Annotated in this window: 82 protein-coding genes (2 of these 82 cut by a window edge); 37 read left to right on the top strand and 45 right to left on the bottom strand. The window is 40.1% G+C overall.

The window, feature by feature from the left end; translation table 11 throughout:
• Both ACT29I_RS03950 and ACT29I_RS03945 read right to left on the bottom strand, forming a co-directional pair.
• On the bottom strand, positions 1–65 hold the beginning of the coding sequence (locus ACT29I_RS03950; protein WP_444792726.1) for a SusC/RagA family TonB-linked outer membrane protein. The gene continues 3,055 nt to the left of window position 1, outside the view; 65 of the gene's 3,120 nt are visible here — the first part of the coding sequence; its start codon is at positions 63–65; its stop codon lies off the left edge, out of view.
• A gap of 187 nt (positions 66–252) precedes the next feature.
• Positions 253–2,904: a glycoside hydrolase family 3 C-terminal domain-containing protein gene (locus ACT29I_RS03945; RefSeq protein ID WP_430931483.1), complete on the bottom strand. Its 2,652-nt coding sequence runs from the start codon at positions 2,902–2,904 to the stop codon at positions 253–255.
• Positions 2,905–3,147: 243 nt separating this feature from the next.
• Between ACT29I_RS03945 and ACT29I_RS03940 the strand changes: the two genes are divergently transcribed.
• Positions 3,148–7,212, top strand: coding sequence for a hybrid sensor histidine kinase/response regulator (locus ACT29I_RS03940; protein WP_430931482.1), 4,065 nt, complete (start codon positions 3,148–3,150; stop codon positions 7,210–7,212).
• A gap of 337 nt (positions 7,213–7,549) precedes the next feature.
• Here the strand turns inward: ACT29I_RS03940 and ACT29I_RS03935 are convergent, their stop codons facing one another.
• The 6 genes from ACT29I_RS03935 to ACT29I_RS03910 all read right to left on the bottom strand — a co-directional run bounded on the left by ACT29I_RS03935 (position 7,550) and on the right by ACT29I_RS03910 (position 17,906).
• Entirely contained in the window at positions 7,550–7,885 is a 336-nt protein-coding gene (locus ACT29I_RS03935) for a C-GCAxxG-C-C family (seleno)protein (protein WP_430931481.1), read from the bottom strand.
• 497 nt (positions 7,886–8,382) lie between these two features.
• Positions 8,383–9,504 (bottom strand): DEAD/DEAH box helicase, encoded by a 1,122-nt coding sequence (locus ACT29I_RS03930; protein ID WP_444792725.1) that lies wholly within the window; start codon positions 9,502–9,504, stop codon positions 8,383–8,385.
• Between the two features lie 11 nt (positions 9,505–9,515).
• A complete protein-coding gene (gene rlmD / locus ACT29I_RS03925; protein WP_430931479.1) occupies positions 9,516–10,925 on the bottom strand; it encodes a 23S rRNA (uracil(1939)-C(5))-methyltransferase RlmD in 1,410 nt (469 codons plus the stop codon).
• A gap of 163 nt (positions 10,926–11,088) precedes the next feature.
• On the bottom strand, positions 11,089–11,280 hold the full coding sequence (locus ACT29I_RS03920) for a hypothetical protein (RefSeq protein ID WP_430931478.1): 192 nt from the start codon (positions 11,278–11,280) through the stop codon (positions 11,089–11,091).
• Positions 11,281–11,313: 33 nt separating this feature from the next.
• Positions 11,314–17,010 carry an Ig-like domain-containing protein gene (locus ACT29I_RS03915; RefSeq protein ID WP_430931477.1) on the bottom strand — a complete coding sequence of 1,899 codons (5,697 nt, stop codon included), beginning with the start codon at positions 17,008–17,010 and terminating at the stop codon, positions 11,314–11,316.
• Between the two features lie 179 nt (positions 17,011–17,189).
• Positions 17,190–17,906 (bottom strand): class I SAM-dependent methyltransferase, encoded by a 717-nt coding sequence (locus tag ACT29I_RS03910; RefSeq protein WP_430931476.1) that lies wholly within the window; start codon positions 17,904–17,906, stop codon positions 17,190–17,192.
• Positions 17,907–18,076: 170 nt separating this feature from the next.
• Between ACT29I_RS03910 and ACT29I_RS03905 the strand changes: the two genes are divergently transcribed.
• Together ACT29I_RS03905 and ACT29I_RS03900 are read left to right on the top strand one after the other, a co-directional pair.
• Complete coding sequence (locus ACT29I_RS03905; RefSeq protein ID WP_444792724.1) at positions 18,077–18,982, top strand: tRNA-dihydrouridine synthase; 906 nt, start codon at positions 18,077–18,079, stop codon at positions 18,980–18,982.
• Between the two features lie 80 nt (positions 18,983–19,062).
• Positions 19,063–19,803: a transposase gene (locus ACT29I_RS03900; protein WP_444792723.1), complete on the top strand. Its 741-nt coding sequence runs from the start codon at positions 19,063–19,065 to the stop codon at positions 19,801–19,803.
• Between the two features lie 90 nt (positions 19,804–19,893).
• Here the strand turns inward: ACT29I_RS03900 and ACT29I_RS03895 are convergent, their stop codons facing one another.
• The 4 genes from ACT29I_RS03895 to ACT29I_RS03880 form a co-directional block, all read right to left on the bottom strand.
• Positions 19,894–20,808 (bottom strand): PfkB family carbohydrate kinase, encoded by a 915-nt coding sequence (locus tag ACT29I_RS03895; RefSeq protein WP_444792722.1) that lies wholly within the window; start codon positions 20,806–20,808, stop codon positions 19,894–19,896.
• Between the two features lie 77 nt (positions 20,809–20,885).
• Complete coding sequence (locus ACT29I_RS03890) at positions 20,886–21,431, bottom strand: hydrolase (RefSeq protein WP_444792721.1); 546 nt, start codon at positions 21,429–21,431, stop codon at positions 20,886–20,888.
• 18 nt (positions 21,432–21,449) lie between these two features.
• Positions 21,450–22,217 (bottom strand): MBL fold metallo-hydrolase, encoded by a 768-nt coding sequence (locus ACT29I_RS03885; protein ID WP_430931471.1) that lies wholly within the window; start codon positions 22,215–22,217, stop codon positions 21,450–21,452.
• A 26-nt stretch (positions 22,218–22,243) separates the two neighbouring features.
• The gene (locus tag ACT29I_RS03880; protein WP_444792720.1) at positions 22,244–22,903 is read right to left on the bottom strand and encodes a B3/B4 domain-containing protein; all 660 of its coding nucleotides are present in this window, start codon (positions 22,901–22,903) and stop codon (positions 22,244–22,246) included.
• 357 nt (positions 22,904–23,260) lie between these two features.
• Between ACT29I_RS03880 and ACT29I_RS03875 the strand changes: the two genes are divergently transcribed.
• On the top strand, positions 23,261–23,950 hold the full coding sequence (locus tag ACT29I_RS03875; RefSeq protein ID WP_444792719.1) for an HAD family hydrolase: 690 nt from the start codon (positions 23,261–23,263) through the stop codon (positions 23,948–23,950).
• On the opposite strand, the gene ACT29I_RS03870 is transcribed toward ACT29I_RS03875, so the two are convergent.
• The 3 genes from ACT29I_RS03870 to ACT29I_RS03860 all read right to left on the bottom strand — a co-directional run bounded on the left by ACT29I_RS03870 (position 23,937) and on the right by ACT29I_RS03860 (position 25,916).
• Positions 23,937–24,344, bottom strand: a complete 408-nt coding sequence (locus ACT29I_RS03870) for a secondary thiamine-phosphate synthase enzyme YjbQ (RefSeq protein ID WP_430931468.1) — start codon at positions 24,342–24,344, stop codon at positions 23,937–23,939. The genes ACT29I_RS03875 and ACT29I_RS03870 overlap by 14 nt on opposite strands.
• Positions 24,345–24,375: 31 nt before the next feature.
• On the bottom strand, positions 24,376–24,801 hold the full coding sequence (locus ACT29I_RS03865) for a hypothetical protein (RefSeq protein ID WP_430931467.1): 426 nt from the start codon (positions 24,799–24,801) through the stop codon (positions 24,376–24,378).
• A gap of 155 nt (positions 24,802–24,956) precedes the next feature.
• Positions 24,957–25,916 carry an NAD(P)-dependent oxidoreductase gene (locus tag ACT29I_RS03860; protein WP_444792718.1) on the bottom strand — a complete coding sequence of 320 codons (960 nt, stop codon included), beginning with the start codon at positions 25,914–25,916 and terminating at the stop codon, positions 24,957–24,959.
• 124 nt (positions 25,917–26,040) lie between these two features.
• Between ACT29I_RS03860 and ACT29I_RS03855 the strand changes: the two genes are divergently transcribed.
• From ACT29I_RS03855 to ACT29I_RS03845, 3 genes are all read left to right on the top strand, one after another.
• Complete coding sequence (locus tag ACT29I_RS03855) at positions 26,041–28,476, top strand: TonB-dependent receptor (protein ID WP_444792717.1); 2,436 nt, start codon at positions 26,041–26,043, stop codon at positions 28,474–28,476.
• Between the two features lie 134 nt (positions 28,477–28,610).
• Entirely contained in the window at positions 28,611–29,840 is a 1,230-nt protein-coding gene (gene rocD, locus ACT29I_RS03850; RefSeq protein WP_430931464.1) for an ornithine--oxo-acid transaminase, read from the top strand.
• 144 nt (positions 29,841–29,984) lie between these two features.
• A complete protein-coding gene (locus tag ACT29I_RS03845) occupies positions 29,985–30,485 on the top strand; it encodes a hypothetical protein (RefSeq protein WP_430931463.1) in 501 nt (166 codons plus the stop codon).
• 61 nt (positions 30,486–30,546) lie between these two features.
• Here ACT29I_RS03845 and ACT29I_RS03840 read toward each other — a convergent pair whose 3' ends face one another.
• From ACT29I_RS03840 to ACT29I_RS03825, 4 genes are all read right to left on the bottom strand, one after another.
• Positions 30,547–31,230 carry a type 1 glutamine amidotransferase gene (locus ACT29I_RS03840; protein WP_430931462.1) on the bottom strand — a complete coding sequence of 228 codons (684 nt, stop codon included), beginning with the start codon at positions 31,228–31,230 and terminating at the stop codon, positions 30,547–30,549.
• 130 nt (positions 31,231–31,360) lie between these two features.
• Positions 31,361–33,280 carry an arginine--tRNA ligase gene (gene argS, locus ACT29I_RS03835; protein ID WP_444792716.1) on the bottom strand — a complete coding sequence of 640 codons (1,920 nt, stop codon included), beginning with the start codon at positions 33,278–33,280 and terminating at the stop codon, positions 31,361–31,363.
• Between the two features lie 347 nt (positions 33,281–33,627).
• On the bottom strand, positions 33,628–34,266 hold the full coding sequence (locus ACT29I_RS03830) for an energy transducer TonB (RefSeq protein ID WP_430931460.1): 639 nt from the start codon (positions 34,264–34,266) through the stop codon (positions 33,628–33,630).
• Positions 34,267–34,758: 492 nt separating this feature from the next.
• The gene (locus ACT29I_RS03825; RefSeq protein ID WP_444792715.1) at positions 34,759–36,951 is read right to left on the bottom strand and encodes a S9 family peptidase; all 2,193 of its coding nucleotides are present in this window, start codon (positions 36,949–36,951) and stop codon (positions 34,759–34,761) included.
• A gap of 554 nt (positions 36,952–37,505) precedes the next feature.
• Between ACT29I_RS03825 and ACT29I_RS03820 the strand changes: the two genes are divergently transcribed.
• Positions 37,506–38,606, top strand: coding sequence for a nickel-binding protein (locus tag ACT29I_RS03820; RefSeq protein ID WP_444792714.1), 1,101 nt, complete (start codon positions 37,506–37,508; stop codon positions 38,604–38,606).
• Positions 38,607–38,801: 195 nt separating this feature from the next.
• Positions 38,802–40,193 (top strand): FAD-binding oxidoreductase, encoded by a 1,392-nt coding sequence (locus ACT29I_RS03815; protein WP_430931457.1) that lies wholly within the window; start codon positions 38,802–38,804, stop codon positions 40,191–40,193.
• Between the two features lie 274 nt (positions 40,194–40,467).
• Here the strand turns inward: ACT29I_RS03815 and ACT29I_RS03810 are convergent, their stop codons facing one another.
• On the bottom strand, positions 40,468–40,599 hold the full coding sequence (locus tag ACT29I_RS03810) for a hypothetical protein (protein WP_430931456.1): 132 nt from the start codon (positions 40,597–40,599) through the stop codon (positions 40,468–40,470).
• A 721-nt stretch (positions 40,600–41,320) separates the two neighbouring features.
• On the opposite strand from ACT29I_RS03810, the gene ACT29I_RS03805 reads away from it, so the two are divergent.
• Entirely contained in the window at positions 41,321–42,619 is a 1,299-nt protein-coding gene (locus tag ACT29I_RS03805; protein ID WP_430931455.1) for a hypothetical protein, read from the top strand.
• Positions 42,620–43,084: 465 nt separating this feature from the next.
• On the top strand, positions 43,085–44,281 hold the full coding sequence (gene purT / locus ACT29I_RS03800) for a formate-dependent phosphoribosylglycinamide formyltransferase (RefSeq protein WP_430931454.1): 1,197 nt from the start codon (positions 43,085–43,087) through the stop codon (positions 44,279–44,281).
• Positions 44,282–44,382: 101 nt separating this feature from the next.
• Here the strand turns inward: purT and ACT29I_RS03795 are convergent, their stop codons facing one another.
• Entirely contained in the window at positions 44,383–45,336 is a 954-nt protein-coding gene (locus ACT29I_RS03795; RefSeq protein WP_430931453.1) for a hypothetical protein, read from the bottom strand.
• Positions 45,337–46,043: 707 nt separating this feature from the next.
• On the opposite strand from ACT29I_RS03795, the gene ACT29I_RS03790 reads away from it, so the two are divergent.
• Together ACT29I_RS03790 and ACT29I_RS03785 are read left to right on the top strand one after the other, a co-directional pair.
• Positions 46,044–48,236, top strand: a complete 2,193-nt coding sequence (locus ACT29I_RS03790) for a KamA family radical SAM protein (RefSeq protein WP_444792713.1) — start codon at positions 46,044–46,046, stop codon at positions 48,234–48,236.
• Positions 48,237–48,470: 234 nt separating this feature from the next.
• Positions 48,471–48,836 (top strand): hypothetical protein, encoded by a 366-nt coding sequence (locus ACT29I_RS03785; RefSeq protein ID WP_444792712.1) that lies wholly within the window; start codon positions 48,471–48,473, stop codon positions 48,834–48,836.
• Positions 48,837–49,578: 742 nt separating this feature from the next.
• On the opposite strand, the gene ACT29I_RS03780 is transcribed toward ACT29I_RS03785, so the two are convergent.
• From ACT29I_RS03780 to ACT29I_RS03760, 5 genes are all read right to left on the bottom strand, one after another.
• Positions 49,579–50,310 (bottom strand): outer membrane lipoprotein-sorting protein, encoded by a 732-nt coding sequence (locus ACT29I_RS03780; protein ID WP_430931450.1) that lies wholly within the window; start codon positions 50,308–50,310, stop codon positions 49,579–49,581.
• A 64-nt stretch (positions 50,311–50,374) separates the two neighbouring features.
• The gene (locus ACT29I_RS03775) at positions 50,375–51,652 is read right to left on the bottom strand and encodes an ABC transporter permease (RefSeq protein WP_430931449.1); all 1,278 of its coding nucleotides are present in this window, start codon (positions 51,650–51,652) and stop codon (positions 50,375–50,377) included.
• A gap of 8 nt (positions 51,653–51,660) precedes the next feature.
• On the bottom strand, positions 51,661–52,824 hold the full coding sequence (locus ACT29I_RS03770; protein ID WP_430931448.1) for an ABC transporter permease: 1,164 nt from the start codon (positions 52,822–52,824) through the stop codon (positions 51,661–51,663).
• Positions 52,825–52,835: 11 nt separating this feature from the next.
• Positions 52,836–53,522, bottom strand: a complete 687-nt coding sequence (locus ACT29I_RS03765) for an ABC transporter ATP-binding protein (protein WP_430931447.1) — start codon at positions 53,520–53,522, stop codon at positions 52,836–52,838.
• A gap of 36 nt (positions 53,523–53,558) precedes the next feature.
• A complete protein-coding gene (locus ACT29I_RS03760) occupies positions 53,559–54,716 on the bottom strand; it encodes a hypothetical protein (protein WP_444792711.1) in 1,158 nt (385 codons plus the stop codon).
• Between the two features lie 545 nt (positions 54,717–55,261).
• On the opposite strand from ACT29I_RS03760, the gene ACT29I_RS03755 reads away from it, so the two are divergent.
• From ACT29I_RS03755 to ACT29I_RS03745, 3 genes are all read left to right on the top strand, one after another.
• Complete coding sequence (locus ACT29I_RS03755) at positions 55,262–56,680, top strand: S8 family peptidase (RefSeq protein WP_430931445.1); 1,419 nt, start codon at positions 55,262–55,264, stop codon at positions 56,678–56,680.
• Between the two features lie 568 nt (positions 56,681–57,248).
• Positions 57,249–57,947 carry an aspartate/glutamate racemase family protein gene (locus ACT29I_RS03750; protein ID WP_430935753.1) on the top strand — a complete coding sequence of 233 codons (699 nt, stop codon included), beginning with the start codon at positions 57,249–57,251 and terminating at the stop codon, positions 57,945–57,947.
• A gap of 70 nt (positions 57,948–58,017) precedes the next feature.
• On the top strand, positions 58,018–58,371 hold the full coding sequence (locus tag ACT29I_RS03745; protein ID WP_430935751.1) for an SDR family NAD(P)-dependent oxidoreductase: 354 nt from the start codon (positions 58,018–58,020) through the stop codon (positions 58,369–58,371).
• Positions 58,372–58,597: 226 nt separating this feature from the next.
• Here ACT29I_RS03745 and ACT29I_RS03740 read toward each other — a convergent pair whose 3' ends face one another.
• Together ACT29I_RS03740 and ACT29I_RS03735 are read right to left on the bottom strand one after the other, a co-directional pair.
• Entirely contained in the window at positions 58,598–60,004 is a 1,407-nt protein-coding gene (locus tag ACT29I_RS03740) for a DUF3078 domain-containing protein (RefSeq protein WP_430935749.1), read from the bottom strand.
• Between the two features lie 151 nt (positions 60,005–60,155).
• Complete coding sequence (locus ACT29I_RS03735; RefSeq protein WP_430935747.1) at positions 60,156–60,608, bottom strand: methionine-R-sulfoxide reductase; 453 nt, start codon at positions 60,606–60,608, stop codon at positions 60,156–60,158.
• A 311-nt stretch (positions 60,609–60,919) separates the two neighbouring features.
• Here ACT29I_RS03735 and ACT29I_RS03730 point away from each other — a divergent pair, with 311 nt between their 5' ends.
• From ACT29I_RS03730 to ACT29I_RS03715, 4 genes are all read left to right on the top strand, one after another.
• A complete protein-coding gene (locus ACT29I_RS03730) occupies positions 60,920–61,792 on the top strand; it encodes an electron transfer flavoprotein subunit beta/FixA family protein (RefSeq protein ID WP_430935745.1) in 873 nt (290 codons plus the stop codon).
• A gap of 108 nt (positions 61,793–61,900) precedes the next feature.
• Positions 61,901–62,920: an electron transfer flavoprotein subunit alpha/FixB family protein gene (locus ACT29I_RS03725; protein WP_430935743.1), complete on the top strand. Its 1,020-nt coding sequence runs from the start codon at positions 61,901–61,903 to the stop codon at positions 62,918–62,920.
• 95 nt (positions 62,921–63,015) lie between these two features.
• Positions 63,016–64,722 (top strand): acyl-CoA dehydrogenase family protein, encoded by a 1,707-nt coding sequence (locus ACT29I_RS03720; protein WP_444792710.1) that lies wholly within the window; start codon positions 63,016–63,018, stop codon positions 64,720–64,722.
• Positions 64,723–65,610: 888 nt separating this feature from the next.
• Positions 65,611–66,930, top strand: a complete 1,320-nt coding sequence (locus ACT29I_RS03715; protein WP_444792709.1) for a cysteate synthase — start codon at positions 65,611–65,613, stop codon at positions 66,928–66,930.
• Positions 66,931–67,693: 763 nt separating this feature from the next.
• Here the strand turns inward: ACT29I_RS03715 and ACT29I_RS03710 are convergent.
• The 6 genes from ACT29I_RS03710 to ACT29I_RS03685 all read right to left on the bottom strand — a co-directional run bounded on the left by ACT29I_RS03710 (position 67,694) and on the right by ACT29I_RS03685 (position 75,697).
• The gene (locus ACT29I_RS03710; RefSeq protein ID WP_430935737.1) at positions 67,694–68,962 is read right to left on the bottom strand and encodes an adenylosuccinate synthase; all 1,269 of its coding nucleotides are present in this window, start codon (positions 68,960–68,962) and stop codon (positions 67,694–67,696) included.
• Positions 68,963–69,333: 371 nt separating this feature from the next.
• Positions 69,334–69,783, bottom strand: a complete 450-nt coding sequence (locus ACT29I_RS03705; protein ID WP_430935735.1) for a Fur family transcriptional regulator — start codon at positions 69,781–69,783, stop codon at positions 69,334–69,336.
• A gap of 142 nt (positions 69,784–69,925) precedes the next feature.
• Positions 69,926–72,145 (bottom strand): RelA/SpoT family protein, encoded by a 2,220-nt coding sequence (locus ACT29I_RS03700; protein ID WP_430935733.1) that lies wholly within the window; start codon positions 72,143–72,145, stop codon positions 69,926–69,928.
• A 67-nt stretch (positions 72,146–72,212) separates the two neighbouring features.
• Positions 72,213–73,490, bottom strand: a complete 1,278-nt coding sequence (locus ACT29I_RS03695) for a M16 family metallopeptidase (RefSeq protein ID WP_430935731.1) — start codon at positions 73,488–73,490, stop codon at positions 72,213–72,215.
• Positions 73,484–74,740 carry a M16 family metallopeptidase gene (locus tag ACT29I_RS03690; protein WP_430935729.1) on the bottom strand — a complete coding sequence of 419 codons (1,257 nt, stop codon included), beginning with the start codon at positions 74,738–74,740 and terminating at the stop codon, positions 73,484–73,486. The genes ACT29I_RS03695 and ACT29I_RS03690 overlap by 7 nt, the downstream gene beginning before the upstream one ends.
• A gap of 3 nt (positions 74,741–74,743) precedes the next feature.
• The gene (locus ACT29I_RS03685; protein WP_430935727.1) at positions 74,744–75,697 is read right to left on the bottom strand and encodes an NAD(P)H-dependent flavin oxidoreductase; all 954 of its coding nucleotides are present in this window, start codon (positions 75,695–75,697) and stop codon (positions 74,744–74,746) included.
• Positions 75,698–76,040: 343 nt separating this feature from the next.
• Between ACT29I_RS03685 and ACT29I_RS03680 the strand changes: the two genes are divergently transcribed.
• On the top strand, positions 76,041–76,244 hold the full coding sequence (locus ACT29I_RS03680; protein ID WP_430935725.1) for a hypothetical protein: 204 nt from the start codon (positions 76,041–76,043) through the stop codon (positions 76,242–76,244).
• 48 nt (positions 76,245–76,292) lie between these two features.
• Here ACT29I_RS03680 and ACT29I_RS03675 read toward each other — a convergent pair whose 3' ends face one another.
• The gene (locus ACT29I_RS03675; protein ID WP_444792708.1) at positions 76,293–78,686 is read right to left on the bottom strand and encodes a TonB-dependent receptor; all 2,394 of its coding nucleotides are present in this window, start codon (positions 78,684–78,686) and stop codon (positions 76,293–76,295) included.
• A gap of 230 nt (positions 78,687–78,916) precedes the next feature.
• Between ACT29I_RS03675 and ACT29I_RS03670 the strand changes: the two genes are divergently transcribed.
• Both ACT29I_RS03670 and ACT29I_RS03665 read left to right on the top strand, forming a co-directional pair.
• Positions 78,917–80,626, top strand: coding sequence for a chloride channel protein (locus ACT29I_RS03670; protein WP_444792707.1), 1,710 nt, complete (start codon positions 78,917–78,919; stop codon positions 80,624–80,626).
• 178 nt (positions 80,627–80,804) lie between these two features.
• Positions 80,805–81,692, top strand: a complete 888-nt coding sequence (locus ACT29I_RS03665) for a hypothetical protein (RefSeq protein ID WP_444792706.1) — start codon at positions 80,805–80,807, stop codon at positions 81,690–81,692.
• On the opposite strand, the gene ACT29I_RS03660 is transcribed toward ACT29I_RS03665, so the two are convergent.
• Positions 81,693–82,703, bottom strand: a complete 1,011-nt coding sequence (locus ACT29I_RS03660) for a tRNA dihydrouridine synthase (protein WP_430935717.1) — start codon at positions 82,701–82,703, stop codon at positions 81,693–81,695. It lies immediately after the preceding gene.
• Positions 82,704–83,087: 384 nt separating this feature from the next.
• On the opposite strand from ACT29I_RS03660, the gene ACT29I_RS03655 reads away from it, so the two are divergent.
• A complete protein-coding gene (locus tag ACT29I_RS03655; RefSeq protein ID WP_430935715.1) occupies positions 83,088–83,648 on the top strand; it encodes an NUMOD4 domain-containing protein in 561 nt (186 codons plus the stop codon).
• A gap of 177 nt (positions 83,649–83,825) precedes the next feature.
• Here the strand turns inward: ACT29I_RS03655 and ACT29I_RS03650 are convergent, their stop codons facing one another.
• Positions 83,826–85,553 carry a DEAD/DEAH box helicase gene (locus tag ACT29I_RS03650; RefSeq protein WP_430935713.1) on the bottom strand — a complete coding sequence of 576 codons (1,728 nt, stop codon included), beginning with the start codon at positions 85,551–85,553 and terminating at the stop codon, positions 83,826–83,828.
• Positions 85,554–85,966: 413 nt separating this feature from the next.
• Between ACT29I_RS03650 and ACT29I_RS03645 the strand changes: the two genes are divergently transcribed.
• Positions 85,967–87,745 (top strand): chloride channel protein, encoded by a 1,779-nt coding sequence (locus tag ACT29I_RS03645; RefSeq protein ID WP_430935711.1) that lies wholly within the window; start codon positions 85,967–85,969, stop codon positions 87,743–87,745.
• Between the two features lie 127 nt (positions 87,746–87,872).
• On the top strand, positions 87,873–89,153 hold the full coding sequence (gene glyA, locus ACT29I_RS03640; protein WP_444792705.1) for a serine hydroxymethyltransferase: 1,281 nt from the start codon (positions 87,873–87,875) through the stop codon (positions 89,151–89,153).
• Between the two features lie 104 nt (positions 89,154–89,257).
• Here the strand turns inward: glyA and ACT29I_RS03635 are convergent, their stop codons facing one another.
• The 5 genes from ACT29I_RS03635 to feoB all read right to left on the bottom strand — a co-directional run bounded on the left by ACT29I_RS03635 (position 89,258) and on the right by feoB (position 95,135).
• Positions 89,258–89,560 (bottom strand): heavy-metal-associated domain-containing protein, encoded by a 303-nt coding sequence (locus ACT29I_RS03635; RefSeq protein WP_430935707.1) that lies wholly within the window; start codon positions 89,558–89,560, stop codon positions 89,258–89,260.
• Between the two features lie 30 nt (positions 89,561–89,590).
• On the bottom strand, positions 89,591–91,807 hold the full coding sequence (locus ACT29I_RS03630) for a TonB-dependent receptor (RefSeq protein WP_430935705.1): 2,217 nt from the start codon (positions 91,805–91,807) through the stop codon (positions 89,591–89,593).
• 68 nt (positions 91,808–91,875) lie between these two features.
• Positions 91,876–92,367 carry a hypothetical protein gene (locus ACT29I_RS03625; protein ID WP_430935703.1) on the bottom strand — a complete coding sequence of 164 codons (492 nt, stop codon included), beginning with the start codon at positions 92,365–92,367 and terminating at the stop codon, positions 91,876–91,878.
• Between the two features lie 47 nt (positions 92,368–92,414).
• The gene (locus ACT29I_RS03620) at positions 92,415–92,624 is read right to left on the bottom strand and encodes a FeoB-associated Cys-rich membrane protein (protein WP_430935701.1); all 210 of its coding nucleotides are present in this window, start codon (positions 92,622–92,624) and stop codon (positions 92,415–92,417) included.
• 6 nt (positions 92,625–92,630) lie between these two features.
• Positions 92,631–95,135: a ferrous iron transport protein B gene (gene feoB / locus ACT29I_RS03615; protein ID WP_430935699.1), complete on the bottom strand. Its 2,505-nt coding sequence runs from the start codon at positions 95,133–95,135 to the stop codon at positions 92,631–92,633.
• Positions 95,136–95,446: 311 nt separating this feature from the next.
• On the opposite strand from feoB, the gene ACT29I_RS03610 reads away from it, so the two are divergent.
• The 5 genes from ACT29I_RS03610 (at position 95,447) to sov (ending at position 106,192) form a co-directional block, all read left to right on the top strand.
• Positions 95,447–96,232, top strand: coding sequence for a hypothetical protein (locus tag ACT29I_RS03610; protein WP_430935697.1), 786 nt, complete (start codon positions 95,447–95,449; stop codon positions 96,230–96,232).
• 6 nt (positions 96,233–96,238) lie between these two features.
• Positions 96,239–96,547, top strand: a complete 309-nt coding sequence (locus tag ACT29I_RS03605) for a thiamine-binding protein (RefSeq protein ID WP_430935695.1) — start codon at positions 96,239–96,241, stop codon at positions 96,545–96,547.
• Positions 96,548–96,982: 435 nt separating this feature from the next.
• Positions 96,983–98,026, top strand: coding sequence for a thiamine-phosphate kinase (gene thiL, locus ACT29I_RS03600; protein WP_430935693.1), 1,044 nt, complete (start codon positions 96,983–96,985; stop codon positions 98,024–98,026).
• A 100-nt stretch (positions 98,027–98,126) separates the two neighbouring features.
• On the top strand, positions 98,127–98,708 hold the full coding sequence (gene ruvA / locus ACT29I_RS03595; protein ID WP_444792704.1) for a Holliday junction branch migration protein RuvA: 582 nt from the start codon (positions 98,127–98,129) through the stop codon (positions 98,706–98,708).
• A 47-nt stretch (positions 98,709–98,755) separates the two neighbouring features.
• The gene (gene sov, locus ACT29I_RS03590) at positions 98,756–106,192 is read left to right on the top strand and encodes a T9SS outer membrane translocon Sov/SprA (protein ID WP_444792703.1); all 7,437 of its coding nucleotides are present in this window, start codon (positions 98,756–98,758) and stop codon (positions 106,190–106,192) included.
• Between the two features lie 389 nt (positions 106,193–106,581).
• Here sov and ACT29I_RS03585 read toward each other — a convergent pair whose 3' ends face one another.
• On the bottom strand, positions 106,582–107,049 hold the full coding sequence (locus tag ACT29I_RS03585) for a Dps family protein (protein ID WP_444792702.1): 468 nt from the start codon (positions 107,047–107,049) through the stop codon (positions 106,582–106,584).
• 178 nt (positions 107,050–107,227) lie between these two features.
• Here ACT29I_RS03585 and ACT29I_RS03580 point away from each other — a divergent pair, with 178 nt between their 5' ends.
• The 5 genes from ACT29I_RS03580 (at position 107,228) to ACT29I_RS03560 (ending at position 111,188) form a co-directional block, all read left to right on the top strand.
• Positions 107,228–108,175: a hydrogen peroxide-inducible genes activator gene (locus ACT29I_RS03580; RefSeq protein ID WP_430935685.1), complete on the top strand. Its 948-nt coding sequence runs from the start codon at positions 107,228–107,230 to the stop codon at positions 108,173–108,175.
• Between the two features lie 203 nt (positions 108,176–108,378).
• Complete coding sequence (locus ACT29I_RS03575) at positions 108,379–109,170, top strand: O-methyltransferase (protein ID WP_430935683.1); 792 nt, start codon at positions 108,379–108,381, stop codon at positions 109,168–109,170.
• Positions 109,171–109,399: 229 nt separating this feature from the next.
• Positions 109,400–110,113, top strand: a complete 714-nt coding sequence (locus ACT29I_RS03570; protein WP_444792701.1) for an ABC transporter ATP-binding protein — start codon at positions 109,400–109,402, stop codon at positions 110,111–110,113.
• A gap of 219 nt (positions 110,114–110,332) precedes the next feature.
• Positions 110,333–110,893, top strand: coding sequence for a cob(I)yrinic acid a,c-diamide adenosyltransferase (locus ACT29I_RS03565; RefSeq protein WP_430935679.1), 561 nt, complete (start codon positions 110,333–110,335; stop codon positions 110,891–110,893).
• A 73-nt stretch (positions 110,894–110,966) separates the two neighbouring features.
• Complete coding sequence (locus ACT29I_RS03560; RefSeq protein WP_430935677.1) at positions 110,967–111,188, top strand: DUF2795 domain-containing protein; 222 nt, start codon at positions 110,967–110,969, stop codon at positions 111,186–111,188.
• Positions 111,189–111,251: 63 nt separating this feature from the next.
• Here ACT29I_RS03560 and ACT29I_RS03555 read toward each other — a convergent pair whose 3' ends face one another.
• Positions 111,252–112,166 carry a glutaminase gene (locus tag ACT29I_RS03555; protein ID WP_444792700.1) on the bottom strand — a complete coding sequence of 305 codons (915 nt, stop codon included), beginning with the start codon at positions 112,164–112,166 and terminating at the stop codon, positions 111,252–111,254.
• A 495-nt stretch (positions 112,167–112,661) separates the two neighbouring features.
• On the opposite strand from ACT29I_RS03555, the gene ACT29I_RS03550 reads away from it, so the two are divergent.
• A complete protein-coding gene (locus ACT29I_RS03550; RefSeq protein ID WP_430935673.1) occupies positions 112,662–114,566 on the top strand; it encodes a RecQ family ATP-dependent DNA helicase in 1,905 nt (634 codons plus the stop codon).
• Positions 114,567–114,775: 209 nt separating this feature from the next.
• Here ACT29I_RS03550 and ACT29I_RS03545 read toward each other — a convergent pair whose 3' ends face one another.
• On the bottom strand, positions 114,776–115,343 hold the 3' portion of the coding sequence (locus ACT29I_RS03545) for a hypothetical protein (RefSeq protein ID WP_430936689.1). The gene runs 245 nt beyond the window's last position; the window shows 568 of its 813 coding nt (coding positions 246–813); its start codon lies off the right edge, out of view; it ends in the stop codon at positions 114,776–114,778.

Raw genomic sequence — 115,343 nt, 5'->3', positions numbered from 1 at the left:
CTTAACTGCATGCAAACGAAAAAGAGGATCAGACATCCTTTCTTCAACATTTCTTTAAATTTCATAAAATATAGATTTAAAAAATCAATAGCTCGTTTACAGATTTAATTGGTCTTTATATGAAAACGATCTATCGCCAATTGGGTTAATTAACAATACTTAATTCTCTTGTTTCTCTATGTTTTTCCTTTTTCTTTCATCATTTATTAGATTTAAATAATTATAACTTATCGTGTTTTTAAATCCCCCATATTAATTCAGGTGAAAGACTTCACCTTCTGACACTTCGACACTGATACTTTCTGTAATCACTCTTTTGTTTTGCTGAGCAACCTTATTTGGCTGTTGTCCCCCAACAGTAATGTTTACTAGTCCATTTTCCAGGATATATTGATTCTCCTGATTCAGCAGTGCAATATCCTGAGGTGTTAGCACAAATTTGACCTTCTTACTTTCATTAGGCTGTAGTGAGATTCTTTTAAAACCTTTTAAGCTTCGTATCGCTTTCTTCAATTGAGTTTCAGGATGAGCAACATACAACTGAACAACCTCCTCTCCTGAAATTTTTCCTGTATTCTTTACTTCAACAGAAACACTTAACGTTTCGCCAGCACAGATTTTGTTCGGCATATCAAGCTTACTGTATTCAAAATTTGTATAACTTAATCCATAACCAAACTCGTATAACGGTTTACCCGTAAAGTACCTATAGGTCTTACCTTCCATGCTGTAATCATCAAATGAAGGAAGTTGATCAACCGATTTGTAAAATGTTAAAGGTAAACGACCTGAAGGATTACAATCGCCAAAAATAATATCAGCGATAGCCGTACCCCCAGCCTGACCAGGATACCAAGCTTCAAGAATAGCTGGGATATTTTTGGCTTCCCAGTTAAAAGCAATGGCACTACCATTTAACAGCACCAAAATCGTTGGTTTACCTATTTTATGAATGGCTTTGATTAAATCTGTTTGAACAGTAGGTAATTTAATATCTTCTCTATCACCTTGTGTAAAACCTTCCACTTTCACCTTCATCTCTTCGCCTTCCAACATTGGGCTTAAACCCATACACATCACCACTAAATCAGCCTTTTCAGCAAGATCAATGGCTTCTTGTTTTAAGTTATTATTTGGCTCTTCCCAAAGTAGTTTTACAGTAGCATATTCCGTTTTATTTTGAACATACTCCACTTTAATAGCATATGACTTACCTGCTTCTAATGTGATAAAATCGTATTCTTTTAATGGATGATGCTCACTCTCATAACTAGCAATTTGTACACTATCTATCCATAATTTCATTTGAGGAAAGGCCTCTACACCAATGGCGTATTTTCCTGAAACTTCAGGAACAACAACACCTGTCCATCGCACACTAAAAGTATCCGTGTTTAAAGATTTGTCTGGCGCTAAATTCCACCATGTAAAATCAATCTGCTCATCTACACGATACACTTGAGCTTTACCCCGAAAATTCTTATTGTCATAATATTCACCCTTCAGACCTTTGGTCCTCATGGTTTTATCAACAAATAAAACACGAGATGGAATCACATCAAATAAAGGAAGACTATCTGCTAAATGACAACCTACAGCGTAATTTACATCCGCTTGCGGAAGTTTATTTTTGATACCTAAATATGGCGTTACCGGGTTAGATGGATATCCATGATAATTACCTAACAAAACATCTACATTATTAGCATTAGGTCCAATAACTGCTACCTTACTAACTTTCTTAGTGAATGGAAGGATATTATTTTTATTCTCCAATAGTACAATCGACTTTTGTGCTGATTCCAATGCCATATCCTGATGCTTCTTTGAATCGATCACATCGTGCGAGATGTTTGAATAAGGAACATCTTGATCATGATCAAACATTCCTAACTTCATTCTGGCCAGAAAAACACGCTTTACAGAAACATCAATTTCTTCTTCTGTAACAAAGCCATGTTTAACAGCCTCTACTAATGCAGGATATGAATTTCCACAATTCAAATCAGTCCCTGCCCTTAAAGCAATCGCCGCAGCCTCAGCTTTTGTATTCACTATTTCGTGTGCATCCTTTGCATAAAAATCAACTACCGCCCAGCAATCAGAAACAATATAACCATCAAATCCCCAGTCGTTACGTAACAATCCAGAAAGCGCTGAATTCCCACAACATGGTTGCCCGTTATAACTATTATACGCACACATCACAGAATATACATTCGCACTGTCAATAGCCATTTTAAACTGCGGACTATAAGTCTCCAGAAAATCATATTGACTAGGTGTAGCATTAAAGCTATGGCGGGATGATTCAGGACCACTATGCACTGCAAAATGCTTAGCGGTTGCAATCAATTTAAAATATTTTGGATCATTACCCTGAAGTCCTTTTATATAAGCCACGCCCAACTTCCCGGTTAGAAATGGATCTTCGCCATAGGTTTCCATACCTCTTCCCCAACGTGGATCGCGGAAAATATTAATATTCGGCGTCCAATAGGTTAAACCTTGATAAATACCTCTTTTTCCATCTTTAGTAAAAGCATGATACTTAGCACGGGCCTCGTCTGAAACTACGTCGGCAATGCTAAACATAGTACTATCGTCCCACATTGCTGCCATTCCAATGGCCTGAGGAAAAACGGTTGAAACACCAGCTCTGCCTACTCCATGCAAACATTCGTTCCACCAATTGTATTCAGGAATATTTAATCTTTCAATGGCTGGTGCATTATATACTAACTGAGACACCTTTTCTTCTAAAGTCATTTGTGATACTAAATCATCAACCCTTTCTTTAAAGCTTAATGATGTATCCGCATACTGTTTATTATTATCACAAGATGACAATACTGAAAAAACAGTAATTATAATTAATAGTCGGATGTAAAAATTTACTGGCATTGTGGATGTATTTTAAAATGAGTTTTCAAGTGTTAAAACTTGTTATACAAATCTATCCACAACCCTACACTTAGGCATTATAAGCCGTTACACATGCTTGTATATTCGTTACATGACTTTGTTATAGGTTACAAATCCTTTCGCAAAGGTTACATCTGCCCCTAAAACTGAATGTTTTATATTTTTAAAGATGCAAAACGTTTCATTTTTCCTATTTTAGATTTTTAACAGAATGCCTTTATCATGCTAAAACCAAGAAATCACTTTCTAATCTTTTTATTTATTCTAATTGCTCAGTTTTTGAGTGGTCAGAACAAATACTTTTTTGATTATAATGAAGGTCTTTCAAATAGCTTAATCAATAAAGTTTATCAGGATCATTTAGGGTTTATTTGGGTAGCCACCGAAAATGGCTTAAACCGGTTTGATGGTATAAAATTCTCAACATTTACAGAAGCCGAACACCATTTAAAAGCCAACTATGTAATTACGATAACAGAAGACTCTAAAGGTAAGATCTGGTTAGGTCTGGTTAACGGTCTTCAGGTATACGATCATACTTCAGAAACTTTTATCGAAGTTAAAATATTTATCGAAAACCAACAGATTCATCCTTTTGTAACTTCCATTCTAGAAACTAAAAATGGTGACATATGGATAGCTACGTCAGGATTTGGACTAGTTCAAATACCAAAAGATTTAGGTCGCCCCAGATATTCAACCCGACTTAACAAACAGTTCTGTAGTCTTCATATACGGAAATTATTTGAAGATAAGGATGGATTATTGTGGATAGGCTCCGATAATGATGGTCTGAACGCTTATAATAGAACAACAGGAGAAGTTAAAACATATTCGAACTCAGAGCATAGCTACATTTCCGTTCCCGGCAACGATATTACCTCTATTTGTGAAGATGAGCAAGGCAACTTATTTATCGGTAGCTTAAAAGAAGGCTTGTGTAAATTAAATAAACAAACAGGGGCGGTAACCCGAATCTTTTCGCCCACTCATAACAAATATCAGATTCCTGTTAAGGATTTAATGTTCGATTCTAAAAAAAGATTGTGGGTTGGTACCGATGGTTTAGGATTATATCGTTATGATCCTGAAAAAGAAGAACTCCATGCATATTCTCCATCCAACTCCACCTTTGATTTTTCTAAAAGTAAAGTGCATTGTGTAATGGAAGATAATGGCGGTAACATCTGGGCCGGCATATTTCAGAAAGGACTATTCCTTTTTCCAGAAACAAAAACGCTATTTAATCATTACGGATACAAAGCTTTTGGCTCAAATAGTATCGGATCTAGCTGTGTAACTGCAATAGACGGCAATAACAATGAACTTTGGATAGGTACTGATGGAGATGGACTTTACAGGGTAAACAGAAGAAACCAACAGGTTTCTCATATTGATTTATTAGACAAAAGAGGAAACCCAATTAGTACAAATATCTTTAGCTTAAATAATTCGAACGATAAATATTTATGGATTGGCACCTATTCCAATGGCCTGTTGCGTTACAATAAAAGTAATGGTCAGGTTAATTCATTTAAAAATGATCCGGAAAACCCTTTAAGCTTACCCAGCGATAAGGTAGGATGTATTGAATCGGGAGATGATGGGGAATTTTGGATTGGTACCTTAGGCAAAGGTTTGGTGAACTTAAACACCTCCAGCAATCAGTTTACTTTAGGATTAGACATTAACGATTCGTTGAACAGTTTAATTCCGCAATGGATTAACGATATATACATTGATGAAAATAAGAACTTTTGGATTGGCACTTACGATGGGTTGGTATATGTGAATCCATCAATCAATAGTCTTTCTATTTTCACACAAGAAGGCAATTACCTTCCTAGCAATGTTGTCTATTGTGTTAAGCGTGATTATCAAGGCAATATATGGGTGGGCACCTACAAAGGTTTAGTAAAAATAGCTACCTCTGATATGTCGTTTACTACTTTTACCATTGATAATGGAATGGCTGGAAATGTTGTCTGTGCCATTGAAGAAGACGAATACTATCAACTATGGATCAGTACACATAATGGCTTAAGTCGTTTAGACCCTACCAACAACAACTTTGTAAATTATTATGCTTCCGATGGTTTACAATCCAATGAATTTTATAGAAACTCCGTTTTTAAATCGGACAATAGCAACTTGTATTTTGGGGGTATTAATGGCATCACTGAGATTAGGAAAGATTATAACAAACATATACCCCAAGCGCCCAAAGTGATGTTAACTGATTTTCAGCGCTTCAATAAAGCTGTTCGTATTGGCGAAAAATCGGGCCATCATATTATCCTAAAAAAATCTATTGTCGTAGCTGACACCATTAATCTGGCAGAAAAAGACAATGTATTTTCTATTGCATTTACTTCGTTAGAGTTAGCTAATCAATCCCGGATAAATTACGAATATATGATGGAAGGTTTTGATACGGACTGGAATACCAGCAATTCGTACAATAGAATAGCCACATATACAAATTTATCACATGGTTCTTATCAGTTTTTAGTGAGAGGAGTAGATAAAAAACTATATTCTGAACCCAGGAAGCTCACCATTATTATCCATCCACCCTGGTTTAAAACTAATGCAGCAAAGTTACTTTGGATACTATTGTCATTCGCTATTATTTTTATTGGATTTCAACTATATAAGCAAACGTTTAAACGAATAGAAGTAGAGAAACTGAATGAAAAGAAAATGCAATTCTTCATTAATATCTCCCACGAAATAAGAACACCATTAAGTTTAATTATTGATCCATTAGATAAACTCCTTGAAAATAAAGTGGACAATGAAACAAAAAGGTTATATGCTATAATGCAGCAAAATACTAATCGTATTTTTAGGTTAATCAATCAATTGATGGATGTTCGTAAAATTGAGAAAGGGCGTATGTTAGTTAAATACCAGGAAACTAATCTGCTTGATTTTATCAATGAAATTAGTCAATCATACAATTATCTGGCTTCTTCAAAAGATATTCAATTTAATATTGAATGCGTTAATCCAGCCATAAAAATATGGATGGATCCCTTAAATTTCGAGAAAGTTGTGGTTAACCTGCTATCTAATGCATTTAAGTTTACACCAGAAAAAGGCAGGATAAACATAGAGATTATTGAAGTTCCTGCTACTGCAAACACTCCTGCCTATGCTCAAGTTAGTGTTTCGGATACTGGTGTTGGTATTAAGAAAGTAGATTTAGAAAAGATATTTAATCGTTTTTATCAGATCAATACTCCCGAAACCAGACATATTACCGGTACTGGAATTGGACTTCATTTATCTCGTTCTTTAGTGGAGTTACATAAAGGAAAGTTGTTTGCGGAAGGTGGGGAAAATGGTGTAGGAAGTACTTTTTATGTTCAGATCCCCCTAGGTAATCAACATCTGCCGCAAGAAGATTTAGTAGTAGATGAAAATCTTCTTCCTGCGCCTTCGCATAAACATAGCTATAGAATAGTAACCGAACGAAGCTCATGGGGTAAAAAAGAGCTTAAGCCTAAAACATCCTATAAGATTATGGTGGTTGAGGATGAGGTTGAAATTAGAGAATATCTGACCGAGGAGCTTTCAGACAGGTATAAGGTTATTGCATGTGAAAACGGAAAACAGGCACACGCAATTGTTTTTGAGGAGAAACCGGATTTAATTATCAGTGATATAATGATGCCGGAAATGGACGGGATTACTTTTTGCAAAAAAATAAAAAGCCATGTTGAAACCAATCATATCCCTATTATTCTTCTTACAGCACTTTCAAAGGAAGAGGACAAAGCGGAAGGTATTGAAACAGGTGCCGATATGTATTTGGTAAAACCTTTTAATACAAATTTCCTCAAAAAATCAGTGGCCAATCTAATTGAAAACCGAAAAAAGATATTGGCTAAAGCTGAAAAGAAAGCTGAAAAATACCAGGTTGAACCTGTTGAAGTACAGTCGCACGATGAAATTTTGATGCAAAAGGTGATGACCATTATTCGGGATAATATTTCTAATAATGATTTGAATGTTGAAATGCTGGCAGATGGTGTTGGTATTAGTCGTGTGCATATGCACCGTAAACTAAAGGAAATCACCAATCAATCGGCTCGTGATTTAATTAAAAATGTGCGCATGAAGCAAGCTGCCTATATTTTGGTCAATAAAAAATTAAACGTAAGTGAGGTGGCTTATTCTCTCGGGTATTCAAGTCTTTCGCACTTTTCTACTTCGTTTAAGTCGTACTATGGAATTTCTCCCAAGGAGTATATGGGGCAACAGAATATTGATAAAGAATAATGTTAGCCATTTAACCCACAATATGCATTAGAAAATCTATTACACATTGAAATTGTTTCAAAACAAGACACTCCGCTGCTTCACTTCAACTCACCATAACGATGCTCCCGAAAGTAATCGGGACAAGTTATGCCCCGTTTCGGTAAAGCCTTGTTTTATTGGACTTTCAATGTTCACCACGAAGTTCTAATGCATAATCCGGGTTTAAAGTGAATAATAGTAATTACAAATGAGCCATATTAGATGTTGGTATATTTAGTTGCTTTTTTTAAAAGAAAAGTGGTAAAATTTAAGGTTCATTAAATAAATAAAATAAGTAAAGTGGATATTTTGTCAATCACAAGATTTCCTGAATGGTTTTTGCGGCTAGTTTTACACATTCTTTGCAGCTGAGTTCGTGTGCTATCCTAATATCTTTACAGCATATACTGCCGCCATTGGCGATAAAGGTATCCTTTAGCTTGTTTTGCAGGTTTTGGTCTTTAACCAGAATAAGTGCCGCATGAAGCGCCCCGCAGGTGCCCCCTTCAGCCTTCCCTCTTCCTTGTTTTTTGGCTTCTGCGATGGCACTTTCGTCCACACTAAATTCTTGCTGAAAAGTTTTAAGAATAGCCTGGGCGCAGTTAAATCCTTCTTTACCGTGGTAGAGACGTAATGCCTGTTCTACTTTCATTAATTTTGTAATTTATTTTTTACTATGCTTCCCTTTCCCAGGTTGTTGTTACTGTGTAAAGAGGAAACCCTGGTTCGACAAGAGATAACCTGCTGCGATAAGAGGAAAAACATCTGCGACAAGAGGTAACATTACTGCGACAAGAGGTATCCTGCTGCAATAAGAGGAAACACTGCTGCAACAAGAGGTAACTCTGGTGCAAAAAGAGGAAACTACGGTGCGACAAAGGGTAACCTGCTGCGATAAGAGGAAACATTGCTGCGACAAGAGGTAGCTCCACTGCGACAAGAGGAAACACTGTTGCGACAAGAGGTAACTCCGGTGCGATAACAGCCCACCGATCCGCGATAGCTGGCCTATTGCACTGTGATAACACCTCTGGCAATTCGATAACCCCTAAGATGGTGGTGATAACCATCAAATGTGAGGTGAGAAGAACCTTTTGAACGTGAGATAAGTCATTATTGATCCCGAATCTCCGCTCCCTTTTCCGTCTTCTACTTGGATCTTCTAATTTGTTTAAAACTGATACCCAATGTTTTCTCAAACCATCTGATTTGTTTAATCTCGGCAGAAGTGATTAATGCCAAAGAAATACCCCTGTTGCCTGCACGAGCGGTTCTGCCGCTACGGTGTGTGTAATACTCCTCTTTATCGGGCAGTTGATAATGAACCACGAAGGCGAGGTCGGCAATGTCAATTCCTCGTGCGGCCAGATCTGTGGCTATCAATAAGCGCAGAGATTCGTTTTTAAACGCCCGCATCACTTTGTCGCGCTCCACTTGCTTCAGGTCGCCCTGAATAGCATCTGTGGCAATGTTCTTGGCTTTAAGTTGTTTGGCCAAAGTTTGGGCTGCTGCCTTTGTTTTGCAGAAAACAACGCCCCTGGCATGCGGATCCGAGTTTAGCATCTGAATCAGAACATGCAGTTTTTCACTTTCCTCGCAAACCAAAAACTGATGGTCGATATTCCTGTTTACCTGACGCTTTTTGTTAATCTCAATTTTTACAGCCTTATTAGAGAGGTGTCGTTTAACGATTTTTTTGATACCGTCGGGCATGGTGGCCGAAAAAAGCCATTTGTTTTCAACGGCAGGGAGCATGGATAGTATTTCGTCCAGCTCTTTTTTAAATCCCATGCTTAACATCTCGTCAGCCTCGTCCAAAATAACGGTATGCACTTTTCGAAGATCCACCGCTTTACGCTTTACCAAATCAATCAGGCGGCCCGGCGTGGCAACAACAATGTGTGTTGGGCGACGCAAGGCACTGATTTGCGGTTCAATTTGCGCACCTCCAAAAACAGCTTCCGTAAATATCTTGTCGGAATACTTGGTGAACTTGAACAGTTGTTTGGCAATCTGTTGTCCTAATTCCCTTGTCGGGCATAGGATTAAGCCTTGCACTTCTTTTTTCTTAGCATCCACCCGGTGCAATAAAGGCAGACCAAAGGCTGCTGTTTTTCCGGTGCCTGTTTGTGCTTGTGCAATCAAATCGGTATGGCTTTGCAATAGCAAGGGGATGACTTGTGCTTGTATGTTGGTAGGTGTAACGATGTTCATTTCGTTAATGGCTGTAACAAATTGTTTTTTTACACCTAGTTGTTCAAAGTTTTCCATGTATTTCCGTTCTATTTAAGTTCTAAAAGTACTACATTTTCAACATGGTGCGTGTGTGGGAACATATCAACCGGTTGAATTTTTAATACTTTATATTTTTCATCTAATATATTTAAGTCTCTTGCCTGTGTGGCTGAATTGCAGCTTACATAAACAATTCTGGGGGCATTGGTTTTAAGAAGGGTCCTAACCACATCCTCGTGCATGCCCGCCCTTGGGGGGTCCACGATAATGACATCGGGGGCACCGTTTTCCTCCATGAAAATGGGGTTCAGCACATCCTTCATGTCACCGGCATAAAAGGTGGTATTGTCTATTTTGTTGTTGTTTGAGTTGATGACGGCATCTTCAATGGCTTCGGGAACATATTCTACCCCAACTACTTTTTGCGCATTTGAAGCCACAAAGTTGGCGATGGTCCCGGTTCCGGTGTATAGGTCGTAAACCACTTCATTTCCTGTTAGTGAGGCAAAATCACGGGTGACTTTATAGAGTTCGTAGGCTTGTTCAGAGTTGGTCTGATAAAAGGATTTTGGCCCGATTCTGAATTTGAGGCCTTCCATCTCTTCTTCAATATATTCGCGCCCGTGAAAGCAAAGCACTTCCTGGTCGCCAATGGTATCATTGGCTTTTTCGTTAATCACGTAAAGCAAGGAGGTGATTTGCGGAAACTCCTCTTTCAGGTGATTTAAAAGTCCTTCTCTTTTTTCCACATCCTCGTGGTAGAACGCAACAATAACCATGACTTCCCCTGTTGAAGTTGTGCGTATGATCAATGTCCTTAAAAAGCCTTCGTGGTTGCGGATATCAAAAAATGTCAACCCATTCGCCAGTGCATATTTCTTTATGGCCAGACGGATACTGTTGGATGGTTCTTCCTGCAAATAGCACTTCTCAATGTCGATCACCTTGTCAAACATTCTGGGGATATGGAAGCCCAGACCATATCGCTCAACAGAGTCCTGGGGAATATCCATTTCATGTTCCTCCACCCACCTTTTGTTTGAAAAGGTATATTCCAGTTTGTTACGGTAATACCGATCTTTTTTAGAAGCAATTATGGGCATCACTTCCGGGAGGTCGATTTTACCGATTCTTTGCAGGTTATTTTCAATTTCACGTTGCTTGTATTTTAACTGTTCGGAGTAGGGTAGAGCTTGCCACTTGCAACCGCCGCACTTACCAAAGTGAGCACAGAAAGGTTCAACCCTGATATCGGATAGTTTATGATATTGCGTCACATACCCTTCGTAAAAACTTTTACGTTTTTTATTGACTTGAACGTCTACAATATCGCCGGGAACGGCATTTTGTACAAATAATACTTTTTCATCTATCCTGGCCAATGCTTTTCCTTCCGCAGCCACATCTATTATCTCAACTTGCTCAAACAGCGGCTTTCTTTTTCTTGATCTTCCCACGGTAACTAGCTTTATACGTGCGTTTAAATTACCAAGCCTGACCTACAAGGCAATGCTTAGTATGATATTACTATTGATTGTGATTTTTTGTTCCGGCCATACCGGTTCAATTTGGCTGCAAAGATAAAAAAAAGACCGTCATTCATTTGACGGTCTTTATATTTTATTCCCCAAAGGGATTATCGTTAAAATTGTTCAACTGCGTTGGAGTTGGGTCAGCACTATTTGCTGCCGAACTTGGAACCGGCGGTGGATCTTCACCCGTATATGTCATCATTACCAAAGAAATTTCATTGTCTATGGCATGAGCGGTGATAACGGGTTTGGAATATTTCTTTTTGTTGTTAGTGCTCATCGGTACAAAAGTAAATGAAAGATTTAAATTTCACTAATTAATAACTACTTTTTTTGAGGTTACATATTCATCCCCAATCACCTTGACAACAAATATACCGTTTGGCCTATCTAAAGTAATCTGATTTAAGGAATACTCGTCTAGTCTTCCGGCCTTGATCATTTTCCCGTCCATATCATATACGGAATACTCCGCGTTGTTTAACTTTTCAACGTCGATAAAAACGATCTTCTTATTAGAATAAATAGAAACTGGTTTTTTTAATAATTCCTTAACTATATCGGTGCTGATGCTACCCACTAATTTCAGACTGAACCTATCTGTTGCGGTAATGGCTTCAGAATGAAATGTATATGAATCTTCAGCATTTAAATCTATGGTTACGCCTTCCTGATGGTCCGTTAATAATACCTGCAAACCATTGTTGATATTTTGAACATCTTTTAGTCTGATAGAAAAATCACCGGTTTTTTGAGTTTTATAAGCTAATGGTATAATCATGTTGTCGGTAAGCTCAGGCAACGAATTAATAGCCAGTTTTTTCTCATCCACCAGGGTAAACATTTCTATAGCATCTGTATTAAATCCAAAGAATCTTTCCGTATCATATCTTTCAAACGATTCGGCAGCATTTGGATTAAAGGTAAATAGTTGTTCGCATTTAACGCCATTATGGACGCCTTCCAATCTAATATTAGGTATGGTATAGGAACTGGCTGACGATTTCAGGTATGATGTATGGTTGTGGTCGAGCAATGTTTCGTCCACGGATAAAGATCCAGCAACTGTTTGACCCGATTCCCAAACGGCTTTAACCCAGAATGCATGTCCGCTAGGAATAAGTGAGGCATCACCTTCCAGGTTAATTTGTGAGTCGTCGGAACCATTGTAGCTACCATATACACCATCCACATATATCCAAAATTTATCTTCAATATTTGAAGTGTCACTAGCGGTAAGTAAATCCCAATCCAACGCTGCAGTATACGGGTTGCCGGCAAGGGTAAAGCCTGAGTTCTTAGGTGTTCCGTTTACATCCAGCGAATAAGCGCCACTGTGTAACGCGCCGCTGTAAAGTAAATCATCCGAACTTTTCAGGATATATCCATCCATCGAACCAAAACTTGATCCACTATCATGGGCAACCCAGCTTCCTGTGGTGTTATCCCATGAATAAATAGATCCATCTGCTCCAACACTATTAGGGGTAGCTCCTTGTACCGGAGAACTTACAAATTCGTATTCGTTCGGATCGGTTATGTTTTGCTCGACGTTAATGTTCGAACTTGATACGGATAAGGTTCCATCAATGATAAGCGATCCGGTGCCTGTGGCATCACTCTTAAGTGTCAATTCCTCGCTTAGCGAAACGGTAACGCCAGACTCTATGGTTACACTCCCTAATGGTTCAATAATTAAATTAGGCAGACTTGCGTTAGAACTGATTCGCATTAAAGAAGAACCGGATTCAACTACCACACTGGCACCACTGGAATATCCCGCATCATAGTTATTGCTGTTTAAGAAATCATTATCGCCGGCATTTCCATTCCAGGTGTTAAACACAGCAGTTGTAAAATCTATGGAAGCGCTTGCGGTCTGCTCATTGCCGGAGACGTCTTCTACCTGGTTAACCGTAAGCGTGTAGGTTGTTTCGGAGGTTAAATATGGATCCGGATAAATAAGGATGCCGTCTTCGGATGTATTTAAAGTTGCCGTAAAAGTGGCGGCCGGACTGAAAGTGATTATGGTTTCAAGATCCGTATTGCTAATTTCCGTTCCATCCAGATTTCTTATTGCTTCATCAAAACTAATTTCCAAAGGAGAACCAATTGACCTATTGGTATCCTCATTTTGTGGATCCACAAATGTGGTTACCGGAGGCGTGATATCCTCGGTGGTGAAAGTTGTATTAGATGTGACTAATATATTGTCGCTTCCATCCTGCAAGTCGGATAAACCAATGTTATATAATTGCAATTCATTTAAATCGCTTGTTGGGTCAATGGTAATAATAAAATTGATCTCGTCAAATGTTATCGCAGCGGCAACTGCAGCGCCACCTGAACTGGTTTCATTTAAACTGACAATGGAAGATACATTGCTGTTGGTGATTAACTCAGCCGATGTATTGTAAATCGCTTCTGTAAACGTTATGGTTATCGTTTTATCTAAAGCAACATCAACAGACCCACCTGTTGGATCAAATGTAGCCACAGGCGAAGTAATATCGGCTGTGGTAAACGAAACCTCTGTTGGGCTGACTGTCTCAATATAATTTTCGCTATTGTCTCGGGTTACAAAATAAGCCATATAATCGGTTTCGGAGGTGTAGCTATTGGTAACTACCTGTAGCAATTCATCCGCAGTAATACCCCTGTTCCCGGAAGAACTAACCGATGTGTCGCTTGCATCGGTTCCATTTAATACCTGTGCAATAGATGGAGCCGCATCGGTAGCCGGAAGTATTACCCAGTAGGTTCTGCCATCCTCGTTAGTTTGAACCTCTATGGTTGCTGTAACACCTGTAATATTAGTCATCTCTGGTTTGGAAGCCGCATATACCGGTGCGCTAGTATCGAACTGTGTAAAAGCGAGCTGTGAAATGGAAGTGTAATTGCCAAAGGCATCTTCTACCATAATATACACCCAATAGTCAGTTTCTGAAGTTAAACCAGAAAGATCAAGGTTAGATATAAACTCGGTATTTGCGCTGACTGCCGCATTGGCTGTGATAAGTGCTGCGGCACCCAATTCGTCAAGGCCAGACATGATTTGGGATTCCGTTGGAGAAGTACTACTCGCTGTAACTACAAGATAATAATTACCGCTACCGTCCACTTGTCCGTATACATCCATGCTTGTTTTACTCTGGTTTTGGATGTTGGGGTAGGTATCTTCCCAGGAAGTTTCAAGAGATGTAAATGCTAACGACTGAACTGTTGAAAAATTAGTATTGGCATCTTCAACCACAACATGAACCCAATAGTCGGTTTGGGTATCCAAATTTGATATATCAAGGTTCGATGTAAATTCAGTATCTGCCGTAACAGCACCTGTTGAGGTTATCAAAGCTGCAGCGCCTGTATGATCCAATCCGGCTGCCACCTGTGCATCGGTTGGAGCTGTGCTGCTTGTGGTTATCACCACATAATACGTTCCGGCCTCATCCACCTGGCCAACCATATCTAAACCGGTTTTTGTCAGGTTTTGCAGGTTAGGGTATCCCCCGGCCCATTGCGCCGGAAGTGTTTCGGTGGTAAATGCCCATTCTGTAGTAACGGTGATACCATAAAAGTCGGCCCCTGTAGCAGAGGATTCAATAAAACCGTCGTCTATCAAAACGTAATACGAGGTGTTTTCTTCAAAATCTGTTAGGTGGGCAATAGACAGTGTGCCGTCTGTAATGGATAGCTGCACACTGGATATACCATATGAAATAAATTCCGAATCATCACTTGTGCGTAGGATATAAACCCTGCTTGTTGAACCCGTGACAAACTGTATGTCTTCGTCTAACGTTATCTCCAAGCTTTGATCAATCGCAACATCCGTAGCATTTTGTGCAGGTAAATACGATGATACTTCAGGAGCGGAAGCAGGTGTGGTAAATGTTAAAGCAGTAGAGGTTGTTGTTTCTATTTGATTGGAGTTGTCATCCATTGAAACAAAGTATGCAGTGTAACTGGTGTTTTCGCTTAATCCAGTAACGAACACGGAAGAAGGAGAATCGGCAAATAGCATACCTTCAAACGACCCTCCTCCTGCAAAAGTTGCTGCCACATCATTGGCATCTGTACCGTTCATTACCTGGGTTGCTGAAGGAGCTGTTTCTCCTGAAGTTAGGACCACATAATAAAACTCACCGTCTTCATCGGTTTCTACATCTAAAACAACCGTAGTTTCGTCAAGGATAAAATAGTCGGGATATCCACTGCTGTATGATGGAGCTTGCGTATCTTGTGTTGTAAAAGAGAAAGATTCAATGCTGGAATAGCTCGACCCGTCATCTACAACTGAATGCACATAGTAGAGTGTTTCGGAGGATAGTGAGGTAATATCAACATTTATTGAAAATTCGGTATCGGCAGTGGCTGCTCCCGATCCCGATGGCACAGTAGCATCATTATCATCGGTTCCTGCAATAATTTGCGCTTCCGTTGGCACCGTGGCACTTGAAGTTACCACCGTATATATAGTGGAAGCCTTGTCAACCGTTCCGGACACCGTTAAATCTGTTTTTGTTAAACCATTATTGTAGGCAACAGTTGTCCATTGCGGAGCGGCTGCAATAGTCGTGAAGTTCCATTCGGTACTGGAGCTGATGCCTTCGAACGATACACCCGAAGAGGCTGAAGTCACAAATCCCGCATCAATCTCAATGTAATAGTCTTTTTCATTGTTGAAGGTATGTGTAACCGTAAGCGTGTTGGTTCCAACTGAAACATTACCTGCATTATAGGCGTAAAGCGTTGTTCCGCCACTTACTTCTTGAATCGTAAAATATCCTGAAGTACCAATATTGATATCTTCATTAAAAGTTAATATAAGTGAGGTGTTGATGGCAACATCTGTAGCGTCATCAACAGGTGAATATAAACTAATTGTTGGCGGAGCTGCCTGCGAGGTAAAATCAACTTGTGTTGCGCTTACGGTCTCGATGTCATTGGTATTGTCATCTGTAGTAACAATATAAGCACTGTAATTGGTTCCATAAGTAAGGCCTGTAATGTTATCGGATACATCTGTGGAGGCTATCGTTGCAGCATTACCGGAAAACGTGGCAGAACCTCCACCTGAAATTTGTCCGTTTTTAACTTCTTCGATACTTGGAGCGGCATCAGTGCTGAGTACAACTACCCAGTAAAAAGTACCGGCCTCGTCAGTTTGTAAATTAATGGTTGCACCTGTACCTGCAATATTATCAATATTTGGAGCCGTATTATACGACGGAGCCTGAGTGTCTTGAGTGTCAAAAGAGAAGGATTCAATGGTTGAATAATTTGATCCGTCGTACACTACCGTGTAAGCATAGTATGTTGTTTCCGAGGAAAGTGATGAAATATCAACTGTTCCCGTGAATTCAGTATCGGCTAAAACAGCACCGTTGTCATTGGGTACGGAAGCGTCATTGTGGTCGGTGCCGGTAACAATTTGCGCTTCGCTTGGCGTTGTGGAACTGGAAGTAACCACCGTATAAAAAGTTCCTGCGTTATCAACCGTACCGGAAACGGTTAAGTCTGTCTTGGTTAAACCATTATTGTAAGCAACAGTAGTCCATTGTGGGGCTGCAGAGTTTGTTGTGAAAGCTACTGATGTTGGGGAGCTAGTTTCAATAGCTGTTCCGACAGTCCAATCTGTACTTGAAACAAAATATGCAACATAATCAGTTGAAGCAGTTAAGTTAGTAACACTAAGTGTATACAACGAATTTGCAACAGAGACTATATTTCCTCTGTTTAATGGTTGTATATCCCCATAAGTACCACTGGTTAAAGTTCCCCCATTTCCGTCATAAGACCAATCAAGAACATTTTGAATAGTTGGAACTGGATCTGAAGCAGGTAATATAATAAATGATGTTTCATATAGATCTGTATCAATTTCCGTATTTACGTCGCAAGTAGTTTCTCCTAGGTTAGTAACACTTGGATATCCAGAATTATAACTCTGTCCCCAAGCCGTAAGACCAATGGAAAGTATAAAAAATAATGAAAGAAGCTTTTTCATATTACTAATATTTTAAGACCACTATTATTAGATAATAAGTGGAGGTTGTTGGTTTAATAATCAGTTGAGATATATAGATAAATGTGTGTGCCAAAACTTAGCAAGCTTAAAAATACACTTAATTTTTATTTAACAAACAAATACTTTGTGAATTAGGTATTTGTTTTGAGTAAATAGTTTTATTTAAGGGTAAGTCTGGCCAGATAATCATAGTGTAAGCCATCGGCCACTTTTTCCATTTTAAAGCCGTTCTTATCGGCATAAAACTTCAATAGTTCGTCATCAATAAAAAGCCATTTAAACGATTTCCCTTTTATATCTTTATACTTCATTCTATACGTAATTTCACCGTAATAGGATTCGTTTAGGTTGATAAGAATGCTACCGTCGTCATCTTCAAATAAATACCGGATGTCGGAACTGTCGACAAGCAGACTCCCGTTTGGATTTAAAAGTGATTTAACTTTACCGAAGAACTTTTTAAAGTTGGCTGTTTCCTGAGCTATTCCAATACCGTTCATCAACATTAAGATGGTATCATATTTTTCGGTTTCGGGAAGTTCGTAGAAATCCTGTTCTAATATATTTTTAACGCCTCTTTGCCGCATCACATTACAGGCGGTGGGACTTATTTCATTGGCATAAGCCTCTTTGCTGCTTTGTTGAAGGTAAAGGGCATGGCTACCCGCACCGGCGCCTACATCCAGAATTTTGCCCTTGCTCAATGTAAGGGCTTTTTTTTCCAGGACGGGCATTTCATTAAATGTCCTAAACAGGTACTCAACGGGAAGTACATCGTCTTCGGCAATGTTGGATTGAACGGTTATTTCTGCATTCTTTGCGCCATTTATAAAATCGAGGCATGCAGTGCCCAATGGATCGTTAACTATATTCAAAGTGTTTATTTTTGCGATAATATTTTGTACGCGCAAAAATACTAAAATCAAATTGTTATTTTCTTGTAATATAATATTTTGTACTTTTGTAATTCAAAATCCGCTAATTGGGAAATAGACTTAATTTTTTAAAAGCAGTTCTTGCGGATCTGCTTTTATTATTTCTGCTCTTGAATACTTCAATTTACTTAGCTCCATTACAAAGCTTTACAACTTTACCTTATTGTTTAGCATTTGAAAACGTCGTAGGCGGGGTTGACAAATATTTTACGCCATTCTACAGGACAGATAAAGATGGTACGTTTTCCTTCGAAAAATATTTATTTTATCGGCCACCATTCCATATTGTTCCTCAGGTGTTGACAAACAGTGCAGGAGAATTGATTTTGTTTGCCAACAATATGCAAGAGAGAGGATTTGAGGAGATAAACCTTAACCTGGGATGTCCTTTCCCTATGGTTGTTAACCGAAAGTTAGGTTCCGGTTTGTTGCCATTTCCCAACAGGTTGGACACGATGCTTTCCGTTTTTTTTAATGAAAATATGCCGGTGAAACTTTCCGTAAAGCTGCGGTTAGGGTTAAAGGACAAAGAGGATATTTATAGGGTTATGAATGTGTTGAACCAATATCCATTAGAGGAAATAATTATACATCCACGTTTGGGCATTCAACAATATAGTGGAAAACCGGATTGGGATATTTTTGCGGAATGTAGCAAACAACATAGGTTAGTTGGAAATGGTGATATCGTTTCGTTGGATGGACTGGAGGTATTAAAGCAGCGGTTTCGGAATGTGGATGCATGGATGATCGGTAGAGGTTTGTTGATGAACCCATGTATGTTAAAACCGCAGTTGGATTGGAAAGAAACCATGGTTAACATGCATGAATTATTTCTGGATAACTTAAGGATATTTGGATTTTCAGAGCACCAGATACTCAACCAGCTTAAGTGTTTTTGGGAATATCCTTCGCAATATTTAGAAGGGGGCCGGCGTGTGTTTCGGAAGTTAAAGAAGACAGGAAGCTTAGAAGATTATGAGGTTTTAAAGAAAAAGTTATTGGGGCTATATTAACGCCTTGGTGTCTGCGACGACCAAGGGTTGGCTGGGTTGTCCCTGTGGCCCTTTAGAGTAGGGCACCTCAAGGCGTTTTTATGAAATTACCAATAAATACCGTAAATTACTTGGTGTATAAACTTAACCGTCATAAGATGTCCAGCCAAACAATCAAATTACTTCCTGGTAAATACTATCATATCTACAATAGGGGTATAAATAGTTGTAATGTATTCACTGATTCAGGCGATTATGAAAGGTTTTTATTTCTGTATGAAAAATATATTTATCCAATTGCTAATTCTTATGCATGGGTTTTGATGCCCAATCACGTTCATTTTCTGGTAAAGATCAAAGAAAACCTAGTTTACAAATACACTATCGAAGAAATAAAGTTATTTGAAAAAGAAGATGTGGATTGGGAATTAAAAAAATGGGAAACGATTACGTGTAATAATGATATTGATGGTTCTAAACTAAAAGTGCCAAATCCCTCAAACCACTTAGCACATTTGTTTAGTTCCTATTCAAAATATTTTAATGCTAAATATGAGCGACACGGAGCTTTGTTTGAGTATAAGTTTAAAAGGAATCCTATTAATAACGTTTTTTATTTAAAACAGGTTTTACTTTATATTCATAATAATCCTGTGCATCATGGTTTTTGTGAGGACGCGATTGAATATCCCTGGAGTTCGTACCTTACCTGTCTTTCTGATAAAGAAACTAAAATCTTGCGAGAGGATGTGCTTAAATGGTTTGACAATAAGGGCTATTTTAAAGCAGAACATTATCGGAGTCCAATGGATAGAAGTATCGAATATTGGTTGGGGATTTAGTATGTGTGTTTTTTTGTTTCAACGCCTTGGTGTCTGCGACGACCAAGGGTTGGCTAGTCGAGGTTATGGACCCTTGAGCGTGCGAGCACCTCAAGGCGTCAGGTTAAACCCAACTGCCACATAATTATCCAAACTCATGCATACCTTCGATGAAAATTTAATTCCACAGCCAATCAGATAATCCCAAACGCTCTCCTCCATAAAATTTAAATCATCCTTAGAGATATCTTTGCTTAAAATTCCGTGAATAATGCCAGCATTAAAATTGTCTCCTGCCCCAATGGTACTAACAGGTTTTATATGTGGGACGGAGTAGTGCTTTTGGAGCTTTAGGGAATGCATAAAAACACCTTGAGCGTTGGCGGTGTACACCAAATTGTCGCATTGTTTTTGAATGTTGAAAAAAGCCTGTTCCGACGATGATGCTTTATAAATGTTCTCAAAATCTTCGTTACTGCCCCTTACAATGCCTGCAAATGCAAAATTCTCCTTGATGTATTGAAGATACTGCTCCTTAGTAGTATCATGTTTTTTCCGAAAGTTGGGATCGTACAATATGATACAATCACGCTTATTGGCATGTTCTGCTATGTTGTGGATCTGTTTTCTTATTGCCGGCGAAATTGCATAGGAGGAACCAAAGAGAAGAATATCATCTTTTTGAAAATTAGGGGATAAGTCCGATAATCGCTCCTGCGGATAGTTTTTGTAGAAATCGTATTCCGCATCGTTATTTTTATCCAAAAAAGCCAGGGCTAAGGCGCTCTGGCCGTTGTCATATCTTTGAATGTAATCCGTGTGAATGTTGTTGTCCTGCAGGAACTGAATGATAATATCGCCCACTTGGTCATTTCCCAGTTCCGAGATAAAATAACATTCGTGTCCCATTCTGGCCAATGAAACCAAGGCGTTCAAGACGGAACCACCTGCTTTGGCCGATATGGGTTGCCCATCTTTAAACATGACATCCAACACCGTTTCTCCTAAACCAAAAACTCTGCGCATTATTTTCGTGTCAAGTATCAAGTATCAGGTATCAAGAAAACTTTTCTGATACCTGATACTAACATCTATAATCTTGTTTACTTCACCAATTTGGAGATCGCCTTGAAAGAATCGCTTCCTGCAAAACGGCATAATTCAAAAAGTAGCGATTCGTAGCTAGTTACGGTAACACCTTCCTGTAACATGCGGTTAATGGCGATGCTCTTGTTTTTCGGGTTTCTTGAACCCACACAATCTTCAATGATAACCGGTTGGAATCCTCTTTCTTTTAGGTCGATGGCAGTTTGCAGTAAACAAATATGGGCCTCAATGCCAAATAAAATTACGAAACGTTTGTGGCTTCCTTCTTCCATTTTGTGCATAAAAGGCGCGTCGTCGCAACAGCTAAAAGCTGTTTTTTCAAATGAAGGGCATCCTTCTACTTTTTCTTTAATGCCTGCAATGGTTTCTCCCAGGCCTTTTTTATATTGCTCGGTGATCATCATTGGAATCTCCAGGGTTTTTAACCCTTCAACTAATATTTCAGTATTCTTTTTTAGTTGTTCGTGCTCGTGAATATGTGGAAACAAACGTTCCTGAATATCTACACAAATAGCAATCGTGTCTTCTTTTCGAATTCTCATGGTTATAATTTTAAAATTTTATTCATCTTCAAGTGCCAACAATTCGGTGGCATCATATCTTGAGGTTAATCTTATATCGTATTTCCCGGAGAGGTGTTTAAAGGCATCCAAAGCAATTTCGCCCCGGTTATTATCTTCTGAAATATGAGATAAAAATACGGTTTTTAAATTTTCAGCGGCGTGATTTTCTACCAATTCAACTGCTTGTATATTGGACAAATGGCCATATTCGCCTGCAACCCTTTGTTTTAAAAAAGCGGGATATTTTCCTGCGGCCAGCATATCTTCATCGTAATTCGATTCCAAGAATAGGAAATCGCATTTGTTTAGATGGGACTTTACGTTGTCGCATGCTTCGCCAATATCCGTAAATACACCGATGTTGTGTCTTCCAACTTGCACCCTAAAACTGCAGGGTTCGGCGGCATCATGATTCTTTAAAAAAGAATGAATGGTAAACTCGCCGATTCTGATGCTGTCGCCTGGGGTAAAGGTTTCAATATGTGGAGGACGCATGGTGTAGTAACTGCGGTTGAGGGTCTGCTCCGAGATATAAAAAGGGATTTCTAATTTCTTGCTTAATATCTTGGCTCCCCGATAGTGGTCTTGGTGCTCGTGCGTTATAAAACCGGCTTTTATCTTAGTCGGGTTGATACCTCTGGATTTCATCCGTTCAATAATCTTACGCCGGCTTATCCCGGCATCTATAATTATTGCTTCCTTCTTGTTGCCAATATAATAGCAGTTCCCGTTGCTTCCCGAAGCTAACGCACAAACTTCAATCATTCTTATTACGATTAGTAAGTAGTAAACTATATAAAATATGTTCTTAAATCTTTCGCTCCCGCATATTTGCTCAGCAGGTCACCGGTTTCCAGCAAGGCTTCGTTCATTTCAATCATACCGTCAAAACCAATAAATATAAAGAGTATGTTTTGTGTTTTTTCAGTGATCATGGTTCTGGTAGAATCGCTGGTAGGTGTTCCAAAAGCTCCTTCATCATCTCTGAATACGGGTAACAGTTCAATGTTCACCGTTCCTCGACCGATACCCTCGTATGGCTCACTGTTTTGCCCTATTCCCAATGAAATATCTCCGGAAATCAATTGGGTATCATATCCACAGATTGAAAAACCGGTTTTAACGGATATAAAGTTCAGCACATCCACCACGTTGGATATCCGGTATAATTCTTTGCCATTGGCTATCCTGCGCATAAGCGACTCGGCTGCAGGACGGTAGCGGTTAGGGTCTTTTCCCAGTGCTCTATACGCATCTTTCGTAGCCTTTACCGTGCCTGTTTGTCGTATGGTTTCCGGAGTAAGGGCAACCTGAATGTTTTCCAATTGTTTGTTTATCCAATTGGTTTGCTCTTTGGAACTGGGTTTTACATCCACGCATGCTTCAATGCAGGCCAGTTTTATTTGTGGCAGTATATTTTTAATTTCAAGTTCTATGCTAATTAATGGCATCCATTCAATTTTTTATTCGAAGCACAAAGTTAATATTTAACTTGCATTATTCCTCAAATTTAACTGAGATGAATGTAAATGCCGGTCACCCTTTGGTCGCCATGCACCTATGCGGAAGCTTTGAGCGCAAGCGTATGCCTTGTCGCAGGTGAAACCCGCAATAGCCAAACCCATTTTTTGGGAGTAAAAATGTGATACTTCATCGCTACCGGAGATATTGGTAATTGTATTGTATTTTCAAGGTTAAACGTCATAACTATTTCATATAGATTTCCTGTTTTATCGTTTTTTTTGTTTCTTTCGATTTATATTAAAAGGATCTTTCTCCCATTTTTTAATGTATTAATTTATAGCAATATGAGTGAGTCGGTAATACCAAGTGATTTAAGATGTGTAATATTTGATATGGATGGTGTTTTATACGATTCCATGAAAAATCATGAAATAGCATGGGCGGGATGTTTTAAAACTGTGGGAATTGATTTTCCGGCGTATGAGGCCTACATGCATGAGGGTAGCCCGGGACATGAGACTATAGGTTATGTATTTAAACAATACCTCAATAGAGAAGCCTCGGAGGAAGAAAAGGAGCGCGTGTATAACGAAAAAATACGGATAATGGGTCAGCTTCCTAAGGCCGAGATAATGCCCGCAATGAACGATCTTGTTAATTTCTTAAGAAAAAAAGGGATTGCAGTATGGGTTGTGACAGGCTCAAAACAACCTACGTTACTGGATAGGCTCACCGATGATTTCGGGATGGATCCGAATCAAATTATTACTGCCAACGATGTTCAGAAGGGTAAGCCTGATCCGGAGCCTTATAGGAAAGCGGTTGATCGCTCCGGTTTTACCGCAGAACAATGTTTGGTAGTGGAAAATGCTCCGTTGGGCGTTCGGTCGTCAAAGGCAGCCGGGGTTGCTACTATCGGTGTTAATACCGGGGTATTGGAGGAAAAAGTGCTGGCGGATGTGGGAGCCGATATAGTTTTGCCAGACACTAAAAGCTTGTATGCCTACATGCTGGAGTATTTTACGAATAAATAGTAGCTATCAGGTTGCGGTGCCCACCATAATTCCGGAACTCGCAGAAATATATGCCCTGCCAGGTTCCCAGGTTCAATCGGCCATCTGTTATGGGAATGTTCAGGGAGCAGCCTGTTATGCTCGATTTTACGTGGGATGGCATATCGTCGCTACCTTCTAAAGTATGGGTGTATTCCGGCCGGTTTTCAGGAATCAGAATGTTCATAATGGATTCGAGATCAATACGAACCGAAGGGTCGGCATTTTCATTGATGGTTAGACCTGCCGAAGTGTGTTGTAGGAACAAATTGAGCAGGCCCTTTTCCGGTAGGTCCAGATGAGATTCTATGAAGCTCGTTATCAGATGAAATCCTCTTCTGAACTCGGGCAAACGTAATTGTTTTTGTTGAATCATAAGATTTAATTTTCAAAGCTAAATGTAGCAATTATTGCAAGATGTTGAAATGCTTCATGGCAAATTCCATGGCGTAATCTTCAATTTCATTACACGCTTCTCGATATGAAATCAATTTCTCCTGGTCGGAGCCTTCCGCCAGGCCAGGGTTTTGAAATGGGTGACAGATAATTTCACCCGGTTCGTGGGTAAGTATCACATCCTCGGGAGACGAACTGTCGGCAATAATAACGTATTCAAAGATCTCGTGGCGGTAATCGGATAGGTTGGCCGATTTATTTTTGTTGATATCGATAACGGATTCCATCATGGCCTTTTGTGCCAACATATGAATGGGTTCAATATTGCCTCCGGCACTGATAACCTCGGCTTTCCCTTTTAAATAATAATTCAACCAACCCTGAAGCATTTGCGAACGGGCTGCGTTTTTTTCGGTGTATACGAGTATTTTTTTCATGGTTTTTATATGAGACGCATTAGATAATGAACATAAATATACAATAGAATATTTTAAGAATCCGAATCAAGTATTGAAAAATTGGTAACCTACACATTCACACTATCTAAACCGTGATCGGGCATTAAATAATAAAAGGTAAGCCAACTATTTTGTTAACGATTAACCATAAACTTTGTCAGCTCTCCTTGGAAAAACTTTCGAATGATATCGCTTACCACAATGCTCATTTCTTCCCTTGTTTCCAAGGTTGCAGTCCCTACGTGGGGTGTGGCCACCACATTATCAAAAGCCAATAGTTCTTTAGGAATATTGGGTTCGTTTTCGAAAACGTCAAGCCCGGCACCTGCAATTTCTTTGTTTTGTAAGGCGGCAATTAATTCATTCTCGTTTATAACGCTTCCCCTTGCCGTATTAATAATATAAGCACTTCTTTTCATGATTTTAAACTCGGCTTCACCCACTAAATGTTTGGTTTCCGGGGTTAACGGTGTATGTAACGAAACCACATCCGAAGTCCTTAAAACCTCTTCAAGTGAAACCATGCCGGCAGAATATCTATTTTCAATTTCTGTACTCAAACGTGTGCGATTGTGATAGATAATGTTCATCCCGAATGCCAGTGCTCTCCGGGCTACAGCTTGTCCTATCGAACCCATGCCTATAATTCCGAGTGTTTTCCCGGTTAAAGTAGTGCCCAGGTTTTTCATAACGCCTACACTAACTCCTTCCCGGGTTCTCAACCGGTTGTTCAAACAGCCTATTTTACGGGCAACGGCAATCATCAAACCCATGGCCAGTTCGGCAGTAGGTTCGGTAACGGGATCCGGGGTATTGGTCACCGTAATGCCTTTACCGGTTACAAAAGGGATGTCTATATTGTCATATCCTACACCAAAGTTGGCAATCAGCTTAAGCTTTGCAGCCCTGCTTATATCTCCGTTAGATAACTTGTGGCCAAAGACGGAAACAATGGCCTCCGCAGTTTCAATATGTCTGTCTACTTCCAGATCGCTGATTTTATCATCCTCCGGAAAAATTACATCAAACTCATCTCTTAGGGAGTCAAATCCGCAGGTTGGGATTTTATAGGTGACCAGAACCTTTTTCTTCATGGCTGTAAGTGTAATAAAACAGTAAATCTATCGTTTTTCTTAGTAATTCGAAAGGATATTTGTTGCAGTTGCGTACTTTTGTCATTCGAATTTGAAAAAACTGGGACTCTTTTAATCTGTATACATGCTTAAAAAGCTATTTGTTTTATCTCTTTATATGGTTTGTGCTTATGGTTTAACGGCGCAACAAAATATTGAAATTGCTGGCGTAGTTAAAGCGGCTGACGGAGAACCGCTCGATTTGGTCAATGTATCTGTAAAGGGAAACCCCGGAGGTTCTATCAGTAACGCTATGGGTAAGTTCCGAATCAGGTTAAAAAGTGAGTTCCCTGTTGTTTTAATATTTAGCAGAATTGGCTATCGGGTACATGAGCTTTCTTTAAACAACCCATCCGAACTTAAGAATCTGGTTGTAATCATGTCGGGCAAAACCGAATCAATAGAGACGGTTGATGTAAAAGCCAAACGCGAAAGGGACCAGAACTTTACAGCTATTGACTCCAAATTGTCCGCCAACCTGCCTGATGCAACCGGAGGAAGTATCGAGGCTTTGGTGAAAACACAGATGGGGGTTAGTTCAAACAACGAATTAAGTTCGCAATACAGGGTTCGCGGAGGTAACTTTGACGAGAACCTGGTTTACGTAAACGATATAGAAATATATCGGCCTTTCCTGATTCGTTCCGGACAGCAGGAGGGATTGAGCTTTGTTAACCCGGAACTGGTATCGGACATTCAGTTTTCGGCCGGAGGATTCGATGCCCGATATGGAGATAAGATGTCATCGGTGCTGGATATTAAATACAAGCGGCCAACAGAATTTGCCGGGAGTGCTTCGGCGAGTCTTCTCGGAGGTAATGTGCATTTTGAAGGAGCGAATAATAGCGGAAAGTTTACGCATATAACAGGGATACGTTATAAAACCAATAAATACTTGTTAGGCAGCAGCGATGTTTCGGGCGATTACAAACCTTCGTTTTTTGATGCACAAACATATCTTACCTACAGGTTTACGGAAAAGTGGCGCCTGGGTTTTTTGGGTAACGTGTCCAGAAATAGGTACGACTTTGAACCCGTGGACAGGGAAACATCTTTTGGCACTATAAACGAAGCGAAGGTGTTGAAGATATATTTTGAAGGACAGGAGGAAGACGACTTTATAACCGGATTTGCAGCCGGAACGTTGGATTTTTCGCCCAATAGTAACCATAATTTTAAGTTTTTGGTTTCGGGATACAGAACCTCAGAGGATGAACGTTTTGATATTCTGGGACAGTATTGGTTGCAGGAACTGGAAGATGAAGAACAACAAGTGTCCGATGCCGATAGAATAGCCTCTGGAATTGGCGTGGGCTCATATCTGGAGCATGCCCGCAACTATCTGTATGGGGTAATTACCAATGTGGCTTTACGAGGTAACCACCGCATCAATGCGAACCGTCTCGAATGGGAAGTGAAATATCAGCACGAAAGGTTTTCCGATATCATTAACGAATGGGAGCTGAGGGATTCCGCGGATTTTAATATTCCCCTCAACCCCGACAAACTGGAGATGATTTACGCCTACAATTCGGAGCACGATATCTCGTCGAACCGTTTTACGGCTTTTGTGCAGGAGAACAGGACTTTTGAACTTGGGAAGAGTAAAATGGATTTGTCCGTGGGTGTTCGGGCCAATTATTGGGACTTTAATGAGGAACTGCTCATAAGCCCAAGGGTTGGTATCATTATAAAACCCAGTTGGGAGAAAGATTATAGCTTTAAGTTTTCCACCGGAGTATATTATCAATCGCCATTTTATAAGGAGTACCGATCACAAGGGGGTGGGATAAACTACGATATCAAAGCACAGCAGTCCATCCATTTTGTTACTGGATTCGATCATTATTTTACCAGGGGCGATCGGCAGTTTAAATTTTCGACCGAGCTGTATTACAAGAAGATGAAAAACCTGATCCCATACCAGATCGATAATGTAAGGATACGGTATTCCGCCAGGAACAATGCGGAGGGATATGCGACCGGTATCGACATGAAAATTAACGGTGAGTTTGTGAAGGGGGTAGAGTCGTGGGCCACGCTTTCGCTCATGAGTACGGAGGAGGATTTAGAGGATGATGTTTACGAGAATACTTCAGGTGAAACGATATATCCGGGGTATATCCCGCGCCCTTCAGACCAGCGCTTAAACTTTAGCCTGATGTTCCAGGATTACTTCAGGGATAATCCTTCCTTTAAGGTGAACCTTAATTTTTTATACGGAACGGGATTGCCCTTTGGACCGCCCCGATCTGAAAGATATCTAGCTACCAACAGGATGCCCTCGTACCGAAGAGTAGATATCGGTTTTTCTAAAGAAATTACCGGAACCCAGCTGAATCCAAACAAAACAACCGGAACCTTTAAAAACCTGTGGATTGGGTTGGAAATATTTAACCTGTTCAATATCAACAACACCATTTCTTACTTTTGGGTAACCGATGTGAATAATCGTCAGTATGCAGTTCCCAACTACTTGACTTCAAGGAGGCTAAATTTAAAGATTGTTACAAGATTTTAGACCTGATGATAAGGTTTCTAACATCGGAATAATGGATTGCGATATTTAATGTAAACTGATATATCTCACGGATGCAATTCTTGCAATTTATTATCTTTAGGCTGCGATTTGGTTGAATATAAAAATAAATTCATATGGTTGATGTTCAGATGACCCAGCAGGAATATATTGAAAGAGAAGATAAGTTTGGCGCACATAATTACCATCCGCTTCCGGTGGTATTGGATAGGGGAGAAGGGATTTTTGTGTGGGATACCGATGGAAAAAAATACTACGATTTTCTGTCGGCATATTCGGCGGTAAACCAGGGGCACTGTCACCCTAAAATAATAAAGGCTTTAACGGATCAAGCGGCAAAATTAACTTTAACTTCCAGGGCTTTTTATAACAGTGTGTTGGGCGAGTTTGAAGAATATATCACCGATTATTTTGGTTACGAAAAAGTGTTGCCCATGAATACGGGTGCCGAGGCTGTTGAAACAGCCATTAAGCTTTGCCGGAAATGGGCTTACGATAAAAAAGGAATTGAGGAGAACAAAGCTAAGATGATAGTTTGTGAAGGCAACTTCCATGGAAGAACGGTGACGATCATTTCCATGTCAACCGATCCTGATTCGTACAAAGGATTTGGACCATACACACCTGGTTTCGAAGTGGTTCCGTATAATGATGTGCAAGCACTTGAAAAAGCGTTGAAGGATACTAATGTGGCCGGATTCCTGGTTGAACCTATTCAGGGAGAAGCAGGTGTTTATGTGCCGGAGGAGGGATATTTGAAGAAGGCATACGAGCTTTGTAAGGCCAACAATGTATTGTTTGTCGCTGATGAGGTGCAAACAGGAATTGCCCGAACAGGTAGAATGTTAGCTTGCGATTACGAAGATGTTCGGCCTGATGTGTTGATTCTAGGCAAAGCGGTTTCCGGTGGTGTATTCCCTGTGTCGGCCGTATTAGCCGATGACGATATTATGCTTTGCATCAAGCCCGGTGAACACGGTTCTACCTATGGAGGAAACCCATTAGGGTGTAAGGTGGCCATTGCTGCATTGCAAGTGATCAAGGACGAAAAACTAGCAGAGAACTCAACCCGTCTGGGAGAGATATTCCGAGAGGAACTACGAAATATAGGTTCCGAAATGATTGAGCTGGTGCGAGGTAAGGGCTTATTAAATGCGGTAGTTATCAAGCCTCTTAACGGAAGAACAGCCTGGGACGTTTGTGTGGCCATGAAGGAAAATGGTTTGATCGCCAAGCCAACGCACGGACATATCATTCGTTTTGCCCCTCCTTTGGTCATTTCCGAAACAGAGCTGCAGGAAGCGTTAGAGATCATTAAAAAGACTTTTGCTCAGTTTGAGTCATAAACGTTGATCGTTAATCGAATTGGTATTTAGTTGAAGTCTATCGAAATTTTTGCGATTCATGCATTGCTCATGATATTGGACAATGCTTTTTTATTTTGGTATTTTTAAAATGCTTATATTTAGTTAGTATTTAAACTTCACGTCATGGAAAAAGCACTGGAACTCCTACATAACCGATTTCGAAAAATTGAAGAACGTAACTTCGACCTTAATAGCTGGAAAAAAGGAACAATTGCCGTTTTAGATTCTGTTCTGGGACCGGAGAACCTGAAAAGAAAACTTATTGAAGATATTGAATTTGAAAACAATAGCTGGTCATTGCGTGATACTACCGGAGATGTTGATTCCATAAAAAAAACATGTGCCGATGTATTGGAAACCATTATTCTGGAAATTGAAACCTTTGGCCTGGCCGAAAAAATAGAGCAAAAGAAAGAGGTTGACACAGGAGAGGTTAAAATCATTGAAGAGGCCATTCGCAAAGAGTTGAGTCAATCGCAATTGGAAGACCTTCTTGAATTAATCCAGCAAAAAGATGTTGCCTATGTGGATGTGGTGGATAAATTTAAGCGCTATGGTTATGAAGTGGCGCCAAGGATATTGGCGAGCTTAGTTATGTTGCCCGATTTTAAAAAGAGTTTGTAGAGTTGGATTTATTCACAGAGTGAATAGCTGCTTGTCGCACATATTCACCTTGTGAGTAAAACTAGTGGCTCAGATAATCCAAAATCCCAAACATGGCCTTTTTGTTCTCAGCAAAAAAGGCCTTTTCGTTGATAATCTCTTCCGCCATTTGAATTTTCTTTTTCCCCTGAACCAGCTCCTGCCCGCAATTTTCAACCATACCGCTAATGGTTTTTTCCGTTTGTTCAAGGTGGAATTGCAGGCCAATGGCTTTGTTGCCAATCATAAAAGCCTGGCTGGCCACTTCATCCGTAGAAGCCAAATGTACGGCCTCAGTTGGCAAATCAAATGTGTCTCCATGCCAATGGAAGACGGTTGGTCTGGAACTTTCGAAATTAAACGGAGCAGATTCGCTTACGATGTTAATCGGGAACCAGCCAATTTCTTTCATAGGACCGGGATAGACGCTGGCGCCCGTGGAAGCAGCCATGAACTGGGAACCCAGGCAGATTCCCAATACGGCTTTGTCAGCTTCAATGGCCGACTTAATAAATTCAAGTTCTTCAGCCAGCCAAGGATATTTATCCGTATCATAAACACCCATAGGGCCTCCCATGATAATTAACATATCGAAACTGTTTAACGAAGGCAAAGCGTCGTTATTGAACTGTTTTGTGCAGGTTAACTGATGATTATTAGTTATGACCCATTCTTCAATATTTCCCAGTCCTTCAAAAGGTACATGTTGAATCCAGTGGATGTGCATTTAGATAATAGATTTTAGATAATAGATAAGAGACGGTAATGTAAAGATTCCAGCCTCTTCCTAAAATCAATTAACACCTTATGTAATGCATAACAAGATGCAAGTGTTTATAGCGTTCGTCTAACAAAAATTACATTTTTTCGGGAACATCAATACCTAGTAACCACATGGCATTCTTGATGGTTTTTCCTACTGTTTTGCACAATACCAAACGCATCATACGTTTTTTTTCGTCCTCTTCGAATAAGATGGGACAATCGTGATAAAACTGGTTATACTCTTTGGCCAGATCGTAAACAAAATTAGCGATGATGGCAGGCGAAAAAGTTTTACCTGCTTCGGCAACTACATTAGGGAAATTGGCAATGGTTCTGATCAGGTTATTTTCCTTTTCGCCAATTTCGATGTTGGTTGGCGCTGTTTCTGCCACCTCAATGCCTTTCTCCGCTGCTTTACGGAAAATAGACTGAATTCGTGCGTGTGTATATTGAATAAAAGGACCTGTGTTGCCATTAAAGTCGATGGACTCTTCCGGGTTGAAAGTCATGTTTTTACGCGGATCCACTTTTAAGATAAAATACTTCAGCGCACCCAAGGCGATCATTTTGTAAACTTTTTCGGCTTCCTCCAGGGAATAACCATCCAGTTTTCCGAGCTCCTTCGACATTTCGCGAGCGGTCTTCACCATTTCGTCCACCAGGTCATCGGCATCTACCACGGTACCTTCCCTCGACTTCATTTTACCCTGCGGAAGTTCCACCATCCCATAGGAGAAATGAACCAGGTCTTTGCCCCATTTAAAACCCAGCTTGTCAAGTAGCAGGGCTAACACCTGAAAATGGTAATCCTGCTCGTTACCCACGACGTACACCATATTGTCGATATCGAAATCATCAAAACGTAACTTGGCTGTACCGATATCCTGGGTCATGTACACCGAGGTTCCATCTTTACGCAACAATAGTTTTTGATCCAGACCCTGGTCCGATAAATCGGCCCAAACACTGCCGTCCTCTCTTCGCTTGAACAAGCCTTTTTCAACACCCTGTAACACCATATCCCTGCCTTCGGTGTAGGTTTCCGATTCGTAATAAATCTTGTCAAAATCAACTCCCAGCTTTTTGTAAGTCACATCAAATCCGGTGTATACCCATTGGTTCATCATTTTCCAGTCGGCATAAACTTCAGGGTCTTTGGCTTCCCATTTCAAAAGCATCTCCCGGGCCTCAAGAATCAAAGGGGCATTGTTCTCGGCGTATTTGCTTAGTTCTTCACAGGCTTTAAACTGCTCGTTTTCTTCGTCGTTAAGTCCTTCCTTGGTTTTCTTTTTGTTTTTTAACGCAGCAAAAGTAGCCTTAAAATCTTCGGTGTCTTTGATGGCAGGGTATTCCGATATTTTTTCTTTGATGATGGTATTGATCTCAGCTTTATATTCTTTATCGAACTTTACATAGAAATCACCTACCAGGTGGTCGCCTTTTTTGCCCGCGCTTTCGGGAGTAACGCCTTCGCCCCATTTTTTCCAGGCCAACATCGATTTGCAGATATGTATACCCCTGTCGTTTACAATATTGGTTTTCACCACCTTGTTTCCGTTGGCTGCCGCAATTCTGGAAACAGAATAACCCAAGAGGTTATTTCTGATATGCCCCAGGTGCAATGGTTTGTTGGTGTTTGGCGATGAATACTCAATCATTGTTAATGGAGAGTTTTCATCGGCAGCCACATAACCATGTTTCTCTTTTCCGGCTATTTCGTTGATAAGGTTTAGCCAGTAATCAGTGGCCAACTCAATGTTTAAGAAACCCTTAACCACATTAAAGCTTGCAACGGTGGGGTCATTATTTTTAATATATTCTCCAATATCCTTTGCGGTATCTTCAGGTGACTTTTTCGAAACTTTTAATAAGGGGAAAACCACAATGGTAAAATCTCCCGTTAAATCTTTACGGGTAATTTGTACCTGTGCCTGGTTTTCATTTATTTCTTGATTGTATAACTCTTTTACGGCGGCAATTAATTTGCCTTTTAGCTGCATTTCAATATTCATAACTGCTTTAAAATTCTTAAGAAAGTGCAAAGATAAAAAAGTTATGGTTTTATTTTTGTCCACGGACAACACGAATTTTCCCGCAAGGATTTATTGGCATCAATTAGCGTAAAACAGGCAGTAATCCTTATAGCTTAAAACAGTTGCTTGAATGATATGGTGTTTAGTAATCCGAATTGAGGGTTAAGATGATTGTTTACCCCCTTAGGATGGTAATTTATATGGCTATATTCCCTGAATCACCTATCTGGCAACGGACAGGCACTCCGGGTTTATGCAGTTTTGCGAATGCGTGCTCAAGTTTGGATTAATCAAAATTGGCCTTCTTTTGGAAGTATGAAAGCCCATTAATTCGAGTCCCCCTCGGCCAGCTCAAACTGGATATCAATTAAATACTCGCTATTGATATTTTCACCGTTGTAGGTTGCCGGAATCCATTCCCAATGGAGGGGCATGGTTTTGGCCACTCGCATGACTTCCTTATCCAATAAGGGATGCAATTTTTCTTGGATAAAGAGACTGGTTATCTGGCCTTTATTGTTGACCCGGATGGCGAGAATAATTTTGCCCTTGATGTTTTTGTCCTTGGCCTCATCGCTGTACACAATATTGTTGACCATAAACAAATAGGGAATAAGAGGGCTTCCCAGAAACAATACCGGTGTTTCCATGTATTCTTCCGGGGTTTGCTTGTTGGCAATTTTAATTACTTTTTGGGAGTTGTAATCGTACTCAAATTCAAAATGGCCGTCCAGGGAAAAGTACACCCATCGCCCGAATTTATTATTGTTTTTAAACGCTCCCCGTTCAATCACAAAGTTTTTGTATTTCTTTAGGTACCTTCCTTCTTTAATAGATGTGTCTGAGCGCAATGCCAGATATTCCTCTGAAAAAGGACCGTTTGATTTGCGGATTGTTTGTAAGCCTTGTGCGTTGGAACAAAAAGCATATGCAACAAATAATATATAAATTAATGCTTGTTTCAAGTTGTGTTGGTTATTTGTTTGCGATAAAACTACTTAAACCCGCAATATGCATTAGAAATTCTATTACCCATTGAAATTACTTTAAAACAAGACACTTCGTTGCATCACTTCAACTCACCAGAACGATGCTCCCGAAAGTAATCGGGACAAGTGATGCTTCGTTTTAGTAATGCTTTGTTTTATTGTACTTGCAATGCTCATGACGAACCCCCAATTCATAAACCGGATTAAACGCTTATGCCTAGTCAGGCAATATAGTATTTATTTTCTGCTCTTCCATAAAATCGGTATTATATATTCTGGTTAAAGGGAGTGAATGAGCGGTAATGCAATGACCCATATTAATATATTTATGAGGTACCTTTGCTGAAATAAAAATTAGAGAAGCCCGGGGCAAGATGAAAGATCAAGATGATTTTTCCTTTGCTGTTTTCCTGTCCTGGGCAATAGCAGCTCGGTTTACAAATAAAAATCTAAAATAGGGTTTCTGCCCTATTTTAGATTTTTATTTAGGTAATCGCTCATCATCTGATACAAGTGCATACGTGTGTTTCCACCAAAAATACTGTGGTTTCGGTTCGGGTACACAAACATATCAAACTGTTTACCTGCCTGAACCAGTTGTTCCACGTACTCCAGCGTATTCTGGTAATGCACATTGTCATCGGCCGTGCCATGAATCAGGAATAATCTGCCTGTCAGGTTTTCGGCCATGTTGATCGGCGAATTGTTGTCATATCCCTTGGCGTTTTCCTGCGGGCGGCGCATATATCTTTCCGTATAAACCGAGTCGTAGTAGCGCCAATTGGTTACCGGGGCAACCGCAATGCCTACCTTGAAAACGCCATTCCCTTTACTCAGGCAGCTCGAACTCATAAATCCGCCATAACTCCATCCCCAGATGGCCATCCTATTCGCATCGCAATAATGCAACGAACCCAAATACTTGGCCGCCTCAATCTGATCGTCCGATTCTAATTGGCCCAGTTTCATGTACGTACACTTTCTGAATTGCTCCCCACGGGCACCCGTTCCTCTCGGATCGACACAGGCTACCACATAACCTTCGGCGGCCAGGTATTGCTCCCAGCCAATACCCCATTTGTCCAACACCTTTTGAGAATTCGGGCCACTGTATTGGGTCATCAGCACAGGATATTTTTTGCTGGCATCAAAGTTTAACGGTTTTACCATCCAGCCGTTTAGCTCAATTCCTTCGGAGGTTGTAAACGAGAAAAATTCCTTGGGTGAAATCTCGTATTCATCCATTTTCTTTGCGAATTCGGCATTGTCCTCCAATGTTCTGATCAGCTTGCCGCTTTGATCGTGCAGGGTTATTTTTGGGGGGGTACTGGTACTGGAATAATAGTTGATAAAATATTTATAATTGCTGCTAAAAACGGCAGTATTGGTGCCTTCTTTTTGCGAAAGCTTATATTTCTTTTTGCCATCCAGCGATACAGAATAAACTTCCCTTTGTGTAGGTGATTTTTCGGCAGCCTTGTAATACACCATTTTCTTTTTGGCATCGTACCCGTAGTATTCCATTACGTCCCATTCCCCTTTGGTCAGCTGACGGATTTTCATACCTGCCATGGTGTACAGGTGTATATGGTTGTAACCGTCCAGCTCCCCCACATAAATAAAATGTTTGCCATTGCTCAGGAAAGTCAGGTTATCCAGGACATCCTCCGCAATGTAATATTCGTTTCGGTGTGTGAATATGTTCTTTGTCAGGGTACTGGCCGTATTGGCAATCAACAGGTCGAATTGGTTTTGCAAACGGTTCATTTTCAATATGGCCAACTTACCATCTTCATAAGTCCAACGTATGCGGGGAATATAATATTCTTCCTTGTCCTCAATTTTCATGGTTTTGGTGGTGCGGTTTTTCACGTGAAAAACATTGACGCTGACCTCCGAGTTGGTTTCGCCAGCCTTGGGATATTTAAATGTATATTCACCCGGATACAAAGCATTTTCCTCATAAGCGGGGTGACTGCCTTTGTACAATGGAAAGGCAAATTCTTTTACCTTTGACTCGTCAAAACGGACAAAGGCCAGCTCCATACTGTTGGGCGACCATTCCAGGGCTTTGTTATACCCAAACTCTTCCTCGTAAACCCAATCAGGTATACCGTTGATGATTTTATTGAACTCCCCATCATCGGTAATTTGAGCGGTGGTTCCAAATTTAAGTTTGTTGATATAGATGTTGTTGTCCTTAACATACGCCACCATTTCGCCGTTGGGAGAGAAGGTGGCCACCTGTTCTTTTCCTTCTTCCGACAGTGCCTTGATTTCCTTGCGCTTGATGTCGTACACATAAAAATCGGCCTTAAACGAATGACGGTAAACCGCTTTTCGGTTCACATAAACCAGTATCTTGGTCTCGTCGTTGTTCAGCTCGTAACTTTGAATATAGTGGATAGGACAATCTTCTATCTTTTCCAGGTCCATGATGATACCTACTTGCTTTCCGGTAGCATAGGCATATTTAACAATCTGTGTGGCTTTGTTTTCCAAGATGGTATAATGTATACCATCATTCATTGATTTCAAGCCGCTAACCGACTTGGCGTGGAAAGTATGGCTTTTATTTAAATCCTCTAGTGATACTGTTTTCTTTTGGGCTAGAACGGTTAAAGGCAGCAAGATGCCAATCATTAATAGAATCCTGTTCATTGTTATAATTGCTTTGTTGATTATATATTTTAATTGTTGAGCAAAACTAACAAAAACAAGGCCTAAATCAAACTCTCTGTTAGTTCGCCACCTTTTGAAATATGGATTACCTATCTATTTTAAATTTTTAGTAATGATGAACACTTGAATAGTATAAAAAAAAGTAATTTTAATTGGCATCAGACTTTATCTAATTGCCAATTCGACGAACAAAACCTAAACATTACTTAAGCATAGCAATGTAAGATTTTTTAAACCGGGATTACCTCGATACGCTTATGGCTGTTGATATTAAGGAATTTTTGAAATTCCCAATGACAGATCTCGTTTTATCTATGGTCTAGTACTAAAGGAACACCTAGAGGATAAACGATAGAACTTCTTATTAAATCAATCCCACACATTGTACTAGAAGATAAATTACTTATTAAAGTAATATTTTGAGTGAGCTATCGGGCTGTACTCTGCGGTACAAACAAAACAATTAACTGAATTCGATGTTAGGTTAAAGTGTACTGGATGACTTTAAGGTCATTTCATAAAAGGAAAATGATATGCCAATATTTATGGATCGCCACGATGTATCTGAATCGGTTACTGCCGAAATTGTTGCACAACTTCACCAGGAAGATCTAAAAATTCAGCACAGATATGATTGTCGGGGATTAACATATTGGTTTGATGATATCAGGAAAACAGCTTTTTGTTTGGTGGAAGCACCCGATAGAGATGCCATTATTCAGATGCATGCAGATGCACATGGTGAAGTGCCTCATCAAATCATTGAAGTAGATGCTGCTATTGTTGAATCGTTTTTAGGCAGAATTGAAGATCCGGCAAAAGCTCAGGATACAAAATTAAATATCATTAACGACCCGGCCTTCAGAACAATAATGATGGTGACAATTGAGAATCACTCTTTTAAAATATCCGATCCTTTTTCTGCTTTTTCAAATGTGCAGCAATATTACAAACAGATACTTTCAATTCTGAATACCTTTAATGGAAATATTGTTCGGCAAAACAAGGAGGGTTTTCTGATTTCATTTCGAACAGTACAGGAAGCAGTTTTATGTGCTTTAAAGATTCATGAAAATTATAGGAGTTCTAGAACCCAATATCAAATCGATTTTACAGAATTACATATCGGATTGCATGCCGGTATTCCTGTAACCAATAAAAAATCAATTTTTGAAGATACTATTAAACTGGCTCAAAGAATGTGTTTTGTTTCCATTGCTGCGGTTGTTATCTCAACTGAAGTACAGCAATTGTTTGAGAGCGAAAATATTGGTGAAGATGTTAACGGAACTCAATTTCATGTGCTAACACCGAGGGAAGAAAAATTCCTCACCAGTTTAATGGAGTTTACTGAAAAAGAGTGGCAAAATCCTGAATTAAAAGTAGAAGATTTCGAGATAAATATTGGAATCAGCAAATCAAAACTTTACCGGGAAATGATTCGGTTAACAGGGAAATCACCAAATGTCTTTTTACTACATTTCAGGTTAAGAAAATCGTTGCGTCTATTACAAAAACAAAAAGGAAATGTATCTGAGGTAGCTTACAATTCGGGATTTAACAGCCCTTCCTATTATACTAAATGTTTCCGTAAAAAATACAGGATAATGCCTTCCGAATTGGTGCAGCTTTAACTTGTTGTTTCTTTCTTCTTTCTTTCTTCTTGTAATATTTCTTTGAACCAAAATTGCTTGCATTAGAACTAATTGTGGTAATAGATGACGTTTTCTTGTCATAGTTTTGTATACATATTTCAACAAAATGCGAGAGAGTGAATATTAGTTCTAAAGAACATAGGCATGTAATTCAATACTTTAAATTTATAAATTATGATAAATTCCGTAAGAGATGTGCAAAAAGACACCCAAGATGAGTTTGCATCAAAAATAAGGGGAAAATTAGTTTTTCCGGAATGTGCAGAATATGAAGAATCCAGAAAAGTATATAACGGAATGATCGACAAAAAGCCGGGGCTCATTGTAAAATGTGTTGATGTTGCCGATGTAATTGCCTCGGTCGACTTTGGAAGAAATAATAATCTGTTAACAGCTGTGCGCGGAGGAGGCCACAATGCTGGCGGATTAGGTATTTGCAATGATGGATTGGTCATTGACCTATCGGGAATCAAATTTATCCGGGTAGATACTTCGGATAATACGGTTCGTGTTGGTGGAGGTAATATTTGGGGAGAAGTGGACCATGCAACCCATCCGTTTGGATTGGCTGTTCCAGCCGGAATAATTTCAACCACTGGCGTTGGGGGTTTAACATTAGGCGGTGGTGTTGGTCATCTGTCACGAAAGTACGGTTTAACCATTGATAACCTGCTTGAAGCTGATATGGTTTTAGCCGATGGGAGTTTTGTTACTGTAAATAAAAATCAGAATAAGGAACTTTTCTGGGCGATTAGGGGAGGGGGTGGAAATTTTGGTATTGTTACTTCCTTTAAATTTCAGGCTCATCCGGTTACCACAGTTTATGGCGGTCCAACACTATGGCCGATTGAACAGACAGAAGAAATAATGGAATGGTACCATGATTTTATTCATGATGCACCGGATGAACTAAATGGATTTATCACAACTTTAAACATCCCCGGCCCGCCATTCCCCCCGGCATTACATCACAAAAAGTTTATTGGTATTGTTTGGTGTTATTCAGGCAATGTTAAAAACGGCCCTGAAATTTTAAGACCTGCAATGGATCTGAACCCTATATTTGAACATGTGGGAGAAATGCCTTATCCCGCTGTGCAAACTTTATTCGACGGACTCTTTCCTCCCGGAATGCAATGGTATTGGAAAGCAGATTTTTACACGGATATACCACCAGAAGCGGCAACTGCTCATAAGAAATTTGGATCCGAAATACCCACACCTCTGTCGCAAATGCACCTGTACCCGATAAGTGGCGCCGCAGGCCGGGTAGGTAAAAATGATACTCCCTGGGCCTATCGCGATGCAAAATATGCAGGTGTCATTGTCGGAGTTGACCCGAACCCCGCAAATAAAGATAAATTAACGAATTGGACTAAAGCTTATTGGGACGCACTTCATCCCTATTCATCTGGAGGAACATATTTAAACTTTATTATGGATGAAGGACAGGAACGCATCAAAGCCAGTTTCAAGGACAATTACCATAGGTTGACAAAGATTAAACACAGGTACGACCCAGCTAACTTCTTCAGCACGAACCAAAATATCGTACCTGCCGAATGATCTCTTGTCATTATATGAATAAAATAAGATCCTGTTGTTTTATATGGTTGCAGCAATAACGGAATAAAATGCCATGTATATTTTAAAGTAGAAATTAAAATTTCATAAGAAGACATCGTTGTAAAAATGGAAACACCTGTGCTGAGGGGTTTGGGATGGTTCCAACGATGATGGAGCGCCGTGCTGGTGTGGAAGTGAAACAACGAAGTGTCTTGCTTTAAAGTATATTCAATGTGTAATCCCTGCCAGCCAGCACGGCAGGTTGGGATTTTCTCTACCTATTGCGGATTAATCCGTTGGCATAGGGATCTGTCCCGGTAAAGAAAATGCCACGGAAAGGACTACACAATGGAAAGTTGCTCATAGCCTGGCTAAATACAACCTCCTCATTTGCTAACTTGTTCAAGGTCGGGTATTTAACGGATCGGATGTACCATGGATGTGTTTTGTATTATCCCCCTGCGACCAGCAAACTGGACTAAACTGTCGGTATGCCTGAAGATAAAGTTCCGACATTCTCCTGGCTATATTTTGTATAATTATTTTACGTGTATGTCTAATTTCTGCAATACAGAGGCAATAACAGAAGTTACAGATACATCCCGAAACGCATCCGGTATTTTTGCCGCATCATATTTAATTCATGTGTAAATATTTAAATATCCTTTATCATTGGCATATTATGGTCACTTTAAATAAATTAAGTAAAATTACATACAATGCCGACAATCCCTTTGGGTATTTCGATATGCAAAAATAATATATCTTTTATATGTGCAATCATGGCATGGTGGCGTGCCTTATTACTCCCTTTAATAATTCCTTTTCTTTAATACGGGTTAATTTTACCATGTAACGATATTTAGATTGTACTCCACTAACCTTAATCACAGTAGTCAAGAGAGATTACGAGGGAATGCCGATATAAAAAATCTTACATCGCAGATTTTTCGGAATGCTTAGATATTCTTAATGAAATTTACATTTTTGCAAAGTCAAACGACAAAAATAAGATAAGTTCTATGGTGTTATTTTATTTGTTGGTCAATAATACGGCTTAAACTATTGAACTATAATCGCACATGGTGTAAATTAGGGGTAACAGTATTAAACCTAATATTATTATCATGAAGAAGTCAGTATTAATTGTTTTTCTAACATTCTCTTTTTTGTTGACTGGATGCGATTTGATCAATAAAATAAAGGAACTCATTGGTGTTACAGTGCCCAATGCCACGGAACAGGCTATTGCTGTTCTTGATCGGGGGATCAATGAATTAGGGGCGGCTTCGGCTGATTGGCAAGATATCATGAACAAGGTGATATCTGATTTGCCCGACGAAATACAATCCACCATCAAGAACGAAGTTTCTAACCTGCTTCAGCGCGGTATCGCAGCTGCAGGAACAGAATTTCGTTGTAATGTTGATTTTCTGCGACATCGCATGAGGCAAGGTCTTCAACGGATTAAATCAAAAATGTTGGGGACGGAATTGCCACCCGTCGAACCACAACTTTGTCAGGTAGTACCTTCAGCAGTTGATATGTCACTGCCACAAAACCGTCGTAACAAAATTGAATTTTTTGGATACGATTTTGACATGACCAACGTGCAGGTTTTTCTGGTTAGCGGATCAAGTGAAATTAATATCACTAACCATTTGGATATGCCAACGCATTATGCTATGACGTTGAATCTTGGATCGTCAGGCGTACCATTAAACGCGCAAAGCAAACGAATAATCTTAAGATGGAATGGACGAAATATATCAACCATGGCCGTGATACAGCCTGCACCTGATATATGCGAAAGCAAGTTTGATAATTTTACGGTCTCCAATATATCCGTAATGCCACTTCATGCCACCATGCCGGGTAAGAGTAGGGGAGATAAGGAATTTGATGGGCATGGCCCACGCATGTATTGTTCTGTCAGTATATTAAACGAATCAACTCACCTGAGAGCTAGAATTTATGTCACTGCCAGCGAAACCAGAAGTGACTGGACCTATGGTAAAAGAGAACGTTATTTTACAATATATACCGCCGATCCGGGATTCAATATCGAAAAAGTAATCAGCAGTACATTTGCTTCTTATTCTTATACGGATAATGATCATGCTTTGGATGTTTTTGCCGGAAGCGGACCCGTCCAAAAATTTATATTCAATGGGGATGGTTCCGGAAACGATATCGGCAGAAATACAAAAGTGGAAATTCAGTTTAACACGTTTAGGGTGCAACTAAAGGAAACAGGCGATTGTGTTTCGACGGCCACTATCAGAACCTTGGAATTGGAAGGAAACATAAGTACAACTTTAATGGACAAAGTTAAAGCAACTCCTCAACTTAATTTTGTGGCGCCTGGCGAAGTGGGGGAAATGGAAGTAAGAAGCATTATGCTGCCTGACTCCATAAGTCAGTAGAACATTAACTACGAATGTGTTGATAGCAATTTGACGTGCAAAATAATTGCACGGTAAATACGAAACGTGGAAGTTCGCTGAATTTCCACGTTTGTATTTTCACATAGAATAAATATGGTTACGGTTGTTTATCCCAAAACAATAACTCATAATTTGTGCATTTGGTTAGAGAGAATATAGACATCAATGATTTTACAGTTCTTTTGAAAATCGAGCACTCCCTGGAGGTTTCAGTTGACAATTGTCTCCTTTGATGAGCCTGTAAATTGGAGTAGCCTTTTTGTGAATCATCAGGAAATGTTGACCTGACGGTAAAATTGGGAATGCACTTTTTCCAACAATTGGGGTTTGATCAGTTATTTGCACTAATAATCAGATTGAAAGCAAATAATTATTCCAAGATCTTTGGTTTTCTGCTTTTCGATTAAAAACCTATTTTTGCAGCTTAAAAATACCCAATTAATCATGAACAGTACATCAAAAACAGTAATTGGAACACCATTATCTCCTACAGCGACAAAAGTTATCATGTTAGGTTCCGGAGAATTGGGCAAAGAAGTAGTCATCGAGTTTCAGCGATATGGCGTTGAGGTGATAGCTATCGATAAATATAGAAATGCCCCGGCCATGCAGGTGGCTCACCGTAGTTATGAGGTTTCCATGCTGGATGGAGCGACACTGGCTAAAATTATTCGCCAAGAAAAACCCGATTACATCATTCCCGAGGTAGAGGCCATTGCAACGGATACTTTGTTGGAACTCGAAAAGGAGGGTTTTAATGTGATTCCCACCGCTAACGCCACCAAACTGACCATGAACCGTGAAGGCATTAGGACTTTGGCTGCCCAAGAACTAGGGTTGAAAACCTCACCCTACAAGTTCGCCGGAACCAAAGAAGAATTTGATGCAGCCGTAGCGGAAATCGGTTATCCCTGTGTGATCAAGCCTATCATGAGCTCATCGGGCAAAGGACAAAGTGTGGTGAAAAGCGAAGCAGACATTGATTATGCCTGGAACTATGCACTTGAAGGTGCTCGCGGAAACAGCGATCGGGTGATTATTGAAGGATTTGTGGATTTTGATTACGAGATAACTTTATTAACCATCAGCCATGTGGAAGGCGTTTCGTTCTGCGCTCCTATCGGTCATCGCCAGGAAGGAGGCGATTACCAGGAATCGTGGCAACCACAGTCCATGAGCGAGAAAGCTTTGGCAGATTCGCAATATATTGCCGAGAAAGTGGTGAAAGCTTTAGGCGGAAGAGGTTTGTTTGGTGTGGAGTTTTTCGTAAAAGGAGATACCGTTTATTTCAGCGAGCTTTCTCCTCGTCCGCATGATACCGGGATGGTAACCATGATATCGCAGGATTTAAGCGAATTTGCTTTGCATGTTAGAGCCGTGCTGGGTTTGCCCATTCCCAACATTGTTCAGCATGCACCGGCAGCCAGTAGTGTAATTATGGTAGAGGGGAACTCAAATCAGGTTACTTATTCAGGATTGGAGCAAGCATTGATTGAACCCGATACGCAAGTTCGGTTGTTTGGAAAACCTGAAGTACAAGGTGAACGAAGAATGGGTGTGTGCTTGGCAAGGGGAGCTTCGGTTGAAGAGGCCAGGGAAAAAGCGAATAAGGCGAGTAGGGCGATTAAGGTAAACCTATAGTCCCTGGTCTTGCGATAACGATCAATAGTGAAAAGCTTATAATTCAAAAGAAATGTTTTTATAGCTTTCCCATAGTCCTGTGCTTTAACCTTTTCCAAAGTTCAATACTTTGGGAAAGGTGGTAGTTTTTCCAACCCAAAATGTTTCAACACCCGCAAAGCCCTCAGTGTGTTCCACCTGCTTGCTTGCCCTGCTTTTTCCATCTCAATATGTATTTGGCCTGGGTGGGCCGCCTGGAGGTTCCAGCGGCCATCTTTTCTTCTCTTATTCAGGATAACATGTACAGCTGCCTCCATCCTGTCGTCCCACTTTCTTCCTGCATATCGAAAATAATCCAGTGCGCGTAAAATATCATACTTCCACCTGCTGGGATAGGGCATTCTCAAAAACTCTTTTCGGATTATTTCTCCGGTTCTATCTGACAGGAATAATTGATGAAGCAAAATAAACTCCTCCGCACTTTCACTTGCTTTCTGCAGATCTGTTATCCGATAGTTATATCCTGCTTTTAAAAATTCTATTATCCCTTCCAATACAGAAAGGGTGGTGTGCAAAGAACTATGCTTGGCACCACTTCTTGTTGTTCTGCAATTAAATCCTCCATCGGGCATAATTTCATTCAGAATGCTATCAACAACCGAGTATAATTTCTGTTCTTCGGTTTTAAAGTACGAAGCATAATTCAAAAACATAGCATTGACACATACATCGCTATGCTCAAATGTTGACGAACCCAGCTGAATACCGCCATCTTTTGATTTATGAGAACCCACTACCAAATCAATAGTTTCCTTAACAGCAAAATGATCAGGACAAAGATTTAGGTTGCGAAGGTCTAATAACGTGTAATGGGTAGAAATCCATTTGGGTTGATAAAACCCCATTCCCCAATGGCCGTTTGTATTTCGGTTTGATAAAAAACGTTTGCCCCAGCCTTCTTTGGCTATCCTCTGTTGAAGTTCCTTTTTGGTTTTTTCCAATAAATCACGGTGAACCTGGTACTGTATCGAAACATCACCAGCAAGCAACCACGTTATGATTTCTTGTTTGTTCATTGTTTATTTCAGCAAGCTATAAATTTAAATATCCTCTTCATTAAATCCTAATTCGTTATCCAAATGTTTTTTGAGATCCATTCTGACTCTTATGGCTTGTTAAACCCGGATTATGCATTAGAACTTCGTCGTGAACATTGAAAGTACAATCTTACTAGGTTTTCATCGTTATGGTGAGTTGAAGTGAAGCAGCGGAGTGTCTTGTTTTGAAACAATTTCAATGTGTAATAGATTTTCTAATACATATTGCGGGTTAAATGCAAAAGAGTAATTCAAAATAACGTATAGTTATGGTATATCTAATTAACCCGGAATATATTAGAGATACGTAATGAGCATTTAAAAAACCATAAAATAAGGAGTTGCTGAAACAAATCATAGCACCGCCCTGTGAGTTGAGGCAACTTAGTGAAATTCCTTGTTTTGAAGTAGTTTACTTGCGTAAAAGAATTTCGAATGCATATTGCGGGTTTAATACATTCCCTAACAACAGCTGCATATATCTTTATGCGGACCTTACAAAGTTGCACGAGGAATGGTTAAAACTGACGAGAGAGGCTCGATATGGCACAAAGGCTAAAAATACCACAAGAGCTGGTAACAACCTCTGGGAAAAGTAATATCAAGGTGTTTCCATTGTGTTGTATTTATTCGTAAATTTATATAGCATTCGTGTGCACAATATTGTACAACTTAAACAATTCGTTATGCTGGCATATCCTCAGTTAGATCAAATTGCCATCACGGTACGAGCGCATAGGGTACTTAAACAATTACTTCAGGAAAACCCTAAGCTGGATGAGATTATGCGGAATGCCCGCAATGAGACAGAAGCATTGATTGGCGTCCGGAATTGGATTGTTGCAGACTTTCGTAAAAGATCCGAAGCCTATCAATTTTATAAATATGAAGCACATGGCCGGGAGGTGTTCGATAAATTGGATTGGCAGGATTTTGCCACCATACGCTTGTTGGACTATATCGATAATGCCGGTAAGGAATATGAAGATTTAAACCTGAGAGGAGAAATTGCCGTCAGCAATCCCATAAAAATGATTTGGCTGGCTGTAACATATGGCAACGGAGGGGCAAAGCCTGCATTCTTCAAAGACATGCTTTATCTGTTTCGGCAATATAGGGGAGAGTATACTTGCCAAATGCCTTCAAAGGAAAAAATAGAGGAATGGATGGACAGGTATCCATCCGGCATGGATCCGCGTATTGTAAAACTGAGGGAAGAAAACCGAGAAAGGATTATAAATATCCTGATCGATAAAATGGACAAGGGAGAGATTACCGATTTAAAATATTTTTTTGAAGAAGGAATGTCCCATGAACAAAAGTTCCTAAAAGTGCTGGACTGGTGGGAAGATCATATGTTTCACCTCAGGTTTGCTGTCCGCTCCCCACAATTGCTCAATGAAATGCTGGGGAACTCGTTGGATCCGGATACCATGAAAATCCTGTACGAAGCCGAAGAGGCAGGCATACCGTTTTTTGTCAACCCTTATTACCTATCGCTTTTGCATGTGCGGGTACCGTATTTTGCGATAGGTTCCGATCTGGCTATTCGTTACTATGTTCTTTACAGTAAGCAGCTCGTGGAGGAGTTCGGAAATATTAAGGCCTGGGAAAAGGAAGATATTGTTAAGCCCGGCAAACCCAATGCAGCGGGTTGGATACTCCCCACCCATCATATTGTGCACCGACGTTATCCGGAGGTGGCTATTTTTATTCCGTCCACCATGGGGCGAGCTTGCGGTGGTCTTTGTGCATCCTGCCAAAGGATGTACGATTTCCAGAACGGCCATTTAAACTTTAACCTGGACAAGCTTAAGCCTAAAGAAACCTGGGAAGAGCGGATGAAAAGTATCATGCGATATTGGGAAAATGACACCCAGCTCCGCGATATTCTTATCACCGGAGGTGATGCTTTTATGAGCAGTGATCATTCGTTAAAGAAAATTCTGGATGCTGTTTACGAGATGGCACGGAATAAAAAAACGGACAATGAAAAAAGAGCAGATGGTGAAAAGCATGCCGAGATGGTCCGGGTAAGGTTGGGAACAAGATTGCCGGTGTATCTTCCTCAACGGATAACTCCGGAGCTTATTACCATACTAAAAGAATTTAAAACCAGGGCATCTGAAATTGGCGTGAAGCAATTTCTTATCCAAACCCACATTGAGTCGCCCCTGGAAATTACTCCGGAGGTGGCTGTGGCTGTGAAGAAGCTCATTTTTGCCGGTTGGACGGTGACCAACCAGCATGTTTTTACATCGGCATCGTCGCGCAGGGGGCATACCAATAAGTTGAGGCAGTGCTTGAATGATATAGGAATTCTTACCTACTACACTTTCTCGGTTAAAGGTTACATGGAGAATAGTTTCAACTTTGCCACCAATGCCCGCGCCGTTCAGGAGCAAGTGGAAGAAAAACCTATGGGTAAAATAGCTGAAGAATATCACGATAGCATAAAGGAATTTCCCATGAATGCCGAAGAAATGGTTGACAACATTAATAAACTGCGAAAAGAAGCGGGCATCCCATTCCTGGCCACAGACCGCAATGTATTGAATCTTCCCGGTGTAGGGAAAAGTATGACATACAGGGTGATTGGTATTACAAGGTATGGTAGGCGCATATTGGAATTCGATCATGACGGTAACCGAAACCACAGCCCCATTATACACAAAATGGGTAAGGTGGTTATTATAGAATCCAAATCTATAAGCGAATATTTAAATCAGCTGGAAGAAATTGGAGAGGACATTTCAGAGTACGAAAGCATCTGGGGCTATTCCATTGGTGAAACCGAACCCCGGCTTTCTGTTTACGAATATCCTGACTATGATTTTAAAGTGGTGGATGAAATGACGAATTTGAAGATTCCGGAGTAGGTTGTTTGTGGAAATATGTCGCTATATATTGCAACTCGTGCGTGATATATTTTCGCTATGTTTAAACAAATGACTTTGATGGAATAAAATATCGCAAAATTCACATTGTAAGGGGTTGCTCCATAATTCAGGGGCAGCTATATTTTTAACAGATATTAGAGAAGATTGTTGATGCCAATGCAGCTTGCGATAATGAAGGGTATATAAGGAAAAGTGCAATTAAAAATAAATGAGATGCACCTATTCGCAAAGGAGCATATGAAGATAAATGAAGACAATCAGGTAACAATGGAAAAGATAAAAAAGATTGGAGTGTTCTCCTTCGGGAGATTCCATGCGGTATTAGGGGGGCATGTTGGACTAGTTTGCGGAGTTCTTTATTCTTTTGGTGGACTAATCGTCGATGTGCTTGTAACTATGAATTGGATGGTCTCAACAGAAACACCTGGGTTAAGTTTCGGCACCGTCCTGGCATTCGGCGCACTTATTGGAATGCCTTTACTTTTTTCAGCTGCCGGTTTTATATGGGGAATGATTGGGGCCGTATTGTATAACATATCCGTAAAATGGTTTGGCGGAATCAATTTGCACTTTGAATAAGAAAAACGAGGTTTATCAAAACATCATTGAAAAATGAAAATCGGAATGTGATAAGGAATTACAGTATAAAAGACCCTATAAGGTACTGTGACAAATGGAAAAACAGAAAATGAAACGCGCCCTGAAAATTCTCTGCCAGTGGCGAAACATGCTAATTGAGTTCTATCGAATACGTTCGAAACGTAAAATTATCCGAGATCTGTCATTCGGAATATGAAAAATCCTTATTGTCAGCAGGCATCAGCCGTATCGAGAGAATACCGGTTTAGAAAATCTTACATTGCTATGTTTAACCCGGATTATGTATTGGAGGTTCGTCATGAGCATTGCAAGGACAATAAAACAAGGCATTACTGAAACGAGGATAGCATCGTTCTGGTGAGCTGAAGTGATGTAACGAAGTGTCTTGTTTTAAAGTAATTTCAATGTGTAATAGAATTTCTAATGCATATTGCGGGTTTAAGTAATGTTTAAATTTTAATCATCGAATTGGCATTTACATGAAGTATAATGACAATTTGGGGATTATGATGAGATGAAAGCACTGTTGATTATTATATTCCGTATTTTTTAGGGTCAAAAAAGTTTACCCGGGCTAAATAAATATACTGAAGCTAAAGGGTATGAACAGGATACCCCGGTTATTGAAATTTCTAATATTCAAATTAGAAAATCTTGTACATAAAAGAAATAGGAACCAAATGAAATCATGACGTAATCATTTAGTAAATGGCGATAAGGCTTATTGTTTCAATGCCGCTTTGGTAAAAATATACTCCGGTATTTCCTGGTTGAACTTAATGCTATTTATCTGTATTTCTGTTCCGTCACCATTTTTCAACATGTCCTTGTATTTGATTTTCATGGGATACCATTTTTCCTGTACTTTCTGTAAATCACCAAGGGTGGTGCTTTTTAACAGTTGACCGCTTTTGGCAAATAATTCTTCTCGCAAGGGCACGTAATGTTGGGCATCTACCCATATTTTTCTGGAGTGGTATGCAACATCTTCAATACTGGCAGTAAGTTTCAGTACAAAAGTTTTCCTTCCGTCGTTTTCCTCTGTTGCTATAATTTCCGCATTGTATATCTCCGTCAGTTTGCGGTTGTCCATCATGTCTTCGTACGAAAAGTCTGATCCCATAACCGATTGGCGCAGCATATGACCCGATATTTGTATGATTCTGTCGGTAGAAGGGGAGTAGATCCAAAGCCTGTCTTCAAGTTTTAGCATTTTAGTCCCCATTTCACGTGCAGGTGAAAGATATTCTGTAAAAGATTTTTTATCACCTACCGAATAGGTTCTGGAAGTCAGCGTGCGACTGATGCGCCTTCCGTGAATGGTCATCGATGATTCGACTACCCGGTTTTCGGCCGACATGTTTAAATCTACCTTCTGCAGGATTTCATTGGCCGTTTGCGCTTTAATGCTTGCGCTTGCCAGTAACCCTAACAATAATACGGTTGCTTTCATGCGTTTGTTTTATTTGTCGTAACATGCTATTTTCAATCTGATCAATCTCGTCTGACTATGCCCGTTAAACTTCCAGTTCCTTAAACAATTGTGCTGTGTTGCGCTTGTAAATGGCCAGTCCGGCCAGAGCGTTGCCAAGTGTCATGGCAATTAAGCCGGGAAGGAAGCCGATATAAAATAACTCCGGACTTACCTTAGCTCTATATACCGTAGGCATCATCATGGTGAGGTCTTTTGTTAAGGCGCTAAAATCGATACCGTTTTCTTGCAGGTAGTAGGATGCTACCAGACCCAGTAATGTTCCCAGGATAGATCCGGCCAAACCAATGATAATAGCTTCGTAAACCATAGTTAGGTAGATTTGTCCTTTTTCTTCGCCCAAGGCAAGTCTTACACCATATTCGCTATAGCGGCGCAAGCCTCCAAGTAAACCGGTATTCCACAACACCACCGACATGGCGCCAACAAAAATAACGATCATCATGGTGCTCATCCTTTTGGCCATCGGTAAATATTCTTTCATGCCGCCCATTTCACTGAGTTTAAACATCTGCGGGGAAAATTCGTCTTCAACTAATGAAAACTTACGATTGAATGTGGTCTTTACCGAATCGGCTCTGGCATCGTCGTAGCCACCTTGTGTAAAATAACCCAGTATCTCACTTGTGGCATCCTCCATGTCAAGGGCAAGGCGGGCATCCCGGATGTCGACGATTATAGCTCCTCGGTCCAGCATGGTATTACCGAAGCTTACCGTACCGGATAGCGTGAAGGTTTTCAGCATCATGCTGCCATTCATGGTGGTACCAAAAATACTTATATCATCCCCTATATTTACGCCGAATTTATCAGCAAAGTCATTGCTGATAAGCGCTTCTCCCTGTTTTGTTGGCAATGAGCCTTTCACTAAAGCATTGGTAATGTTCATCCTTTGCACTTCGTTGGTGCCGGGAGAAAGCATGTCGATGGCCTTTCCTGCGGCCGGCCCTTGTGCCCTTGTTTCGCCATTTTGATCGGGTACATCCAACAAACCACCAAAATGTATCCTGTTCACCCATTCCATATTGGTATAGTCGTTTTTGAGTTGCGCCGTTAATTGCTCCACATTCATCAAAGCCAGGTCGTTGGGCAGTTGGTTCTTGTTCTCGGCAAACGAACGCGTCATGATTTTAACATGGCCGGTGGTGAAATTGGCATTTAGGTCAATCATATCTCCAAATACCCCACCTATCCATCCACTCATAAAAACGGTGAGGAATACGCCAAGTGAAACTACTATAATAGGCAATACACTTCGGCTTTTGTCTCTTACTACTCCTTTTAAAATAAATCGTATCATCATCCTGTTCTTTACGCAATTTTCCCTTTTAAAGCATCTGTTGGGTTCATTTTGGAAATCTTTTTGGCCGGAATATAACTGACTATTGTTGCAGCTATCACCACCAGGATTAGGGTGCCGATGATAAGCCCCAGGCTGTAGTATGGATATATGGTGTCAGCAATGGTAAGGCCCATGTCTTGCGAACCAAAGGAAATTCCTTTGGTGTTTATATACATAAAAAGGGGGATGCCGTAAATTGCACCTGCCATAGCGGCCAGAATACTATGTGCTGCGCCTTCCACGGTAAATATTCCCACCACCTGCGCGCGGGTCATTCCCAATGCTATATGGGTGCCTATTTCTTTTTGTCTGCGGAAAATGGAAAGCACTTGTGTGTCGAAAATGGCCAGGAGGGCAATGGTCAGCAATACAGCCTGTAATATGGTTCCTCCCGCTTTTTTCGATTTGATAAGTTTGTCGAAATCGGCAAGTAGTTCATCTGGATCTTTAAATAACCAGCCTGTTATATCGCCACCTTCGTACTTTTCGCCGACTACCAGCAGTGTTGCTTCGTTTGTGAGGTCGGTCATTTTTTGCAATACTCCCAATTGGATATATATCTGGCCATGGTCAATCGAAGGAACATTGCACTGAAAGACAGACGCAATATATATCTCGCGGGCATCAAAGGTTCCGTTTTTGTCGCGCCATCGAACCAATACCTTGTCGCCCGCTTTTAACTTTGTGTTTTCTGCCATCCTTTTGCCTATAATGGCGGAATACTCATCCTGCACATTGTATAAATCGGCAGTAGGTAATTTGAGGATTTGTTGGAAGGGCTCTACACCCTTCAGAACAATGCTTTGTAACCGTCCCTGAGGATATATAGTGGCCTGTGAAATTAATACGGGAGTAACCTTGCGCTCTTTTATTAGGCTATTGACTTCTTCCGACAGAAGTGCATGGGATTCTTTAATGGTATAAGGGTCGTATTTATCATACCCCGGGTGCCAGAACTGTCCCTGCCCGATTTCCCAGTCTTGGGTGTCGTTCCTTCCCTGCCTGTTCCACCCGTCGATCATACCGTTGTAAAATATGATAAGCACAAAGGCAAAGGATAATACCGATACGTTGAGAAAGGTTCGGAGTCCGGCACCCATCAAATTTTTATATGCCAGTTTTAGTGCGATCATAATGCTGGTTTTTAGGAGTTGGTTTCGTCACTAACAACTTTACCGTCTTCCAGGGTAATAATCCTGTTAAGATATTTCATCACCTTTTCGTCGTGCGTGGCAAAAAGGAAGGTCACGTCCAGTTCTTCGTTCAACCGTTTCATGGTTTGCAAAATATGGTGAGAGTTTTTTGAGTCGAGATTTGCAGTCGGTTCATCGGCCAACACAATCTCAGGCTTTTTTACCATGGACCTGGCAATAGCTACCCGTTGGCATTCTCCCCCGGAAAGCATGTTGGGTGTTGACAATGCTTTGTCGGTCAGACCGACCCACTCCAAGGCTTCCAATACCGCTTTTTTTCTTTCCGATTTCGATTTCTTTTGCAGAAGAAGTGAGTACTCAACATTTTCGAATACCGTATAAACCGGTAATAGGTTATATGTTTGAAATATAAAACCAATATGTTGGTTGCGCAATCCAGCCGACTGTTTATGACTTAGATCGGAAACGGATTTGTTCATAACAATAGCACTGCCACTAGTTGGTATGTCAAGCGAGCCTATGATGTTTAACAGGGTTGTTTTGCCCGAACCGCTTGGACCTACCAGACCGGCAAACTCGCCCTTGCCAAAGTTTAGGTCGATGTTATTGAGTGCGGTAAAGTATCCTTTGCCTACCGGAAATTTTTTTACCAATGCATTTATTTTAATTATATCCATCTTATTGACTATGTGCATTAACAATAATTCTTCTCGTTAATGGTTAAAAGCAAACAATAATTGTATGCCAGCCCCGCCCAGTATATTTTCTTCTGAGCTCGTAACTGGTAGCATGCTGTCTATAGGATTCCAATAACCCATAATGTAAAGCGATGTTTTGTTAAATTCCTTTTGCCAGTTTACAAATCTGTATGCCGACTTGTTATGCCAATCGAAATAGGTAATAAAAGTTAATTTGTCGAACATGCCGATGGGATAGGATAGGGTAAGAGCGGAAAAGTTTGTAGCGTCTCGAAAGGAAAAAGCTTTTTCGTCATTGGCGATAACCATGTGTTCCGCGATTATGCTTAACCCTGACCCAATGCCAAATGTATAATCCGTTCCGGCGGTGAATATTTCGCGGTTGCTATATTTTCCGAGGTTTTCTCCCTTGTTTACCCAAACGCCTTCAATCCATACTCCGATTACTTTATCCCATCTCGCATCGAGTCCTATTCTGTTTTCAGGGATAACATCATATTCAGGTATTGTATTGTTCAAATTTCTTGAATCGGCCATTCTGTGATGGAACGACAATCCAGCCTCACCCGATGAAACGGGGTACTGAACCCTTCCTCCGAACTCAGGGTAACCTTTCTTCGTCGTTAAAAATTCTATACCTTTTACGCTATGGTTACTATACAAACACCAGAGCCATATATTGGTGTTGTTGAGGAAATAATAACGGCCTAAAACTCCCCATACCCCGTTAGTGAGTAGTAAAGGGTCGCGGGGATCAACCTGGTCGAACCATCGTAAAGGCCTGAGCATGGTAGCCGACCCAAAGTTTATCTTCTGCAAACCGATGCGTACTTCTAACTGTTTGGAGGAATATCTTCCCCAGGCTCTGTATGTCCTTATCCCGCCATGGGTAGAGATAGAATCTATTGAACGATAACCAATATTGCCAAAAATATTCGCCGAGACTTCAAAATCAATTTTGTTGTTTTTGTTTAAAGAAATAGCATAGTTTAACTGAGGAATGTATCTACTACCTGCAAGAAGGGGGACGGGGTTGTCGGGATTGTAAAGCGTCCAGGCCGAAAATTGACCGTTGTGTTCGGGCATGTTTTTCGGAACCTGTTCTGTGTTCTGTGCTTCTGCGCTGATTACCAGAGTAAGAACCACCCACCCAATAAGTCTGCATTTTAACATTTTGTTTGCATAATGTCGTAAAACATAAAGTTTATAGGTGCTGTAACAAGGTAATCAAGGCTATTGTAACCTGATACAAATTGTACGTCTTTTATCATTTGAATCATCTGGTACGTGCAATATATGATGAATTCGATTTTTTATTTTTTTATTAGTTGTTCTTTCGAATATCAATAAATCAGTAAATAATTTAAAGGCGGTTGGCTGTTGTTTTTTCGATGGATTGTTGTAAACCAGTTGTTGGGTTTTTATTAAATATACGAATTAAATATAAGATGGCAAAGACTGTAAACACATGGTTAGGGGTATTGGTTTTTACGCTCGCTTTTTTGTTATTTGTCCTTCCCTCACCCTTAAATTCCCTTCTAATGAGAACCGTGCACATGCTCTCTTTTGGGAGAGACGGAGGTGTGGGGTGGGAATAATGTTTTAAAAGCGAATTCCCTGAAATCACGCTTGTACCTTTATAAGGTTGTATTTTCTTATTGACTTTTGTGTTTTAATAGTCTAAATTTAGGTGACTATTAATTTAAACCATAAATGATATGAAGAAAATTGTATTTTATCTGATGGCAGGTATTTTAATGGCGGCCTGTACCGAACAAATTGTAGATGAGGAAATAACCCTGGATGACCAAAGTATTAGTCTCAAAAGCGCAAAAAACAATGTAACCTATACGGCAGATGCTTTTTTAATATTATCAGATGATATGTCTGATGCAATGGAGGATGATATTATGAAAGCGAATGGAAAGATCAAACGGAAGCATCCTGAAATTGGGATGTATCTTGTTGAATCAGATGATTTAAGTTTTACAAAGAATGCTAAAAAAATAAAAGGGGTTAAATATGTTTTGCCCGATGTGCAATTGCAATGGTTAGAACCCAACAAATCTGACGAGCTGCAGTTTGTTCCCATGCATTTGGGATCAAACGAAATTTATTACGGTTACCAGTGGAGTATGGATGCCATCGATGCACCAGGTGCCTGGGATAAAGGATATACAGGAGAAGGGGTCCGGGTGTTTATACTTGACAGTGGAATTGATGCCGAACATCCGGATTTGGCACCTAACTTAAACACGGATCTGTCAATATCATTTGTTGCCGGAGAGGATTACAATATTCAGCCGGGTTTTTATTTTAACCACGGAACCCATGTGGCAGGAACTGTTGCTGCAGCGGATGGGCCCGATTTGGGAGGTGTTGATTTTGGTGTAGTTGGTGTAGCTCCTAATGCCGAGATTGTGGCCGTAAAGGTGCTCTCGGAATACACAGGGTCCGGAGGGTTTTCGGGTATCTACTCAGGGATAATTTATGCGGCCAACAACGGGGCTGATGTTATTAATATGAGTTTGGGTTCTCAACTTCCAAGAAATGGTTTTGATGTGGAATTGCCCGACGGAACCATAGTTGAAGTTAAAGCCAATGAAGTGGCCGCCTATATTAATGCGTACCAAAAGGCCATTACGTATGCTTATCAAAAAGGTGTATTGGTGGTAACTTCTGCCGGTAACGATGCTATCGATGCCAACCATACAGGTAATTTGGTGATTCTACCTGCAAGCTTAAATCACTTGTTGGCCATTTCCGCTACCGGTCCTTATGGAATCGCTTTTGATCCGAATACCGATCCTGATATACCAGCCAGTTACACAAATTATGGTCAGTCCTTGATAGATTTGGCTGCTCCCGGCGGCGATTTCGATTATCCCGGAGATTATTGGTGGTACGATATGGTGTTCAGTACCATCAGTAACGGTTGGGGGTTCTCCGCGGGAACCAGCATGGCCGCTCCGCATGTGGCCGGAACAGCTGCTTTAATTATAGAAAAATATGACGGAAATATTACACCAAGCCAAATCATATCAATCCTGAAGCAAACTTCAGATGACCTGGGTAAACCAGGTAAAGATGCATATTATGGGCATGGTAGAATCAATGCTTCCAATGCTGTTGAATAAATATTTTAATGAATAATTTAAAAGTCCATGTTGTTGTTGACATGGGCTTTTTTTATGGTTACAATTAAACCCGGATTATGTATTGGGGGTTCGTCATGAGCATGGCAAGTACAATAAAACAAGGCATTACTGAAACGAGGCATAACTTGTCCCGATTACTTTCGGGAGCATCGTCCTGGTGAGTTGAGTGATGCAACGAAGTGTCTTGTTTTAAAGTAATTTCAATGTGTAATATCATTTGTAATTCTGTGGTTTTTTAACCTAAGTTTTCAGACCTGTCTTCGTGATGACGAAAAGTTAATGAGCTTTATGAAATCGCCAAATAATACCTTGTTGACTATGTTATTTTGCCTAATGCACATTTTTTATGGATACAAGGGATGATTAAAACCACCGGATTGGATGAGGGATTAACTCCAATAAGTCGGGGAGTTTTGCTGCCTCTTTGATAGGTTATGTAATAAACCTATTCGGAAGAAAATAAATAGTATTTTTGTTAGAATACTTTGGCCTGTTATATTAATGCTTTACGTTTAATGATATTCAGGTTAATTAAAAGAATGAGATAATGAGAACGCTTGGCCTAATAGGAGGAACATCATGGCATTCCACCATTGAATATTACAGGTATATTAATCAACGTGTTAATAACTATTTTGGAAATAATACGAATCCCCCTTTGTTGGTGTTCACTTTAAACCAGGCACTGATACACAAATATCAAATAGCATCCAATTGGGAAGGGATTGCAGAACTGTTGATAGAAGCAGCAAGAAAACTGGAAAATGCAGGAGCCGAGAAACTAATGTTTTGTGCCAATACGCCACATAAGGTATATCATATGGTGGAACCCAAAATTCATACTTCCATCATACACATTGCTGATGCAACTGCCAAAGAAATAAAATCGAAAGGAATTAATAGGGTCTGTTTTTTAGGGACCAGGTATTCTATGCTTGAAACATTTATAACCAATAGAATAGCAAAAAATAATATTCAGGTTTATACTCCCCAAAAGAATTTTGTTGTGGATGAATTGCATCGAATAATTCAAAAAGAATTAACTTTTGGTAAAATTCTTCCTGAATCTAAAGATTATGTGACCAAAGTTATTCAGTCATTTATTGATATGGGTGTTGAAGGGGTCGTTTTGGGATGCACTGAATTCCCATTAATGATTAGAAAGGCTGATTTGAAAATTCCTGTTTTTAATACAACTGAAATTCACGCAAAAGCAGGCGTAGATTTTATTCTTAAAGAACAATAATTCTCCCTACCTGTTGTAGATTATGTTAGCCGGAATAAAAATCTTTGTTTTAACAATATTTCGTACTATCATGAAACAAAAAATAATTATTACCGGAGCAAGCGGAGGATTTGGGTTTTTGACAAGCAAGGCGCTTGTGGATAAAGGACATGAAGTAGTGGGTACAATGCGATCTACCTCAGGCAAAAATGAAACAGTTGCCAATGATCTTAAATCAATCGGGGTACAATTGGTTGATATGGACGTTACCGATGAGGTCAGTGTAAACAAGGGAATTGGAAAAGCTTTGGAGAGCAACCCCGAACAGAAACCTCAACTTGTGGCAGATGCCATAGCCAACCTGCTGGAATTGCCCTACGGTGAAAAACCCATGCGAACCGTAGTAGATAAGATTGGCCTGCAACCTTTCATATGGAATAGATAGAATTAGAAAGCCGCTATCAAACATTCTTGACAGCGGCTTTCAATCTTTAACCAAACCTAACCCTAAACTATGAGAAAATTTAAGTTCTTCAATATTTTGTCGAGCATTGCTCTGTTAATATCTTTTGATGATGCTTACAAATATATATGGCATTTTTTTATTTGCAAAGGAAAAGCTAAAAATAATTGTTAAAAATTATTAATTGCCTGATAAAATTGATAAACGCCTAGAATTTGTAGTTAAAGTTGATTGAGAAGTTCTCTTTGAACTGAACTTTTTTATCTGCTTCATTCGTAAAATACCTTAGCTGCGTATTTATTCTGGTCGATAAAAACCTGTTTATTCTCATATCAAATGTCAACTCCCAGTCAACTTGTGTTAGTGCGTCCTCTCCGGCATAACCCACAAATGCTTCCAGCTGCGACTTCAGGTTTAATTCAGTTGATATTTTCCAGTTGAGGTTGTTCACTAAAGATGCTCCGGTATTGTATGCTGCATGTTTGTCTTCATTAACGTTGTACGTTGTTGGGTCAACCTTTTTATTGTCCTTCACGTAAGTGATTTTAGAAGTTATCGGAGACAACAGCAGTGTAAAATTTTTATTGGGCTTATAATCCATACCGATAGCAAAGGTAAAGTAGGCTGGAGACATAAATCCGGAGATAATGGTTTCGCGGTTTTTAGTCTTAAAACCATTGAAAAACTGCGTCTTGAAATCGAATACCCCACTATAGTACCATTTCTTTGAAGCCCTGATTCCATATTTACTGTTGGCAGTTATCTGATCGGTATTGATCTGGGTTTCGTAACTCTCGGTACCAATCACACCTATTTTATGACGCCCATAATTCTCCCACTCTATTTTACCTTTCTCATAGTTGGCCTTGAGCAATAAGTCGCTTTGTAAGGCTATAGAGTTTTCCCCACCCTTGGCCCAGTTTTCCAAATACGCCTGGGAAAATTGGATGCTCTCCGTACCGCTTAGTGTCCAGGGGCCGTTATTCTTAGTTCGCTTATCTAATTTATCCGGCGAATTTATTTTTTCTGTCAGTAACCCAGCTATACCTTCCCTGGCCGAACGTCTGCTAAGTTGTTTTCGGTCGGTAATCAGCCTATGTGGTTCAGGTATGGTTTTCCAAACGTGCTTAACCAGTTTCGGGTGTTCGATAAAAATTTCCTCGTTCTTTTTTTGGGTACTGAAAATCGGCCCTAATGCAATATTGCAATTGTTTCCATCCTCCAAAATACTTAAATAACCTTTATGGGAATATAATAATTGTTCTTTTACCAGAGTGGGCTTATATTTAATATTCATATCTGTATTTGGATAGAATTTTAGGCTCATCACATAATCCTTGTATTCCCTGTAGTCGGGATTAATGGTTAAAATCTGATTCTTGGCAAAACGAGCAGAATCAACAATAAAAAATTTATGGTTTAAATTTAACGAACTCCAATATTCGCTTTGCTTTTTAATGGTATCGCTTAAGTTCCCAACATTTTTGATGTTCTCGATGGCAATGCAGAAGCCTTGTTCAAGTGTTTGAGCTCTATTATGCTGGGAGCCAATTGAAAATAAAACGACAGTTATGGATATGATTAAGTTTGACTGGAGATGACGGGAAAACTTCATTGTGAAAATACAGCGTTATTTATTAGTAAATCGTTGACAAGTTTGGATTAAATGAATATGAAATCCAAAACTTGTTTACGAAAAATCGTGCCAATGAGTGCAAAAATAAACTGTTTTTTTACTTATTTGAAAAAGTAAGGCGGATTAATTTCTACTTTTTGTGCTTTGGGTTTGACTTATCTTCATCCGGCATAAAAATTAACGATATTGAGTTAACGCAATGGCGGGTGTTTTTGGGCGTAAACCCTTCGTTTAAAAAAACGTGGCCCAGGTGCCCTTTGCAATGGTTGCAAATTATCTCTGTTCTTCTACCGTCAGCATCCGGAACTCTTTTTACAGCTCCTTTTATTTCGTCATCAAAACTGGGCCAGCCGCAATTCGAATCAAATTTATCGTCGGAATAATAAAGTGGAGCTTCACATTGTTTACAAATATAGGTTCCCTTTTTTTTGTTATCGGTATACTTTCCTGTGTAGGGCATTTCTGTGCCCTTGTTTAATATGACGCTTTTTTCTTCCGGCGAGAGTTTGTTGTAGACTTTTTTCTGTCCTTCCATATTGAGTAATACTGAGCTGGTTAGTATAATGAATAACAATTTTCTCATGTCGATGGCGTTTTGGCGTGTTTTTTCTACCTGTAAAACAGCAGTTTCTTAGATTTTGTTTAAATAAATGTGATTTGGTTGCGATTTCCATTGCTTTTTCTAAATTTGTTTGCTATTCCAACCTGAACCATTCGTAATTTATATTTAAATGGAGTTCAGGTTCTGTCCCGACATAGATGAAGTGAATAGCGTTGGAAAAGATTTTTACGGAATTTCTGTCGTCCCGCTAACTATTAGGGGATACAGACTTAACTTTTGGAATAATTTGGACTGAAGAAAAAAAATTTATCACCTATAAAATCAGTATAAAAATGGGATTAAAGATTATTGTCCTTGCCAAGCAGGTCCCCGACACCAGAAATGTTGGGAAAGATGCTATGAAGGCAGATGGAACGGTAAACCGTGCCGCATTGCCGGCTATTTTCAACCCTGAAGATTTAAATGCGTTGGAACAAGCCCTGCGGTTGAAAGATCGTTACGAAGGATCGGAGGTTACTATTTTGACGATGGGGCCGGGGCGAGCAGCCGACGTAATCCGCGAAGGATTGTACCGTGGCGCCGATAAAGGCTATTTGCTAACCGACAGGGCATTTGCCGGTTCAGATACATTAGCCACTTCTTACGCAATTTCTTGCGCTATCAAAAAAATGAAGGGCTTCGATATTATTATAGCTGGTCGTCAGGCCATTGACGGAGATACCGCCCAGGTTGGACCTCAAGTGGCAGAAAAACTACACTTGCCGCAAATTACTTATGCCGAGCACGTGAACTCCGCAGAAAATGGAAAAATATCCGTGTTGCGAAGGTTGGAAAGAGGAGTAGAAACAGTAGAAGCTCCCCTGCCTTGTGTTATTACAGTAAATGCTTCGGCTCCCGATTGTCGTCCGCGAAACGCAAAAAGGGTAATGAAGTATAAACATGCCAAAACGGTTACCGAAACACAAGATCAAAGCGAAGACTACATCGATTTAACAAATGATCGTCCATACCTGGTTATTGAGGAGTGGAGCGTGAACGATATCGAAACCGACACCAAATGGTTAGGTCTTACCGGTTCTCCTACCAAAGTAAAGAAAATTGAAAACGTAGTGTTCCAGGCCAAGGAATCAAAACGTATTTCTAATAACGAGGAGGAATTGGAAGAGCTGATTGTGGAACTTATTGAAAATCATACGATCGGATAAGTAAAATCTTTGTTTAACAAAAATCAATTTTGATGGGATGGAGATAAGATTGTCTAATAATCTAATTGTCTCTACCGATTGTCTCAAATTGATCTTGATCAATTAATAATGGGTAACGTATTTGTAATTTGCGAAATAGAAGAAGGTAAGATAGCTGATGTTAGTCTCGAGCTGCTAACTAAAGGCCGTTCACTTGCCAACGACCTGGACTGCAAGCTGGAAGCAGTTGTGTTGGGTCACAATTTAAAAGGAATCGAAAAAAAGGTTTATCCTTTTGGTGTAGATGTGTTGCATGTAGGTGATGATAAACGACTTGAAATTTATACCACACTGCCATTTACATCAATTATAGTAGACCTTTTTAAGCAGGAAAAACCAGAGATTTGCTTGTTGGGTGCATCCACCTTGGGTCGTGATTTAGGTCCTCGTGTTTCATCCGCACTGCAAAGTGGATTGACTGCCGACTGTACAGCTTTGGAGATTGGAGATCATACCGATAAAAAAGCGGGTAAGGATTATAAGAATCTGTTATACCAGATTCGTCCTGCTTTTGGGGGAAATATTGTAGCAACTATCATCAACCCCGACTGCCGTCCACAAATGGCTACGGTGCGTGAGGGTGTGATGAAAATGGAAGTGTACAATGAAGCACACAAGGGCAAAGTAAAAAATATTGACGTTGATAAAATCCTTAAGCCGGAAGAATTGGTGGTGAAGGTAATTGAGCGTCATATGGAGAAATCAAAAGTTAATATTAAGAACTCGTCCATTATAATCGCCGGTGGTTACGGAATGGGTTCTAAAGAAGGGTTTGATCAGTTATTTCAATTGGCAGAAGTGTTGAGTGCTGAAGTAGGTGCATCCAGGGCCGCAGTAGATGCGGGATATGCCGACCATGAGCGTCAGATCGGGCAAACAGGAGTCACCGTACGTCCTAAACTGTATATCGCCTGCGGTATCTCAGGACAGATTCAGCACACAGCGGGTATGGAAGAGTCGTCGATGGTGATTGCCATCAATAACGATTCTAATGCACCAATCAACAAAATTGCCGATTATGTGATTAATGGCGATGTGAACGAAATCGTTCCCAAATTGATTAAATTATATAAAAAGAATACTAAGTAGAAATTAGGATATAGGTGTTTGTGCATGAATGATAGATGTTTTTGTTACATCGTGTAAATCAGTCTTACATCTTGATACTATAAAAATATTAAGTAATGGCTAATTTTTTTACAGATAACCCCGATTTGAAATTCCATCTGACACACCCGTTAATGGAAAAAATTGTGGCATTGAAGGAGCGTAATTTTGCCGACAAAGATAAGTTTGATTACGCACCTATGGATTTTGAAGATGCCATGGACAGCTACGAAAAGGTGTTGGAGATTGTTGGTGAGATTTGTGGTGACATTGTAGCTCCTAACGCTGAAAGTGTAGACCAGGAAGGTCCAAAGATTGTGAATAACGAAGTGATATATGCCAAAGGAACGCAGGAAAACCTGGAAGCTTTGGTTGAGGCAGGTTTAATGGGAATTACGCTTCCCCGTAAATACGAAGGATTGAATTTCCCGATTGTGCCTTATATCATGGCTGCCGATATTGTTTCGCGGGCCGATGCCGGTTTTGTGAACATATGGGGACTGCAGGATTGTGCGGAGACCATCAACGAATTTGCCAGTGAAGAGCAAAAGCAAAAATATTTGCCGCGTATTTCAAATGGCGAAACCGCAGCCATGGACTTAACCGAACCTGATGCAGGTTCCGATTTGCAAGCGGTTCAGTTAAAAGCCACTTTTAACGAAGAAGATGGGAGATGGTACCTGAACGGTGTAAAACGTTTTATCACCAATGGAGACGGACATGTATCCCTGGTGCTGGCACGTTCAGAGGACGCTACGCAAGATGGCCGCGGGTTGTCCATGTTTATTTACGATAGAAACGAAAAAGCGGTCATCGTTCGTCGTATCGAAAACAAGATGGGTATCAAAGGATCGCCAACTTGTGAACTGGTGTTTAAGAATGCGCCGGCAGAGCTGGTGGGTTCCCGAAAAATGGGACTCATCAAGTACGTGATGGCCCTGATGAACGGGGCCCGGTTAGGTATTGGAGCACAGTCTATAGGGATTTCCGAAGCCGCTTACCGCGAAGGATTGGAGTATGCTAATGAGCGTAAACAGTTTGGCAAGTCTATCATCCAATTTCCGGCAGTATACGAAATGCTTTCTACCATGAAAGCCAAATTGGATGCTTCACGTACATTGTTGTATGAGACATCGCGCATGGTGGACATGTACAAAACGTATATGCACATTAGCGAGGAGCGTAAGTTAGAGCCCGAGGAACGTAAAGAAATGAAGCGATACCAGAAGATGGCCGACTACTTTACGCCACTGTTAAAAGGTATGACCAGTGAGTATAGCAACCAATTGGCTTACGATTCACTTCAAATACATGGAGGTTCCGGTTTTATGAAGGATTACCCCATCGAACGTATCTATCGTGATGCCCGTATTACTTCAATCTACGAGGGGACTACTCAGTTACAGGTGGTTGCTGCAATACGTGGAGTAACAACGGGTGGTTATTTAGATAGGATCCGGGAATATGAGGCCATGGAGCTTCGCCCCGAATTGCATGGATACCGTCGTACATTAATTGGCATGACAGAGGAATATGTGCATGCAGTAAAAACGGTGGTTGAGGTGAAAGATAATGAGTATATCGATTTCCATGCGCGCCGTTTGGTTGAAATGGCCGGGCATATTGTAATGGGTTACCTGTTGTTATTGGATACTCAACGTGATGAGAAGTTTAAGTCATCCACCGAGATTTATATAAAAATGGGTAAGTCCGAAAACCAAGCCAGGGCAGAGTTTATTCATAGCTTCGCTTTGGATGATTTAGGTGCTTACAAGCATATGTAGGATATAAAATTCTTGTTATAAAATAAGGCTGGATCGTTTGATCCGGCCTTATTTGATTAAACCCGCAATATGCATTAGAAAATCTATTACACATTGAAATTGTTTCAAAACAAGACACTCCGCTGCTTCACTTCAACTCACCATAACGATGAAAACCTAGTAAGATTGCACTTTCAATGTTCACGACGAAGTTCTAATGCATAATCCGGGTTAAACAGTGACGTTCCCCGAATATTATGCGAGATCTGTTATTAGGAATTCTTCAAATTCCTTAAGGTCAGAAAACGAAAGCCTAGCCGATGGCTATTGTGATCGAAAATCTTACCTTGCTTTGATGAAACAATATGCAAATATTTCTGATCGAATTGGCATTTAGGTGCAACCTATTGGCAATTTTGGGATTATTATTTTTGGGCAGGATATTAAGGGTAAGGAAATAATTCAACTTTCTTAATGTTATAACTCCGATGAACTTGTTGTTTCAGAATCAACTAATTCCATTAACACTTTAATTTGTGCAGGTCGTCCACCGCAAAATGACACGAAGGGGTGTTGTAGAAACAACCCAGGGCATCGGGCTATAGAGCCAGGGGTCATTCAAAATTTCCCCAAAGGGGATAGAGTTATAATTTATACACTAACAATTCTTCCTAATGATAAAATATGCAAGCCATGGAAAAATAGAATGGTGTTCCTATTTATTTTCTTTCTTTGTAACCCCGCTCTCCAATTTGTCGTAATAGTATTGGTAACAAATGTGCATGCCAAACTTTTCGGAAAGGCATAAAATTTGTTAAAAAAATCCTACATAATTAAGCAACTTTTTTAAATAAAACTTTACCAAGCCGCAGAAAACATATACTTTTGCAATACAAATATCATTAGTTTATGACAAAGCAAATTGAGCCTACTTCATATGTGTTGGAGTCAGTTAAAACCGGTAAGCAATTTAAGGATAAGGGCTGGACTCTGGAGTCGGCATGTGAGAAGGAGCCTACTTTAATTAGGGCAATTTATGAGAAAAAGCAAATTGATGTTAAAGATGCATCATATGGCATCTTTCGTTTTGCAGACTGGTTGCCTGTTCATAAAATGCTGGAAGGGTCTTCCGCCCCCATCACCTATAAGAGTGAAGGATTGGCCAAACATCTTGGTCTAAACAATCTTTATATTACATTTAGCGGTTACTGGCCCGAAAGAGGTGCCAACTTCAGGACCTGCTCATTCAAGGAAACCGAAGCTTATGCTGTTGGCGGACGTTTGAGTTCCGATAATGGAGACGTTTTGGTTGTAGCTTCGGCGGGTAATACCGCCCGTGCTTTTGCCCGTGTTTGTTCCGACAATAATATTCCATTACTGCTTTGTGTGCCCGAGGATAATATCAATGCACTATGGTTCGATGAGCCTATAAAGAGTCATGTTAAGCTAGTGGTTACCCGATCAGGAAGTGATTATTTTGACGCGATTCACTTATCTAACCTGGCCTGTGAAATAGATGGATACATTGCCGAGGGAGGTGCAAAGAATGTTGCCCGAAGAGATGGTATGGGTACAACTACGTTATCCGCTGTTACCACAATAGGACGTATTCCTGATTATTATTTTCAGGCTGTAGGTAGTGGAACAGGTGCAATTGCAGCTTGGGAAGCCAATTTGCGATTGTTGGAAGATGGGCGTTTTGGCACCAACTTTATGAAATTGATGGTTTCCCAAAATACCCCTTTCGTACCGATTCACGATGCATGGAAAGCAGATTCGAGAGCGATGCTTCCGTTAGATGATAATGTGGCTCGCAGGCAAGTGGAAGAAATTGACGCCAAAGTGTTGTCGAATCGTAAACCTCCTTATCCTATATGTGGCGGCCTATACGATGCGATGAAGGAAGCCGGTGGTGATGTGTTGTGTGCAACCAATCAGGAGGCACTGGAAGCAGCCCGCATCTTTAAAGATACGGAAGGCAACGATATTCATCCGGCAGCAGCCGTAGCAACGGCAACGTTGATGAATGCAGTTAAGGATGGGGTTGTGAAAAAAGATGATTGTATTATGCTGAACATTACTGGTGGAGGTGAAGAGCGTTTTAAAAACGAAAAAGATATCATTTATCTTGAACCGGATTATGTGTTCGACATTAATCCTTCAGTCCGTGAGGTAGAGGAGGTGCTTGTCACGGTATTTGAGTCTGAGTACTATGCCATGTATATCTAAACTAAATTTTTTATTCTTGATTTTTCAGAAGGAATTCAAATATTGAAGGTATTCGAAGAAGGATACTACCTATCGAATTATTGTATAAAGCATTATTCAGGGAGCAGGGTTTACTTTGCTCCCTTTTTTATGCGTTCTTTTAAACCCGCAATAGCATTAGAAAATCTATTACACATTGAAATTGTTTCAAAACAAGACACTCCGCTGCTTCACTTCAATTCACCATAACGATGCTATGCCTCGTTTCAGTAAAGCCTTGTTTTATTGCACTTTCAATGTTCACAACGAAGTTCTAATGCATAATCCGGGTTAAGCCATTATTCTTTTTTATCTTCTGACAGCATTATTGGGATATATACGATGCATTGTTGAAGATGATGAAGGCAACAAAACAGAAGGATCGAAACGCCTGCCCACATATATAATATTGTAGCCATAGGGCCACCGATTTTTACGATGATGCAAGTATCATCACAAAGCCTGCTGAGGCGATGACTTTTATTGTCAGGATGCCAATTGCGAAGGAAATAAACCGTCAATGAGTTTATATTACCTTACCTTATTGTTTGTAGGCTATCGAAGCTTTAGGCACAGAAATGGGACGCTTGTTGGATAGCATGATACCAAAGTTGGGGAATACCCTTATCAAGTTTTCTTAAAAAGTGATCGGAGGAAAAATGGTAGGTGAACAGGGCGAGTTAAAAAGTGACGGGGTGAATATTTGCCATATGCAAATATTCACCCCGTCACTTTTTATAGTTTCTTACTTATCTTCTCTAACAATGGTCTGCTCTCTGTCCGGACCTACCGAAATGATTTTAATGGGTACTTCAAGTTCGGCCTCCAAATAGTTGATGTAGTTGTTTAACTCTTCCGGGAACTCATCTTCTGATTTCATTCCGGTTAAATCTTCTGCCCAACCCGGAAGTTCTGTATAAACAACCTCAAGGTTTTCGGGCAGCTCGAACGGGAATTCAACCGTTTCTACGCCATTAATTTTGTAGGCAGTAGCTACCTTAATGGTTTTGAACGAGCTTAATACATCGCTTTTGGTCATGATCAGTTGGGTGACCCCGTTAATCATCACTGAATATTTTAAAGCAACCAGATCCAGCCAGCCGCACCTGCGCGGGCGACCGGTAGTAGCGCCAAACTCATGCCCTGCTTTACGCAGTTCTTCGCCAGTTTCGCATGCCAGTTCTGTTGGGAACGGGCCGCTACCCACCCGGGTGCAATAGGCTTTAAATATACCGTAAACCTCGCCAATTTTGTTAGGAGCAACGCCCATACCTGTGCATGCTCCGGCGCAAATAGTATTGGAAGAAGTCACAAAAGGATACGAACCAAAGTCAATATCCAACAAAGTTCCCTGAGCACCTTCGGCCAATACCGACTTACCTTCTTTAAGGAAATTGTTGATCCTGTGTTCGCTGTCAATAATGGTAAATTTCTTCAAACACGCTATCCCTTCCATTAAGCCAGCTTCAAACTCTTCAATATTGTACTCAAAGTCATACATCGAAAGCAACTGCTGATGTTTCTTTTTAAGATCGTTATATTTTTTCTCGAAATTGTTCAGGATATCACCCACCCGTAAACCATTTCTACCCGTCTTGTCCATGTAGGTGGGGCCGATTCCTTTTAGTGTAGAACCGATCTTTGTTTTTCCTTTGGAAGCCTCAGAGGCTGCGTCCAGAATGCGGTGCGTAGGTAAAATCAAATGGGCTTTTTTCGAAATCAGCAGGTTTTTATTTAAGTCCATTCCTTTGGCTTCAAGCTCATCAATTTCTTGCTTAAAGCTGATGGGATCCAATACCACACCGTTGCCAATAATATTCATCTTGTCGGTGTGGAAAATGCCTGAGGGAATGTTGTGCAATACGTGCTTGATATTGTTGAACTCAAGTGTGTGGCCAGCGTTGGGGCCTCCTTGAAAACGGGTTATAACATCATATTTAGGGGTAAGTACGTCCACAACTTTTCCTTTACCCTCGTCTCCCCACTGAAGACCAAGAAGAACATCTACTTTCATTTAATTAAAATTAGTATCAGGATACAACTGTCAAGACACAAGAAATCGAACGCAGAGACGCAAAGACACTGAGTTTTTCATGTGTGTTAATAGGTTGAATCATGAATGTTTTAAGTGTTTAAAATTTTCTATCTCGCACGATTAACCGTTAATCGGATATGTGTTAAGCAAATTGTAATTAACGGTTTTCGTTTGTTAATATCGTATTTTTAAGCAGAGTAGCACACAGCGCAAAATTACGACTAGCAAAAATAGTTATTAAAACTGGTAAAATGTCATGGTTTGGGATATATTTTTACACAACGCGTGAAACCGTGCATTAGCGCAAGGAAAAAAGAAGATAAGGTTAGTGAAAGGCGATGCGATCAAACTTATTTTCCGGCGCAATCTTTGCAAATACCGTAAATATAAAGCGAATGATGGGAAACCTGGAAATTCATGGTCTCCCTGGCATTGTTCAGTACAGATTGTATGCCCGGATCACAAAACTCGGTTACACTGCCACAGTTAACACATATCAAATGGTCATGCTGTTTCGACTCGTAGGCTTTTTCGAATTGCGCAATATTTTTACCAAACTGGTGTTTGATAACAAGCTTACATTCCAGCAATAAATCAATCGTATTATATAAAGTCGCCCTGCTCACTCTATAATTCTTATTCTTCATAAAAATATAAAGCGATTCAATATCAAAATGCCCGTCGCGCGAATAAATCTCTTCTAATATCGCAAAACGTTCAGGCGTTTTTCGGTGTCCGTTATTTTGAAGAAATTCGGTGAATATTTTTTTCACCTCCTCCTTGGCCTTCACCTTATCCATATATAAACTAATTAAGAATAACGGTTTAAAGATAAAGAATTTGGCAAAGAAACGAAACGATTGTTTAGACTAAATTAAAACAAGGAGAAAAAAAGTGCTCGAGGGAGTATTTGTAGCTTGAAACCTGTTATCTGATTTTTCGCTATTTCTGGATTCTTTCTTGTCGTGTTACGGTATGAATGCCCTTGATTTTCATCAATCGGAAAATGAGATTGTTCAAATCCTCCACATTGTGAATGTACAGGTAAATGGAGCCTTCAAAAATGCCGTCGTGACTTTCAACATGTATCGAGCGCATATTTACATTCTGGTCATCGGAGATTACCTTGGTCATTTTACTGACAATGCCAATTTGATCGATACCCGTTAGGTTAATAATGGCTAAAAACGAGAGTAATTTTTGCGTTGTCCATTTGGCTGAAACGAGCCGGTTTCCCTGGCTCGACATCAGTTTAATCGCAATCGGGCATTTTCGGCTGTGGAGGATAACTTTTTCCTCTTCATCAACATATCCAACCACATCGTCACCGGGAATAGGGTTACAACAACTGGCTATAATATAGGAGGCCTTATCGGTGTCATCATTTAGTACAATAGGTTTGCGCTTATCTATTTTTTTGTCCTGTTCCGGTTTCTCTTTTTTGCCGCCAAACGATAATCCCCAATACTTAATCCATTTATTGCTTGTTTTTTCCCTTAAAATTTTATCTACATTCTTAAGAACAATGGAGCCGTTACCCAATTTAAAATAAAGCTCTTCCTTTTTCTCGATCTGATAATGACGGAGAATTTTACTTAAAATTCGGTTATTAGTGGTTAGTTTTCTGCGGTTAAGGGCGTCTTCTACAATTTTTTCGCCCTTGGCAATGGATTCTTTTCGCTCCTTTTTAAACGTGTCCTTGATGGCTGTTTTAGCCTTTGCGGTGGTCGCAGTATTTAACCAATCGTATTTGGGTTCTTGTTTTTCTGAGGTTAAAATTTCAACCTGATCGCCACTTTTTAATTCGTAACTAATGGGTACCAACTTATAGTTTACCTTTGCACCAATACATTTATAGCCCAGGTGGGTATGTATTTCAAAAGCAAAGTCCAGGGCTGTGGCGCCTTTAGGTAAGATTTTTACCTGACCCTTAGGTGTGAATATCATTATTTCGGAGGCGAAGAGGTTGAGCTTAAAGTCATCCAGAAATTCCAACGAATCCGATACCGGATTGGCCAGCATGTCGCGAATGCGCTGTAGCCAAATGTCAAGCTCCGATTCCTTTTCGTGCGCTCCCTTGTATTTGTAATGAGCCGCAAAGCCGCGTTCTGCGATCTCGTCCATCCTTTCGCTTCTTATCTGAATCTCCACCCATTTGCCTGCAGGCCCCATTACCGTGGCATGCAGGGCTTCATACCCGTTGGCTTTTGGCGTGCTAACCCAGTCGCGTAACCTATCTGGTTTTGGTTTGTAGATGTCAGTTATTAAAGAATAAATATTCCAGCACTGGGATTTTTCGGGTATCAATTTGCTACTCTTAAAAACGATACGAATAGCTAAAACATCATAAATCTCATCTACCGGAATATTCTTTTTCTGCATTTTGTTCCAGGTAGAATAAACCGATTTAGGACGGGACATGAGCTCGAATTTAATTCCGGCGTTGTTCAGTGAGGTATAAATAGGAGCTGTAAATTTGTCCAGAATTTCTTTGTTCTTAAGCTCTTTGGTTTCTATTTTATTGGATATGTCCAGATAAATTGAGGGGTGCTCGTATTTAAGGCTTAGATCTTCAAGTTCGGTTTTAAGCGCATATAACCCAAGCCGGTGTGCCAGGGGTGCATACATAAACAATGTTTCGCCTGCAATTTTCAACCTTTTATGCTCGGGCATGGAATCCAGGGTACGCATGTTGTGTAACCTATCGGCCAGTTTGATGATGATAACACGGATATCTTCTACCATGGTAAGTAAAAGTTTCCTGAAGTTTTCGGCCTGGGAAGATTGGTTTTTATCGAATACACCCGAAAGTTTGGTAAGTCCGTCCACTATGGAGGCTACCTTGTTTCCGAATATGGCTTCCAGGTCTTCATAGGTATAGTCGGTATCTTCAATTACATCGTGCAAAAGGGCTGCAGCAACCCCGGTGCTGCCCAGTCCTATTTCTTCGGCAGCAATTCGGGCAACGGCCAACGGGTGCAAAATATAGGGCTCTCCCGATTTTCTGCGCACACCTTTGTGAGCTTCCCGAGCTAACTCAAATGCTTTTTTGACAAGCTTAAATCCTGCTTCTGTTTGACACTTGGGACAAATGCTTACCAAGTATTCAAACTCCTGTCGAATAAGCTCTTTCTCCTCTATTTCGGATACTGATTCGTTCATTAAGGATATTTCAGTAATCAATCAATAATTTTTAAAAACCAACATAAGCAATAATAGTAAAAAAATGCTATTTACCTGCAATTACTACATAAAAATCATCTCTTGCCAAATATTTGTTGGCAAGGTCTTGTATTTTACCGGGAGTCATGTCTTTAATCGTTTGCTCCAGCCTGGTAAAATATGTAAAATCCAGGTCAAACCCAAGCAAACCTCTAAAAGCGTCAGACACTGCAAATGGCCCGTCTAAGTTGCGCATTAGGTCTCCTAACATGTAGTTTTTTACACGGGTTAATTCCTGTTCTTCAACGGCTAGGTTTCTCAATTTGTCCATCTCATGGAATATTTCTTCCACGGCTAACTCTCTCTTATCTGCCACTACCTCGGTGGAGATACCTAAAACTCCTGCTTTTAGAAAGGACAGCATGTACGAGGAGATGCCATAGGTTAATCCTTTTTCTTCGCGAAGATTATTCATAAGTCTGGAGCCAAAATATCCGCCATACAATGTATTCAGAATAAACAATGAAAGGTAATCGGGATGTTCTTTGGTGATGCAAGGCCGTACTATTTTAATAGCCGACTGCATGGCATTTTCTTTTTTCTCGATATGAAATTTTTCGGCATGGGGATTAGGCAACGCTACATCATGTTCGTCGGCGGTGCTGTTCGACCAATCATCTCCGCCCAAATATTTATTCAACAGGTCTAATAGATGGTCTCCTGGTTGACCCGATACAATAACGGTACAAAGATTAGATGCATATTGTTCTTTATGAAAGTTTTTTACATTCGCTAAAGTTAATTCCTCGAAATGAGGGAGTTTGGCTACGCGACCGTAGGGATGTTCCGCACCAAAAAGGATTTCCTGCGATTTACGATGAGCCAATGTCCTGACTTTTTCAGAATCTACCAAATAGTCCTGTCGTTTCTTGGCCAGATGAACATCAAATTCGTGCTGGTTTAAAGCAGGGTTTTTTATGATATCTTCAACAATGGGAAGCACTTGGGGCAAATACTTCGACAAGGTATAAAGGGTAACTTGCGCATGATGGTAGTTCGTCGATTGTCCCAGGTAAGCGCCAAAAAAATCGATTTTTTCAGCAATTTCAAAAGCCGACATCGAACGGGTACCTTCTTGAAGAAGGGAATTGGTAACCGAGGCTACCAATGGCTTATCAGACTGAACAACTCCGGCTGAAAAAACAAAATCGAGTTTGGCCACATCTTGCGTACCACCCTGAATAAAATGCACCGGAATGCCGTTGTTCAGTCTTAGCTCTTTTTGTTCCAATATATTTAGGCCGGTTGGCAAAGCAAACGCCGGCACTTCTTTTCTTTTTAGCATCCTTTCTCCTTTTTATCCTTTGATAAATAATATAGTATGGAACAATTATTCTTTTTGAAAATGGTTTGGGCACAGCGTTGAATTTCCTCGGCTGTAACTTTGTTGTACTTCTCAACCTCATCGTTGACATCCTCTGCTTTACCTAACAATTCGAACTGAGCCAGGTTCATGGCCTTGTTTAGGAAGTTGATTTCAGAAAACATCATAGACGATTCTACTTTGTTCTTTACTTTTTGCAGTTCGTAATCACTGACCAAAGTGTTTTTAATCACTTCAATTTCTTCCCATATTGCTTTTTCTGCCTCGTAAATATTCACATCGTCGGATATATTTCCGGCAAAGGTGAAAAGGCCCTTTTCAATATCACCCGAAACATAAGCGTGCAAATCAGTAAAAAGCTTTCGTTCCTTTACCAATCGCTGAAAAATTCTTGCACTGGTTCCGTTCGACAGCACATCTGAGAGCAAATCTGTCGCATAGTATTCCTGATCGGTCCTGGCGCACATATGAAAAACCAATTGTAACAAATCTGAAGGTACATCCTCTTCCACGGTGAGCTCGCGCATTTCGGTTTGCTCAGGTTCTACAGGTAAATTTCTTTTTACCACGTCTCGCGCAGGGATGTTGCCGAACCATTTTTTTACCTTGGCGAACACATCTTCCGGCTCCACATTTCCGGTAACGGTTAAAACGGCATTGTTGGGCGCATAGTGGGAATAAAAAAAACTTTTTACCTCTTTTAGGGAAGCTTCCTCGATATGCTTGATATCGGCACCAATGGTCGGCCACTTATAGGGGTGAACCTTATAGGCCAAAGGCCTAAGCAGCAAAGGAATGTCGCCATATGGCTGATTTAAATAGCGTTGTTTGAATTCTTCCACCACAACTTTTTTCTGAACATCCAAAGATTCTTGCGAAAAGTCAAGTTCCAGCATTCTATCGGATTCCAGCCATAAACCGGTTTCAAGGTTGGAGGCCGGCAAGGTTAAGTAATAATTGGTTAGGTCATTGTTGGTCCATGCATTGTTGTCGCCACCTGCATTTTGCAACGGGTTATCGTAGGATGGAATGTTCTTGCTCCCACCAAACATCAGATGCTCAAATAAATGTGCAAACCCGGTTTTAGATTCATCCTCGTCCTTAGCCCCTACGTTGTACAATACGTTGATGGCTGCCAAAGGAGTGGTTTTATCCTGGTGTACCACAAGGCGCAGACCATTGTCTAGTTTATATTTTTGTATTTCTATCATCTATTAAAATTGAAATGCGTTATCCCTGAAGGATTCAAGTGTTTCCCTGTATTCCGAAAGCATATCTTCTATAATTTCTTTAACGGGTTTAATTTCGTTGATCAATGAAGATATTTGGCCAATTTCCAGTTCTCCTTCATCCAGGTCACCCAGAAACATTCCTTTTTTAGCTCTTCCTTTCCCCAGCAATTTTTGTAATTCTTCCATCGTAGCTCCTTTGCTCTGTAAATCGGCCACTTGGCCCGAAAACTTATTATGGATCAGTCGAACCGGGGCCAGCTTTTTAAGCGTTAGAATAGTTCCTCCTTCACCTGCTTCAACCACCTTTTTTAAAAAGTTGGGGTGTGCCGACGATTCCTTGCTGGCAGCAAATCTGGAACCAACCTGGACACCATCGGCCCCTAAGGCCATAGCTGCTGCCATACCTCTTCCTGTTCCGATTCCTCCTGCCGCAATGATGGGTAAATTTGTGGCCTTTTTAATCAGAGGGATTAGAACCATGGTGGTGGTCTCTTCGCGACTGTTATGCCCGCCCGCTTCAAAACCTTCGGCAACTACTGCGTCAACTCCATTGTCCTCGCACTTTTTGGCGAAACGGCTATTGGCAATTACATGTACAACTGTTATACCATGTTGTTTTAGTTTTGAAGTAAACTTGGCTGGATTGCCGGCGCTGGTGAATACTATTTTAACACCTTCCTCAATAACTATATCAACTAATTTGTCCACTTCAGGATAAAGCAAGGGTATATTTACGCCCCAGGGTTTATTTGTGGCCTGTTTTATTTTGGAGATGTGTTCTCTGAGTACCGCCGGATACATGGAGCCGGCACCAATTAAACCCAGTCCACCGTTGTTGCTCACGGCCGATGCTAGTTTCCAACCGCTACACCAAACCATGCCTGCTTGTACAATTGGATATTTTATATTGAATAAAGATGTAATCCTGTTTTCCATAGTAAAAAATAGATAAGTGCCGCACCCATTTCTGCGAAATGGGTTGTTCCGAATTTGATAGTGTGCAAAGATAGAAATTTTTAGTGCTCAAAATTGATTTTAAGCTATTAAGGAGCGGACGGATTAAATAGAATATTATACTCGTATGTTTAAAGTTATATTGTTGGATGGTTGGTGTTAGTGCTGTAATAGAGAATCCTATAAAATTTATTTGTCTGATATTCAGAAAAATAGAGGTATGTCACGTATTTGTCACGCTTAAAATGATGGCTTTTAGTTGGTTTTTTGGTATATTGAATTTAACAATACAACCAAAACAACAATTTTAAAATCCCAATAAATTATGGCAAGAAGTAAATCAAATGACAAGCAGGTTTTTTCCTGCAAACAACCCCATCAACTAAATTATTTTACCCATCTCTACAACAAGAACGAAGAAGTAAAAGAATTTTTAAGACGACAATGCGCTAATGGAAGTCTTGAGAAGAAAACACACTTGGAGGTTTTTAAATTAATAGAAGAAGAATTGGGTTATCCCATCCCTTAATCAGCTTTTAAATCCTGTCTGTTTCATTTTTACAGACAGGATTTTTTCTTAGAATTCAACAATAATACCTAAAGTAGGCAAAACAGTTCCATTCTCTGTAATTATTTTGTCAAATATGTATCGTTGCTCGTTTGGGTCAGCATCGGGGTTTTCAATGATCGGTAATCCGCTGGCATCCAGTTGTTGCACATACTTCACAGGCTCTTTGGTTTTGTAGTTATATAAATTTTGGATATCCAGATAAATGCCAAGAGACCAATTTTTAAACACATATTTTTTATCCACTCTAATATCGAGCTGGTGAAAATCAGCCAAACGTTTCTGGTTGTACGCACTATAATCCAAGTATTCGCGCCCTGTTGCATCCCAGGCTTTTTTTAGTTTGGTGGTGTTTTCATCTACTTGCGTGTATGGCAAACCACCCACAAAACGCCACTTTACACCAATGTCCCAGTTCTTTTTTAAAGTTTTGTTAATGGTGGTTGTGAACAGGTGTTTGCTATCCCATGAGCTGGGAACATATTGTCCCTGTATATTGGTGAATTTACTTCTGACAAAAGTGTAGGCCGCTATAAAATGTAGTCCTTTTGGGGAACGTTGGCGTGCCATCAATTCAAAACCATAAGCCTTCCCTTTTCCGATGGAGATAACTTCTTCGTCTCCCACAACACCAAAATCGCCCCCTTTGCTTGCCAGAGAAACAGAATCGGTGACTGAAACCGGATAATCATTATATTTCTTAAAAAATCCTTCCAGCGTAATTTTTGAATAGCTGTTAGGCCGATACTCAAATCCGGCAACCAGATGATCGGCATAAATGTATTTAATACCATTGCTTTTGTTGGTTAGGGATTCATTGTTGTCCCTGAATCCCAAAGTTGTGAGCGAGGGCGGTTGGTAGTATCTGCCCAGGTTAAAATTAAAAAAGATGGGGGTGTCCAATTGTACCGAAGCGGAAAAACGCGGGCTAAATTGTTTCAGCAAGTTGCTCATGTTGTTAGAGTATGAGTTGGCATCCATCCTAAAACTCATGGATAAATTAACCCTGTCATTTAAAACAGGAATGGCGGCAGATGCAAATACTCCATATTTTAAAAAACGCAATTCTGAATTATAAGAGATTTGCAAGAGTGAAGCGTTTTGGTAATCTTGGCGGTAAGTGTTGTTCTTATAATGCACGTCATCAAAAGAAAGGCCAGTGTTAAAGTTGATATTCAAAAATTTAGAATGGAGTTCGGTCCTAAATTTGTTTTCAATTTCTTGTGATTGATAATCGTATATCAGGTTCTGTGCGTCTTTAATATTATCCCGATATTTAATGGCTTCGTTGTTTAAATGACTTCTGCTGGTTATAACGGACAAATAACTTTTTCCATAAAAGTGCTTATAGTTGGCGCCAATCGTGTAATTCCATTGCTTGTTAACAGGTATGTACGATAAGATATATTGATTGTCGGGGGTATCGCTGGCGTTTTCGTTCAGTTCAAAATCATCGATAGCTCCAAAACCTAAGAATGAAATTTCGTTTTTCGTGTTGATCCTGGTTTTGGTTTTAAACTGAAAATCGGTAAACGTTGGTAAAAAAGGGAGATCCAGAGCTTTGAAGAGAAATTGTAAATAGGAACGACGAATCGAAGCAAACCCTGTTGTTTTTCTCGATAATGGAGCCGATACGGAAAATCCCATTTCGCTGGCGCCTAATACGGCTTTATAGTCAGCCTGTTCCTTACTGCCGTCTTTTTGTTTAAAATCGAGCACCGAACTTAGCGCGTTGCCGCGAGCAACCGGGAATGCACCGGAATAGAAGTCTACCTCCCGAATGAAATCTACATTCAGCATTCCGACGGGACCACCGGAAGCACCTTGGGTAGAAAAATGGTTGATGGTGGGTATTTCAATTCCATCGATATAAAATTTGTTTTCAGATGGGCCACCACCTCTAACAATAATATCGTTTCTAAAAGAAACAGTACTTCCAACCCCGGGAAAAGACTGAATTACTTTGGAAATGTCCCGGTTTGCACCTGCACTCTTCTCTATCTGATCAATACCAATTCGTCTCAATGATACGGGACTTTCTGTTTTTTGTGCAAAAGGGGATGCTTTGACAGTAATTTCGGACAGTTCTTTTGTGGTGGGTTCTAAATATATTTCAACAAAATTTGAACGTATGCTTGATGTCATAATTTCTTCAGTAATAAAACTCTTATAACCCAAAAACGAGAGCTCTAATTGTACAAATTCCCTGTCTTTTATTTCCAGTTCAAACTCACCTGACATATCCGTTGTAGTACCTGTGGTGCTGTTGTAGATTACCACGTTTACAAATGCTAAGGGTTCGTTTGAGTATACATCCTTAACAAGGCCCTTCAAGCTTGTGGACTGACCCGAAACAACAAAATAAATACTCAATAAGAAAAATGAAATATAAAAACGATACATCAAATGTTTATTTATTGATAATAAAAATTAAACAATAATTTTAAATAAAAGTTCAGGGGTTCAAATGGATAATTGAAAAAATTACAGACTATGATGCCTAAGGGTTTCCTAGGCACACAAATAATTCATAAATTGAGCAACATAAACCCTCAGCAAATTCGATGGCAAAGGAAACTCTACTGAAAAAATTCTTTATTTGGCGACTTAGGTATGTGAGCAACAGACAGTTCATGATAATTCTAAGCGTAGTGATTGGGATAGCGGCCGGACTTGCAGCTGTTATTATTAAACAATCCGTAGGTTTAATTCATCACCTGGTTCATGGGGTGACTTCAATTAAGGGCTTTGAATGGCTTTATCTGGTTGCTCCCGGTGTTGGTATTTTATTGGCAGTGTTGTTTATAAAATATATTGTTCGCAGGCCGGTACGTCATGGTATTCCCAATGTTTTGTATGCTATCTCTAAAAACCAGGGACAAATGAATCGGCATAACATGATATCGTCGGTGATAGCCAGTTCTTTTACGGTTGGTTTTGGGGGTTCCGTGGGGCTTGAGGGGCCAACGGTTTCAACAGGGGCGGCTATTGGTGCCAACCTGGGACAAGCTTTGCACCTTAACTACCGACAGATTACTTTATTGCTGGGATGCGCTTGTGCAGGTGCCATGTCGGCTATTTTTAAGGCGCCTATTGCAGCAATTGTGTTTGCGCTGGAAGTCATCATGCTTGACCTTACGTTGACGTCTCTGGTGCCCTTGCTATTATGCTCGGCCTCGGCTGTAGTTGTTTCTTATTTGTTTTTGGGTCAAGAGGTGGTGTATCCTTTTAATATTGAACATACCTATACCTTAAAAGAGCTGTTTTTTTATGTGCTGCTAGGGTTAGGCTGTGGATTGGTAGCTACCTATTTTACGCGAATGTACAAATACATCGAAAGACTTTTCGAAAAAATACAAAGTGATTGGAACCGACTTATTTTTGGAGCTATATCCCTGGGTATTTTAATGATATTTTTTCCTCATTTATTTGGGGAAGGGTACGAAGTGATAAACGGCGCGTTAAAGGGAGAGCTGTTTTATTTGCACGATGTAGGTATTTTTGCGCATATGAATGATACATTCATCAATTTTGTAATTATAATGACTCTGACGATAGGCGTAAAGGTGATAGCTACTTCCGTTACGTTTGGCAGTGGTGGGGTAGGAGGAATTTTTGCGCCAACCTTGTTTATGGGTGCCAATACGGGCGTTCTTTTTGCATCCTTGATCAATCGTTTTAACTGGGTAGAGTTGCCCATTAAAAATTTTGCCTTAATAGGCATGGCCGGTTTGATTGCTGGTGTATTGCACGCACCGCTTACCGGCTTGTTTTTAATAGCCGACCTTTCGGGTGGTTATAGTATGTTTTTACCACTAATGATAACGGCAACCATTAGTTATGTCACAGCCAAATCGTTTGAGGAACATTCGGTTTATACCCATCAGCTGGCAAAGCGTAAAGAGTTGCTGACCCACGATAAGGATCATAATATAATGACCTTGATGGAGGTCAATAAGTTGATTGAAACCGACTTTGCTATCATTTCGCCGGATGCTAATTTGGGTGATTTGGTGAAAGTGGTTTCCAAGGCGCATCGTAACCTGTTTCCGGTTGTGGATGATGAGGGTATGTTGAAAGGCATGGTGAAAATGGATGATATCAGGGAGATTATATTTAAACCGGAAAAGTATGAAGAGGTAAAAGTGAAAGACCTTATGTATATGCCCGAGTATTTCATTAGTCCTGACGATAGCATGGAAGATCTGGTCGAGATTTTCAGGAAGTCGGCACGGTTCAATGTTGCAGTTATCGACAAAGGCAAATACCGTGGTTTTATCTCGAGAGCAAATGCCTTTACCGCTTATCGTAATCATCTTAAAATGTTCTCATCGGGTTACTAAACACATGCCGCATATCGAATTGTTGACAAAGATTAGGGATTTGCAAATTAAGTCCCGGAATGATTTTTTTAATAAAGGTCTTTTCCGATCGTTCCGGAGAAATACCCTTCTGGGTTTAACCCGATGTGATGATAATATTTTTTTTTCACTATCGGTGGTGTACTTGTTACATAGTTTGATGGACAAATTTACGGAAGAAGAAAAGAACATTTTTCAAGAGATAGAAAAGGAACTGTTGCCAAACCTGCCGTATTATACCAATAATCCGGATCGTAATTCGTTTAATTTTTGGCAAAAAGATAAGAATAAACACTTCCCCAACGGTCGTCTGTTAAACAGATTCGGAAAATTTAAATTACCAGACGATATAGATACTACATCCTTGGCACAGATGGTTGCCGGAACCGAATACCAGGAAGCCTTAAAAACAAAAAAAGTTTTACCTGATCATGCCAACCTCCATCGTTACCGCATACTGAACGGCCACAAACAGCTGGATAGATATAAGGCCTATTCTACCTGGTTTGGAGAAAACATGCCTATTGAATTTGATGTTTGTGTTTTGAGTAACTATTTGCTATGGGTGAATCACTTTGGGTTTGAGTTGAATAAGAATGATCAGGATTGTATTGGACTACTTTGCGAGACCGTGGAAAATGCATTGTATTTCAAATCAGGTTTTAAATCGGCACCGGAATACCCCAAGACGGAAGTCATTTTATATCATTTGGCAAGAACAGCTTCAAATACACCATTCTTACATAAAGTCAAGCCAAAGCTAACGGAAGACATACAAACGGTCTACCTTAAAACATGGCATCCTTTTGGGCAGATGTTGTTGCAAAGCTCGTTATTAAAACTTGGTGTGAAACGGGATACTAAAACGAGGATATTTTCGAAATATGTAGAAGATTATTGGTGGTTCACAGCCGGGTTACTTTCTGTATATTCAAATCCTCTCATACAACGAATAGCATCCAATTCATTGTTTCACTTTCGATTTGTTTGTCCTGCTTTTAATTATGCGTTGATTTTGGAAAATCAAATTTTAAACAAGGCTTTTTAATTAAGATTCTATATTCAGCAATTTGCATCGGTATTCGTTGAGTGCAATTTGCAGCTCGTCGATGTTGCGGGTTCTCATTACGGCATCTCTCAATTGAGCAGCCATGGGTAAATGGTGGGTGTAAATTTTAAAGAACCTACGCAATACCATCCATGGTTTGTCCTTTTTCCATGTACGGTCAAAGAGGAGGGCGTGATTCCACATAGCGTTCAGTTTGTCCTCTATTTCTAAGTTTTCTTTGCCACTGAACATCCAAAAATTATTGAATATCCCGCGACCCACCATGATGCCGTCTACGCCATATTTATCTATTTTAGCTTTGCCATCATCCACCGAAAGTACATCCCCATTTCCCAGTACTTTTATATCAGGATTTATTTCATCCCTGATTTGAACAACTTTGCCAATTTCGTTCCAGTCGGCTTCTCCTTCCGACATTTGTTTTTGTGTTCTGCCATGAATCGTCAACGCTTTAATAGCAGTCTGCAATAATTGCGGGATCCAGGTTTCTGTTTCTGCCTTTTTAAAACCGATGCGTGTTTTAACGCTAACAGGCAGGTTTGTTGCCTCAATAGTAGCATGTACAATTTCCCTGGCTAAACCGGGATTGTTGATTAAAGCACTGCAGGCTCCTTTTTTAATAATGTTTTTTTGAGGACAGCCCATGTTGATATCGATTCCGTCGAATGGTGTATTGTCCTTAATATATTTAGCGGTTTGATAAAACTTGTCAGGATCGGTGCCCCATATTTGAGCCACTAGTTTAATATCCTTCTTTTTCTTCAAGGCTAATTCTGTATCGTTTACTTTAAAGCGGTGCAGCACCTTATCTTTTCCAATGGGATGGCAAAAACCATCGGTTGACAGAAATTCAGAGAATACTATTTGTAAGTTGTTGTTTTTCGATTCCTTGATAATTAACTCTCTAAATACGGTATCTGTTACATCTTCCATTGGCGCCAGTGCAAATATTTGCGCGGGCATGTCCCAAAAATTTTCTTTTTTGTTCATCGAATTTACAACACATATTCGCATAAAATGTTTGAGATGCTAGCAATTATCTTAATTACAGTGGTTTGGGGAAGATAGATCGCAAAGTTTATAATGCAAACGATTGCACAGGTCGTTTGTCAGAAAAAAATATATGAAAAAATCGCATTTTCCATTCATTTGAAAAATAGGGGGCTTCGTTTAAAAAGGATGGTATTTCACACAGAAACCTGTATGAAATACCTATGAAACAAGGATGATTAAGGGATGGCGCCGAATAGTGGTTTTGGTGAATACGGGTATATCTACTATTTTTGAAGTGCAAACAAACCAAAACAACAAAGGGACAATGAGGTTGGTTTTGACTAACTTTAAAACCATTGGGAAAATCAAAACTATAAGTAAGTGGGCTCAATTTCCAACCAAAAGAAATCCAACCTGAGAAAGCTGGAGGATGAAGAATGGAGAGTTATTCCAAATACTGACGACAGGTATCAGGTGAGCAATTACGGAAGAATCAAAAGTTTCTGTTACAATAGTGTAGAGGGGAAGATTGTAAAATCGGGTAATATTAAAGGTTATAAAAGCATCAACTTAAGAGTGGATGGGCAGAAAAAGACACTTTTGGTTCATAAATTGGTTGCCGAGCTTTTTATCCCAATAGATGATGCAACAAGAACGGTTGTGATTCATAGGGATTGGAATAAGTTAAACAACCATGTAAACAACTTGCAATGGTTGTCGAGAGAAGAGAGTTTTAGTAGATCTCAAAAGAAATTGATAGAGGCCCGCAAGAAAAAAGGAAAAGTAATAACGCATTCAAAGTTAACCAGGAATGACGTTGTTGCCATTAAAGGAATGCTGGAAAAAGGCAGAAAACAAAAAGTAATAGCAAAATTATTTTGTGTAAGCGAAATGCAAATATCAAGAATAAAAAATAAAATTAGTTGGTCAGAAGTTAAATAGAACAAAAATATACCTCCCTAACAAATCATCCTATACTATCATTAAAAAGACTGTCGCCCTTCCAAACCAAGACAGTCTTTTTTTTGTGCCCTAAAGTGGAGGTTATTCATTCATAACCTAAAAAAAGGCTGCTTCATGTATCACGAAGCAGCCTTTTAATGTTTTGTTCAAATTTATTTATGATTTTCTCCGGCGTCTACTTCCGCCATTGCCACCGTAATTTCCTCCACCGCTTTCGCTTCTGCGGCGGTTGTTGTTTTTTGGAGGTTTCGCAGTTGCTATTTCCACATGAACTGTTTCACCCTCAAAAGTTTTTCCTTTAACAGCGCTGATCACATCTTTTTGGGTGCCATCTTCAACTTCAAAAAACGAGAAGTTTCTGAGTACTTCTATTTTTCCGAACCCGATTTTTTGTTTACCGGTATTTTCGTTTACCAATCCCATTAATCTTTGAGCCGAAAGTTCATGGGCTTTACCAACGTTCATATATAAACGTATGTAGTTGTCGTCGTTTCTCCTTCTTGATCTCTCTCCTCTCTCTCCTCTCTCTCCTCTGCTACCTCTTTCTGTGTCTTTTTTGTAAACGTTAAGGTCTTTGGCACCTTGATAATATGCAATAAAGCGGTTGAATTCGACAGAAACAAAGCGCTTGATCAACTCTTCTTTATCAAGTTCTTCAAATTTCTCGTAAATCTTAGGTAAAAACTCTTCAATCTCATCGTGGTTCATCTCTACGTTTTCAACCCTGTCAACAAGGTGTAACAACTGTCTGCCGCAAATTTCGTTACCCGAGGGAATCATCTTGCGTTCGAATTTGATCCCCGAGATACGTTCAATTTGTCGTATCTTGCCCGATTCCTTGGTGTGGATAATGGCAATGCTGGTACCTGTTTTGCCTGCCCTGCCCGTTCTACCACTTCTGTGGGTATAGGCTTCAATATCATCAGGTAAATTATAGTTGATAACGTGAGTAAGGTCGTTTACATCAATACCTCTGGCAGCCACATCGGTAGCCACCAAAATTTGTAGGTGACGGTTTCTGAAACGGTGCATCACCTGGTCGCGTTGGGCTTGAGATAAATCACCGTGCAAAGCGTCCGCATTGTAACCATCTGCCATTAACTTTTCAGCCACCTCTTTGGTTTCGTGACGGGTACGGCAAAAAACTATACCATAAATATCCGGATTGATATCTGCCACTCTTTTCAGTGCCAAATATCTATCGCGCGCATGAACCATATAATAAATGTGTTCCACGGTAGAGGCACCGGCATTTTGCTTGCCAATCTTAATTTGCATAGGATCGGTCAGGTACCTCTTGGCCATGCTCTCTATCTCGCGAGGCATGGTAGCAGAAAATAATAGCGACTGCCTGGTGTCCGGCGTGGTTTCAATAATGGCGTCTAACTCCTCCTTAAAACCCATGTTTAACATCTCATCGGCTTCGTCCAATACCAACCATTGCAGTTTGTCCATTTTGAGGATGCCGCGTTTGGTTAGGTCATTTACCCTACCAGGTGTTCCCACTACAATGTGAGTTCCGCGCCGCAAATCTTTAATCTGTTTCGAGATATCTGCACCCCCATAAACCGGGGTAACGTATAAATCGGAGATGTACTTACTAAAGTTTTTAAGGTCTTTCGTAATTTGTAGTGCAAGTTCTCTTGTTGGACATAAAATTAAAGCTTGAACGCTTTTATTGTCAATATCGAGTTTTTCGATGATTGGCAAACCGAATGCAGCAGTTTTACCTGTTCCTGTTTGCGCTAATGCCACTAAGTCTTGGTTCGTTTCCCTTAGACCTGGAATGGTCTTTTCCTGAATTGGTGTTGGATTTACAAAGCCCATCTCACCAATAGCCTTTAGAACTTCCGACGATAAGCCGGTTTCTTCAAATGTAATCATAAAATTTGTCCTCTTTTTTCCAGTCCGCCCCGCTATTTTGTCCACAATTTCACCTGGAAAAGAGAAGCCTACTGAATAATCGTTTTGAAAATGAATGATTTAAGCCTTTGCTAAAATCGAATGCAAAGGTAGTGAAATTTGTTACAGAAAATGGTATGCAGTATTATTTAACATTAAAATAGATGTAACAGGCAGTACACTAGTTATATAGGTAGAGGGAGGTTGTTTTTTTTAACATTTTACGTTTCCTGTATGAAAATATTTAATAGTAATTACTTTTTATACAATGGACAGATAAAATTATCGTGTAATTTGTATTTATTAAATAGTAATCTTGTTTTCCATCCTTGATTTAAACTTTTAATAAAATTTCACATGAGAGCTCATGTATTTCTTATACTTTTGTACCCCTTATGGAGAAGGCAGCAATCATTTTCAGGAGGTTACTGGTTTGGCGGGTGAAGCACATCAGCCAGCGTAACTTTATACTCATTTTAAGTTTGGTAACCGGGGTTTTAAGTGGTTTGGCAGCGGTGTTGCTAAAGAATACCATCCATGCCACACATCACCTGCTTACGGGCCACTTTCATATCGAAAATCAAAATGTATTGTACCTGGCTTACCCTGTGGTTGGTATTTTAATTACCGTATTTTTTGCCCGAAAAATTATTAAAGATAATTTGGGGCACGGCGTTTCTAAAATCCTATATGCCTTAAGTAAGGATGGCGGTAAGATAAAATCACACAACAATTTTTCTTCCATAGTGGCCAGTACGTTTACAATCGGTTTTGGGGGATCGGTGGGGGCGGAGGCGCCTATTGTGTTAACGGGTGCCTCAATTGGTTCTACCTTAGGGCGCGTTTTTCATCAAAACTACAAAACAATTTCGTTGCTGATTGGGTGCGGTGCGGCAGGAGCAGTAGCCGGAATTTTTAAGGCACCAATGGCAGGTTTGATGTTTACGCTGGAAGTGCTCATGCTGGGATTGAGCATGGCCTCTTTGGTTCCATTGATTATATCCGCCTTTAGTGCTGCAACAGTTGCCTTCTTTTTTATGGGAGATGGCGCTGAATTTTATTGGCATCTCGAAAATCCCTTTATTCTAAATAACATTCCTTTTTATATTGTATTGGGAATATTAGGTGGATTGATATCCCTTTATTTTAGTAGAATGTTGATTTGGAGCGAGAATCAACTTCATAAAATTAAGAGCCCATATTTGCGACTGTTGCTGGGGGGGGTGATATTAAGTGTGTTGATTTTTATCCTGCCTCAATTATATGGTGAGGGTTATACCACTATTACGGCTTTTCTAAACGGAAACAAGGATATTGTGTTCGATAACAGTTTATTCTACCAACTAAGAGAATATGAATGGGCGTTGTTAATACTGTTGGGGCTATTGATTGTTTTTAAAGTGTTTGCATCCGCTGCCACTACTGGTAGTGGTGGGGTAGGTGGAGTATTTGCCCCTTCGTTGTTTACCGGAGGAGTGATGGGATATTTTTTTGCCAGGTTGATAAACTATACCGGATTGTATGTTTTGCCCGAAAGTCATTTTACCTTGGTGGGAATGGCCGCTATCATGGCCGGGGTGTTGCATGCCCCGCTAACAGCTATTTTCCTGATTGCCGAAATCACTCACGGTTACGAGCTTTTTGTGCCACTGATGATGACCTCTACCATATCGTATTTAACCATCATGTATTTTGAACCGCATTCAATATACACCAAACAGTTAGCTAGACGCGGCGAATTGTTGACGCACCATAAGGACAAAGCGGTGTTAACTCTGATGCGTTTAAATAAAGTGTTGGAAACTGACTTTTTAACAGTAAAATCCACAGATACTTTAGGTACTTTGGTCAAGACAATTGCAAAGGCAAAACGTAACCTTTTTCCAGTGGTTGGCTCCAGGGGCCAATTGAAAGGTATTGTGCTTTTAGATGATATCAGGGAAATCATGTTTAATCACGAAAGGTATAACGATACAGTGGTAGAGGATTTTATGCAAGTCCCGCCGGCATTTATCGAGATCAACGAGAATATGGATTCGGTGATGAAGAAATTTGAAGAAACCGGAGCTTGGAATCTACCTGTTATTGAGAATGATAAATATATGGGCTTTGTTTCCAAATCGAAAATATTCTCTGTATACCGTAGGGTTCTGATCCACTTTTCGGATGAATAATTTTCATATGCTGATGCTATAAATTAAATTTGCAAAGCATTAAAATGAGATTTAAATCAATTTGTTACACATATGGGATGAGTATGGCCAATTACCGATCGGGCACCATCCATAAACTAAATTCTTTATGAAACGCGACGATAAAATATTTGAATTAATTGAAAAAGAACATCAACGCCAGTTAAATGGTATTGAGTTAATAGCTTCGGAGAACTTTGTAAGTGAGCAGGTAATGGAAGCGATGGGTTCGTACATGACCAACAAATATGCCGAAGGTTATCCGGGGGCAAGGTATTATGGTGGGTGCGAAGTGGTTGATCAGAGTGAAGCACTGGCTATCGAGCGTTTATGCAAGATTTATGATGCAGCGTATGCCAACGTGCAACCACACAGCGGCGCGCAGGCTAACATGGCTGTGTTGATGACGGTTCTTAATCCAGGCGACAAATTTTTAGGTTTGGATCTTTCTCATGGCGGTCACCTTTCTCATGGTTCGCCAGTGAATAGTTCCGGTTTATTATATGAGCCAATTGCCTACGGTGTTAAAGAGGAAACCGGATTGGTAGATTACGATATGATGGAAGAAAAAGCACGCGAGCATAAGCCAAAATTGATTATTGGCGGAGCTTCTGCTTATTCGCGCGAGTGGGATTATGCCCGTATGAGAAGGTTGGCTGATGAAATTGGCGCTATTCTCATGGTGGATATGGCTCACCCTGCGGGACTTATTGCCGCCGGTTTATTGGAAAACCCGGTTAAACATGCGCATATCGTTACTTCTACAACACATAAAACATTGCGGGGTCCGCGAGGTGGTATCATTTTAATGGGAAAAGATTTTGATAACCCTTGGGGCAAAAAATCACCTAAAGGCGTTGTTCGCAAGATGTCCTCTTTGTTGAATTCTGCGGTATTCCCTGGTGTTCAGGGTGGACCATTGGAGCATGTGATCGCTTCTAAGGCGGTTTCTTTTCTTGAAGCGTTGCAACCTGAATATGTGGAGTACCAAACTCAGGTTCAAAAGAACGCAAGGGTAATGGCTGAGGCCTTTATAGCTAAAGGTTATAAAGTAATTTCTGGTGGTACCGATAACCATTCCATGTTGATTGACTTAAGAACCAAGTTTCCTGAATTGACAGGTAAGGTGGCGGAAAACACCTTGGTGAAAGCTGATATTACGATCAATAAGAATATGGTTCCATATGATAGTCGCAGTCCTTTCAAAACTTCGGGGATTAGAGTGGGAACGGCAGCACTTACAACACGTGGTTTGAAGGAAGCGCATATGGCTCCTATTGTTGATTTAATAGATCAGGTACTTTCCGACGTAGAAAACGAAGCTGTTTTAACAGAGGTAAGAGGTAAAGTAAACGAAATGATGAAGGATTTCCCGCTGTTCGCCTATTAACAGTATAATGGAGCTGAACATTCTGTGGTTCGGACAAAATTAACAAAAAAAAAGCCGGTCTGATTAAGTTCTGACCGGCTTATTTGATGAGTTATTGCGATTTTCTACTTTTTCCTGGCTATTTCTTTCTTTACGCGAACCTCATAGCCCAACTTCTCCAACGCCTTTTTTACTCCATCGCTGGTGTTTTTGTCCTCCCTAAAAGAAACAGTAACAAGCTTACCTGGGATATCTACCTCAACCTTTTTAACGCCTTTTTCGTAAGGGATATTCTTCATGATCTTCTCCTCGCAGCTGTGGCAATCCACGCTGCACTCAAATACGATTTGCTTGGTTTTAGGTTTTTCTTTGGCAAAGGCTGTTGTTGCACCAATTAATAAGACAAGGGTTGCAATTACTAATTTCATTTTTTTCATTTTATTTTTTTTAGTCGATTATTATTCTTTACTCAAGTTATACTTTATGCCAACATACACCATTCCTCCATAAAGAGGTCCCCATATCCTACTGGCATCAAACTCATTGCCAAAAGGGTTCTCGGGTGCAATAATCGCATCGTTCTGCGTATAATCCCCAATGTTTTCGCCACCCACATAAAAACTCCAGTTCCGATAGTTCTTGGTTATCTGTGCCAATAATACCACGTAGTTTTCTGAACGGTTCGGACGGCTGTTGGCTTCGGAGTTGGTTGCCGTTGAAGGTAAGCGTTGGTTGCCATTAAACTGAGCCGTCAGATCAAATTGCCACTTGTCCAGATTGGTTCTGTACGAACCACTCAATAGCCCTTTGTATTTGTTCACAAAAGGAACATCGTCTTTCTTTCCGTTGAAAGTGCTTTGAACATCATTCTGACGATAGGCAGCTGTTAGGTCGAAACGGGGAAACAACTCATAGGCCGCTTCTACCTGAAATATGTTGGAGTATGATTCTCCATCCAGGTTGTAGAAATGAACTTCGTTGCTGTTCTGGTCAAGGTCAACTACCAATTGATTATTAAAGTCGGTACGATAAAACTCTAGGTTGAGATTTAATTTTCTTTCGCCTAAGGGAATCTCGTTTACCAAGCTGATGCCATAGTTCCACGCTTCCTCTTGCTTTATTTCTTCATCAAAAGAAAAGACCTTTGAACTGGCCAAAAAGTTGGAGTTTTCGCTAATGGCATCTGCGGTTCTGTATCCTTTTCCCGCACTGGCTCGCAAAGTTATTGATTCGGATATGTTGTATTTTGTGTGTATGCGAGGTGTAAAGAAACCTTCATGTATACTACTGTGATCGTACCTTAGTCCAGCCATCAATGAAAATTTTTCATGCGGGATGAAATTGTATTCCGCAAATATTCCTGGTGTGGTTTCCTGATAACCCACGTTATTTTTACTGCCGTTAAAAATAGCATCGTTATCATCATATACCAGGCTTACTCCGGTGTTGTATGTATGTCTGGTATCACCTACATACGACTGATAAATAAAGTTGGCATAAACGTTTTGCTGGGTTACATCAAATGTATTGTGGCCATAAAACGATGTTCTGTCAAAGTAATTGTACGATAGGATTGTCCCGAAACTTGTTCCTTCGCGTTGAAAAATAAATCCGTTTTTTGCATACGCATTGAATCTTTCAACATCTATTCCAATTCCATACGACGATTGGGCAGCCTGAGGTATTTCGTGATTATAATTCTTTTGCCCCCCTTCTCTATTTTCATTGATATACGAAAACCCAAATTTTGATGACAAAGATTCAGAATCATAATTCCATTGATTCATAAAAGTTCCCATTTTAGTCTTGGGTTTGTCCAGGAAACCGTCATCGTTCAAGTCCATTTCCCTAAAATTGCCGCTACCTTGCGCCATAATCGATGTGCTCCATTTGTCACTTAAATCAAAAGCGTATCCAAAGGTGGTTTCTACTTTCCCATCTTGGTTTCCGTAGGTGTAAAAATGAAATTTTTCGTCACCTGAGGGTTCTTTTAGCTGTATGTTTATTTGGCCGGTCATCGACTCGTAACCGTTTTTAACAGCAGCAGAACCTTTAGAAACCTGCAAACCATCCATCCAGGTACCCGGAATATATTCCATGCCAAAGGCTGATTCCGCACCGCGCAGAATAGGGATGTTGCCTAGGGTCAACTGCGAATATCTTCCCGAGAGGCCAAGTAGTTGAATTTGCTTTACGCCAGAAACCGCATCGGCATAAGCCACATCAACAGAGGCATTGGTTTCGAAACTCTCTGAAAGGTTGCAGCACGCGCACCTCTCCAGTTCTTTTTGACTTACGTTTTGAACGTATAGAGGGCTTAATTTGGAGATAGTTGTATTGGCTCGTCGATATGTCACCGTTACTTCTCCCAAAGCTTCGCCTTGATTTAAGAATACAGTAAGTGGCCTGAAACTATCCTCTACCGAAATCGTGTCGTTTTGATATCCCACATAGCTAAAAACCAATTGCAGGTGTTGGCTGTCGGGTTGGTTTATTGCAAACAAACCTTTTTCGTTTGTAATAGTGCCATAGGTGGTTCCAGCCCAGTACACGTTCACGCCAAATAGCGGAACGGATTTATTGTCTTTTTTTTCCAGTACTTTCCCTTTGATATTTCCGGCATGTGCCGATAAGGATATGAGTACTGAAAAAACAATAATATGTAATTTTTTCATAACCGTAATATTTTTATTAAATACGTCTGCAGTTCAAGTCCAATAAAGACTTTCGTCTAATAAAAATATTAGCAAGCGATTTTTAAGGAGTGAAGCAAGGTAACCAGTTTTTTTCCGGAAGCAAAGGCGATAGGGATCTCAGCAGGGAGCTCCTTTAATAAGCCAGTGTATATGAACGAAGTACGAATGTAATCTACCTGTATGGGTGCATCGGTATTAAACAACAATAGGGCTATGGGACGCGGTGTTGATTGTCTATCCGGAAAATTGTATTCACTTTTTATTTTAACCGTCTTTTGGTCGCTCCGGTGATTTTTACAACAACCATCTTCGGTATTTTCCGAATGGTTACAACAGCTGTCTGTATGCTGATGGGTATGGTTTAGGGCTTGTGCATTTTCTGCGCAGAGCTCTTGCGTTGAATCCAGGTACATGGAGTATACTACCTTGTTAGCATACTGACAATAGTGATAAAAGAGAACCATTCCACTTGTGCTTAACAGAAAAAGGCACAGTGTGATAATGGCAACAATCCGTGTATTTGTCTCTTTTAATATCATGAATACAAAGTAAGTGCTTTCCTATGAGCAATTGTGTTAATAAGCTGTTAATGGTTTGGACGATACAAGTGTATGGGTTTAATTTTATTTTGTTGAACTTGTTTAAGTAAATCTGTTTTAGCACTACATCCCCCGCATGTCCCGGCGCAATCAGATGGTTTATCCTGGTATGCACTCCAAATGGATTTTCCAAGAGAAAAGGCGGTATAGCCAAAAGCTCCTGCAACACTTATCCACATTAATATTTCCTGTACCATAATTTTTTAATTAAATAATAATGACCCTCCCTGATAAACTATAAACGATAAGAGCCACGCTAAACCGGTGGTGTAAAATATGGTAAATACCGCCCATTTCCACGAACCTGATTCACGTCGTATGGTGGCTATAACTCCAATACATGGGAAATACACCAAAATAAATATCAAGAAGCTAAATACAACCAAAGGTGTAAACGAAGCATTCCCCTCTTCATCGGAGGCGTTTTGAATGTTTTTTATTAATCCCGATTGTTCTCCTTCCGGGGAATAAGATCCGGAATGATATATTACCGCCATGGTGCTAACAACTACTTCCTTGGCGGCAACGCCACTTAATATGCTTACACCCATTTTCCAGTCAAAACCCAACGGTTCAATTGTAGGTTCAATAAACTTGCCTATCCTTCCTATATACGAAGCCTTTTGCTTTTCCTTATGCTTCAGGGTTTGCAGGTTGTTGATATTAGTTGTTATCTCTTTATGTAAACGTAATTGAGTGGCGTTAAGTTCTGCTTGGGATGGAAGTTGTTCTTGTTTAAGCTGTAGTTCGCTAATTTTTTGATCGTAGTTTTGCGAATATTCCACGTCTCTGGGGAAATTCTGTAAAAACCATATAATGATGGACGCCATCATTATGATACCGCCTACCTTTTTTAAATATTGGACTCCCTTGTTCCACATATGTCTTATGGTAGAACGTAAGGTCGGCATCCGGTAAGGTGGAAGTTCCATGACAAACGGCACATCCTTCTCGCGAAACAAAAACTTACGGAAAAGTTTGGCAACAATAATGGCTAGTACGATACCCAAACCGTAAATGCCAAATAATATGGTTCCTGAATGCTCGGGGAAGAATGCGCCAATAAATAATATATACACTGGAAGTCGGGCACTGCACGACATAAACGGGTTAACCAGCATGGTAATTAGCCGGTTATTCTTGTCCTCGATGGTTCGGGTGGCCATTATAGCAGGGACATTACAGCCAAATCCCATGATTAACGGGATAAATGATTTACCGTGCAGTCCCATTTTGTGCATTAGCTTGTCCATAATAAAAGCGGCACGGGCCATATAGCCTGTATCTTCCATAAAGGAAATAAAAAAGAAAAGGATAAGAATGTTTGGCAAAAAAACAACCACACCTCCCATGCCACTGATGATTCCATCAATAAGCAGGTCTTTGAATGGCCCTGCGGCTATAGTTTTATCCAATAGCTCCATCAGTGCCCCAACGCCTTTCTCAATCCAATCCATTGGGTATTGTCCCAAAGAAAATGTGCTTTGGAACATCAGCCACATAAAAAAGAAAAAGATTGGAAACCCGAACAATTTATGCGTGATAAAGGTATCTACAACTTCCGATTTACGAACCCTTACTTTCGGTGATTCTTGGTACGTCTCCCTTAATGCACCAGCAATAAAACCATATTTAGCGTCCGTAATCAGCGTTTCGCAGTCGTCGCCAAGTTCTGTTTCAACTTTATTTATGATGGCTTTGTTTTTAGTTTTCAGTTTCTCGAACTCGCCATTGCTCAATAGATTAGAGCAAAAATACTTGTCCTGCTCGAGCATCTTGAGGGCTATGTATCTAGGCGAGATGTTTTTGGGCAGATCAAAGTCTGGGAAAACTTCAGACTGAAGTTTCCATAAGGCTTTTTCCAACGTCTGGCCATAATGGATAGAAACCCTTCGCTGGCTAACGCGGGTATCTTCATAAATTTCAATAGCCTTATCAAACAAATCTTCTATTCCCTGGCGTTTGGAACTGACGGTTGGTATGAATTGGATACCCAGCATCTCGCCTAATTCATCATGTTTAAAGGTGTCGCCTTTCTTATTGAGCTCATCATACATGTTTAAAGCAGCCACCACCTTTACATCCATATCTATTAATTGGGTGGTCAAAAGAAGATTTCGCTCAAGATTGGAAGAATCAATTACATTGATTATAATGTCGGGCGTTTGTTCCATAATATGTTTTCGAACAAACAGTTCCTCGGGCGAATAGGCCGAAAGGGAATAGGTTCCCGGTAAATCCACAATGTTAAAGGTGTATCCATTGTGCTCGAACTTGCCTTCCTTTGAATCAATGGTAACGCCGCTGTAATTGCCAACGTGCTCTTTGCCACCGCTTACATAGTTGAATAAGGTTGTCTTTCCGCAGTTAGGATTACCGACAAGCGCAACGTTAATTGATTTTCTGCGCTTCATAGCCGATTCTCTAAGAACCTCGTCGCTGATGGTGCCTTCGAATGGTGTAGCAGTAATTTTTTTGGCTTCCTCTTTCGAGATTACTTCCACCAGTGACGCTTCGCTTCTGCGCAGCGAAACCTTATAGTCCATTATCTCATATTCAATAGGGTCTTTTAAAGGAGCGTTTTTTACCACTTTAACTTTTTTGCCCTTCACAAAACCCATTTCAATAATGCGTTTTCTAAAAGCGCCAAAACCCTTAACTTTTACAATGACTGCTTCCTGGCTTGTATGTAGTTCCGATAAATTCATGTAATGTTTAACTCAAACTTCGTGAATTTGATGTTAGCAAATGTATAGGTAATATATAGTATGCCCAATCCCTATAATTAGGGATTTTTATTAATACGTGTTAAGAATAACAAAGAGAATTAGGATTCGTTTACTATTTTTGTAGCTTCGTAATTCCAAAAAGCAGGAAGCCGGTATGAACATAGTATGTTGATAGGCCATTTAAAAAAGCAAATATTAAAAGCAATACCCCTAGATTGCAAGAATTAAAGGAAGGCAAAATCCGAATTGGTTTTGACTTTTCCAAGTTAGGGATTTCTAATACTAAAAGGATGGGACAGGATATAGAATTCAATCAGGTTTATAACAAAATCCAGGAACTGATAAAAAGTGGTAAAAACAATATTTCAGTGCTGGAAGAGCAGGTAGACGTAGAGCTGCAAATGGAATATTTTGAAATATCCAAAAGGTTGTATAAAGACTTAGACAAAGAATCGGTTATTGTTGAAAAGGATGACTTGCTTGATGAGAATGTAAGTATAGAACGGAAAAAGGAATTGTTGTCGTCATTAGCCAAATTAGATAACCCGGAGGCATATAGGGTTCTGGAAGCTTACAAAGCGAATCCTGACGAGGGGTTGGTGCAATGGTCGAAGCTTGCTTATCAGGAATCAAAGATGGTATTGGAAACATCCTTGTTGGGGGAAGCGCCTATTTTTATATCAACAGGATTGGGTGGTCAAGGAAGTAACTTACGTTATTTTATAGTCCTGGTGGCCAACGAAGGGGTCGTATTGAAGGATTGGCAGATGGAGTTGGTGAAAAAAGAACTCGACTTTACTGTTGGAAAGAATCATGGACTTGTTGAGGAAGTTCAAACCGAACCCGATTTGTTTGTAATTTCAGCGCTACTGCCAATCGAAAAAAACATTAAGGATATTCTGTCTGTGGTTGTAAAGGAGTGCAATGAGATAGGGAATTTCTTAAGGGACTCGTTTATAGTTACGAATGTTAAAAAGTTGGAACTCGATGAAATCAGAGTTATGATTGCCGAATCTAAACCAATTGAAGAAGAGGGTATTGGAAATGTCAATGATGACGAACTGGAAAACATATAATAAACAATGGATTATTTAAATCAAAATAAGGTAAATGTGGCGGTGCAGGTATTGCCTGTTTCCAAAAATAAGGAATCGTACGATATAGTGGATAGCGCCATAGAGGTAATTCAAAAGTCAGGCGCTAAGTATGTGGTAACCCCTTTTGAAACGGTAATGGAAGGTCAATATGATGATTTGATGAAGGTGGTTAAAGATGTGCAGAATATTTGCTATTCGGCAGGTGCGGAAAAAGTGATGTGTTACGTTAAAATTCAATCGGTGGCCCAAACGGATGTCACCATTGATGATAAAATAGGTAAATATTCGGATTAGTATGCGCGACCCTCACTGATTAGGGGGCCTTGGAGGGATAAATAGTTTTTAACCCGGATGATGTATTGTAGGTTCGTCATGAGCATGGCAAGTACAATAAAACAAGGCATTACTGAAACGAGGCATCACTTGTCCTGATTACTTTCGGGAGTATCGTTCTGGTGAGTTGAAATGATGCAACGAAGTGTCTTGTTTTAAAGTAATTTCAATGTGTCATAGAATTTCTAATGCATATTGCGGGTTAAATGTGTTTTTGCATGACTCATCCAAAAAATAACACCGCCTAAAAAAGCTCAGTCTCCATAATCCTCATTGTAATACCTATTAACAAAATTCTTTGTCGCCCACTTTTTTTATTAATTTTGCACGCTCAAGAACAATAAGGTAGTAGAATGCTTATACGTTCCCATAACTATTAGTTAACGACATTATTATATGAGCGACAATAAAGAGCTGAGCCTGGCGAGTTTGGGCGAATTTGGTTTGATAGACCACCTGACCAGTCAGATAGAAATCAAAAATGAGAGTACCGTAAAAGGTGTGGGTGATGATGCCGCTGTCTTGGATTATCAGGGTAAACAAACGGTGGTCACCACGGATCTGCTGCTTCAGGGAATTCATTTTGATTTAGTGTATACTCCGTTAAAACATCTTGGTTACAAGGCGGTAATGGTGAACCTGAGCGATGTATACGCCATGAACGCCACCCCAAAGCAGATTACAGTTTCAATAGGTGTAAGCTCAAAGGTTACATTACCCTTTTTAGAACAGTTGTACGAAGGCATTAAATTGGCTTGCGAAAAACACCATGTCGACTTGGTAGGAGGGGACACTTCTACTTCGCTAACAGGTTTAACTATCAGTGTAACAGCGGTTGGAGAAGCTGATAAAGACGATATTGTATACCGTAGCGGAGCAAAACCCAACGACTTGATTTGTGTTACTGGCGATCTGGGTGGCGCCTATATGGGCTTGCAGTTACTGGAAAGAGAGAAGCGGGTGCACGAAGGAAATGCAGCGGTTCAACCCGATTTGTCGGGGTACGATTATATACTGGAACGTCAGCTGAAGCCGGAGGCACGTAAAGATGCGGTTGAGTTTTTAAGAGCCATAGGGGTTAAACCGACAGCTATGATAGATATTTCGGACGGACTGTCGTCTGAGATCCTGCATATTTGCAAGCAATCAAATACCGGATGCCGTATTTACGAAAATAAAATTCCTATCGACCATGCGACATCTTTAATGGCTGAGGAAATAAATATGAATCCGACAGTTGCTGCATTAAACGGTGGTGAGGATTATGAATTGTTGTTTACTATCTCCATGGAGGATTACGAAAAATTCTCGAAAGAAACCGACTTGAAAATATATACTGTCGGCCATATCACCGAAGAAAGCAAAGGGAGATTTTTGGTAACCAATGGAGACCAGGAAGTGGAATTGCAGGCACAAGGGTGGAACATGGGCAGACACTAGTCAACAGTATTCAGTATATATGATATCCGATATGCTCATCATTGATCGCTGCAAGAGTGCTAAGCCATAACTAACCAATAACCGTTAACCGATAACTGAAATGTACGAATACATAAAAGGCCATATTGTAGAATCAAGTCCGGCACATTGTGTGGTGGAAAATAATGGATTGGGATATTTCATTAATATCTCTGTCAATACATATACCAAGCTTCAGAACCAAAAGGAGATTCAACTATACGTGTACGAGCAGATTCGAGAAGATGCACATAATCTTTATGGGTTCTACGAAACTTCTGAGCGTAACATTTTCATCCATTTGATTTCGGTAAGTGGTATTGGTGCTAATACAGCCCGCATGATGCTTTCGTCCATGTCTCCGGGAGAAATTCAGGAAGCCATTCTTACCGGTAATGTAAATGTGCTAAAAGGTATCAAGGGAATCGGAGCCAAAACAGCACAAAGGATTATTGTGGACTTGACCGACAAGTTAGGCAAAGAACCTGTTGACCAAAAAATATTTACCGAAGCAAACAATACAATAAAAGATGAGGCGTTATCTGCTTTAGTGATGTTAGGTTTTGTGAAAGGAGGCGCACAAAAAGTAATTGATAAAATATTAGCGGCACAACCTAATAGTAAAGTGGAGGACGTGATTAAAAAATCACTAAAAATGTTATAGGATTAGCCTAGGCGAAAAAGCTGCTCAAACCAATAGTAACCAGTACGATGCAAAAAAACTTTAACAAAGTTTTTCCATATATTTTAGCCGGTGTATTAGCACTCATATTAATGGTTGGCACAGGTTTTACTGATGCCCGTACCAATGATTTGAACGGGGAAGGTGTCAATGCTTTCATTCAACAGCCGGACACGCTAAAAAAAGGTACCCGTTTTGAACCCATCCAAAAAGAAAGCAACAATCCCTTTTTGGATCTGTCCCAACAAAAAGCCATAGATCTCCCCGATCCCGAAAATCTGCAATATATTACGGAGTATGATCCCAATACAGGTAAGGTTTATTTGTACCGAAGGATTGGTAATATGAACGTTAGGTTGCCATACTCCATGACTCTGGAAGAATATTTGGACGAGGAAACACGGAAGTCTATGATATCGTATTGGGAGACCAGGGCAAGCGCAGTGGACGAAAATGGTAAGTTTAGTATTTTTAATCCTGATGCAGTCCTTGGTGCTGAACTGGATAATCTTTTTGGTAGTAACCTGATAAACATTAAGCCACAAGGTACAGCCGAACTAACAATTGGTATATCCAATAATAAAACCGAAAACCCAACATTACAAGAAAACCTCAGGAACACAACGACTTTTGATTTTCAGGAGAAAATTCAGATGAATATTCAAGGTAGTATTGGCGACAAGCTTAAGCTTGGAATCAATTATAATACCGAGGCTACCTTTGAGTTCGAAAACGAGATGAAACTGGAGTATGAGGGTAAGGAAGATGATATCATTCAATCTATCGAGGCCGGTAATGTTTCCTTGCCTTTGCCTGGTACGCTTATTACGGGTAGCCAAAGTCTGTTTGGAGTGAAAACAGACTTGCAATTTGGCAAACTGAACGTAACCTCCATTTTTTCGCAACAAAAAGGGGAAACTTCGGTCATGGATATTGAGGGAGGTGCCCAGCAGCAGGAGTTTGAACTTGCCATTAATGAGTACGACAAAAACAGGCACTTCTTCCTATCTAACTATTTTAGGGATTTGTATAACGATGCCCAAAAGTACTACCCTATGGTTTCAAAAATAAACGTGAGCCGTGTGGAAGTATGGATTACAAATCGTGCAGGAGATTATGATGAAGCAAGGGATATTCTTGCTTTCATGGATATTGGGGAAACAGGAGGAAATTTATATAACACCACAGAATGGGGAACTGCAGCTTCTAACGCCCCGGATAATGATGCCAACGGATTGTACAGTAAAGTAACAAGTACGTACAGTGCGGTTAGGGATGTGAATCAGGTTACCCAGGTGTTCAACAGTGCAAACCTGGTCAGCGGAAGAGACTACGAAAAAATAGAGAATGCGAGATTGCTTTCTTCCTCGGAATATACGATTAACAGTAAATTAGGATTTATCTCGCTGAATATGTCACTAAATGCGGATGAAGTGTTAGCCGTGGCTTATGAGTTCGATTTTAACGGGGAAACTTTCCAGGTAGGTGAATTTGCCGGTGATGGTGTCGAATCTGACCAAACGCTGTTCTTAAAGATGCTGAAAAGTACCAACCTTACACCATCTGTTAAGCCAACCTGGGATTTGATGATGAAAAATATTTATGCCATTGGAGCTTATCAGGTGAATAAGGAGGACTTCCTTTTTGATGTGGTTTATGTAGATGATTCAACTGGTGCATACATTAATTATTTTCCTGAAGAAGGGCCTTTTGGAACTGGGGATGAGCTAAAACTGTTTTTGGATATCATGGAATTGGATAAGTTAAACTCCGTTTACGACCCTATTGCCGATGGTACCTTTGATTATATTGAAAGCCAAACCATATATGCTCAAAACGGTAGGGTAATATTCCCGGTTTTGGAGCCGTTTGGTACGCATTTGAACGATCTGTTACAGGGGTATCCCGACCTACAGGAGAAATATGTGTATCAGTCACTCTACGATTCTACACAAACACTGGCCACCCAGGAAGCCGAAAAAAATAAATTCCGATTAGCGGGTTCGTACAAATCAAGTAGCGGAAGTGAGATTTCTTTGAACGCACAAAATATTCCGCAAGGTTCGGTTATTGTAACTTCAGGAGGTATTAAACTGGTCGAAAATGTAGATTATACGGTTGATTACTCCTTTGGTACGGTTAAAATCATTAACCAGGGATTGTTAAGTAGTGGCTCGCCTATTCAGGTATCCTTGGAAAGCCAGAGTTTGTTTAACCTTCAGACCAAAACCCTGATGGGAACCCACATGAACTATCAGTTCAACGAGGATTTCAACGTGGGAGGTACTATCATGCATCTAAGAGAAAGGCCTCTGACCCAAAAAGTAAGTATCGGCGACGAACCTATCGCCAATACCATTTACGGATTTAACACCTCTTATTTTAGCGAGTCACAATGGCTGACCAACGTGTTAAATGCCATACCTTTACTGCAGGTTAAAGAACCTTCCAGTATTTCGTTTGAAGGCGAGTTTGCGCAGTTAATACCTGGCCATCCCGATGTGATTGAAGATGAAGGGGAGGCATACATCGATGATTTCGAGGGAACCAAGATTTCCATTGATATGCGCAACTGGACTGCCTGGAGTTTGGCGAGTACCCCGCAAGGACAAGATGTGTTCCCGAATGCCGGACTAATAAATGATTTAAGTGCAGGTTATCATCGGGCCAAAACAGCTTGGTATATAATCGACCCTCTTTTTTCACGGGAAAACACATACACACCAAGTCATATCCGAAACGATCTGGAGCTGCAATCGAATCATTTCTCCAGAGAGGTGTATATTGAGGAATTGTTTCCCGATCAGGACGTGGCCTATGGGACTCCCACAAATATCTCGGTTTTGAACCTGGCCTACTATCCAAAAGAAAGAGGGCCATATAATTTCGATACTAATTTAGAGGAAAATGGCGATTTGGCCGAGCCGGAAACGCGTTGGGGAGGCATTCAGCGCAGGGTAGAAACAAGTGACTTTGAAGCGGCGAACATTGAGTTTATCGAATTCTGGATGATGGACCCATTTGTATATAATCAAAATCCGGAAAAGGCCGGTGATTTATATTTTAACCTGGGTAATATTTCGGAGGACGTATTGAGCGATTCCAGGAAGTTCTTTGAACAAGGTATGCCGGGAGTGGATGGAGGCACAGACGTTGATACCACGGCCTGGGGACTTGTTCCTACGGTACAAAGTTTGATCAGCGCATTTAGTAATGAGGCGGATTCCAGGATAAAACAAGATATTGGTTTGGACGGTTTGACCAGTGAACAAGAAAGGACTTTTTACGAAAGTTATATCAATGAGATTGAGAACCTGAGGGCCACAGGTTCTATTACCGAAGAAGCGTACAACAACATTATAAATGACCCATCGGCGGATAACTACCATTATTACAGAGGTAGCGATTTTGATACTGATGAAGTAAATATCCTCGATAGATATAAAAACTTTAATGGCCCTGAGGGTAACTCTGTACCTTCTGAATATTCTCCCGAGTCGTATTCTACAGCTGCCATCTCATCACCTAACCAGGAAGATATCAACAGCGATAACACGCTGAGCGAAAACGAAAGCTATTTTCAGTATAAGGTACACCTCGACCCAAATGATATGACCGTGGGCAATAACTATATTGCAGATATTAGAGAGGCAGACGTTGAATTAGCAAACAGCAACACCGAAACCGTTAAATGGTATCAGTTTAGAATTCCGATATCCATACCGGATACAACGGTGGGTAGCATAGAAGATTTACGTTCGGTCAGATTTATGAGAATGTTCTTGCATGGTTTCCAGGATACCACAATTCTTCGGTTTGCAACTTTGGATTTAGTGAGGAGCGAATGGCGCAAATACTCTAATGATTTGGCTGAAACAAATGAAACGGTTTTAGCAAGTGATCTGACGACGTTTGAAACGGGAGCGGTTAACATAGAGGAAAATGCAAGCAGGTCACCTGTCAACTATGTTTTGCCGCCGGGGATAGATAGAATCATAGATCCTGCAAACCCCCAGTTAAGGGAGTTAAACGAGCAGTCAATCACTTTAAAGGTGACTGATATTGCCAAGAATGATCGACGTGCCGTATATAAAACCCTGAATTTGGATATGCTGCAGTATGGTCGATTAAAAATGGAGGTACATGCCGAGGAGTTTGAAGGAGAAGAGGGAAGCGTGGGCGACAATAACGTAAGGGCGTTTATCCGGATGGGTACCGATAGTAAAAACAACTACTATGAGTATGAGGTGCCCTTGGAAATGACGGCTCACGGAGCTACAGATGATGAGGAGGTCTGGCCAGAGAACAACCGTTTCGATTTTGCGCTCAGTGAACTTACAGACGCCAAGATAAAACGTAACAGCCAAACGGTAACAAGTGTGAACGAAGTATATATAACAAAAGACCAAGATAACAACAGAAACTGGGTTAAGGTGAAAGGTAATCCTAACCTAAGCAATATCCGCACCATTATGATCGGAGTAAGAAGCGTGGAGGACGATAAACTGGTTTCCTTTGAAACCTGGTTTAACGAATTGCGCCTAACCGATTTTAACGAAGAAGGAGGATGGGCAGCCAATGCGCGGATGAATATTAAATTATCGGACCTGGGAAACTTGTCGTTGGCTGGTAATACTTATACCACGGGTTTTGGAAGTATCGATAAAACGGTGTCGGAACGAAGCCAGGAAGATTTCTATCAATACGATATAGCCACTAACCTTGAGCTGGGTAAGTTTACTGGAGCCAAGTCGCGTTTGTCAATTCCTTTCTATTACGGGCACTCCAAGGAAGTAGCCACTCCCGAATATTATCCGCTGGATCCGGATATTAAGTTAGATGATGTTCTAGACAATGCCGAAGATGAAGCGGAAAGGGACAGTATTAAAAGGCTGTCGCAGGATGTGGTGACGCGGAAGAGTATCAACTTCACCAATGTACGCCTCAAACCCAAGGGCAACAAATCAAAAATATACGATGTGTCCAACTTAACGGCTACATACGCCTATAATATTACCACGTCGCGCGATGTTAATACCGAAGAAAAAATTGACAAGGATTACAGGGGCGTGCTATCGTATAATTTTAACAATCGACCTAAGGTGTTCGAACCCTTTAAAAAGAGTAAGGCCTTAAATGGAGAAGCATTAAAAATCATAAAGGACTTTAACTTTTATTTGATGCCTACGCAGATTTCGTACCGTAACGAAATAATTAGGAATTATACACAGCAACAACTCCGAAATGTGAATAACCCAACTTTTAAAATCCCAATATCAATCAGCAGGGACTTTAACTGGAACCGGTATTTCGACCTGAGGTACAACCTGACCAAGTCGTTGAAATTCGATTTTAATTCAACGACCAATGCCCGAATAGATGAACCGCTGAGTGTGTTGGTAGTTGATAAGGATTTAAAGGATGAATATGAACATTGGAAAGACTCGGTGATGTCCAATATTATGAATGGGGGACGGGTGACGAATTACCAGCACAATTTTAATGTAAGCTACAAATTGCCGGTCAATAAACTACCATATTTAAATTGGACTAGTTCAACTATTCGATATAGCGGCATGTATCGTTGGGAAACGGAACCACAAACCACCGATGGATCTATTGAGTGGGGTAACACAATTAGCAACTCCAACAATGTTCAGGGATCGGTGCAGTTGAATTTAAAAACACTTTATAACCGGTCAAAGTATTTAAAAGATCTCTCCAGAAAATATGGGGGCAGCAGCAGGAATCAGAAAAAGACTAGCAAGAAAACGGTTAGGTACAACAATGACAGAATCGACCTCAAAAAAGGAGTGCCTTATATCGTTAACCACAAGTTGAAGACAGAGGAAACGAGGCTTAGAGTGTACGATGCCAACGGAAGAACAGCCAGGGGGAAATCCAATAAAATCGACCAAAACAAAACCGAATTTATTCCTGATGCGGATTATAAGAATGCCAGGGTAATGGTTACGGGAACAAAGGAGGATAAATCAACGGTATTGGGAACCATAGTTGATTATTCGGCACTGCTTGCCACAGGTATTAAAAATATAAATTTGAATTATACCGAAACCAATGGTACTATATTGCCAGGTTACCTGCCATCATCTAAATTTATGGGTACCTCTTCTTTCAATGGGTATAGTGCACCAGGGTATGGCTTTATAGCAGGATGGCAAGATAGAGACTTTGCAAAGGATGCGGCGGAAAAGGGTTGGCTTACCACCGACACCATTAATCAAGCCTATGTGATGACGCATCAAGAGGATTTTACCGTTAAGTCCACCATTGAACCCATTCCCGGTTTGAGGATAGATCTTAGTGCCAACCGCAGGTACTCCAACAATATGAACGAGTATTATATGGCGGATGGTGGAGGGTTTAATGCGTCCAACATGCGCGAGAATGGTAGTTTTACCATGACTTTTAATATCATTAATACTGCTTTTGAAAAAGTAAGTAAAACAGGAACCTACGAATCGGAGACGTACAATAAGTTTTTGGAGAACCGACAAATTATTGCAGAAAGGTTGGCAAGCACACGTGTAGGAGCAACGGATATTCAGGGAGCCACGTTTGAAGATGGTTCGTTTAAATATGTGGGGCAAAATGATACATATTCCGCAGCTTGGGAAGAGGAAGACAGAAGTGGGGTCAACGGTTATGATTTAAATTCACAGGATGTTTTGATTCCTGCTTTTTTAGCTGCCTACAGTGGAAAGGATGCGAACAACATGTTCACCGATTTATTCCCTAATCTATTGAAAATGCACCCCAATTGGAGGGTGTCTTATAATGGTTTGTCAAAAATAAAGGTCCTCAAAAAATATGTTAAATCGTTTGATATATCACACAGTTACCGATCTACCTATAATGTTGGATCGTATGTTACCAATAGCGACTATAGCGAGGATGCTTCGGGCATTAGTTGGGTTAGGAATATTCAGGATGATTTTGTTTCGCAGTACCAGGTGAATTCAGTATCGCTTAGCGAGATGTTTACTCCGCTTATTGGTTTTAATATCACGTGGAAAAACAATATCACAACCAAATTTGAGAGTAAGCGTACGCGTACCATAAACCTTAGCTTAAGTAACAATCAAATTATCGAAAATCACAACAACGATTTAATTATTGGAGTAGGTTATCGTTTCGACAAGATGGACATGATTCTGGGAAGCAGGAGGGGCGCCAAAAAGTTGTCGAGCGACCTGGATTTAAGATTGGATTTCTCCATTAAGGACAATATTGCAATTTTCAGAAGAATAGAGGATGGGGTAAACCAGCTTACTTCGGGAAGAAAAATTAATACCTTAAAATTGACTGCGGATTATGTGCTTAGCGACCGATTTAATATGCAGGTGTTTTACGATAGAGCAGTTACCTCACCTTATATTTCGAGCTCTTACCCTACAACTAACAGTAACTTCGGAGTTAGTTTTAGATTCTCATTAACTCAATAAACAAAAACACGTTGTTCTTGTCAAAAGAACAACGTGTTTTTGTTTACGCTAGTTTTTGTCGATACGAGTAGACTTTTAACCCGCACTATGCATTAGAAAATCTATTACACATTGAAATTGTTTCAAAACAAGACACTCCGCTGCTTCACTTCAACTCACCATAACGATGCTTTGCCTCGTTTCAGTAAAGCCTGGTTTTATTGCACTTTCAATGTTCACGACGAAGTTCTAATGCATAATCCGGGTTTAATAATGTTTTGATCAGAAAAGTCAACTCATAGAAACTTAGTCCTTAATTGACAATGACTTCTGTCCATTAGCGATTGACTGGTTTAGGTCGACAGGTATCAGGTTTAATATTGGTTTTTACTTCCTTTAGCAGGAAGTTATTATTTCAAATAAGAGTTAAGCATCCAAAGCGTTTTTTCCGTTTCCGAAATATAATCGCTCATCAACGAAATTGTTCCTTCGTCATCAGCATCGCCGGCAAGTGCCAGTATCTCACGCTCTAGTCCTACCAATGTTGAGAAGTTTCGAACCACCACCTGAACGGCCTGAACTCCTTCGCTTATCCCTTTGGCCTCTTCCAGCGTTGAAGTTTGAATATAGGTGCTGAATGTATGTAGCGGTTCTCCTTCAAGAGTTAGTATTCGTTCTGCAATCTCATCTATCTTTTCTACGGCATCATTATAGTACTCTTCAAACTTGGCATGTAACTCAAAAAATGCTTTTCCTTTAATGTTCCAATGAAACCCTCTTAGGTTTTGGTAAAATACCTGATAGTTGGCTAATAACTCGTTTAATCTGTCTGCTAAAACTGCTGCTTTTACTTTGTCTAAACCAATTAAATTTTTCATGATATTATAAATTTTAGTTATTAATATTGATTGTTATTTTGAATTCTCTTTATATTACACCTCAAAGATGAAACAAATACATATATCAATCAAATTGATTGTATTTATGTATATATAGATAAAGTTTATATGTATTGATTATGATTAACATACATAACCTTAAGAGATCAAAAAAAGTATGATTACGATTACGCAGTTAGAATACGTTGTAGCAGTGGATACCTACCGGCACTTTGTTAAAGCCAGTGAAAAATGTTTTGTTTCGCAACCCACGCTAAGCATGCAGATAAAAAAGCTGGAAGATGAATTGGATGTGATGATTTTTGACCGTTCCAAACAACCGGTTGTCCCTACTCAGATTGGTGAGGTAATTATTGAGCAGGCCAGAAAGTCGCTTGCCGAAAACAAGCGAATTTATGAATTGGTCAAGGAGCATAAAGATGTGGTGGAAGGTGAGTTGGTGATTGGCATTATTCCTTCGCTGGCACCTTATCTATTGCCGTTGTTTGCGGGGTCTTTCTCCCGGGAATACCCGAATGTCAAGCTTAAGATAATGGAATTGCTCTCGGAAGATATTATCGGCCAGTTAAATAAGGATTTGTTGGATGTAGGGTTGCTGGTAACTCCACTACATGAAAATGGAATCCAAGAAAAAACCATTTTTTATGAGCGTATGTTTTTATATGTTAATAATAAGCATCAGTTGGCCCCAAAGTCAAAGGTAGAGCCGGCCGAAATAGCAGGAGAGGGCTTGTGGTTGCTGAGTCAAGGACACTGTTTCAGGAGCCAGGTGGTAAATCTTTGTTCTTTTCACGACAAAATAAAAAATGAAATATCTATTAATTACGAAAGCGGTTCGTTGGAAACCATCAAAAAACTGGTGGAGAAAGAGGGAGGATATACCTTGCTGCCTGAATTGTCTATTGATGATAACGTATTAAACAACCGATATGCGCAGGTGAAAAATATTGGGGAGAGTGATCCGTTGCGTGAAGTGAGTATGGTATATTCGCGTACTTTTGCCAAGCAAAAACTGTTGAACTTATTGTACGAACACATCAAAATGTCTATCCCGGAGCATCTGCTCAACCAAACCGACGGTCATATAGTGGAATGGCGAAATTAAGCCGTTTCAGGACACCTACCGCTACATAAAGATATTTAACAGATAGTGAAGATTTAGGGGTTTAAATATTATTTTAGGGATCATTGGCTTTCTCCGAAAAATTCAACCTATGACGAAGTACCCGACAGGTACTTATGTTTTTTTAATGTTTAATACTTTGTGCCCATGTCATTTCAACTATCTTCGCATCCAAATTTTATCCTGTGAACTGGTTTCAAGCTAAAGCATACTTAAAATATATTTTTAAGAAAAAACATTGGAGAGAAGGCGATTTTATATCCTCTGTTGCCAGGGATATTGCTCATTTCATTATCTACAACAATTACCCTTTTTACCGTTTTGAGGATATCAACGACATTAGAAATGATGTACTGCAATCGAAGCAAAAGGTTGAAGTAAGGGATTTTGGAGCTGGTTCAAAAAAGTTCAGGAGTAACCACCGCGCCCTTCGTCATTTGGTTAAATATAATGCATCGCCACAAAAACAAGGAGAACTTATTTTTCGCTTTGCAAGTTATTTCAAGCCCAATAATATAATTGAGTTAGGAACCTCGCTGGGATTGGGAACAATGTACCTTGCCTTGCCTAATTCTCAAACCAAAGTATATACCATTGAAGGCTGTCCTAAAGTTTCCAATATAGCTAATCGGCTTTTGGGCTGCGCTGGGGCCAATAATGTAATTCAACATGTAGGCCCCTTCCGGGAGGAATTGCCTAAGGTGTTAGCCTCGGTTGATCAGGTAGGAATGGTGTACTTCGATGGGCACCACGCTTATCAGCCTACCCTGGATTATTTTCATTTATGCTTGCCCAAAGCAACAGAAGCGTCAGTATTTATTTTCGACGATATATATTGGTCCAGGGAAATGGCCAAGGCATGGAATGAAATCAGTGCTCATCCTTCAGTTTCACTCTCTTTTGATTTTTTCAGGTTTGGTGTTCTGGTATTGAACGTACCTCACGTCGAAGAGCATTGTGTAATAAAAAGTATTTGAGCGGTCATTTGTGCCTATTGGTTATAATCTTTTAACCCGGATTATCATTCGGCTGAAGCAACGAAGTGTCTTGTTTTGTGGTTATTTCGATATGTGATACCAGCCAGCAGGCAAGCTGGTATTTCCTGATGTATATGTATGGTTCAACCCGAACAATAAATATTCAAATCATTCTCCACATCAACCATAAAAAATTATCTTTGTTATAACCAAAAGGAGCATATTACCTATGAATGAGAATATCATCGAAATCAGTAGAATCACCAAACATTACCAGGTAGGAACACAAGTTGTTAAGGCTTTACAGGGTATCGACCTGGAGATTAAAAAAGGTGAATACGTCGCTATTATGGGGCCGTCAGGTTCCGGTAAATCCACGTTAATGAACGTTATTGGTGCTTTGGATACACCTACGGGAGGGACATACGTGTTAAACGGAACCGATGTGAGCCATTTGAACGACGATAAATTGGCCGAAATCAGGAACAAAGAAATAGGTTTTGTGTTTCAAACGTTTAATTTGTTGCCAAGATATTCTGCGCTTGAAAATGTGATGCTTCCGCTGATTTATGCAGGCATCTCAAAACAAGAGCGATTAAAAAAAGGAGAGGATGTTGTCAGGAAAGTTGGATTGGAAGACCGAGCCGCTCACAAACCCAATGAGCTTTCGGGCGGGCAGCGCCAGAGGGTTGCCGTTGCCAGAGCATTGATAAACAATCCCTCCATCATATTGGCCGATGAGCCAACCGGTAACCTGGATTCGAAAACATCGGTTGATATTATGCGCTTGTTTGGGGATATCCATTCTATGGGTAACACCATCATTTTAGTAACGCACGAAGAGGAAATAGCCCAATATGCACACAGGGTTATTCGATTACGTGACGGTGTAATTGAATCAGATACTAAAAATGAAAACATTTCGGTATCCGAAGTGTTATAGAAATCTTGAAATAAACCATTAAATTATAGTGGTGTCAGTTGGAGCTATTTGTGCAACAGGGCGCGATTTGCAAATAAATTGATTGCAGGTGCCTTGTAAATAAGTTTATTGTTTTTGATCTAAAGCCCAATGATCCATTTAATGTTCGAGATATAATAATTGATCTTGCTTTCCGTCGTTAATAGGTGGTAGGTTCCGGTAATGGATAATATATATGACATGAGTAAAAGTTTAGTTTATACAAAAACAGGTGACAAAGGAAAAACCAGTTTGATAGGTGGCACGCGAGTTGCAAAAAATCACTACAGGCTCGAAGCTTATGGAACGGTTGATGAGTTGAATACTTTTATTGGGATGATTCGTTCCTATGAAGTGGATAAGGCGACAGAAAATCAAATTATCGATATTCAGAAAAAATTGTTTGTGATAGGGGCCTATTTGGCAACAGATTCCAATGTTACAGACTTGAGGGACAAGTTGAATTACGACGAGAGCATTATTGAAGCCCTGGAGAAGGAAATGGACAGGATGGAAAGTGATTTACCTCCTATGAAGTACTTTGTTCTGCCGGGAGGTCATCCCGGCGTCAGTTATTGCCATATTTCAAGAACGATTTGCCGAAGGGCTGAAAGAAGAATTCTTGACATGGCAGATCAATCCGAAGTGAACCCTTGGGTAATTAGGTACGTAAATAGACTTTCGGACTATTTGTTTGTTTTATCGCGTCATTTGTCAAAACATTGCGGTGTAAATGAAATTCCTTGGGTTCCCGAGTTGTAGGTTATTACTTTTTTTTTATATTCGCAGAAAATATAAAAATATATTTAACAAATAATAAATAAAAATTCAGGGTATGTATTGGACACTAGAATTAGCATCAAAATTAGAGGATGCACCCTGGCCGGCATCTAAGGACGAGTTAATCGATTTCGCAATTCGTTCGGGGGCACCATTAGAAGTTATTGAAAATCTTCAGGAGATAGAGGATGAAGGTGATCTATACGAAACTATTGAAGATATTTGGCCTGACTATCCTAGCAAGGATGATTTTTTCTTTAACGAAGATGAGTATTAACACATCAGGGACTTATGAGATTAAAAACGTCTTGGATTAATTATCTAAGGCGTTTTTTGTTTTTTAAAAGATAGAAGACTCTGTTTTTGTGGTAAACGCTTCCAGAAATTTCATGCCTCGGTACGAATTGCCTTTGGCATTTAACTTAGGACTCCACACGGCTATGCTGTATTTATCAGGAAAGACAGCGATAATTCCTCCTCCTACGCCACTCTTGCCCGGAAGTCCTACCGTGAAGGAAAACTCACCCGATTCGTCATAAAAACCGCAAGTTTGCAACAAGGCATTCACTCTTTTTGCTTTGCTCATATTTAGGATTCGTTCGCCTTTTGTATTACGGAAATGGTCATCCGCCAAAAATAAAAACGTTTGTGCCAGCTCTTGGCAGGTCATTTCTAAAGAGCACATGGTAAAGTAAAAATCCAGCACTCTTTCGGGTTCGTTTAGCACGTTGCCAAACGATTTTATAAAGTTGCAGATAGCTATGTTTCTGTAACCCACCGATTTTTCCGATTTGGCAATGGAGAGGTTATAGTCGATTTTGTTATCGTTGTTAATCTCTCGTATAAAGCGCAGGAATTCTGCTTCAGGATTTTTAAACTCACCCACGAGCATATCGGCAATAACCAGGGCGCCCCCGTTGTTAAAGGGATTACGTGGTATACCTTTGTTCAGCTCCAGTTGTACCAGGGAATTGAAGGCCGTTCCTGAGGGTTCGACACCTACCCGCTCCCATATTTTTGACCCCCAGAGTTTAAAGGCCAAACTTAAGGAAAGTACCTTGGCAATACTCTGGATAGAAAATTGGGTATACCGGTCGCCAATGCCAAATTCCTGTTGGTCGATGGTAATAAGGTGAATTCCAAAGTTTTCCGGATCTACCTTGGCCAGTTCAGGAATATAGGAAGCTGCCTCTCCCTCGTCTTTTCCAGACTTAATTTGGTGGTAGGTATCGTTAATGATTTGCTGATAGGGCATAGCGAATAAATATGTATGGACTAATTACACCAATATCAGCAATAAAAAAAATGACGAATGTGGGAAAAAAGCATGAAAGATGGATTTTGTTTCCATGCATTAAAACCTGGATTATGTATTAAAGGTACGTAATGAGTATTTAAAATACGATAAAACAAGGAGTTGCTGAAACGAGGCATAGCACCGCTCTGGTGAGTTGAAGCAACTCCGTGAAACGCCTTGTTTGGAAGTAGTTTAATTGCGTAACAGGATTTCTAATGCATATTGCGGGTAAAATGGATCTGGTTAGTTAAGGCTTCATCAAAAAGCTTCGCTTTGTCTAATAGAGTTTGGACAGTCTCTTACCAAATGCAATAAGTCAGAATTGGTTGCTTCTTATCGTCAGTTAAATAATTTTGAAAATAGCGCGCTTTTCTAATTGTAACATATGAGTATATGTTATGTAACTATGGATTCCTGATATTTCTGTATCTTCGTTTTTTCAAACTATTCGCATTGGAAAAATACCTTCAAATATTAAAAAAATACTGGGGCTACGATGGTTTTAGAGCCATGCAGGATCAGATAGTGCAGGCTATAGGTGATGGTAAAGATACCTTGGGATTATTGCCAACAGGAGGTGGAAAGTCTATCACTTTTCAGGTTCCGGCAATGACCAAAGAAGGTATTTGTTTGGTGGTGACTCCGTTGGTGGCACTGATGAAAGACCAGGTAACTAATTTGCGAAAAAAGAATATTAAGGCAGTGGCTGTTTATTCGGGTTTAAGCAGGCGTGAAATTAATATTGCCTATGATAATTGTATCTTTGGGGATTATAAATTTTTATACCTATCACCCGAGCGCTTGTTAACTCCTTTGTTCCTGGAAAAGTTGGTGCATTTTAATGTGAGCATGATTGTGGTGGATGAGGCTCATTGTATCAGTCAGTGGGGATACGACTTTAGACCTTCTTATCTTAAAATAGCAGAACTACGAAAGGAAGTCCCCGGTGTTCCGGTATTGGCATTGACAGCTACCGCAACACCTCAAATAGTTGAAGATATTCAGGAACGCCTATTGTTCGCTAAGAAGAATGTTGTTCAGAAAAGCTTTGAGCGGGAGAATCTGGCCTACATTGTCCGTCAAACAGATGATAAATTAAATCAATTAGTCAAAATAGTAAAGTCTATTGACGGATGTACGATTGTTTTTGTTCGTAACAGAAAAAAGACCAAGGAATATGCCTTGTGGTTAAGGGAGAATGGTATCAGAGCCCATAACTTTCATGCAGGATTAACGCATGAATCAAAGGACAGGCGGCAGAAAGAATGGATGAACGATGAGGTGCAGGTGATGGTTTGTACCAATGCTTTTGGAATGGGGATTGACAAACCGGATGTTCGTCTGGTAGTTCATATGGATGCACCGGATTCTATAGAGGCTTACTTTCAGGAAGCAGGAAGGGCAGGAAGGGATGGTCAAAAAGCTTATGCGGTTCAGCTATGGTCAGCGGGGGATAAAACCAGGTTAAAGAAAAATGTTACCGTGTCGTTCCCTGAGAAAGATGTTGTTTTTAGGGTGTACAATGCCTTGGGTAATTTTTTTCAACTGGCGACCGGACATGGTGAGGAGATGGTGTACGACTTTGATATGGTACAGTTTTGTAAAGCCTACCATTTTAATTTGCTCACCGTTTTTAATAGCCTTAAAATATTGCAACGTGCCGGTTATATTGAATATAGCGAAGAGGTAAACCTGCCATCGCGGGCGCATTTTTTGGTTCAGAAGATGGAATTGTATAATTTTCAGGTGAAAAATGAACAGTTTAATTCCTTTATTAAACTGCTGTTGCGCTCTTATACAGGATTCTTTACAGAGTACGTGGTCATTAACGAACAGTTGCTGGCTCAGCGTGCCAACGTTTCCGTCGATTTGGTTTATCAGTATTTAAACAAGTTAAATCACCTTAAAATTATTCATTATATCCCCCAAAAAAAGACACCACTGATTCAATATATTCGCCCCCGCGAGGAAATCCGATATCTGAAGTTGCCCCATGAAGTGTATCGTGACCGTAAAAAACAATATGAGGAACGGGTGAAAGCTGTTATCGACTATTCTGAATTTTCCCATATATGCCGAAGTCGCTTTTTGCTTCATTATTTTGGCCAGATAAACACCAGGGACTGTGGCCAATGTGACGTGTGCATCGAAAAGAAGAAAAGAGGATTGGATAGCAAGCAGGCCGACGAAATTGAAACCAAACTAAAAGAAATTTTATCCAGCCCAAAATCCTATCATGAAATTGAGAATATAATTAAGATCCCAGAAAAAAAATGGCTGGATATTTTTAATTGGTTAGCAGATAATGAGATAATATATCCCGATGATCATGAAAAATGGCAACTGAAGAAAAGTTAAACCCGGATTATGTATTGGAGGTTCGTCATGAGCATTGCAAGAACAATGAAACAAGGCATAACTTGTCCCGATTACTTTCGGGAGCATCGTTCTGGTGAGTTGAAGTGATGCAACGAAGTGTCTTGTTCTAAAGTAATTTCAATGTGTAATAGAATTTCTAATGCATATTGCGGGTTAAAGTGGTTTGGCTTCGGTATTACCTACCTTGTTTACTTTTGGGCAGCAGATATTTCTGCAACCTTTAAAAGCACATAGCCGGTTATAACGGCCACCGTAGCTACACCAGTCATAAAATTTCCAAAATCAGTTGTTTTTGAGTTGTAAAAAGTATCTTCCCTGTTTTTTACATTTCCTGAGGTAGTCCTGAATATGCTTGAAACCCAGAATTCATTACTGGCACAGTATTTATTGTTTGCATCAATATCGTCAGAATAGGTAATGATACATCTAAATTTAAATGGAGAAGTTTCACGTATAAATAAATGTTCTTTAATAGTTAAAGGTTCCGAATTTGCTAAGATAACATTTGTTCTGAGTGTTGAATCTTTGCTAATTGTTTTGAGAAATTGGTTCTGACCCAGATCATAATAAATGGAAAACTGTGACTTTGTTGGGATATACTCATTGCTATTGGCGCGTGCAGAGGTTAAATTGTTGATAGTCGTACTGCTAGTAAAAGTACCATCACCATCAATATATTCTTCTGTTAGTCCGGATAGATCGCCCGCCCCCCATACTTGAGAGTTTAAGGAAGTAGTAATGCCATTTACCACAACG

It is taken from the genome of Saccharicrinis sp. GN24d3 (genome assembly GCF_052400645.1).
Lineage (GTDB): Bacteria > Bacteroidota > Bacteroidia > Bacteroidales > Marinilabiliaceae > Saccharicrinis.
The sequence above is the reverse complement of the archived record's forward strand: the minus strand, read 5'-3'. Positions and strand labels throughout refer to the sequence as shown.

What these genes read in the sequence shown, in the direction of transcription:
- ACT29I_RS03625 (WP_430935703.1), bottom strand. Translation starts at nt 92,367, where the DNA reads ATGATATTAAAAGAGACAAATACACGGATTGTTGCCATTATCACACTG.
- ACT29I_RS03685 (WP_430935727.1), bottom strand. Translation starts at nt 75,697, where the DNA reads ATGGAAAACAGGATTACATCTTTATTCAATATAAAATATCCAATTGTA.
- ACT29I_RS03940 (WP_430931482.1), top strand. Translation starts at nt 3,148, where the DNA reads ATGCTAAAACCAAGAAATCACTTTCTAATCTTTTTATTTATTCTAATT.
- ACT29I_RS03845 (WP_430931463.1), top strand. Translation starts at nt 29,985, where the DNA reads ATGGAAAAAGCACTGGAACTCCTACATAACCGATTTCGAAAAATTGAA.
- ACT29I_RS03635 (WP_430935707.1), bottom strand. Translation starts at nt 89,560, where the DNA reads ATGAAATTAGTAATTGCAACCCTTGTCTTATTAATTGGTGCAACAACA.
- ACT29I_RS03735 (WP_430935747.1), bottom strand. Translation starts at nt 60,608, where the DNA reads ATGAGAAAATTGTTATTCATTATACTAACCAGCTCAGTATTACTCAAT.
- ACT29I_RS03840 (WP_430931462.1), bottom strand. Translation starts at nt 31,230, where the DNA reads ATGCACATCCACTGGATTCAACATGTACCTTTTGAAGGACTGGGAAAT.
- ACT29I_RS03700 (WP_430935733.1), bottom strand. Translation starts at nt 72,145, where the DNA reads ATGAACGAATCAGTATCCGAAATAGAGGAGAAAGAGCTTATTCGACAG.
- ACT29I_RS03875 (WP_444792719.1), top strand. Translation starts at nt 23,261, where the DNA reads ATGAGTGAGTCGGTAATACCAAGTGATTTAAGATGTGTAATATTTGAT.
- ACT29I_RS03815 (WP_430931457.1), top strand. Translation starts at nt 38,802, where the DNA reads ATGATAAATTCCGTAAGAGATGTGCAAAAAGACACCCAAGATGAGTTT.
- ACT29I_RS03560 (WP_430935677.1), top strand. Translation starts at nt 110,967, where the DNA reads ATGTATTGGACACTAGAATTAGCATCAAAATTAGAGGATGCACCCTGG.
- purT (WP_430931454.1), top strand. Translation starts at nt 43,085, where the DNA reads ATGAACAGTACATCAAAAACAGTAATTGGAACACCATTATCTCCTACA.
- argS (WP_444792716.1), bottom strand. Translation starts at nt 33,280, where the DNA reads ATGAATATTGAAATGCAGCTAAAAGGCAAATTAATTGCCGCCGTAAAA.
- sov (WP_444792703.1), top strand. Translation starts at nt 98,756, where the DNA reads ATGCAAAAAAACTTTAACAAAGTTTTTCCATATATTTTAGCCGGTGTA.
- ACT29I_RS03755 (WP_430931445.1), top strand. Translation starts at nt 55,262, where the DNA reads ATGAAGAAAATTGTATTTTATCTGATGGCAGGTATTTTAATGGCGGCC.
- ACT29I_RS03915 (WP_430931477.1), bottom strand. Translation starts at nt 17,010, where the DNA reads ATGAAAAAGCTTCTTTCATTATTTTTTATACTTTCCATTGGTCTTACG.
- ACT29I_RS03790 (WP_444792713.1), top strand. Translation starts at nt 46,044, where the DNA reads ATGCTGGCATATCCTCAGTTAGATCAAATTGCCATCACGGTACGAGCG.
- thiL (WP_430935693.1), top strand. Translation starts at nt 96,983, where the DNA reads ATGAGCGACAATAAAGAGCTGAGCCTGGCGAGTTTGGGCGAATTTGGT.
- ACT29I_RS03805 (WP_430931455.1), top strand. Translation starts at nt 41,321, where the DNA reads ATGAAGAAGTCAGTATTAATTGTTTTTCTAACATTCTCTTTTTTGTTG.
- ACT29I_RS03745 (WP_430935751.1), top strand. Translation starts at nt 58,018, where the DNA reads ATGAAACAAAAAATAATTATTACCGGAGCAAGCGGAGGATTTGGGTTT.
- ruvA (WP_444792704.1), top strand. Translation starts at nt 98,127, where the DNA reads ATGTACGAATACATAAAAGGCCATATTGTAGAATCAAGTCCGGCACAT.
- ACT29I_RS03825 (WP_444792715.1), bottom strand. Translation starts at nt 36,951, where the DNA reads ATGAACAGGATTCTATTAATGATTGGCATCTTGCTGCCTTTAACCGTT.
- ACT29I_RS03740 (WP_430935749.1), bottom strand. Translation starts at nt 60,004, where the DNA reads ATGAAGTTTTCCCGTCATCTCCAGTCAAACTTAATCATATCCATAACT.
- ACT29I_RS03880 (WP_444792720.1), bottom strand. Translation starts at nt 22,903, where the DNA reads ATGCCATTAATTAGCATAGAACTTGAAATTAAAAATATACTGCCACAA.
- ACT29I_RS03780 (WP_430931450.1), bottom strand. Translation starts at nt 50,310, where the DNA reads ATGAAAGCAACCGTATTATTGTTAGGGTTACTGGCAAGCGCAAGCATT.
- ACT29I_RS03680 (WP_430935725.1), top strand. Translation starts at nt 76,041, where the DNA reads ATGGCAAGAAGTAAATCAAATGACAAGCAGGTTTTTTCCTGCAAACAA.
- ACT29I_RS03715 (WP_444792709.1), top strand. Translation starts at nt 65,611, where the DNA reads ATGACAAAGCAAATTGAGCCTACTTCATATGTGTTGGAGTCAGTTAAA.
- ACT29I_RS03690 (WP_430935729.1), bottom strand. Translation starts at nt 74,740, where the DNA reads ATGATAGAAATACAAAAATATAAACTAGACAATGGTCTGCGCCTTGTG.
- ACT29I_RS03620 (WP_430935701.1), bottom strand. Translation starts at nt 92,624, where the DNA reads ATGGTACAGGAAATATTAATGTGGATAAGTGTTGCAGGAGCTTTTGGC.
- ACT29I_RS03750 (WP_430935753.1), top strand. Translation starts at nt 57,249, where the DNA reads ATGAGAACGCTTGGCCTAATAGGAGGAACATCATGGCATTCCACCATT.
- feoB (WP_430935699.1), bottom strand. Translation starts at nt 95,135, where the DNA reads ATGAATTTATCGGAACTACATACAAGCCAGGAAGCAGTCATTGTAAAA.
- ACT29I_RS03605 (WP_430935695.1), top strand. Translation starts at nt 96,239, where the DNA reads ATGGATTATTTAAATCAAAATAAGGTAAATGTGGCGGTGCAGGTATTG.
- ACT29I_RS03675 (WP_444792708.1), bottom strand. Translation starts at nt 78,686, where the DNA reads ATGTATCGTTTTTATATTTCATTTTTCTTATTGAGTATTTATTTTGTT.
- ACT29I_RS03760 (WP_444792711.1), bottom strand. Translation starts at nt 54,716, where the DNA reads ATGTTAAAATGCAGACTTATTGGGTGGGTGGTTCTTACTCTGGTAATC.
- ACT29I_RS03930 (WP_444792725.1), bottom strand. Translation starts at nt 9,504, where the DNA reads ATGGAAAACTTTGAACAACTAGGTGTAAAAAAACAATTTGTTACAGCC.
- ACT29I_RS03705 (WP_430935735.1), bottom strand. Translation starts at nt 69,783, where the DNA reads ATGGATAAGGTGAAGGCCAAGGAGGAGGTGAAAAAAATATTCACCGAA.
- ACT29I_RS03820 (WP_444792714.1), top strand. Translation starts at nt 37,506, where the DNA reads ATGCCAATATTTATGGATCGCCACGATGTATCTGAATCGGTTACTGCC.
- ACT29I_RS03900 (WP_444792723.1), top strand. Translation starts at nt 19,063, where the DNA reads ATGAAATTACCAATAAATACCGTAAATTACTTGGTGTATAAACTTAAC.
- ACT29I_RS03580 (WP_430935685.1), top strand. Translation starts at nt 107,228, where the DNA reads ATGATTACGATTACGCAGTTAGAATACGTTGTAGCAGTGGATACCTAC.
- ACT29I_RS03645 (WP_430935711.1), top strand. Translation starts at nt 85,967, where the DNA reads ATGGAGAAGGCAGCAATCATTTTCAGGAGGTTACTGGTTTGGCGGGTG.
- rocD (WP_430931464.1), top strand. Translation starts at nt 28,611, where the DNA reads ATGGTTGATGTTCAGATGACCCAGCAGGAATATATTGAAAGAGAAGAT.
- ACT29I_RS03565 (WP_430935679.1), top strand. Translation starts at nt 110,333, where the DNA reads ATGAGTAAAAGTTTAGTTTATACAAAAACAGGTGACAAAGGAAAAACC.
- ACT29I_RS03870 (WP_430931468.1), bottom strand. Translation starts at nt 24,344, where the DNA reads ATGATTCAACAAAAACAATTACGTTTGCCCGAGTTCAGAAGAGGATTT.
- ACT29I_RS03570 (WP_444792701.1), top strand. Translation starts at nt 109,400, where the DNA reads ATGAATGAGAATATCATCGAAATCAGTAGAATCACCAAACATTACCAG.
- ACT29I_RS03585 (WP_444792702.1), bottom strand. Translation starts at nt 107,049, where the DNA reads ATGAAAAATTTAATTGGTTTAGACAAAGTAAAAGCAGCAGTTTTAGCA.
- ACT29I_RS03710 (WP_430935737.1), bottom strand. Translation starts at nt 68,962, where the DNA reads ATGAAAGTAGATGTTCTTCTTGGTCTTCAGTGGGGAGACGAGGGTAAA.
- ACT29I_RS03670 (WP_444792707.1), top strand. Translation starts at nt 78,917, where the DNA reads ATGATAATTCTAAGCGTAGTGATTGGGATAGCGGCCGGACTTGCAGCT.
- ACT29I_RS03865 (WP_430931467.1), bottom strand. Translation starts at nt 24,801, where the DNA reads ATGAAAAAAATACTCGTATACACCGAAAAAAACGCAGCCCGTTCGCAA.
- ACT29I_RS03885 (WP_430931471.1), bottom strand. Translation starts at nt 22,217, where the DNA reads ATGATTGAAGTTTGTGCGTTAGCTTCGGGAAGCAACGGGAACTGCTAT.
- glyA (WP_444792705.1), top strand. Translation starts at nt 87,873, where the DNA reads ATGAAACGCGACGATAAAATATTTGAATTAATTGAAAAAGAACATCAA.
- ACT29I_RS03770 (WP_430931448.1), bottom strand. Translation starts at nt 52,824, where the DNA reads ATGATCGCACTAAAACTGGCATATAAAAATTTGATGGGTGCCGGACTC.
- ACT29I_RS03660 (WP_430935717.1), bottom strand. Translation starts at nt 82,703, where the DNA reads ATGAACAAAAAAGAAAATTTTTGGGACATGCCCGCGCAAATATTTGCA.
- ACT29I_RS03920 (WP_430931478.1), bottom strand. Translation starts at nt 11,280, where the DNA reads ATGAGCACTAACAACAAAAAGAAATATTCCAAACCCGTTATCACCGCT.
- ACT29I_RS03650 (WP_430935713.1), bottom strand. Translation starts at nt 85,553, where the DNA reads ATGATTACATTTGAAGAAACCGGCTTATCGTCGGAAGTTCTAAAGGCT.
- ACT29I_RS03765 (WP_430931447.1), bottom strand. Translation starts at nt 53,522, where the DNA reads ATGGATATAATTAAAATAAATGCATTGGTAAAAAAATTTCCGGTAGGC.
- ACT29I_RS03795 (WP_430931453.1), bottom strand. Translation starts at nt 45,336, where the DNA reads ATGAACAAACAAGAAATCATAACGTGGTTGCTTGCTGGTGATGTTTCG.
- ACT29I_RS03725 (WP_430935743.1), top strand. Translation starts at nt 61,901, where the DNA reads ATGGGTAACGTATTTGTAATTTGCGAAATAGAAGAAGGTAAGATAGCT.
- ACT29I_RS03665 (WP_444792706.1), top strand. Translation starts at nt 80,805, where the DNA reads ATGGACAAATTTACGGAAGAAGAAAAGAACATTTTTCAAGAGATAGAA.
- ACT29I_RS03855 (WP_444792717.1), top strand. Translation starts at nt 26,041, where the DNA reads ATGCTTAAAAAGCTATTTGTTTTATCTCTTTATATGGTTTGTGCTTAT.
- ACT29I_RS03945 (WP_430931483.1), bottom strand. Translation starts at nt 2,904, where the DNA reads ATGCCAGTAAATTTTTACATCCGACTATTAATTATAATTACTGTTTTT.
- ACT29I_RS03860 (WP_444792718.1), bottom strand. Translation starts at nt 25,916, where the DNA reads ATGAAGAAAAAGGTTCTGGTCACCTATAAAATCCCAACCTGCGGATTT.
- ACT29I_RS03720 (WP_444792710.1), top strand. Translation starts at nt 63,016, where the DNA reads ATGGCTAATTTTTTTACAGATAACCCCGATTTGAAATTCCATCTGACA.
- ACT29I_RS03630 (WP_430935705.1), bottom strand. Translation starts at nt 91,807, where the DNA reads ATGAAAAAATTACATATTATTGTTTTTTCAGTACTCATATCCTTATCG.
- ACT29I_RS03610 (WP_430935697.1), top strand. Translation starts at nt 95,447, where the DNA reads ATGGGACAGGATATAGAATTCAATCAGGTTTATAACAAAATCCAGGAA.
- ACT29I_RS03935 (WP_430931481.1), bottom strand. Translation starts at nt 7,885, where the DNA reads ATGAAAGTAGAACAGGCATTACGTCTCTACCACGGTAAAGAAGGATTT.
- ACT29I_RS03890 (WP_444792721.1), bottom strand. Translation starts at nt 21,431, where the DNA reads ATGAGAATTCGAAAAGAAGACACGATTGCTATTTGTGTAGATATTCAG.
- ACT29I_RS03695 (WP_430935731.1), bottom strand. Translation starts at nt 73,490, where the DNA reads ATGCTAAAAAGAAAAGAAGTGCCGGCGTTTGCTTTGCCAACCGGCCTA.
- ACT29I_RS03730 (WP_430935745.1), top strand. Translation starts at nt 60,920, where the DNA reads ATGGGATTAAAGATTATTGTCCTTGCCAAGCAGGTCCCCGACACCAGA.
- ACT29I_RS03775 (WP_430931449.1), bottom strand. Translation starts at nt 51,652, where the DNA reads ATGATGATACGATTTATTTTAAAAGGAGTAGTAAGAGACAAAAGCCGA.
- ACT29I_RS03555 (WP_444792700.1), bottom strand. Translation starts at nt 112,166, where the DNA reads ATGCCCTATCAGCAAATCATTAACGATACCTACCACCAAATTAAGTCT.
- ACT29I_RS03785 (WP_444792712.1), top strand. Translation starts at nt 48,471, where the DNA reads ATGCACCTATTCGCAAAGGAGCATATGAAGATAAATGAAGACAATCAG.
- ACT29I_RS03895 (WP_444792722.1), bottom strand. Translation starts at nt 20,808, where the DNA reads ATGCGCAGAGTTTTTGGTTTAGGAGAAACGGTGTTGGATGTCATGTTT.